At 38.1% G+C, this 115343-nt stretch carries 101 protein-coding genes, 1 tRNA gene and 13 pseudogenes (1 of these 115 running past the window's edge); 25 read left to right on the top strand and 90 right to left on the bottom strand.

Annotation, left to right across the window (positions count from 1 at the left end; all coding sequences use genetic code 11):
• From lacG to rimP, 14 genes and pseudogenes are all read right to left on the bottom strand, one after another.
• Positions 1-633: the beginning of a 6-phospho-beta-galactosidase gene (lacG, locus tag AT575_RS01260; protein ID WP_102776804.1), read on the bottom strand. 771 nt of this gene lie to the left of the window's left edge; 633 of the gene's 1404 nt are visible here — the first part of the coding sequence; the start codon lies at positions 631-633; its stop codon lies off the left edge, out of view.
• 9 nt (positions 634-642) lie between these two features.
• Positions 643-2328 carry a lactose-specific PTS transporter subunit EIIC gene (locus AT575_RS01255; protein ID WP_102776803.1) on the bottom strand — a complete coding sequence of 562 codons (1686 nt, stop codon included), beginning with the start codon at positions 2326-2328 and terminating at the stop codon, positions 643-645.
• 15 nt (positions 2329-2343) lie between these two features.
• Entirely contained in the window at positions 2344-2652 is a 309-nt protein-coding gene (locus tag AT575_RS01250; RefSeq protein ID WP_102776802.1) for a PTS lactose/cellobiose transporter subunit IIA, read from the bottom strand.
• Between the two features lie 16 nt (positions 2653-2668).
• A pseudogene (locus AT575_RS01245) lies at positions 2669-3501 on the bottom strand (PRD domain-containing protein).
• Between the two features lie 164 nt (positions 3502-3665).
• Positions 3666-4574 carry an aldose 1-epimerase family protein gene (locus AT575_RS01240; protein WP_102776801.1) on the bottom strand — a complete coding sequence of 303 codons (909 nt, stop codon included), beginning with the start codon at positions 4572-4574 and terminating at the stop codon, positions 3666-3668.
• Between the two features lie 19 nt (positions 4575-4593).
• Complete coding sequence (lacD, locus tag AT575_RS01235) at positions 4594-5571, bottom strand: tagatose-bisphosphate aldolase (RefSeq protein ID WP_102776800.1); 978 nt, start codon at positions 5569-5571, stop codon at positions 4594-4596.
• 1 nt (position 5572) lies between these two features.
• A pseudogene (locus AT575_RS01230) lies at positions 5573-6750 on the bottom strand (SIS domain-containing protein).
• 20 nt (positions 6751-6770) lie between these two features.
• Positions 6771-7496, bottom strand: a complete 726-nt coding sequence (locus AT575_RS01225; protein ID WP_102776799.1) for a GntR family transcriptional regulator — start codon at positions 7494-7496, stop codon at positions 6771-6773.
• A gap of 184 nt (positions 7497-7680) precedes the next feature.
• Complete coding sequence (gene rbfA / locus AT575_RS01220) at positions 7681-8040, bottom strand: 30S ribosome-binding factor RbfA (protein WP_102776798.1); 360 nt, start codon at positions 8038-8040, stop codon at positions 7681-7683.
• Between the two features lie 82 nt (positions 8041-8122).
• Positions 8123-10985: pseudogene (gene infB / locus AT575_RS01215) on the bottom strand (translation initiation factor IF-2).
• A gap of 19 nt (positions 10986-11004) precedes the next feature.
• Positions 11005-11307 (bottom strand): YlxQ-related RNA-binding protein, encoded by a 303-nt coding sequence (locus AT575_RS01210; RefSeq protein WP_102776797.1) that lies wholly within the window; start codon positions 11305-11307, stop codon positions 11005-11007.
• Positions 11300-11596, bottom strand: coding sequence for an RNase P modulator RnpM (gene rnpM, locus AT575_RS01205; RefSeq protein ID WP_071793805.1), 297 nt, complete (start codon positions 11594-11596; stop codon positions 11300-11302). The genes AT575_RS01210 and rnpM overlap by 8 nt, the downstream gene beginning before the upstream one ends.
• Before the next feature lie 15 nt (positions 11597-11611).
• Positions 11612-12757, bottom strand: coding sequence for a transcription termination factor NusA (gene nusA, locus AT575_RS01200; protein WP_102776796.1), 1146 nt, complete (start codon positions 12755-12757; stop codon positions 11612-11614).
• A 60-nt stretch (positions 12758-12817) separates the two neighbouring features.
• Positions 12818-13300, bottom strand: coding sequence for a ribosome maturation factor RimP (gene rimP, locus AT575_RS01195; protein WP_102776795.1), 483 nt, complete (start codon positions 13298-13300; stop codon positions 12818-12820).
• An 898-nt stretch (positions 13301-14198) separates the two neighbouring features.
• On the opposite strand from rimP, the gene AT575_RS01190 reads away from it, so the two are divergent.
• Positions 14199-16004 carry an LTA synthase family protein gene (locus AT575_RS01190; protein ID WP_165778628.1) on the top strand — a complete coding sequence of 602 codons (1806 nt, stop codon included), beginning with the start codon at positions 14199-14201 and terminating at the stop codon, positions 16002-16004.
• 53 nt (positions 16005-16057) lie between these two features.
• Here AT575_RS01190 and AT575_RS01185 read toward each other — a convergent pair.
• The 5 genes from AT575_RS01185 to AT575_RS01165 form a co-directional block, all read right to left on the bottom strand.
• Positions 16058-16144: transfer RNA gene (locus AT575_RS01185), tRNA-Ser, on the bottom strand.
• 34 nt (positions 16145-16178) lie between these two features.
• The gene (trmB, locus tag AT575_RS01180) at positions 16179-16814 is read right to left on the bottom strand and encodes a tRNA (guanosine(46)-N7)-methyltransferase TrmB (RefSeq protein WP_102776793.1); all 636 of its coding nucleotides are present in this window, start codon (positions 16812-16814) and stop codon (positions 16179-16181) included.
• Positions 16815-17606 (bottom strand): cell cycle regulator CcrZ, encoded by a 792-nt coding sequence (ccrZ, locus tag AT575_RS01175; protein ID WP_102776792.1) that lies wholly within the window; start codon positions 17604-17606, stop codon positions 16815-16817.
• A 68-nt stretch (positions 17607-17674) separates the two neighbouring features.
• A complete protein-coding gene (locus AT575_RS01170) occupies positions 17675-18586 on the bottom strand; it encodes an ABC transporter permease (RefSeq protein WP_342748312.1) in 912 nt (303 codons plus the stop codon).
• Between the two features lie 114 nt (positions 18587-18700).
• On the bottom strand, positions 18701-19426 hold the full coding sequence (locus AT575_RS01165) for an ABC transporter ATP-binding protein (protein ID WP_102776791.1): 726 nt from the start codon (positions 19424-19426) through the stop codon (positions 18701-18703).
• A 497-nt stretch (positions 19427-19923) separates the two neighbouring features.
• Here AT575_RS01165 and AT575_RS01160 point away from each other — a divergent pair.
• Positions 19924-20344 (top strand): annotated as a pseudogene (locus AT575_RS01160) (HIT family protein).
• On the top strand, positions 20341-20628 hold the full coding sequence (locus tag AT575_RS01155; protein WP_102776790.1) for a chemotaxis protein: 288 nt from the start codon (positions 20341-20343) through the stop codon (positions 20626-20628). Before AT575_RS01160 ends, AT575_RS01155 begins: the two are co-directional and overlap by 4 nt.
• Positions 20629-20666: 38 nt before the next feature.
• On the opposite strand, the gene lytR is transcribed toward AT575_RS01155, so the two are convergent.
• The 4 genes from lytR to AT575_RS01135 form a co-directional block, all read right to left on the bottom strand.
• A complete protein-coding gene (gene lytR, locus AT575_RS01150) occupies positions 20667-21983 on the bottom strand; it encodes a glycopolymer--peptidoglycan transferase LytR (protein ID WP_102776789.1) in 1317 nt (438 codons plus the stop codon).
• A gap of 8 nt (positions 21984-21991) precedes the next feature.
• Positions 21992-22516, bottom strand: a complete 525-nt coding sequence (locus AT575_RS01145) for a GNAT family N-acetyltransferase (RefSeq protein ID WP_102776788.1) — start codon at positions 22514-22516, stop codon at positions 21992-21994.
• The gene (gene tsaE, locus AT575_RS01140) at positions 22509-22952 is read right to left on the bottom strand and encodes a tRNA (adenosine(37)-N6)-threonylcarbamoyltransferase complex ATPase subunit type 1 TsaE (RefSeq protein WP_102776787.1); all 444 of its coding nucleotides are present in this window, start codon (positions 22950-22952) and stop codon (positions 22509-22511) included. Before tsaE ends, AT575_RS01145 begins: the two co-directional genes overlap by 8 nt.
• Before the next feature lie 94 nt (positions 22953-23046).
• Positions 23047-24507 carry an NCS2 family permease gene (locus AT575_RS01135; protein WP_071793817.1) on the bottom strand — a complete coding sequence of 487 codons (1461 nt, stop codon included), beginning with the start codon at positions 24505-24507 and terminating at the stop codon, positions 23047-23049.
• Between the two features lie 254 nt (positions 24508-24761).
• Here AT575_RS01135 and AT575_RS01130 point away from each other — a divergent pair, with 254 nt between their 5' ends.
• From AT575_RS01130 to AT575_RS01105, 5 genes are all read left to right on the top strand, one after another.
• Positions 24762-25574, top strand: coding sequence for a Cof-type HAD-IIB family hydrolase (locus tag AT575_RS01130; protein WP_102776786.1), 813 nt, complete (start codon positions 24762-24764; stop codon positions 25572-25574).
• A 374-nt stretch (positions 25575-25948) separates the two neighbouring features.
• Entirely contained in the window at positions 25949-26938 is a 990-nt protein-coding gene (locus AT575_RS01120) for a PTS sugar transporter subunit IIB (protein WP_102776784.1), read from the top strand.
• A 103-nt stretch (positions 26939-27041) separates the two neighbouring features.
• On the top strand, positions 27042-27854 hold the full coding sequence (locus AT575_RS01115; RefSeq protein WP_071793821.1) for a PTS mannose/fructose/sorbose transporter subunit IIC: 813 nt from the start codon (positions 27042-27044) through the stop codon (positions 27852-27854).
• Between the two features lie 13 nt (positions 27855-27867).
• Positions 27868-28779, top strand: a complete 912-nt coding sequence (locus AT575_RS01110) for a PTS system mannose/fructose/sorbose family transporter subunit IID (RefSeq protein ID WP_071793822.1) — start codon at positions 27868-27870, stop codon at positions 28777-28779.
• A 109-nt stretch (positions 28780-28888) separates the two neighbouring features.
• Entirely contained in the window at positions 28889-29251 is a 363-nt protein-coding gene (locus AT575_RS01105; RefSeq protein WP_102776783.1) for a DUF956 family protein, read from the top strand.
• A gap of 27 nt (positions 29252-29278) precedes the next feature.
• Here the strand turns inward: AT575_RS01105 and AT575_RS01100 are convergent, their stop codons facing one another.
• On the bottom strand, positions 29279-30346 hold the full coding sequence (locus tag AT575_RS01100; RefSeq protein ID WP_102776782.1) for an acyltransferase: 1068 nt from the start codon (positions 30344-30346) through the stop codon (positions 29279-29281).
• Between the two features lie 297 nt (positions 30347-30643).
• Here AT575_RS01100 and serS point away from each other — a divergent pair, with 297 nt between their 5' ends.
• The gene (gene serS, locus AT575_RS01095; RefSeq protein WP_102776781.1) at positions 30644-31921 is read left to right on the top strand and encodes a serine--tRNA ligase; all 1278 of its coding nucleotides are present in this window, start codon (positions 30644-30646) and stop codon (positions 31919-31921) included.
• A 94-nt stretch (positions 31922-32015) separates the two neighbouring features.
• Here the strand turns inward: serS and AT575_RS01090 are convergent.
• The 23 genes and pseudogenes from AT575_RS01090 to AT575_RS00980 form a co-directional block, all read right to left on the bottom strand.
• Positions 32016-32785: pseudogene (locus tag AT575_RS01090) on the bottom strand (acetyl-CoA carboxylase carboxyl transferase subunit alpha).
• The gene (accD, locus tag AT575_RS01085) at positions 32782-33648 is read right to left on the bottom strand and encodes an acetyl-CoA carboxylase, carboxyltransferase subunit beta (protein ID WP_102776780.1); all 867 of its coding nucleotides are present in this window, start codon (positions 33646-33648) and stop codon (positions 32782-32784) included. Before accD ends, AT575_RS01090 begins: the two are co-directional and overlap by 4 nt.
• 2 nt (positions 33649-33650) lie before the next feature.
• Positions 33651-35021, bottom strand: a complete 1371-nt coding sequence (locus AT575_RS01080; RefSeq protein ID WP_102776779.1) for an acetyl-CoA carboxylase biotin carboxylase subunit — start codon at positions 35019-35021, stop codon at positions 33651-33653.
• 23 nt (positions 35022-35044) lie between these two features.
• Entirely contained in the window at positions 35045-35470 is a 426-nt protein-coding gene (fabZ, locus tag AT575_RS01075) for a 3-hydroxyacyl-ACP dehydratase FabZ (protein ID WP_102776778.1), read from the bottom strand.
• Positions 35467-35949, bottom strand: a complete 483-nt coding sequence (gene accB, locus AT575_RS01070) for an acetyl-CoA carboxylase biotin carboxyl carrier protein (RefSeq protein ID WP_102776777.1) — start codon at positions 35947-35949, stop codon at positions 35467-35469. Before accB ends, fabZ begins: the two co-directional genes overlap by 4 nt.
• 1 nt (position 35950) lies before the next feature.
• Positions 35951-37183, bottom strand: coding sequence for a beta-ketoacyl-ACP synthase II (gene fabF / locus AT575_RS01065; protein WP_102776776.1), 1233 nt, complete (start codon positions 37181-37183; stop codon positions 35951-35953).
• Between the two features lie 17 nt (positions 37184-37200).
• Positions 37201-37935, bottom strand: a complete 735-nt coding sequence (gene fabG / locus AT575_RS01060) for a 3-oxoacyl-[acyl-carrier-protein] reductase (protein ID WP_071793831.1) — start codon at positions 37933-37935, stop codon at positions 37201-37203.
• A gap of 5 nt (positions 37936-37940) precedes the next feature.
• Positions 37941-38867, bottom strand: coding sequence for an ACP S-malonyltransferase (fabD, locus tag AT575_RS01055; protein WP_102776775.1), 927 nt, complete (start codon positions 38865-38867; stop codon positions 37941-37943).
• Between the two features lie 13 nt (positions 38868-38880).
• A pseudogene (gene fabK, locus AT575_RS01050) lies at positions 38881-39860 on the bottom strand (enoyl-[acyl-carrier-protein] reductase FabK).
• A 135-nt stretch (positions 39861-39995) separates the two neighbouring features.
• Positions 39996-40220, bottom strand: coding sequence for an acyl carrier protein (locus AT575_RS01045; protein WP_071793834.1), 225 nt, complete (start codon positions 40218-40220; stop codon positions 39996-39998).
• Positions 40221-40282: 62 nt separating this feature from the next.
• The gene (locus AT575_RS01040) at positions 40283-41257 is read right to left on the bottom strand and encodes a beta-ketoacyl-ACP synthase III (RefSeq protein WP_102776774.1); all 975 of its coding nucleotides are present in this window, start codon (positions 41255-41257) and stop codon (positions 40283-40285) included.
• Positions 41257-41691 carry a fatty acid biosynthesis transcriptional regulator FabT gene (gene fabT, locus AT575_RS01035; RefSeq protein WP_102776773.1) on the bottom strand — a complete coding sequence of 145 codons (435 nt, stop codon included), beginning with the start codon at positions 41689-41691 and terminating at the stop codon, positions 41257-41259. Before fabT ends, AT575_RS01040 begins: the two co-directional genes overlap by 1 nt.
• A gap of 73 nt (positions 41692-41764) precedes the next feature.
• A complete protein-coding gene (locus AT575_RS01030) occupies positions 41765-42556 on the bottom strand; it encodes an enoyl-CoA hydratase (RefSeq protein WP_102776772.1) in 792 nt (263 codons plus the stop codon).
• 158 nt (positions 42557-42714) lie between these two features.
• Positions 42715-43853 (bottom strand): annotated as a pseudogene (gene dnaJ, locus AT575_RS01025) (molecular chaperone DnaJ).
• A gap of 373 nt (positions 43854-44226) precedes the next feature.
• Positions 44227-46053, bottom strand: a complete 1827-nt coding sequence (dnaK, locus tag AT575_RS01020) for a molecular chaperone DnaK (protein ID WP_102776771.1) — start codon at positions 46051-46053, stop codon at positions 44227-44229.
• A gap of 117 nt (positions 46054-46170) precedes the next feature.
• On the bottom strand, positions 46171-46725 hold the full coding sequence (gene grpE / locus AT575_RS01015) for a nucleotide exchange factor GrpE (RefSeq protein WP_102776770.1): 555 nt from the start codon (positions 46723-46725) through the stop codon (positions 46171-46173).
• Between the two features lie 23 nt (positions 46726-46748).
• A complete protein-coding gene (hrcA, locus tag AT575_RS01010) occupies positions 46749-47783 on the bottom strand; it encodes a heat-inducible transcriptional repressor HrcA (protein ID WP_102776769.1) in 1035 nt (344 codons plus the stop codon).
• A gap of 135 nt (positions 47784-47918) precedes the next feature.
• Positions 47919-48503 carry a glucosaminidase domain-containing protein gene (locus AT575_RS01005; protein WP_102776768.1) on the bottom strand — a complete coding sequence of 195 codons (585 nt, stop codon included), beginning with the start codon at positions 48501-48503 and terminating at the stop codon, positions 47919-47921.
• Complete coding sequence (locus AT575_RS01000) at positions 48500-49255, bottom strand: M15 family metallopeptidase (RefSeq protein ID WP_102776767.1); 756 nt, start codon at positions 49253-49255, stop codon at positions 48500-48502. The genes AT575_RS01005 and AT575_RS01000 overlap by 4 nt, the downstream gene beginning before the upstream one ends.
• Positions 49245-49952, bottom strand: a complete 708-nt coding sequence (locus tag AT575_RS00995) for a histidine phosphatase family protein (protein WP_102776766.1) — start codon at positions 49950-49952, stop codon at positions 49245-49247. Before AT575_RS00995 ends, AT575_RS01000 begins: the two co-directional genes overlap by 11 nt.
• A gap of 150 nt (positions 49953-50102) precedes the next feature.
• Positions 50103-50252, bottom strand: a complete 150-nt coding sequence (locus AT575_RS00990) for a CsbD family protein (protein WP_102776765.1) — start codon at positions 50250-50252, stop codon at positions 50103-50105.
• 95 nt (positions 50253-50347) lie between these two features.
• Positions 50348-51685 (bottom strand): PFL family protein, encoded by a 1338-nt coding sequence (locus AT575_RS00985; protein WP_102776764.1) that lies wholly within the window; start codon positions 51683-51685, stop codon positions 50348-50350.
• Positions 51686-51699: 14 nt separating this feature from the next.
• Positions 51700-51966: an ACT domain-containing protein gene (locus AT575_RS00980; protein ID WP_102776763.1), complete on the bottom strand. Its 267-nt coding sequence runs from the start codon at positions 51964-51966 to the stop codon at positions 51700-51702.
• A gap of 441 nt (positions 51967-52407) precedes the next feature.
• On the opposite strand from AT575_RS00980, the gene AT575_RS00975 reads away from it, so the two are divergent.
• The gene (locus AT575_RS00975) at positions 52408-52611 is read left to right on the top strand and encodes a cold-shock protein (RefSeq protein ID WP_102776762.1); all 204 of its coding nucleotides are present in this window, start codon (positions 52408-52410) and stop codon (positions 52609-52611) included.
• Between the two features lie 325 nt (positions 52612-52936).
• On the opposite strand, the gene AT575_RS00970 is transcribed toward AT575_RS00975, so the two are convergent.
• The 12 genes and pseudogenes from AT575_RS00970 to AT575_RS00915 form a co-directional block, all read right to left on the bottom strand.
• The gene (locus tag AT575_RS00970; RefSeq protein ID WP_102776761.1) at positions 52937-53173 is read right to left on the bottom strand and encodes a GlsB/YeaQ/YmgE family stress response membrane protein; all 237 of its coding nucleotides are present in this window, start codon (positions 53171-53173) and stop codon (positions 52937-52939) included.
• A gap of 63 nt (positions 53174-53236) precedes the next feature.
• Positions 53237-54172, bottom strand: a complete 936-nt coding sequence (locus AT575_RS00965) for a DMT family transporter (RefSeq protein ID WP_102776760.1) — start codon at positions 54170-54172, stop codon at positions 53237-53239.
• A gap of 179 nt (positions 54173-54351) precedes the next feature.
• Positions 54352-55029: a phosphoribosylaminoimidazolesuccinocarboxamide synthase gene (locus AT575_RS00960; protein WP_102776759.1), complete on the bottom strand. Its 678-nt coding sequence runs from the start codon at positions 55027-55029 to the stop codon at positions 54352-54354.
• Between the two features lie 138 nt (positions 55030-55167).
• Complete coding sequence (gatB, locus tag AT575_RS00955; protein ID WP_102776758.1) at positions 55168-56607, bottom strand: Asp-tRNA(Asn)/Glu-tRNA(Gln) amidotransferase subunit GatB; 1440 nt, start codon at positions 56605-56607, stop codon at positions 55168-55170.
• Entirely contained in the window at positions 56607-58073 is a 1467-nt protein-coding gene (gatA, locus tag AT575_RS00950; RefSeq protein WP_102776757.1) for an Asp-tRNA(Asn)/Glu-tRNA(Gln) amidotransferase subunit GatA, read from the bottom strand. The genes gatB and gatA overlap by 1 nt, the downstream gene beginning before the upstream one ends.
• Positions 58073-58375, bottom strand: a complete 303-nt coding sequence (gatC, locus tag AT575_RS00945) for an Asp-tRNA(Asn)/Glu-tRNA(Gln) amidotransferase subunit GatC (RefSeq protein WP_102776756.1) — start codon at positions 58373-58375, stop codon at positions 58073-58075. Before gatC ends, gatA begins: the two co-directional genes overlap by 1 nt.
• Before the next feature lie 226 nt (positions 58376-58601).
• On the bottom strand, positions 58602-61247 hold the full coding sequence (ppdK, locus tag AT575_RS00940) for a pyruvate, phosphate dikinase (protein WP_102776755.1): 2646 nt from the start codon (positions 61245-61247) through the stop codon (positions 58602-58604).
• Positions 61248-61260: 13 nt separating this feature from the next.
• Positions 61261-62075: pseudogene (locus AT575_RS00935) on the bottom strand (pyruvate, water dikinase regulatory protein).
• A gap of 12 nt (positions 62076-62087) precedes the next feature.
• On the bottom strand, positions 62088-62717 hold the full coding sequence (gene ccpN, locus AT575_RS00930; protein ID WP_102776754.1) for a transcriptional regulator CcpN: 630 nt from the start codon (positions 62715-62717) through the stop codon (positions 62088-62090).
• 248 nt (positions 62718-62965) lie between these two features.
• Entirely contained in the window at positions 62966-63262 is a 297-nt protein-coding gene (locus tag AT575_RS00925) for a rhodanese-like domain-containing protein (RefSeq protein WP_102776753.1), read from the bottom strand.
• Positions 63259-64908 carry an FAD-dependent oxidoreductase gene (locus AT575_RS00920; protein WP_102776752.1) on the bottom strand — a complete coding sequence of 550 codons (1650 nt, stop codon included), beginning with the start codon at positions 64906-64908 and terminating at the stop codon, positions 63259-63261. The genes AT575_RS00925 and AT575_RS00920 overlap by 4 nt, the downstream gene beginning before the upstream one ends.
• Before the next feature lie 15 nt (positions 64909-64923).
• Positions 64924-65250, bottom strand: a complete 327-nt coding sequence (locus AT575_RS00915; protein ID WP_102776751.1) for a rhodanese-like domain-containing protein — start codon at positions 65248-65250, stop codon at positions 64924-64926.
• A 133-nt stretch (positions 65251-65383) separates the two neighbouring features.
• On the opposite strand from AT575_RS00915, the gene AT575_RS00910 reads away from it, so the two are divergent.
• Entirely contained in the window at positions 65384-65644 is a 261-nt protein-coding gene (locus AT575_RS00910) for a metal-sensitive transcriptional regulator (protein ID WP_102776750.1), read from the top strand.
• 50 nt (positions 65645-65694) lie between these two features.
• Here AT575_RS00910 and codY read toward each other — a convergent pair whose 3' ends face one another.
• Together codY and AT575_RS00900 are read right to left on the bottom strand one after the other, a co-directional pair.
• Positions 65695-66477 (bottom strand): GTP-sensing pleiotropic transcriptional regulator CodY, encoded by a 783-nt coding sequence (codY, locus tag AT575_RS00905; RefSeq protein ID WP_102776749.1) that lies wholly within the window; start codon positions 66475-66477, stop codon positions 65695-65697.
• Positions 66478-66668: 191 nt separating this feature from the next.
• Positions 66669-67883: a pyridoxal phosphate-dependent aminotransferase gene (locus AT575_RS00900; RefSeq protein ID WP_102776748.1), complete on the bottom strand. Its 1215-nt coding sequence runs from the start codon at positions 67881-67883 to the stop codon at positions 66669-66671.
• A gap of 191 nt (positions 67884-68074) precedes the next feature.
• Here AT575_RS00900 and AT575_RS00895 point away from each other — a divergent pair, with 191 nt between their 5' ends.
• Positions 68075-68527, top strand: coding sequence for a universal stress protein (locus tag AT575_RS00895; protein WP_102776747.1), 453 nt, complete (start codon positions 68075-68077; stop codon positions 68525-68527).
• Between the two features lie 25 nt (positions 68528-68552).
• Here AT575_RS00895 and AT575_RS00890 read toward each other — a convergent pair whose 3' ends face one another.
• Positions 68553-69950, bottom strand: coding sequence for a Cof-type HAD-IIB family hydrolase (locus tag AT575_RS00890; RefSeq protein ID WP_102776746.1), 1398 nt, complete (start codon positions 69948-69950; stop codon positions 68553-68555).
• A gap of 70 nt (positions 69951-70020) precedes the next feature.
• Between AT575_RS00890 and AT575_RS00885 the strand changes: the two genes are divergently transcribed.
• The gene (locus tag AT575_RS00885) at positions 70021-70983 is read left to right on the top strand and encodes an asparaginase (RefSeq protein ID WP_102776745.1); all 963 of its coding nucleotides are present in this window, start codon (positions 70021-70023) and stop codon (positions 70981-70983) included.
• A gap of 42 nt (positions 70984-71025) precedes the next feature.
• On the opposite strand, the gene AT575_RS00880 is transcribed toward AT575_RS00885, so the two are convergent.
• The 14 genes and pseudogenes from AT575_RS00880 to AT575_RS00820 all read right to left on the bottom strand — a co-directional run bounded on the left by AT575_RS00880 (position 71026) and on the right by AT575_RS00820 (position 87142).
• Complete coding sequence (locus AT575_RS00880; protein WP_102776744.1) at positions 71026-71943, bottom strand: aldo/keto reductase; 918 nt, start codon at positions 71941-71943, stop codon at positions 71026-71028.
• Between the two features lie 125 nt (positions 71944-72068).
• Positions 72069-74084, bottom strand: a complete 2016-nt coding sequence (recG, locus tag AT575_RS00875; protein ID WP_102776743.1) for an ATP-dependent DNA helicase RecG — start codon at positions 74082-74084, stop codon at positions 72069-72071.
• A gap of 68 nt (positions 74085-74152) precedes the next feature.
• Entirely contained in the window at positions 74153-75256 is a 1104-nt protein-coding gene (gene alr / locus AT575_RS00870) for an alanine racemase (RefSeq protein WP_102776742.1), read from the bottom strand.
• Positions 75253-75609, bottom strand: a complete 357-nt coding sequence (gene acpS / locus AT575_RS00865; RefSeq protein ID WP_102776741.1) for a holo-ACP synthase — start codon at positions 75607-75609, stop codon at positions 75253-75255. The genes alr and acpS overlap by 4 nt, the downstream gene beginning before the upstream one ends.
• Before the next feature lie 106 nt (positions 75610-75715).
• Positions 75716-78246 (bottom strand): annotated as a pseudogene (gene secA / locus AT575_RS00860) (preprotein translocase subunit SecA).
• A 144-nt stretch (positions 78247-78390) separates the two neighbouring features.
• On the bottom strand, positions 78391-79341 hold the full coding sequence (gene manA, locus AT575_RS00855) for a mannose-6-phosphate isomerase, class I (protein ID WP_102776740.1): 951 nt from the start codon (positions 79339-79341) through the stop codon (positions 78391-78393).
• Between the two features lie 145 nt (positions 79342-79486).
• On the bottom strand, positions 79487-79729 hold the full coding sequence (locus tag AT575_RS00850) for a hypothetical protein (RefSeq protein ID WP_129587057.1): 243 nt from the start codon (positions 79727-79729) through the stop codon (positions 79487-79489).
• A gap of 74 nt (positions 79730-79803) precedes the next feature.
• Entirely contained in the window at positions 79804-80049 is a 246-nt protein-coding gene (locus tag AT575_RS00845) for a hypothetical protein (RefSeq protein ID WP_102776738.1), read from the bottom strand.
• 141 nt (positions 80050-80190) lie between these two features.
• Positions 80191-80340, bottom strand: coding sequence for a hypothetical protein (locus tag AT575_RS10580; RefSeq protein WP_165778627.1), 150 nt, complete (start codon positions 80338-80340; stop codon positions 80191-80193).
• A 168-nt stretch (positions 80341-80508) separates the two neighbouring features.
• Positions 80509-81923: pseudogene (locus AT575_RS00840) on the bottom strand (glycoside hydrolase family 1 protein).
• Positions 81924-81986: 63 nt separating this feature from the next.
• Positions 81987-83279 carry a PTS cellobiose transporter subunit IIC gene (gene celB / locus AT575_RS00835; RefSeq protein WP_102776737.1) on the bottom strand — a complete coding sequence of 431 codons (1293 nt, stop codon included), beginning with the start codon at positions 83277-83279 and terminating at the stop codon, positions 81987-81989.
• Between the two features lie 91 nt (positions 83280-83370).
• Positions 83371-84147, bottom strand: coding sequence for a MurR/RpiR family transcriptional regulator (locus AT575_RS00830; RefSeq protein WP_102776736.1), 777 nt, complete (start codon positions 84145-84147; stop codon positions 83371-83373).
• 106 nt (positions 84148-84253) lie between these two features.
• Positions 84254-85135, bottom strand: coding sequence for a fructokinase ScrK (gene scrK / locus AT575_RS00825; RefSeq protein WP_102776735.1), 882 nt, complete (start codon positions 85133-85135; stop codon positions 84254-84256).
• Positions 85136-85273: 138 nt separating this feature from the next.
• On the bottom strand, positions 85274-87142 hold the full coding sequence (locus tag AT575_RS00820) for a sucrose-specific PTS transporter subunit IIBC (protein WP_102776734.1): 1869 nt from the start codon (positions 87140-87142) through the stop codon (positions 85274-85276).
• Positions 87143-87323: 181 nt separating this feature from the next.
• Between AT575_RS00820 and AT575_RS00815 the strand changes: the two genes are divergently transcribed.
• Both AT575_RS00815 and AT575_RS00810 read left to right on the top strand, forming a co-directional pair.
• Complete coding sequence (locus AT575_RS00815; protein ID WP_102776733.1) at positions 87324-88760, top strand: sucrose-6-phosphate hydrolase; 1437 nt, start codon at positions 87324-87326, stop codon at positions 88758-88760.
• A 4-nt stretch (positions 88761-88764) separates the two neighbouring features.
• Positions 88765-89730 (top strand): LacI family DNA-binding transcriptional regulator, encoded by a 966-nt coding sequence (locus tag AT575_RS00810; RefSeq protein WP_102776732.1) that lies wholly within the window; start codon positions 88765-88767, stop codon positions 89728-89730.
• Positions 89731-89775: 45 nt separating this feature from the next.
• Here the strand turns inward: AT575_RS00810 and nusB are convergent, their stop codons facing one another.
• From nusB to uvrA, 6 genes are all read right to left on the bottom strand, one after another.
• The gene (gene nusB, locus AT575_RS00805) at positions 89776-90207 is read right to left on the bottom strand and encodes a transcription antitermination factor NusB (RefSeq protein ID WP_102776731.1); all 432 of its coding nucleotides are present in this window, start codon (positions 90205-90207) and stop codon (positions 89776-89778) included.
• Complete coding sequence (locus tag AT575_RS00800) at positions 90200-90589, bottom strand: Asp23/Gls24 family envelope stress response protein (protein WP_071793883.1); 390 nt, start codon at positions 90587-90589, stop codon at positions 90200-90202. Before AT575_RS00800 ends, nusB begins: the two co-directional genes overlap by 8 nt.
• A 41-nt stretch (positions 90590-90630) precedes the next feature.
• Positions 90631-91188 carry an elongation factor P gene (efp, locus tag AT575_RS00795; protein ID WP_102776730.1) on the bottom strand — a complete coding sequence of 186 codons (558 nt, stop codon included), beginning with the start codon at positions 91186-91188 and terminating at the stop codon, positions 90631-90633.
• A 139-nt stretch (positions 91189-91327) separates the two neighbouring features.
• A complete protein-coding gene (locus tag AT575_RS00790) occupies positions 91328-91780 on the bottom strand; it encodes a deoxycytidylate deaminase (RefSeq protein ID WP_102776729.1) in 453 nt (150 codons plus the stop codon).
• A 10-nt stretch (positions 91781-91790) separates the two neighbouring features.
• Positions 91791-92861 (bottom strand): M24 family metallopeptidase, encoded by a 1071-nt coding sequence (locus AT575_RS00785; protein WP_102776728.1) that lies wholly within the window; start codon positions 92859-92861, stop codon positions 91791-91793.
• A gap of 144 nt (positions 92862-93005) precedes the next feature.
• Positions 93006-95828, bottom strand: coding sequence for an excinuclease ABC subunit UvrA (gene uvrA, locus AT575_RS00780; protein ID WP_102776727.1), 2823 nt, complete (start codon positions 95826-95828; stop codon positions 93006-93008).
• Positions 95829-96046: 218 nt separating this feature from the next.
• Here uvrA and AT575_RS00775 point away from each other — a divergent pair, with 218 nt between their 5' ends.
• The gene (locus AT575_RS00775) at positions 96047-96991 is read left to right on the top strand and encodes a magnesium transporter CorA family protein (RefSeq protein WP_102776726.1); all 945 of its coding nucleotides are present in this window, start codon (positions 96047-96049) and stop codon (positions 96989-96991) included.
• A 214-nt stretch (positions 96992-97205) separates the two neighbouring features.
• Positions 97206-97880: a DUF1129 domain-containing protein gene (locus AT575_RS00770; protein WP_102776725.1), complete on the top strand. Its 675-nt coding sequence runs from the start codon at positions 97206-97208 to the stop codon at positions 97878-97880.
• A 206-nt stretch (positions 97881-98086) separates the two neighbouring features.
• Here AT575_RS00770 and rpsR read toward each other — a convergent pair whose 3' ends face one another.
• From rpsR to rpsF, 3 genes are all read right to left on the bottom strand, one after another.
• Positions 98087-98326 (bottom strand): 30S ribosomal protein S18, encoded by a 240-nt coding sequence (gene rpsR, locus AT575_RS00765; RefSeq protein WP_002983142.1) that lies wholly within the window; start codon positions 98324-98326, stop codon positions 98087-98089.
• A 135-nt stretch (positions 98327-98461) separates the two neighbouring features.
• Positions 98462-98956 carry a single-stranded DNA-binding protein gene (locus AT575_RS00760; protein WP_071793891.1) on the bottom strand — a complete coding sequence of 165 codons (495 nt, stop codon included), beginning with the start codon at positions 98954-98956 and terminating at the stop codon, positions 98462-98464.
• Positions 98957-98976: 20 nt separating this feature from the next.
• Positions 98977-99267, bottom strand: coding sequence for a 30S ribosomal protein S6 (gene rpsF, locus AT575_RS00755; RefSeq protein WP_071793892.1), 291 nt, complete (start codon positions 99265-99267; stop codon positions 98977-98979).
• Positions 99268-100286: 1019 nt separating this feature from the next.
• Here rpsF and mutY point away from each other — a divergent pair.
• A pseudogene (mutY, locus tag AT575_RS00750) lies at positions 100287-101413 on the top strand (A/G-specific adenine glycosylase).
• A gap of 88 nt (positions 101414-101501) precedes the next feature.
• Here the strand turns inward: mutY and trxA are convergent.
• The 4 genes and pseudogenes from trxA to AT575_RS00730 form a co-directional block, all read right to left on the bottom strand.
• Positions 101502-101815: pseudogene (gene trxA / locus AT575_RS00745) on the bottom strand (thioredoxin).
• A 108-nt stretch (positions 101816-101923) separates the two neighbouring features.
• Positions 101924-104258 (bottom strand): annotated as a pseudogene (locus AT575_RS00740) (endonuclease MutS2).
• A 69-nt stretch (positions 104259-104327) separates the two neighbouring features.
• The gene (locus AT575_RS00735; RefSeq protein ID WP_102776724.1) at positions 104328-104873 is read right to left on the bottom strand and encodes a CvpA family protein; all 546 of its coding nucleotides are present in this window, start codon (positions 104871-104873) and stop codon (positions 104328-104330) included.
• A gap of 2 nt (positions 104874-104875) precedes the next feature.
• Entirely contained in the window at positions 104876-105184 is a 309-nt protein-coding gene (locus AT575_RS00730) for a cell division protein ZapA (RefSeq protein ID WP_102776723.1), read from the bottom strand.
• Positions 105185-105301: 117 nt separating this feature from the next.
• On the opposite strand from AT575_RS00730, the gene rnhC reads away from it, so the two are divergent.
• The 4 genes from rnhC (at position 105302) to AT575_RS00710 (ending at position 109911) form a co-directional block, all read left to right on the top strand.
• Positions 105302-106204, top strand: coding sequence for a ribonuclease HIII (gene rnhC, locus AT575_RS00725; protein WP_102776722.1), 903 nt, complete (start codon positions 105302-105304; stop codon positions 106202-106204).
• Between the two features lie 11 nt (positions 106205-106215).
• A complete protein-coding gene (gene lepB / locus AT575_RS00720; protein WP_102776721.1) occupies positions 106216-106809 on the top strand; it encodes a signal peptidase I in 594 nt (197 codons plus the stop codon).
• A 53-nt stretch (positions 106810-106862) separates the two neighbouring features.
• The gene (gene recD2, locus AT575_RS00715; protein ID WP_102776720.1) at positions 106863-109358 is read left to right on the top strand and encodes an SF1B family DNA helicase RecD2; all 2496 of its coding nucleotides are present in this window, start codon (positions 106863-106865) and stop codon (positions 109356-109358) included.
• 67 nt (positions 109359-109425) lie between these two features.
• Positions 109426-109911: a hypothetical protein gene (locus AT575_RS00710; RefSeq protein ID WP_102776719.1), complete on the top strand. Its 486-nt coding sequence runs from the start codon at positions 109426-109428 to the stop codon at positions 109909-109911.
• Positions 109912-109974: 63 nt separating this feature from the next.
• Here AT575_RS00710 and dinB read toward each other — a convergent pair whose 3' ends face one another.
• Positions 109975-111069 carry a DNA polymerase IV gene (gene dinB / locus AT575_RS00705; protein ID WP_102776718.1) on the bottom strand — a complete coding sequence of 365 codons (1095 nt, stop codon included), beginning with the start codon at positions 111067-111069 and terminating at the stop codon, positions 109975-109977.
• Positions 111070-111277: 208 nt separating this feature from the next.
• On the opposite strand from dinB, the gene pflB reads away from it, so the two are divergent.
• The 3 genes from pflB (at position 111278) to AT575_RS00690 (ending at position 114974) form a co-directional block, all read left to right on the top strand.
• On the top strand, positions 111278-113605 hold the full coding sequence (gene pflB / locus AT575_RS00700) for a formate C-acetyltransferase (protein ID WP_102776717.1): 2328 nt from the start codon (positions 111278-111280) through the stop codon (positions 113603-113605).
• A gap of 58 nt (positions 113606-113663) precedes the next feature.
• Positions 113664-114101: a GNAT family N-acetyltransferase gene (locus AT575_RS00695; protein ID WP_102776716.1), complete on the top strand. Its 438-nt coding sequence runs from the start codon at positions 113664-113666 to the stop codon at positions 114099-114101.
• Between the two features lie 216 nt (positions 114102-114317).
• Positions 114318-114974, top strand: coding sequence for a CPBP family intramembrane glutamic endopeptidase (locus AT575_RS00690; protein WP_245871415.1), 657 nt, complete (start codon positions 114318-114320; stop codon positions 114972-114974).
• Positions 114975-115343 lie beyond the last annotated feature (369 nt).

Here is a 115343-nt window from a genome sequence, read left to right as displayed (position 1 = left end):
TATTTCGCCTTTAAAATGCATTTCCTTGTAATATTTAACTGCTTTTGCATGTGCAACCATCATATTATGATGAGATTGGAAAACTTTTCCTAAATCATACTTAATTCCAGGAGGGAATTTACCAACAAGATATTGACTATAGCCAATAGGACCAATTTCATTAAATGTTGTCCAATACTTCACTTCTTTAAATTCATTAAAACAGAATTTAGCATATTCAACAAAATAATCAATAGTATCTCGATTTAGAAAATCTCCTGATTCATGAAGAGAGGCTGGTGTATCAAAATGATGTAATGTTACAAATGGTTCTACACCTCTAATTGAACATTCTTTAAATAGATTATGGTAGTATTCTACACCTTTTGGATTAATCTCTCCAAATCCTGTTGGAAAAATTCTTGACCAAGCTATTGAAATTCTGATACCGTTAATTCCAAATTCTTCACATAATTTTAAATCAACAGGATATTGACGATAAAAATCACTTGCAGGTTCTGCAGTATACCAATAATTTTCTTTCAAATAATTATCCCAAGCTACAGGACCTTTACCATCTTCATTTGTTGCTCCCTCAGCTTGATAGGCAGCAGTTGCTCCTCCAAAAATAAAATCCTTTGGTAATTGCTTCATAACTATACCTCACTTTTCATCAAATTGATTCAGTACGTATTCAAGAGAACCTTTTGGATCACGAGTTAAACTTATGTACTCCATGCCCTCAGTTTTTGTCAATTTTATTCCTAATTTATCTGTTTCTTTTTTGATATCTTCATAATTCGATGCAACTTGTGGTGCTAAAATTACCAAATCATAATCTTTTAAAATATCTTGATGTGTTCCATATGCACCAGCTGCCGATGAAATACTAACATCATATTCTTTCGCAGCTTTATTCAAAGCATTTGATAAAAGACCACTTGTTCCACCACCAGCACAAAGTACTAGTACATTTTTAGCTCCAGTGTTGATAATAGTTTCATTAATAAAATCTTCCTTTTCTGGTTCAACATCTTCAATTTTGGCAGGTTGTACTTTATTAATGTCATGAACATCATGCTTTTCATTTTCTTGTGCTAAAATTTGATTATCATAAACTTTAAAGAATGGATAATACATTAATACATCGAAAACAATCAATACAATAGCTAAAACAAATGATAAACCAGCAAAACCAGTTCCCAATACTAATCCTAGTGGTCCAGGAGTTGTCCATGGAAGTACATAAGAAAAACTGTTCATTCCTAAGAATTCTACGAAAAATTTAAAAATCCAAACGTTAAAAATCGGTGTCAAGATAAATGGTATCATGAATACTGGATTCAAAACTAAGGGTGCACCGAATAAAATAGGCTCATTAACACCGAAGAATGTAGGTACTGCAGCAGCTCTACCAATTGCTTTATTTTGTTTTGACTTAGCTAGCCACATAAACATAAATGGAACTACTAATGTTGCACCTGTACCACCCATTGTCGCTACAAAATATTGTAAACCAGGAGTTATCAAATGAGTTGCTTGATGCCCATCACCAATTAATGCGATATTTTTATCAATGTTTAACAACATAATAGCAGAGACAGCTGGTTCAACAATTGAAGGACCATGAATACCAATAAACCAAAACATCGCCATTGCACCATAAATTATTGCAAGACCAACATAACCATCTGCAGCTGTAAATAATGGTTGGAATAATTCAATAACTGCAGTTGCAAAATTGTTACCAGTCAACTGTCTAATTAGCAAGTCAATACCATACATAATTAAAATTGAAGCTGATAATGGGAAAATATCTTTAAATGTTTGTGCAATATTAGGTGGAACTTCTGAAGGCATTTTTATTGTAATATTACGTTTAATAAAAAATTTATAAACATTTACAGTAATAAAAGCAGCAATAAAGCCAGCTAGTAAGCCTGATGTACCTAAATGACTTGAACCAAATCCTCCTTCGATTGGATCAGAAGATAACAAAAGAAATCCAATAATTGCAGTAATTAAAGTTGCAATGTTATTAATTTGATTGGTTGCAGGCATATCCCGATTAAAAGAATCAGTTAAGTTTTTTGCTGTTGTTCCAGCAACAAGTAGACCTAAAATACCCATTGAATATGAATATGGTTTTACAATCATTGCCTCAATTTTGGGATCCCAATGGAAACCCCAAATATTGGGAACAAATGCAATTAACATAAAAATACTTGAAAAGATGATTATGGGCATCCCTGCAATAAAACCATCTTTTATTGCTCTTAAATATACATTTCTTGAAACCTTTTCGAAGAAAGGTTTCATTTTTTCAATCTGTGCAACTAATGCATTCATAATTAGACTCTCCTATTATTTTTTATACAAATTTATTAAGTGGTTTATTAAATCTTTTAAAAGAATAGTTGTCATCAGGTGATCCTGGCCGTGCATCATAATTAAGCCCATTGCAATATCTTCACCACCTGCCTCTTTACTTAACATCTCAGTTTGTTTATTATGTGCCAAATTCAACACTTTATTTGCTTCAACAATTAATCGTTCTGCTTCGTCAAAATCTTTACTTTCAGCCTTATTAAGTGCTTCTAATAGTTTTGATCTTGCTTCTCCTGCATATGCTACAATTTCAAAACCAAGCATTGTAACTTCTTCTTTATTCATTTTTTCTCCTCTTTTCTTATATAAGTCTTTGGATGTGTAATACTATATATAATTTTTCACCCTCAAATAATTCTTTACCAGTTTTCAATGAAATGAGATTATATATCTCCTCACCAATTTTATAAGCTGTTGGATATTCTTGCATTATTTGATTTTTTAAATTTAATATAGAATAGTTTGATTTATCAACCTATCCAGTGAATTTAAAAAATAACTTAAATGAATCATAAGTCGATCATAATAATTGCTATTAATGTCGTTTCTGACAATACCTTTTTCTTGTAATTTAATTTTTACTAAATTTAATAACTCTGTTTCATTTGGAAAAAGTGCTTCTTTAACATTTGTTTCATCACCTTTTGCATTTATAAAATGCAATGCAATTCGTTGAACTTCATCAGAAGGAAAGGTAACATTTAATTTATTTTGAAAAATCTGCAATGCCTCTTTAGCAATCTTATTTTCAATTGGATATTCTACTGACAGGTCTGGTAATTTACTGGCAATATAGCTTCCAGATTTCAACATTTTATATGCAGCAAACATATGGTCAGTTAATGTCACGAAAATATAATTCTGTACTGTAAAATTATATTTTTTTGTTAATGTTTCAATTAACTCAAATGTAATCGTTATAAAATCTAACGGTACATCTTTCAAAAGCATCAAAAAATTTTCTCGAGTTTCATTATTTTTTATAACGAACTCTTTTTCAATTTTCTCCGGGTTAATGATATCACCTTTCTTTTTTTGAAAAGTAATTCCTAATCCCATAACTACTATTTGTTCATTCTGTTCGTTTTTTACCAAAGCTGCATTATTGTTCAAGGAACGAATAAGCCGAAACATTTTTACCTCCATCCTAAAGAAAAGACCGCAAATAAATCGAGACTACGCCCTAATTTATTTGCGGTCTTGCCTAATTTGTTATTAGTCACAATCCACTTTATTTAATTATGTGTTTATTTTACAACAAAAACACAGAAATGTAAACCCTTTCAAACAAAAAATGTTTATTTTATTTGTATTTGATAGGAATATGACTTGACTTCAAATCCCTTTTGGAATGGAGAGGCAAATTGTGTATTATATTTTTCTTCAAAGTAATCACTTTCATTTTTTGATGTTGATACACCTAGCCAAGGCTCTAATGCTATAAATGGACTTTTATTTGCAGTAGACCATAACACTAATATTGGAAAATCAAGAAGATTAATTTTAATTTCCTTCGAATGATTTTTTGAAGTTAAAGTAATACTTTTAGATTTTAATCGATCTAACAAAACTGTATCATCTTTGAATAGCTCGTAATCTAAATTTAATTTGTTTTCATTTTTTAAAAATGGTTGCCTATTTTCTAAATCTACTAACCCAGTTTCTGGAAAAACTTTTGCACTTGTACATGATTCTTCATCTGAAAAAAGTATAGAATAATCTTCATATTTTTCATTAGGAAAAAGAGGACAATTAAAAGCTGGATGAGCACCTATTGTAAATGGTAAATCATATGATTTTTCTAAATTTTTTACTTCATATGTGATGGTTAATGTTTTTTCGACTAACTGATAAAAGACACTAAGTTCAAATTTATAGGGAAAAGATTGAAACATGGTTTCATCACTTAATATCCGAAAAACGATAGTATTTTCGGAAACTACTTCCCCAACAAAATTTTTCTTTCTTACTAAACCATGTCTTGGCATACATCCAAAAATTTTATTAGATCCATTTTTACCATAGATTGTTTGATCTTCTCTCAGACTACCACATATTGGAAATAATACCGGCGCTTGCCCGCTCCAATACTTACTATCACCTTGCCATAGATATTCAACCCCATCTCTATCTTTTATCGAGGCAAGTTCTCCACCTAAATTTTTAAATTCAATTGTTAAGTATTCATTCTTTAAAAATAAAGACATCAGTTATACTCCACCCTATTTATATTTTATCTGTCCAAGGTATCGCTGTTTGTTTTAGAACTCGGTTGAGTTCTTCAATATTTTTCAATCCTTCCGTCCGTAGCCATTGACGAGCTGCTTCTTCACCTTTTTTAATATAAACGGGTACTGAACCAGACCATGTGGCACGACCACAGAGTACACCATTAAATTTGGCTCCAGACTCTGCCGCAAAAACAAGTGTCTCTTGGAAAAGTTTCGCTGAAACACCAGCACTCAAATAAATATAAGGCAAGTGACTGGAAGCTTCTTGTTCTTTAAAGGCTTGGGCTGCTTCTTCTTTACTTAGAAGTACTTCTCCATCCGCAAAGCCTTCTACAAATGCCATATTTACCGGAACTTCTACTTTTAAAACATCAATTCCGAAACGGTCAGCTGAGAATACTCTCATTGCTTGGTTAACTTTATGAGCTTTAACTTTGGCAAATGCAATACTTGAATTGTCTGTGATATTTTCATCATAGGTTAGAATTTCTAAGAAAAATGGAATATCTTCAGCACGACATTCTGAACCAATGCGTTCAATATAAGCTTGTTTTTGGAGATTAACTTGAGCATCACCATCTACATCATAGTAGAGTAGGAATTTGACTGCATCTGCACCAGCTTCTTTGATCCGTTTTACTGACCACTCAACTAAACAGTCTGGTAAGCGGCTAGTCGTTGTAGCATCATAACCTGTTTTTTCATAGGCTAGTAAAAGTCCTGCTTCTTCGTCTTTTACTTTAATTGCTGGGATTCCATATTCTGGATCTAATAGAATTGAGGAAGCGTATGGTGTCAGTTCCTCAGATACCATTACTTTTAAAGTTTCCATTTGTTCAACAGTTGGCTCTTCTGTTTGATGGCTTGCCATCATTCGTTTTAGGGCACCACGTTGATCAAATGCTAGGGCGGAGATTATGCCTTGACGACTGAGTTTTTCTAAATAAGCACGTTTATTTGGTGTTAATGTCAATTTAATCCTCCTTGTAGTATTCATGTATCTTAACGCCTTTGACCACTCGGTTAACTGTACCAGTTTTAGAAGGGGTATCCGGTAAATTATTCACTTTTATTGATGTGAATAAGGCAATTGTTTGAGCTAGTAATATCATTGGAAAGGCAAGATAGGCATCTGGTAAAAGTAATTCTGAGTTTAATTCAAAAGTAGCACCTGAAAAATTTTCGACTCCCTTTTGGCTAATTGCAATTGTTGAATTTGCAATTTGATCTCCAGCGATTTCTTCTAATACATCTAAATCATATTTTCGAGTATAGGTATTATTATTAACAAAACCAAAAACTAAAGTATCATTATTGATGAATGATTTTGGACCATGTCTAAATCCCATTGAAGAATCGTAAACTGTTGCAATCTCGCCAGCAGTCAATTCCAAAATTTTTAATTGCGCCTCTTGAGTTAAACCTGATAAACTTCCAGAACCCAAATAAACCAACCGATTAAATGGTTTATTAATTAATGTTTTTAGTTCTGATTCTCTATTAATAATATCATTTGCTATTTGACACATTTGAGTAACGAATGTCGCTTTATTTTCATTTAAGTGTTCCTGATCGAAAATCAGCAAGGCAGTTAACATCATACAGGTAAAGCTACTTGTCATTGCAAATCCACCATCATTTGATAGTTCTGGCATTAGCATTAAGAAATTTCGACTATCATTTTTTGCCATCTTAGCTAACTCACCATCTTTAGCACAGGTAATTGTCAGATGATAGCAATTGTTGATTAACTTATTAGCAAGATTTACAGAAGCTACACTCTCCGGACTGTTCCCACTTCTTGCAAAGGAAACTAGTATAACTGTATCCTCTTCAAATAAATAGTAATTTGGAGCTGACACAATATCGGTTGTTGCAACACTACTGAAAAGAAAATTTTGGCGATTACCATATTTTGCAGATAGGCACAAATACTATTTCCAACATATTCAGAAGTACCAGCACCTGTAAAGATAACTTTCACTTTACTGTCAGCGTTTTCAATTACTTTGTTTAAAAAAGAAGAAATGTCATCTTCTTTTTCTAAAAAATTCTTATAAGCCTCCTGCCATAAATCTGGCTGTTGCATGATTTCTTTGGTTGTAATGCTTGCTCCCATTTGTTCCAGTTCTTTTTGTGGTAATTGAAACATTTCTACCTCCTATAATTTGTTTACAATTTATTTGGTTGATGAATAACTCTATATTTGAATTGATCAGCTCTTGCAATAGAAAACGTGTGTTCAACTAGAACATTTTTCTCATTATAAGTTTTTCGGATCATATGCAAAACTGGATCCCCTTTTTTGATGCCTAATAATTTTGCTTCAAAATCAAGAGCTATGCTAGCATAAAATTCCTCTTCAGCAAGTCTAACGTTTATAAGATAATCTGCAGAAAAAATATCATAAAGTGGTTTTTCTTTTAGTATTTCTGATGTCAAATCACAAAATATGGAGCAAGGTAAGTAGGATCTTTCAAACATCATAGGCTGTCCGTCAGCTAAACGAAGCCTTTCTAATTCGAAGGCTTGATTTTCTGACTCCATTTCTAGTAAATTTTCAAGATGATCTTTTATTTCTACTTTTTCAAACGAAAGAATTTGTGTTCTTGGTTCCTTGCCAATTTTTTTCATTTGCTCAGTAAAACTATATGCCAAACTTAAATCGGTTAAAGGTTCTTTTAATTTTGAAACATAAGTACCTTTTCCGTGAACTTTGTAAATTAAGCCACGTGTTTCCAATTCCTTCAGAGCTTGCCTTACTGTTATCCTGCTCACCGAGTAATTTTCGCTCAATTCTCTTTCTGATAATAATTTGTCGTGAGGCGACATATCTTTCCTAATTGTCACTTCAAGTTGATCAACTAATTTTTGATAGAGTGGTTGTTCTTTTTTCATAATCTTCCTCTACTGGTTATAACCACTTAAAAGTATATTATACTAATTTTGCGCTGTCAATTAAAAAAATATATTTTTATTCAAAAAAAAAAAGGAAATTAGTTTAAGAATTAATAATGAATTGTACTATTTCTAGTTAATAATCACCAAAAAAGAGAGTTTCCGTTAGAAACTCTCTTTTAGTTTATTTATCACTTGTTTTTGCTTCTAAATCTTTGAGAAGCTGGTCAATTTTATTACCATAGGCAATAGAATTATCTTTTTCAAAAATTAAGTCTGGAATTTTATACATGGTCAGGTTGCGTCCTAATTCACGTTTAATCGTTCCAGTAGCTTTTTCTAAACCAATTTGTGCTTTTTGATTATCAGATGCCAAGTCACTCATAAGAGTGTAATAGACTTTGGCTGCTGATAAATCGCCCAGCATTTGCACTTCAGTGATTGTAACACCTTGTACACGTGGATCACGGACTTTCTTTTGTAAAATCTCATTGACTTCACGTTTGATTTCCATGCCAACTCGGTCAATACGATGATTTGCCATTTCAATTTCCTTTCTTAATAGTGATGACAAAAGCCAGGCTGAAAGCCCAGCTTCTATCAATGATAATTTATTTTATTTTGAATTATTTTCTAACGATTTCTTCCATGATGTAGGCTTCAAGCGTATCGTCAACTTGCAGGTCGTTATAATTTTCAATCATTAGACCACCTTCTTGAGCATTACCAACTTCTTTAACATCATCTTTATAATGTTTAAGACTTGCTAGTTTACCATCGAAGACAACAACACTATCACGGATAACACGGACACTGGAATCACGGGTGATTTTACCATTGATAACCATAAATCCACCGATAGTTCCAACTTTTGAAACTTTAAAGGTTTCACGAACAATAGCTTCACCAAGAATTTTTTCTTTGAAGACAGGGTCCAATTTACCTTTCATCGCTTCTTCAACTTCTTCGATAACTTTGTAGATAATACTATGAAGACGAATTTCAACATCGTCAGCGTCAGCTTGTTGACGTGCTTGTGGTGTCGGACGAACATTAAATCCAATGATAACTGCATTTGATGCTTCCGCTAGTGTTACATCGGACTCATTAATAGCACCTACCGCTGAGTGAACAACATTTACTCGTACACCTTCAACTTCAATTTTAAGAAGCGAGGCTGCAAGAGCTTCAACGGAACCTTGAACATCGGCTTTAATGATAACGTTAACTGTTTTGATTTCGCCAGCTTTTAGGGTATCAAAGAGGTTATCTAGGCTAACACGTTGTGTATTTTGACGTTGTTTAAGAAGAGCACGTTTTGCACGTTCTTCACCAGCAGCACGTGCTGCTTTTTCATCTTCATAAACAGCAAAGTGATCACCTGCCATTGGTGTTTCATTCAAACCAGTGATAGAAACCGGAGTTGATGGTAAGGCAAATTTTACACGACGACCTAGGTCATTAGTCATGGCACGGACACGACCAAAGGTATTACCAATAACGATAGGATCTTGAACATGAAGCGTTCCTTGTTGAACAAGAAGGGTAGCAACCGCACCTTTACCTTTATCCAAACGAGCTTCAATAACTGTACCAATTGCTCGAACAGTAGGATCGGCTTTTAGTTCTTCAACTTCTGCTACTAATAGAACTGTTTCTAATAATTCATCAATGTTTTTGTTAAATTTAGCTGAAATTTCAACAAATTCACAGTCTCCACCCCAAGCGGTCGAGATAATACCATGTTCTGCTAACTCAGAAATAACACGTTCAGGGTTTGCACCTGGTTTATCAATTTTATTGATAGCTACAATAATTGGAACTTGAGCGGCTTTTGAGTGATTGATTGCTTCAATGGTTTGTGGCATTACACCATCATCGGCAGCAACAATCAGAATAGTAATATCAGTTACAGATGCTCCACGCGCACGCATACTTGTAAAGGCCGCATGCCCCGGTGTATCTAAGAAGGTTATTTTTTTACCTTCTTCTTCAATTTGATAAGCTCCAATATGCTGAGTGATACCACCAGCTTCTCCTGTAGCGACACGAGAGTTACGTAAAGTATCTAATAAAGTTGTTTTACCATGGTCAACGTGACCCATAATGGTAACAACAGGTGCGCGTTCTACAAGATTTTCTGGGTTTAGATAAGTTTCATCTTCAAAGAAACGCTCAATATCAGCATCATCGACTTCAACTTTCGCTTTAGCTTCAATTCCATAATCAACCATTAATAATTCAATGGTGTCGCCATCAAGTGATTGGTTTTGAGTTGCCATGACTCCCATCATAAAGAGTTTCTTAACGATTTCCGCAGGTTCACGTTTGATACGTTTTGCGATATCGGCAACTGTCATCCCTTCACTATATTCAAATTCTTTAGGTAATTCATGGAATTTACGCTCTGTTACTGGTTTTGGAGCGGCATTATTATTCCGATTATTTTTACCTTTTTTAGGTTTTTTGTTCCAGTTACTATTTCTTTGATTTCTCACTTGGTTTTGATTATTCCAACTCTTCTTATTTTTAGGTCCATTATCACGATTTTGTTCTTCATCTTGTGATTTTTTCAGGACGAGCTTTCTTACGACGTTTATCAACAGGTTTTGCTGTTGCCGCTTCAACAACTGGCTTAGTAACAACTGACTCTCTTGCCTTTGTTGCTTCCAAAGCTGCTGCTTTAGCAAGATTTGCTGCTTCTTTTTCAGCTTGAATTCTTGCTTGTTCTTGAGCAATCTGAGCTTGTCGTTTAGCTTCTTCTTGTTCGCGGAACTGATGTTCTCTAGTTCGCGTATACTCTGCATTTTGTTCTGCTTTTAAAGCAGCCGCTCTGGCTTTAAAGTCAATCTTAGGAGCTGGAGCTTGATATTGTCCACGTTCCTGAGACTGTCTATTATCACGATAGCGATCATTTTGACGGTTATTTCCTTGATTACGGTTATTATCCTGATTACCAAATTGACGGTTATCCTGACGATTTCCATTTTGATTAGGTTTATTATCAAATCGACGTTCACCATTTTGATTTTGGTTCCGATTTCCAAAACGTCCATTTTGACGGTTGTTTGGTCGATTGTCATTTTGACGATTCTGGTTGCCAGCTTGTTGGCGAGCAGCCTGTTCTTTAGCACGAGCTTCTCGTTCTGCTTTAAAGTTACGACTTTTCGGTTTCACCGTTTGAGGTTTTTCAGCAACAGTAGACTCTGATTTTTCAACAAGAGGACTCGCTACTTTTTCAGTTACTTTAACGGACGTTTCTTTTTTAACTTCAGGGCTTTCGGTAGTCTTAGGTTTTTCTTTTACTTCTGGAGTAATAGGTTTTTCTGATTTTGTTGAAAAACTCGATGCAATTTTACCAGCAGCCGACTCATCGACACTTGAGGCATGACTTTTGACATCTAAGCCTAGTTCTTTTGCTTTTTCAACAACTTCTTTACTTGTTTTACCAAGTTCTTTGGCAATTTCATGTAATCTTTTCTTTGACAATTTGTGTCCTCCTATTCGTCTATTCCATAAGAGTCCTCATTTTCTTTGAAAATCCAGCATCTGCAATAGCAACAACTTTTCGAGCTTTGCCAAGTGCAGAACTTAATTCCAGTGCACTAAGCACTGTGGAGACTTCTACATTATAATACTTACTTTTATCTGATACTTTTTTTGTCACATTTGGTCCAGCATCATTTGCTAGAAAAACTAGGTTTACTGATTGATTTTGAATTGCTTTTACCACTAATTCCTCACCAGATACAACTTTTCCAGCACGCTGCGCTAGGCCAATAAGATTTGTCAATCTCTCTAAATTATTCAAGACCTAACTCTCTTCTTTTTACTTTGTGATCCACATAAGCAATCAACTCATCATAAAAACTCTCTGGCACTTCCATAGCAAAACTACGGTTAAAAACATGTTTCTTCTTAGCCATCAAAGCTTCCTGGTTATCGAGTTTTATATAAGCCCCTCGACCATTCTGCTTTCCTGTTGGATCTATGAAAAGTTGACCATCTTTCGTTTTTACGATGCGAAGCAAATCTCTTTTATCAAGACTTTCACCTGAGACAAGAGATTTACGTAAAGGTATTTTTTTTACTTTAGGCATAAAACACCTCGATTCTTATTCTTCCTCGCTTAAAGTTGCTGTCTCTTCTAAAACTTCACTTGTTTCAATAGCAGCTTCCGCAGCTTCATATTCACTAGCTGATTTAATATCAATTCTATATCCTGTTAAATGAGCAGCAAGTCTTACGTTTTGACCACGACGTCCAATAGCTAATGATAATTTGCTATCTGGAACAACAACAGTTGCACGCTTAATATCTTCGTCATCAAAAAGTACCATATCAACTTCAGCTGGTGCAATCGCATTATAGATAAACTCTGCAGGATCATCTACCCATTGGATAACATCGATATTTTCTTCAACCGGTACTTCAATTCCTGTCTTAGCATCGAAACGTTTTGGATGGAATTTACTGATAACTTTTTTAATGTTACTTCCACCACGACCAACGATTGTTCCGATTGCATCGACATTCGGATTATGACTACGAACAGCTACTTTTGTACGATCTCCTGCCTCACGAGAAACACTCATGATTTCCACAGTTCCATCAAAGACTTCAGGGATTTCTTGTTCCATAATACGTTTGATGAATTCCGGATGGCTACGACTTACAAAAACATTGACACCTTTTGGATTGTTTTCAACTTTGTAAACATAAACTTCAATGCGGTCATGTGACTTGAAAGTTTCACCAGGAATTTGATCCTGATGTGATAATTGTGCTTCTAGTGACCCTAAGTTGACATAGATAAAACGTTGGTCAAAGCGCTCCACAGTACCAGTCATGATTTCACCTTCATGCTCTTTATACTCATTAAAGGTAACTTCACGCATTTGGCGACGCATTTTTTCCATAATCGTTTGTTTTGCCGATTGAGCAGCTACACGACCAAATTCTGCTACTGATTCTTCAAAGCGAATTTTATCGCCAAGCTCGTATGCCGAACTAATCGCTAAGGCATCGCTTAAGCTGATCTCTAAACGACTATCAAAAACTTCTTCGACAACCTCACGAACAGAATAGACTTGGAAATCTCCAGTTTTTTCATTAAATTCAATCACACAAGACTCTGATTGACCGTAACGGCGTTTATAGGCTGATTTCAAAGATTCAGTAACTGCTTCGATGATGTCATCTTTATTAATGTGTTTTTCTTCTTCCAAAATACGGAAGGCTTCTAGCATTTCTTTGCTCATAATGTGTGATGCTCAGCAATTTCTTGCAAAAGCAAAATTCCTTTCTTACTTAAAAATCGGTTAAAGTTTAACTGCCAAACGGGCTTTTGCAACAGTTTGATAAGGGATTTCAACAAGTTTGTGACGTGTTTTATCCAAATAATCAATGATTAATGTTTCGCCATCAAAAGAAACCAAATCTCCTTGGAAGACTTTAACTTTATCAATAGCTTTATAGAGACTAACATTAACATGAGAACCAACTGCTTTTTCAACTGCTTCCTTAGTTTTTAATGGTCTCTCTAAGCCAGGACTAGAAACTTCCAGCATATACTGTTCAGGGAAAGGATCTGGCGAAATCTTATCTAAAAGGGGACTAATAATCTCTGTTAGCTCAGTTGTATCTTCAACAGTGATACCACCCTCTTTATCAACCAAAATACTTAAAACATAATCACTGCCCATTTTTTCATATTCTACATCAACCAACTCATATGGTGATTGGATAACTGGTGATACCGTTTGAAAAACAGTATCAATGATTGTTTGATTTGCGATAACAATACCTCCTTTACTCTACATCTGTTCGGGAATTCCAAGTTTGGAAAAATATCAATACAAAAGTGGCGAGATATCTCCCACCACCGTTTCTGTATATGTTATTTCTATTATAGCACTTTCTAAGAACTAATCAAGTCAAAAATACGAAGATTAGATTTTTGTCAAAACAAATAATTTATTAAATTTACTAATTTTATTATAATAGGTAAGATGACAAAACTGGAAGGATATCCACTTTGATAAATATATTGGAAAATTTTAAAAAAACAAGAAAGAGAAAAAAACATATTTTTCATAATAAAGATTTCTATTTAACAATTATTCTGCTATTATCTTTTGGCTTATTAGCTAATTTTTTAAGCTACAATGCCTTCGCTAACCTCCACATTGGTCAACTTGATTTTATCTCAATCGAATGGCGTTTATTTCTGTGCTTGTGTATCAGTATAATCATAAATCAGCTCATTGATTTCTCTTATCTTTTGAAAATGGCCGTAACTTACTTGTTTTATTGCGGGACACACTATTTTCTTAAAATGACATTACGCTTAAATGATCCTACCTTTCTCTGGCAAGAATTTAATGACTTCTGGCAATACAACTCGCTAAAATGGTTAGCTATTATCATATGCTGTGCAATTGGTCTAAATCTCCTGGCAAGAAAAATTACCTTTCTAAAAAAAAAGTCAGTTTAAAAAATGATATTTTATCCCAAAATATTTCCTTAGGACAAACCTTTACACTCTTAACATTGACCTCCCCTCTCTTTCTAGAGCGCTTATCAGAAAATACTTTATTGCCCGTTTCAAATATTAAGCTTCCTAATCTAAGTCATAATGTCTGGCAATACACATTAACATTTTATTTCCTAAGCACTATAATAACTTTACTAATTGCCCATATGGTAGAGGACTTTAAGCAAAACCGAGTCGGTATATCCTCTCTCCTATCAACGAGCATCATCATTGCCATTATTGCAAATTACTTTATTCAAGTCGGTATTACTGATAAGGGTAGTCACTATCACTATTTCATCGCACCCGGAGCTACTATTTTACAGATTATTATTTTAACTTTTCTTTTCATCGTACCTTATCTCATAATTAATCGTTATATACCTGCAACGCTTTTAAATCTTATATTAGCAGCTAGTTTTGCACTTATAAATGCTATGAAATTCGAAGCTCGCCAAGAACCTTTTATTGTATCCGATTTAATTTGGATAAAGGATATCCAGTTTTTCAAAGATTATATTTCTTTTAATGCCATTATTTCAATAGTGATTTTTATAGCAATAATAAGTCTTTTCTTAAAATTCACCTATAAAAAATGTCTTTGGAGTCCACTTTTCAAAACAAATACATCTCACATTTCATTTATCTTAATATTCTTTAGCCTATTTTTTAGTGGTGCTAACTTCATCAAAAAACATGCTAATAGCCCATTCCCAGCAGGTATTCCGATTTTATCATCGGTTTATAATTTTTATGATGTCAATTGGTTAGGCATTAATGCAAATGCGCGCTTTCAATCCTTGTCTTATGTTTGGCTTAAATCACTTACTGTAGATAAGATGAAGATGCCCGAAGGCTACAATCGTCAAAAAATTGAAGACATCTACCACAAATATCATGACCTTTCAGAAGCTATCAATAAAAAGCGAAAATCAAGCATAGACGATCAAACTATTATCTATGTCTTAAGTGAAAGTTTAGCAAACCCACTTCATTTAGATGGCATAGAGTCTTCAACAAATCCATTAGAAAATATTGACCAGCTAAAAAAAGACACAACAAGCGGCATGATGATTTCTGACGGTTATGGTGGAGGTACTGCTAATATGGAATACCAAAGCATAACCGGTTTAAACATGACCAGTTTTTCTTCAAATGTAACTGTCTTAAACTCAGAAATCTTTCCAAATATGGATTTCGTGCCCTCTATTAGCCATTTTTATAAACCCCAGAATCGAATTGTCATTCACTTAGACAATGCTCACAACTACAATCGAACTGCTGTTTACGGTAAATTAAATTTTAATAAATTCATTGCCAAAGATGGCTCTGATGATAAACCAAAATCCATCAAACCATATGGTCAATACCCAAGTGACCAATCTACCTATCAAAATATCATCATTCAATTAGATGACAAAGAAAATAAATTTATTTATGCAATAACCATGCAAAATCATGGTCCCTATAATGCTAACGGTGCCAGCTACGCAATTAAAGGTAAAAATTTCTCAGAAGTAGAAAATCGACGTCTCCAAGATTACACCAATCGACTTGCTGAGACAGATCGTGCTACCTCTGACTTTTTCGAAAAATTAAGTCAGATGAAAAAACCAATTACAGTCGTCTTTTATGGCGATCATTTACCAGGCTTATACCCAAATAGTTTTTTTAAAACAAGTGACAATCGAAAAAAAGCAACTGATTATTTCATTTGGTCAAATCAGGAGAATTTTGAAAAACAAAACTTCCCTACTGTACGGTCAAATGATTTCCCTGCACTTCTTTTTGAAAGTACAAAGAGCAAACTATCACCCTATTATGCACTACTTTCAAAAAACTTACCATCTGAAGATTTTATCATTGATAAAAAGGCTGCCGAAGACTTAAAATATATTCAATATGACATTACTGTTGGAAAGAATCACATCAAAAAACATTCTGATTTTTTCTCTATTCCAACCAAAGATTAAGTATATTTGAAAAGGCATGAAATCAGAAGATTTCATGCCTTTTCTCATTATGAAGGAGAGGAGGGGATTCGAACCCCCGAGCCCCGTTAAGGACTACACGCTTTCCAAGCGTGCGCACTCGGCCACTATGCGACCTCTCCATAAAAGGAAGTTGCTAGCAACTTCACTAATCATCTAAAATTGTGCTTCTACCCGGTAGATAACTTGACCTTTATTAGCAAATTTTGTTTCATATTCAGTCATGACGTTACCTTCATAATCACTGGCATGTAAATCCAGCCAAACTTGTTTCAGGGTCATTCCGTATTGAGAGAAACTTGCTAAACTATATTCAAACAAGCCACGATTATCCGTTTTGAAATGAATTTGACCATGCTCTGGTAAAATCTCTTCATATGTTTTTAGAAAGTCTTTATAAGTTAAACGGCGTTTTTCATGTCTTGATTTGGGCCAAGGGTCGGAAAAATTAAGATAAAGGAGATCAATTTCACCTTCTTCAAAATAATTAGTTAAGCTTGAACCATCAACACGAAGCAAACGGACATTTGGTAGTTGACTCTCTAAAACTTTATCTAATGCATAGCTGAGAACAGATAATTGAATATCAATACCAATATAATTGATATGTGGATTTTGACGGGCCATACCGGTAATAAAGCCGCCTTTTCCAGAACCAACTTCGATATGAATGGGATTCTGATTTCCAAAAACTTGCTGCCATTTTCCTTTAGCAGTTTCGGGCTCTAATATAACATATTGTGGGTTGTTTTCCAAGTGCTCCTCAGCACCTTTTCGTTTACGAACTCGCATTTATAACTTTCTAAAACTATCTTTAAATTTACGTAGAGCGTAAATTTCCTGATTCACATGTTCCATATCACGCTTATCAAAACATCTAAGGATTTGTGTCAAATAAGAAAGTTGACCATACCAAAAAATCTTGCTCATGACCTTATCATTATTTTTATAGCCATAATATGATAACCATTCTGGCCAACGTGACCGCGGAATATAGTGGCTTAACAAATAAGCAACATCATACATACGATCCGTTAATCTAACAGAATCCCAGTCACAAAGGTAAATCATTCCACTTGTAGTGATTACCCAGTTACTGTGTTTGATATCACCATGAACAATTGTTGCAATTTCTGTCCGAAACTCTGGTAAGCTTCTTTTCAACTCCTTAACAACACTTTGCAGGTAAGAGTTTTGTTGAATTTGTAATGGTGCATTTTTTTCAAAGTCAGCAACTAAATCATATGGGTTTTCAATTTTATAGTTTAATTGCAAAAGTTGGTTGACCAATTGTTTTGACTTATGTAAGCGTAATAAAATATGAATAATTTGTTTACTATTCATATCTTGTTTACTTAAAATACGACCATCTAACCACTCTTGTGCACTCATCATATCGCCATTACCTAAGCGTTTCGCCCAGAGTAATTGTGGAGCAATTTGCTCTTTTGATAAGGCTGGTAAGATTGGGGTAGTATTTAATTTAATAAAAACGTTATCACCATTTGGGTATGTGCCTTTGTAGGCCTTTCCACTATTTCCACGTAAGGGCGTTAAGCTTAAATCATCATCTGTTACTGTCATTCTATCGCCCTCCTTTTCTATTTCAAATCACTTATTCCTATTTTACTTGTTTTGTCTGACTTAGTCAATCATGTTCTTAATCTTGTAAGGGATATAACTAAGGTTAGAAAGAGGATTGTTACCACTATCCCAACCAAGACGATTATGTCACGGCAAAAGAGTAATTGTAAAACTAGTGAAACCCCTGCTAGTAATCTCAAAAAATAGAGTAGTTTTGTTTTCTTCAATTTATTACTTACTGGGTATAATTGGCCTAAATAGAAATAATCATAATAATGGTAAAGCGCTAATAGCTGAAAATACAGGAGATACGTCCAAACAAAGTTAAGGCCTATTGCTAAATAATGATTTTTGATAAAAATCAAACTCAGGCAGCTCAACAAACTTAAGCGGATAAATAATCCCAGGTAATCTGAACCTCTCAAAAAGGCCCTTAAATGGAGGTTTGTCCATAAATACTGAGAATTTTTGGGGAAAGCCTTAATAATGGGGTTTAGATATTTTCGTTCTTTAAAAGTTCCTGAGATGCCTTTAACATTTGTAAAGAGAGCATAGAATTTCAGGATTCCTTGTTGTCGTGCTAATTCATAGGCGATAGCTTGGTCCCACTTCAGCCGACCATCCTCTAGTAAAGCGCTAGCCTTTCTTTGCTGGATAAACCATTTAAGGCAAATAAACAGGACTAATAAGGCTAAAAAGGCCACTATTGCCAAACCTAGTTTGGCCATCAAAGGATAGAGTAAGGTTAACAGTCCAAGACTAATACTAGTCCAGAGGAAAAAGGACCTTTTTGCAGCTTCTTTTAGATGATTAATAATGTAAGCTTCTTGTCTTAATAAATAATGACGATCAGCTGGCTCAAGATAGCTTGCTGGTTTGCCAATAGCTAACAAAATCAGGTAGACTGCTACTAAAAATAGAATAATAGGAATATGATTTTTTGGGAAATGCTTGAGAATTTGGCTATATTGGAAGAGGATAAAGCCTAATAAGAAGATTAAGACCAGGATAAAATGATCATTAAAACATAGGGTAAATATTTACGATGTAAGGCTAAAAATGCGCTTTGACGTTGCTTGAATAACTCTTTCATATTATACCTCTTTAGTTAGAGCTAAATAAATATCATTCAAGCTAGCTTCTTTATTCCCAAAACTTTGTCGCAACTCTGCCAATGTTCCTTGTGCTCGGATTTGTCCCTGATGGAGTATAACAAAAGCATCACACATTTTTTCTGCTGAGTCCAAGACATGGGTACTCATTAATATAGACTTGCCTTTTGCTTTTTCTACTTCGAGATAGGCAATTAAATCTGAAATTGCTAATGGGTCTAGGCCTAAAAAGGGTTCGTCTAAGATAAAAAGACTTGGGTCGATGATAAAGGCACAGATGATCATAACCTTCTGTTTCATCCCTTTAGAGAATTGACTTGGGAACCAATCTAATCTGTCTGACAAACGATAGGTTTCTAGTAAAGGTTTAGCTCTTTTGAAGGCTTCTTGGACGTCGATATCATAGGCCATAGCAACAGTTTCAATATGTTCAGCTAGTGTTAATTCTTCATACAAGCTAGGTGTTTCAGGAATAAATCCAATCTTTTTACGATAGGCTGCTATATCTTCATCGAGTGATAAGCCATCGATGGTAATTTTACCTTTATATGGCCGTAATAGCCCGATGATTTCGTTAATGGTTGTTGATTTACCAGCTCCATTAAGACCAATCAAACCTACAAGCTGACCATCTTGAACGGAAAAAGAAATATCTTTCAATACAGGAATGTTAAGATAACCTCCTGTTAAATTTTCAATTTTTAACATCTTTACTCTTTCTAGAATTGCTTTTGATGCTTACTATTATAACAAATTCTCTGTCAGATAGTATATCGGAAGAAGGTCCAAGAATTTTAAGAATGGAAGATGGGTGAAGTTTTTGGGTAATTGATTCGGACTTCTAGTCTAAAAATAATAGTTCAGAAAATTAAACTGAGCTCAACCTGTAAATTCTCGGAGAACTCAGCCTTTATTTTTTTACCAAGTTACTTGTTCTTGTTACGCAACTAACTTTTGCAACTGAAGCTTTTAAGAGAGATATCTTATTTAATTGAAGTGCTTGCAAAAAAAAAGGTAAAATAAGGTCAAAGGAGATTTACCATGACAAAACTAGTGAAAATAACAATTCTGATCTCCCTTGCTTATGGTAGTGGACTAATTGGGCGGCACTTTAAGAAAGTGTCCTAATGAAGTCATTAGTCTTGCCCCTTGCAAAGTCAGATTTTTGCTCTGCTATTATTCTCAAAAAGAAAAGGAAAATTGAAATGGATGATTGTATTTTTTGTAAAATTGTAAATGGAGAAATTCCAGCTTCAAAAATATATGAAGACGACGATGTTTTGGCTTTTTTTAGATATTTCACAAACGACTCCTGGTCATAGCTTGCTGATTCCTAAGAAACATGTTCGTAATGTCTTGGAGATGGATGCCGATACTGCTAGTCAAACTTTCTATCATCTCCCTAAGTTGGCTAGAGCTTTACAGAGTGCTACTAATGCTATTGGCATGAACATCGTCAACAATAACGAGGAGATTGCTGGTCAGACCGTTTTCCACGCGCATATCCACCTGGTTCCTCGATATAGTGAAACTGACGGAATAGCCATTCAATATACAACACATGAACCTGACTTTGATAGATTGGCACAATTGGCGAATAAAATAAAAATGGAGGTTGGAGAATGAAAGTTAAAGCATTTATCTTGGCGGGGTTAACCTCTTTTGCAGCCTACACCGCATATCAGAAACGTGATCAGATTAAATCTGGCCTAGCAGAAGCTAACAGTGAAAAAGATTTGATTCAGATGGATTTAGATAATATCAAAGTCAATCTCAATCGGATTCAAACTGAGATTCAAAAAATTCAAAGTATTGGGGACGACTTGACTTACAAAGTTCGAGTTTTCAAACAAGACACTCAACCTAAAATTAATCAAATCAAAGAACGCATGGAAAAGTATCAAAAATAAGACTCAAAAAGCAGCGCTAAAAATAGCACTGCTTTTCTTTATGGAGCGGTAACTGTTCCAGTTTCAGCACTTGGTGCTGGTGTTACCGGTACTGTTGGAGTCGTCGGTGTTACTGGGACGGTTGTCGAATCACCATTTCCTGAGTAAGTACCAGAATTAGAACCAACAGCAGGGCTTGAAGCAGCAGGTGCACTACTTTCTGGTGGAATAATGGTAATATTATTATCATAATTAGAATAATAGGTTCCATTAGAATCGCCTGAATATTGGCTATCTGAACCACTATCATTATTATTTTCTCCAGAATTGGAAGCTTTGCTTTTACTTGTTTTAGCACTTACGCCATACAATTCCTCATAAGTAACAGCTGACGTTTTCAATTCCGTCACTTTACTTAGTCCTAATTGACGACGAATGCGATTTTGCACCTCTAGTAGGTGTTCTTCGGTTACAATTTGATAAGAACCACCATCAGCCAAGGTGGCATCTACACCTTTTAATTGATAAGATTTTATTTTTTTAAGAGAATCGGCATAGCCAAGTAAGTTGGGAATGGTATCGCTAGAAATCTCAATATTGGTTTGCATGTTGTTGCTGACCGCGTGCAAAATTTTGCGGTAAGAACTAACACTATTGAGAGCTAGAATTTTCTTAATGACTTTCTGAATAACAATCCGTTGACGTTTTTGCCGACCATAATCACCTTCTGGGTCGTCATAACGCATACGAGCATAGACCAAGGCTTGTTCTCCATTGACCTTATGAATCCCTGGCTGAACCTTAGCTTGGTATTCTGGTTCGTTTTCTGAAATTGAAATGGGGAAATCAAATTCATTGGTTACAGTAATCCCACCAACGGCATCAACTAAATCAATTAATCCTTGCATATTAATGCGAACATAATTATCAATCTTAATATTGAGCAAATCTTGAACTGTCATAATGGCCATTCGAGCGCCACCGGCAGCGTAGGCAGCATTGAGTTTAGCCTCAGCACCATCCATATCATTTGATTTGGGACCAGATAATTCCATTAAAATATCCCGTTCCAAACTGGTCATGGTTGTTTTCTTTGTTTTCGGATTAATAGTTACTAAAATCATTGAGTCACTATTACCCGACCATTTTGACTTACGCTCTGATGAACCTGTATCAACACCCATTAAAAGAATTGAAAAGGGCTTTGTTTGACTGATAGCAGTACTCTTTTTCCCAGAAGTATTAAAATCTTTAAAAGTTTTTGCGAGCTCACTGGTAGAAAAATTGTAGGCGCTTGTGGCATAGACCCCCAAAGCTACAACTGTTGTTAGGATGATTGTTAAAATCATCAAGAATATTTTTTTTCCAATTTTCATGTATTTTTCTAATTTTCTAGTATTCTACCCATTAGATAGACATCTCGAAATTCTCCATCTTTAGTTATAACAGCTAATTTTCGTTTTCCTTCAATCTCAAACCCAAATTTTTCATAAATGTGAATCGCTTTTTGATTTTCAACTTGAACTTCCAATTCAATTTTCTTTAAAAAGTCTATTTCTATTGCCCAATCAATTGCTATAGCTAACAAATCTTGTCCCAAACCATAGCCTTGAAAAGGATTTTGTATACCAATAAAAAGCTCACCGATATGGTCGCTATCTGCTTGATGGCTATTAGAAATATTCAAGAGACCTATAGGCTGATTATCTACTTTTAAAAGCAGACACAACTCCTTTGGACTCTCTGTGAGCTTTTCTAACTGTTCAGCTAAAAAATGAGTTGGAACAGAGATAAGTGACTCTGTTTCAGTAATAAAGTCAGTCTCATTAGCTAATTGTTTGATAAGAACTTGTATTGCTGTGGCATCACTTGCCTGAGCCTCTTCAATGATTACACTTGCTTCAGGCATTTACAATATCCTCTAAAAGGTCTTCTGAACGGGGGCCTTTGGCACTTAATGACAGCTGACGTCCTAATTCTGTTTTAGCAAGGCTAATGGTTAAATAATCTTCAAATCTCTCTAAATCTAATAGATTTCCCCATTCGATAACTGTGACACCATTCCCATAAACAAAATCATCCAAATCGATGGAGTCGGGATCATCACCAATGCGATAAACATCTAGATGATATAGGGGGAGACGGCCTTGATACTCACGAACAATGGTGTAAGTTGGACTTTTAATCATTTGATCGATCTCGAGGCCTTTTGCAATCCCTTTTGTAATGGTTGTCTTGCCAGCACCTAGTTCTCCGGAAAGGATAATAACATCCTCTGCTTTCAATGCTTTTCCAATTTTGATACCAAAGTCAATCAGTTCATTTTCATTTTCACTATAAAACATAAGGTCATTATATCAGAAAAGATTTTGACTTCCAAGTCCTCAGTTGAGGAGACAGCAAAAAAGCAGTCACATACGTAACTGCTCTGTCTATTAATTATAAGATAGCTAAAATGACAAAGTTTAGAATAAAGAGGAAGGTTGCACCCCATAAAATTGGATGAACTTCATTAGCTTTACCTTTTACAATTTTCACTAAGCAATAGAAAATGAAGGCTCCTGCGATACCGTATGAAATTGAGTAACATAAAGCCATGAAAAAGGCTGCGAAGAAGGCTGGTAAAGCATCTTCGAAATTACTCCAATCAACATCCAAGAATGATGAAACCATCATTACCCCAACGATGATTAATGCAGGTGCTGTTGCTGCTGCTGGAACGATACCAACAAGTGGTAATAAGAAAATTGAAAGCAAGAAACATACTGCTGTAGAAAGAGCGGTTAAACCTGTACGGCCACCTTCAGCAATACCTGCAGCTGATTCAACATATGTTGTTGTATTTGACGTTCCGAATAAGGCACCGATTGATGTTCCGATAGCATCGGCAAAAAGTGCACGGTCCATCTTAGAAGAGAATCCAGTAGAGTTTTCAAGGGCTGCTTCGTCTTCTGCTGAGAAAATACCTGTACGACGACCTGTACCAATAAAGGTACCAATTGTATCAAATGTATCAGATAATGAGAAGGCAAATATTGTCATTAAGACTAATGGTAAACGTGTTGAATCTTTAAATAAAGATGCAATTCCACCAAAGGCCGCCAAGAAAGTTGTTCCTAATTCATCGAACGCTTGACCAATATGATTTGATCCAAAGTTTAAGTGTGATAAATCAACAACACCAAGTGGAATCCCAACTAATGTAGTTACAATGATACCAATTAAAATTGCTCCACGAACATTTTTAATGACTAAAACTGCCATAAGAAGGAGACCAAAAATAGCTAAGAGAACGCTAGGATCTGTGAATGTTGAAATCGCAGGTACAACTCCACCATTTGCGTTAACAGCAAAAACACCATTAGCAAAGGTTTTAGCTGTAGCTTTAGCTGGTTCAACGCCATTAACTGCTACAATATTTTGTGCTGATAATGAGAAATTGATAATATTTGCATTTTTAAAACCAAGATAAGCAACAAAGACACCAATCCCTCCACCGATTGCATGTTGGAGACTTAGTGGAATAGCTTTAATGATACTTTTACGGACTTTTGTAACTGTAATAAAGATATTAAATAGTCCACAAATAAATACCATCCCTAGTGCTTCTTGCCAAGAAAAACCTAGTCCAAATACGACTGTATAAGTAAAGAAAGCATTTAAGCCCATTCCAGGTGCTAATGCATAAGGTACATTTGCAAATAGCCCCATTATTGCTGTTGAAATTGCTGCAGCAATAATTGTTGCTAAAAAGACAGCTTTCGTTGGCATTCCAGCTGCACCAAGAATACTTGGATTAACAAATAAAATATACGACATTGCAAAAAAGGTTGTTAAACCAGCAACGATTTCGGTTGAGACACTCGTGTCATTTTCCTTTAAATTAAAAAACTTTTCCATTAGAATGGAGACTCCTTAAATAAGTAATAAGATAGGTAAAAATCAAAAAAACCGTCACTAATCATGACTAGCTTTGATTTCATCCAATAATGTGTCGTTAAAAACGATAGTATTATCCTACCACTTGTCACAAAGCTTTTCAAACAATTTAGAAAATTAATAACGAATTGTTCGTCTTTTCTACTAAAACAAAAAATTTTTCAAGTCTTTACCATTTACTATGGCAAATAAATTATTTTTGATATACTTTTATCATGACTAAAAAAATAATTGCCCTTGATTTAGATGGGACTTTGCTCCATCGAGACAACACTATCTCTGACTATACAAAGAATGTACTCCAAAAAGTACAAGAAAAAGGACATCATGTCGTGATTTCCACAGGTCGTCCTTATCGCATGGCTATGGACTATTATCATCAGTTACAATTAAAGACACCTATGATTACTTTCAATGGCTCCCTAACCCATATGCCTGAACAAAAGTGGGAATTCGAGCACAACGTAACGCTTGATAAAAAATATTTAATTGAAATTTTAAAATCTCAAAATGATTTTCAAATGGATTTTATTGCTAGTGAGTATCGTAAAAATTTCTACATCACCTTAAATAATCGCGAAAAAATTGATCCACAATTATTTGGTGTACCCTCAATTACTGATGAGATGAAATTAATTGAAACCAAAATCACGCGTAATCCAAATGCCTTACTAACTCAAACGCACCATCAAGATAAAAATGAATTAGCCAAACAAATGCGTAGCTATTTCAATAATGAAATCGAAGTTGATTCTTGGGGAGGCCCTTTAAATATTTTGGAAATTTCTCCAAAGAATGTAAATAAAGCCTATGCATTGAAATATCTCCTAGATCTCTATAATAAAGATAAGCAAGACCTCATTGCCTTTGGAGATGAACAAAACGATACCGAGATGCTCTCCTTTGCCGGCACAGGTTATGCAATGAAAAATGCTAACCCCATTCTCCTGCCCCATGCTGACCACCAAATCCAATGGACTAATGAAGAAGATGGTGTGGCAAAGCAATTAGAAGCGCTTTTCTTATAAAGATAAAACGAAACCACTTTGAAGATTAACAAGGTGGTTTTTTAAGAGATGTTTTTCCTTAGCTTGGAAATGTTTTTCATGCTTTCAATCATTTTTCATTATTTTTTCTTCATACTCTGAATTTTAAACCGTGAGATAATATCATCTTTTCACTAAATCTGATTATATAACATGACTTTGTGAATTTTTTCTTATATTTATAATTATTTCGGAAAAAGTATTGCTTTTTCATTGAAAACGTTTTAAAATAGATACGTTCTTGAATTTCGTTTAAAGGAAAAAGGATTGCCAAATGACTTATGAAGTAGAAATTTGGAAGGAGATTATTCTTTTTCATTTCAACGAAAAAATTTTTAAAAGGAGGAAGAACAAGAATGGGTATCGGTATTATTATTGCCAGCCACGGTAAATTTGCTGAAGGTATTCATCAATCTGGTTCTATGATTTTTGGCGAACAAGAGAAAGTTCAAGTTGTGACTTTCATGCCAAACGAAGGACCTGACGATTTATATGGACACTTCAACAATGCTATCGCTCAATTTGATGCTGATGATGAAGTCCTTGTACTAGCTGACCTTTGGAGCGGATCTCCATTTAACCAAGCTAGTCGCGTAATGGGAGAAAATCCTGAACGTAAAATGGCTATCATCACAGGTCTCAACTTGCCAATGCTTATTCAAGCCTACACTGAGCGTATGATGGACGCTAATGCAGGTGTTGAACAAGTTGCCGCTAATATTATTAAAGAGTCTAAAGAAGGTGTTAAAGCACTTCCTGAAGAACTCAATCCTGTGGAAGTTGTTGCTCCTCAAGCAGCTGCTCCAGTTAAACAAGGTTCAATTCCAGAAGGAACTGTCATCGGTGATGGTAAACTTAAAATTAACCTTGCACGTATCGACACTCGTCTTTTACATGGTCAAGTTGCTACTGCTTGGACTCCAGCTTCTAAAGCAAACCGTATCATTGTTGCGTCAGATACAGTTGCGAAAGATGAACTTCGCAAACAGTTGATTAAACAAGCTGCGCCTGGCGGAATCAAAGCAAATGTTGTTCCTATTAAAAAATTAACTGAAGTTGCCAAAGATCCTCGTTTTGGCAATACTCATGCTTTAATTTTATTTGAAACTGTTCAAGATGCGCTTCGTGCTGTCGAAGGTGGCGTTGAAATCAAAGAATTGAATGTTGGTTCAATGGCACACTCAACTGGTAAAACAATGGTAAACAACGTATTATCAATGGATAAAGAGGATGTTGCTGCCTTTGAAAAACTTCAAGAATTAGGAGTTGATTTTGATGTTCGTAAAGTTCCAAATGATTCTAAAAAGAACTTATTTGAACTAATCAAAAAAGCTCACATTCAATAAGGACCTTCCTTTAATTTTAGATTAAAAGGAAGCGTTTAATACTCAAATTGAACGAAATTTAAGTAGTTAAATTTCGATAGATACACTTCGAAAGGATAAGAAAATGTCAGATATTTCAATTATTTCTGCTATCTTGGTCGTTGTGGTTGCCTTCTTCGCAGGTATGGAAGGTATCCTTGACCAATTTCAATTCCATCAACCACTTGTAGCTTGTACTCTTATCGGTCTTGTAACTGGTAACTTAGAAGCAGGTGTCATGCTTGGTGGATTTTTACAAATGATCGCTCTTGGTTGGGCAAACATTGGAGCTGCAGTTGCACCTGATGCTGCCTTAGCTTCAGTAGCTGCTGCTATTATCATGGTTAAAGGTGGTAACTTCACATCTCAAGGTGTTGCTGTTGCAACAGCAACTGCTATTCCTTTGGCAGTTGCAGGTTTATTCCTTACTATGATTGTTCGTACTCTTTCAGTTGCCTTAGCACATACAGCTGATAATGCTGCTAAAGACGGTAATATTGCTGGGGTTGAACGTGCTCACTTCATCGCATTGATGATGCAAGGTCTTCGTATTGCAATACCAGCTGCACTTCTTATTGCTATCCCAGCTAGCGCTGTTAAAGATGCTTTAGGAATGATGCCTGATTGGTTAAACGGCGGTATGGCTGTTGGTGGTGGTATGGTTGTTGCCGTAGGTTATGCTATGGTTATCAACATGATGGCTACTCGTGAAGTTTGGCCATTCTTCGCTCTTGGTTTTGCTTTTGCAGCCTTAAGCGACTTAACACTTATCGCACTTGGTGTAATCGGTGTTGCTATGGCCTTCATCTACCTTAACCTTTCTAAACAAGGTGGAAATGGTGGATCAGGTAACGGTGGATCAAATGATCCTATCGGCGATATCCTAGAAGACTACTAGAAAGGGGCCTAACATGACTGAACAAATTAAATTATCAAAAGCTGATCGCCAAAAAGTTTGGTGGCGTTCACAATTCTTGCAAGGTTCATGGAACTATGAACGTATGCAAAACTTGGGTTGGGCTTATTCTCTTATTCCAGCAATCAAGAAATTATACACTACTAAAGAAGATCAAGCAGCTGCTCTTACTCGTCACTTAGAATTCTTTAATACTCACCCTTATGTAGCTGCACCTATTATGGGTGTTACCCTAGCTCTTGAAGAAGAAAGAGCAAATGGTACTGATATCGACGATGCTGCTATTCAAGGGGTTAAAATCGGTATGATGGGACCGTTGGCTGGTATCGGTGATCCAGTATTCTGGTTTACAGTTCGTCCAATCCTCGGAGCTCTTGGTGCATCATTAGCACAATCTGGTAACATCATGGGACCAATCATTTTCTTCCTTGGATGGAATATCATCCGTATGGCCTTCTTATGGTATACACAAGAATTTGGTTATAAAGCAGGTTCTGAAATTACTAAGGACATGTCTGGCGGTATCTTACAAGACATCACTAAAGGTGCATCAATCCTAGGTATGTTCATCCTTGCAGTATTAGTTGAACGTTGGGTATCTATTAAATTCACGGTTGACCTACCTTCTAAAATGTTATCAAAAGGTGCTTATGTTGAATTCCCTAAAGGAAACATCAACGGTGCTGAATTAAAAGGTATTTTAGGACAAGCCATTGGTGGTATGAGCCTTGATAAATATCAAGCACAATCACTTCAAGGACAACTTGATTCACTTATCCCTGGATTAATGGGTCTTGTACTTACTTTCTTATGTATGTGGTTACTTAAGAAAAAAGTTTCACCAATTACAATCATTATTGCTTTATTTGTCGTTGGTATTCTTGCTCGTCTATTCGGTATCATGTAATAGATTAAAACCTGGGATTAATATCCCAGGTTTTTTTAGTGGTAAGTAGTTAATCATTATTACTTTCCATATGCTATAATATTTCTAAAGCAATGAAAGGAGTTTCACTTTGGCAAAATCCATGAATACTACTGTCGACTTTCAAACCAAGGCAACATCATACTTGGGCATGGGAGGCAAGGTTGGAAAAATATTAGTCGGTGACAAAGCTTTTGAATTTTACAATGATAAAAATGTTGAAGACTACATTCAAATCCCTTGGTCAGCAATTAACCAAATAGGTGCAAACGTATCAAGAAATAAAGTCAGCAGACATTTTGAAATTTTCACAGATCAAGGTAAGTTTTTATTTGCATCCAGAGACTCTGGTAAAATTCTCAAATTAGCTCGCTTAAAGATTGGTAATGAAAATGTTGTTAGACTTCCAACCTTGATCCAGTTAATCATCAATAAGTGGTTTCGAAAAAAATAAGCTAGGACAAACTGTCCAAGCTTATTTTTATTCTTCAAATGGTATCATTTCATCTAAGCGTTTCATCAATTGATTAACATGTAACCATTTAAAAATTTGCATCCGGCTTTTTTCAATAAAGAAAGCAAAAATATAAATAATGATTGATACCCCTAAAATCAATAAAGGATAGATATAAATAGGAGCATTAATAAAAGGTTCAGCAAAATCCCTAATAACAAATTTTACCAGAAGTGGATGTAAGTGAGCCAAGTATACTCCAAGTGTTGTCGGAGCAACCAAGACAATAAAATCATGTAAATGGTGGTGTTTGGTGATGTCCATTTTTGCAAAAACAATGAATAAACAAATGGCACCTAAACTCAAACTTGGTGAAACATACCAATACCAGATATTACCAACAATAAATTTCATGGCGTAGGTTATAATCATCGAAACCGAGTAGACTGTCAATAATTTTTTTGTTGAAAATTTTTCAAGATCTAAACGATGTAGATAAGCCCCTACAATATAAAGGATGACCAACCAAGTCATTTCAAATCCTTTACTTAATGAGAATTCAGCTACACGATTATTCATAAGCGCTGGTAAGAGCGAAAAAACAAAGCCCATTAAAATAACTAAATTGCGTAATTGTTTATTAGTCAAAGATTTTAAGCCCCCATTTATCATAGGCATGAAAATGAGCAAAGCAAAGTAGGCTGACATATACCAATACTGTCCACTGACGATTGGGAAAAATGCTTGACGCCAATTAAGAAGGGTAACTGGAAAACCAGAAAGGGCAAATAAAAGAGTAATCGTAAAGGTATAGAAAAATACTTGTAACCAAATATTAGCTAATTTAGAATACTTATATTTAGAGTTACAGCCAACATAGCCACTGATTAAGGCATAACAATTGACCGCTCCATATACTAATACCTGAATAATCCAAGTTACAATAAAATAGGAATCTGCATGCCCATCAACTTCAGACCTTAAACCACCTTTTCCCAAGACATGTGTTACAACAATCATAAACATTGAAATGATCCGTAACAAATCAAGGCCATAGTGATGGGTCCGGATTTTTTTAGTCATTTTATTAGTCATAAAACTATTCTATCACAAGTCATTTGATAATGCTTAATGTGAAAACCACTTTAAAAGGGTTTGATGTTTACATTTTACGCAATTTTGATATAATAGACCTATCGGATAAGTAGTTTGATTTCCTTTCCAGAAAGTCTGTGGTTGCTGTGAACAGATAAGTTAATCCTATGAAATTCTACCGATTAATAGCAAAAATTGATACTAATTAAGAGCACAGGATGTGAAGCTGGATGGAACCGCGCAATAGCGCTCCAGCATTTCATATGCTGTGTTTTTTTATATAAAAAGGAGTTAAATATGTTAGATTTAAAACGTATCCGTACTGATTTTGACTTGGTAGCTGGCAAACTTAAAACACGTGGTGTCTCAGAAGAAACCTTAAGTCACTTAAAAAATTTAGACCAAGAACGGCGTCAATTATTGGTTAAATCTGAAGAATTAAAAGCTGAGCGCAATATTGCTTCTGCAGCCATTGCACAAGCTAAACGCCAAAAAGAAGATGCTAGTCAGCAAATAGAGGATATGCAGAAAGTCTCAGCAGACATCAAAACCATTGATGCTAAACTAGCTGCTATCGATGAAAAAGTTACAGAAATCATTACTATTCTTCCTAACACACCTCATGATTCTGTTCCTGTTGGAGCTGATGAAGAGGAAAATGTGGAAGTCCGTCGTTGGGGAACACCTCGCACTTTCGACTTTGAAATCAAAGCACATTGGGATTTGGGAGAAGACCTGGATATTTTAGACTGGGAACGCGGTGCGAAAGTAACTGGAGCTCGTTTCTTATTCTATAAAAACTTGGGTGCACGCTTGGAACGCGCTCTTTATAACTTTATGTTAGATGAGCATGCTAAAGAAGGTTATCAAGAAATCATCACGCCATATATGGTTAATCATGACTCTATGTTTGGTACCGGTCAATATCCAAAATTTAAAGAAGATACTTTTGAATTAGATGGTACCAATTTTGTCCTTATTCCGACTGCTGAAGTTCCATTAACAAACTATTACCGCGGTGAAATTTTAGAAGGCAAAGAATTACCAATTTACTTTACAGCTATGAGCCCTTCATTCCGTTCTGAAGCAGGTTCTGCAGGACGCGATACACGTGGCTTAATTCGACTTCACCAATTCCATAAAGTTGAAATGGTTAAGTTTGCCAAACCAGAAAATTCTTATGAAGAATTAGAAAAAATGACAGCAAATGCTGAAAATATTTTGCAAAAACTCAACTTACCATATCGTATTTTGGCCCTTTGTACAGGAGATATGGGATTCTCTGCAGCTAAAACCTACGACTTAGAAGTTTGGATTCCTGCTCAAAATGCTTACCGTGAAATTTCATCATGTTCTAATACTGAAGATTTCCAAGCACGTCGTGCTCAAATCCGCTATCGTGACGAAGCTGATGGTAAGGTAAAATTATTGCATACCCTAAATGGTTCAGGACTAGCCGTTGGTCGTACTGTTGCAGCAATTTTAGAAAACTATCAAAATGCTGATGGTTCTGTAACCATTCCGGAAGTTCTCCGTCCATATATGGGTGGGGCTGAAATCATCGCTCCAAAATAAACCAAAATAAAGTAAAAGGATAGCTAAGTGAGCTGCACCCCAAAAGTTAGATTTGTTGTCTAACATTTAGGGGTCACTTCATAAGCTATCCTTTTTAATATTGTCTAAAGCGATGATAACGCTGTTCTATTAAATCCTCGACTGGCAATGATTGTAAGGCTTGAATTTCTAAAATCAAGTCTTTTTTAATTTTAGAAACAATCTCACTTGAAAAATATCCACGCTCTGGAATGATCTTATCAACAACATTCATCTCTTTTAATTCACGGGCTGTAATTTTCATCAATTCTGCTGCTTCTGTTGCGCGAGAGCCATCCTTCCATAATATGGAAGCGAAGCCTTCAGGACTTAAAACAGCATAAATTGAATTTTCAAGCATCCAAACTTTATCAGCTAAAGCAAGAGCTAAGGCTCCCCCTGAACCGCCCTCACCTATTATAATAGCAATAATAGGAACTTTCAGGTCACTCATTTCCAAAAGATTACGAGCAATAGCTTCCCCTTGTCCTCTTTCTTCAGCACCAACACCTGGATAGCACCTGCCGTATTAATAAAGGTAACAATTGGACGCCTAAACTTTTCTGCCTGTTTCATTAGACGAAGCGCTTTACGATAGCCTTCTGGATGAGGTTGCCCAAAATTACGGTGTAAATTATCTTGAAGGTTAGTTCCTTTTTGAATTCCTAACACTGTTACTGCTAATCCATCTAAATAGCCAATTCCACCAACAATAGCACCATCGTCCGAAAATTGGCGATCACCATGCAATTCCATGAACTGATCAAAAACCTGATTGGCGTAATCTAGAGTCGTCATCCGACCCTGATCTCTAGCTTCTTTTAATATCCGAGAAACATCAGTCATCGGCCACCTCCATGAAATGCTACCAAGTAAGCTATCGTATCGCGAAGTTCTGTCCTTTTGACAATAGCATCTACGAAGCCATGTTCCAGCAGAAATTCAGCTTTTTGGAAATCCTCAGGGAGATTTTCTCTGACTGTCGTTTCAATCACACGACGTCCCGCAAAGCCTACGAGCGATTGCGGTTCGGCCAGAATAATATCCCCTTGCATGGCAAAGCTGGCCGTTACACCACCAGTTGTTGGATCCGTTAAAACTGTCAGATAAAAGAGTCCAGCATTAGAATGTCTCTTAACGGCCGCAGAGACTTTGGCCATCTGCATCAGACTCATGATACCTTCTTGCATTCTGGCACCACCAGATGCAGTAAAAATAACCAAGGCTATGTTTTCTTTAATTGCTAACTCTATGAGACGAGTGATTTTTTCGCCCACGACCGTTCCCATACTGGCCATAATAAAATGAGAATCCATAATGGCAAGCGCCATCGGAACACCTTTAACTTTCGCCTTACCCGTCAATACCGCTTCATGAAGACCTGTCTCTTCTTTTGCTTTTTTCAACTTATCTGAATAGTTTGGAAAACGAAGCGGATCTTGACATTCAATATCATCAAATAGCTCTTGAAAAGAACCCTCATCAACGATGAGTGTCAAACGTTCCTGAGCAGAAATCCGAAAATTATAAGAACATTCCGGACAGATTTTTGCTGGACCTAGGTCCTTCTGATAAATAGAATGTTTGCAAGCAGGACATTTAGCAAAAAGTTCGTCTGGAACTTCTGGTACTAATTGACTAACCAAACTTTTTTGAGAGTTATGAGGGGTAATGCGGATGTATTTATCTTTTTTACTAAATAACGCCATACTTACTCCTCTGCATTAAGGTAATGTGGTAAGAAATCCTCCGTTAAAAAGGCGGTATCATAATCACCAGCAATGACTCGTTTTTCAGAAATTAAATCCAATTGGAAATCGATATTGGTTGAAATCCCCTCAATTTCCATTTCATAAAGCGCCCGTTGCATCTTCATCAGTGCATCAAAACGATTTTCTCCATGAACAATCACTTTAGCAATCATACTATCATAATATGGGGGGATGGTATAACCATGATAAACAGCAGAGTCCACACGTAGACCAACACCACCACAAGGTAAGTAGAGATCGGTGATTTTACCAGGACTTGGGGCAAAATTAAAGCTTGGATTTTCAGCGTTAATACGGCATTCAATCGCATGACCTGTAATCTGAATATCTTCTTGTTCTATCTCTAATGGCATGCCCGCAGCAATTTTAATTTGCTCTTTGACGATATCAACGCCAGTCACAAATTCAGTCACCGGATGTTCAACCTGAATACGGGTGTTCATTTCCATAAAATAAAACTGTCCACTTCTTTCATCCAATAAGAATTCGATGGTTCCTGCATTTTCGTAGGCAACAGCTTGTGCTGCTTTGACAGCAGCTTGTCCCATTTCTTTGCGAAGCGTTTCGCCTATCGCGACAGAAGGGCTTTCTTCCAGGACTTTTTGGTTGTTACGTTGTAATGAGCAATCTCTTTCACCCAAATGCACAACGTGCCCAAAAGCATCACCTAAAATCTGAACTTCAATATGACGAGCTGGGTAAATCACCTTTTCAACATACATTGCCCCATTTCCGAAAGCACTGAGGGCTTCTTGAGAGGCGGAATCAAAGGCTTCTTGTAAATCGGCAGCAGAAGTCACTTTGCGAATTCCCTTACCACCACCTCCAGCAGAGGCTTTAAGCATAATCGGATAACCAACACGATCGGCAATTTCTTGAGCTTCTTGTGCCGAAAACACCTCGCCATCGGAACCTGGAATAACAGGAACTCCAGCTTTTATCATCTCAGCACGGGCGTTGATTTTATCGCCCATTTTATCCATGATACTGGCTGATGGTCCGATAAACTTGATATTCATCTCCTCACACATGGTAGCAAATTTGGCATTTTCACTTAAGAAGCCGAAGCCTGGGTGAATAGCTTGCGCACCTGTAACAATAGCAGCCGAGAGGACCGATTTCATATTTAAATAGGAATCTGTCGAACGAGCGGGACCAATGCAAATAGCTTGATCTGCAAGTATGGTGTGAAGAGCAGTTTTATCGGCCTCAGAATAAACAGCAACTGTGGAAATCCCTAATTCTCTTGCTGCGCGGATAATCCGAACAGCTATTTCGCCACGATTGGCAATTAAGATCTTTTTAAACATTCTTATCCTCCACAGAAAGGTTGTTACTGACTGGCAATGGCAAAGGTTAGAGTTCCGCTTGCAGCCAATTTCCCATCAACTTCCGCCTTAGCTTCAACGACAGCGATGGTTCCACGACGCTTGATAAACGTTGCAGTCATGATTAATTGGTCTCCAGGGACAACTTGCTTTTTAAACTTGACCTTGTCCATACCGGCATAAAAAACCAATTTACCTTTATTTTCTTCTTTTGAAAGTTCTAATACACCTGCCGTTTGAGCCAAGGCCTCCATGATTAAGACACCAGGCATAACCGGATAGTCAGGAAAATGGCCCTCAAAAAAGGGCTCATTGATGCTGACATTTTTTAAAGCTACAATTTTATCATCGGCAACCTCTAGAACGCGATCAACCAAAAGCATTGGGTAACGATGAGGGAGTGCTTCTTGAATTTTTTTTATATCTATCATTTTAATCTAACCAATCCACTTCCGAATTCAAGGACTTCTTCGTTGGAAACAAGGATTTCTGTGATAATTCCATCTTTAGGAGCAGGAATTTCATTCATGACTTTCATAGCTTCAATAATCATTAAGGTTTGACCTTTTTTTACCTGACTGCCAACGCTTACAAAGTTATCTTTCCCTGGTCCAGGAGATAAATAGGCAACCCCAACTAGAGGACTTTCAACCAAGTCCCCCTCAGCTGCTTGAACAGATTCATCATTAATCTGAGTGCTATCATTTGATGAGACCTCTGATTGTGTCGGTTCTGCCTGTTGACCAATGACACTTTGTGATTCATTAGACCCATTCATAACAGGTTGAGGGATGATTTTAAGCTCATTTTTACTAAATGACAGTTCCTCCCCATTTACTTTGTATGAAAATTCTCTAAGCTCCGATTGATCAAATTGTCTCATCAGATCCTTTATTTCTTGAATATCCAACTTATTCCTCCCAGTTTTTGAATGCTAAGACGGCATTATGCCCACCAAATCCAAAGGTGTTTGAAATGGCGTAATGAATCTCAGCTTCTTTTCCTTGTCCATAGATAACATTTGCTTCAACATAATCTGACAACTCTTGTGTTCCAGCTGTCATTGGAACATATGAATGACGCATTGCTTCAATTGTAGCAATGGCTTCCACGGCACCAGCAGCACCTAATAAGTGTCCTGTAAATGACTTAGTAGAAGAAACAGGTACTTCTTTACCTAAGACAGCAACAATCGCTTGACTTTCTCCTTTTTCATTAGCAGGAGTAGAGGTTCCATGTGCATTAACATAATCAATGTCAGACGAAGTAATATTTGCTTCTTTAAGTGCTAAATTAATGGCTTTTCGAGCTCCTAAACCTTCTGGATGTGGAGAAGTCATATGGTAGGCATCACAAGTGTTACCGTACCCAACAACTTCTGCCAGGATAGTAGCTCCCCGTTTTTGAGCATGTTCCAGACTCTCTAAAACAAGCATTCCTGATCCTTCACCCATGACAAATCCATTACGATCCTTATCAAAAGGAATAGATGCACGGTCAGGGTTTTCAGTTGTTGATAAAGCTGTTAAACTTTGGAATCCAGCTATAGCAAATTTTGTTATAGCTGCTTCTGCGCCTCCGGTTACCATCACATCTTGCATGCCAAATTTAATCAAATGGAAGGCATCTCCGATAGCATCATTAGAGGAAGCACAAGCCGTATTAATGGATTTACAAATCCCATGTGCATTTAATGTCATAGCGACATTACCAGCAGCCATATTGGGTAAAGCTTTTGGCAATGTCATTGGTTTAACACGTCTTGGTCCTTTTTCATGTAAACGGATAACTTGATCTTCAATTTCTTGAATACCACCAATACCTGTTGCAACAATGATGCCCATACGGTCCGTGTCAACACTGTCTAAATCCAGTTGCGCATTGCTTACTGCTTCTTTGGCAGCATACAATGCATAAAGAGAATACATATCAAAACGGTTTAAATCTTTTTTTACAAAATACTTATCAAATGGAAAATCCTTGATTTCAGCTGCATTTTTGACAACAAAATCTGTCGTATCAAACTTGCTGATTGGACCAATTCCAATTTTACCATTTTTTAAGCTAGACCAAAAGTCTTGAGGGGTATTTCCAATGGGAGATGTTACACCATATCCTGTTACTACTACTCTATTAAATGTCATTTTTCTTTACCTCAAATTTACTGCATGGTCATGCCACCATCGATGGCAATAACTTGACCTGTGATATAGTTTTGACCAGCCAAATAGGTTGCTAGTTGTGCAACTTCTTGGGCCTTACCAATTCGTTTCATTGGAATCTGACTGAGAATACTGTCTTTTGTTTTTTCGGTCAAGACATCTGTCATATCAGACTCAATAAAACCAGGTGCAATCGCATTTACAGTAACACCGCGACCTGCAATTTCTTTGGCAACTGATTTGGTAAAACCAATCAAACCAGCTTTTGAGGCTGCATAATTAGCTTGACCAATATTCCCAGTCAAACCAACTACGCTAGATAGATTGATAATAGCACCTTGACGAGCTTTTGACATCGGTTTTAAGACTGATTTTGTCATGTTGAAGGCACCAATTAAATTGATTCTGAGAACCGTTTCAAAATCTTCTTGGGTCATTCGCAAGACTAATTTATCATAGGTGATGCCAGCATTATTGACCAAAATATCTACTGAACCTAATGTCTCAACTGCTTGATCAATCATCCTTTGAGCATCTGTACTATCAGAGACATCACCTGAAATAAAAATCGTTTTCCCTTCAAATGCTTCGAAGTCTACCAATACTTCAGGAGCAATTTCAGAACGACCATTCAAAATAATATTTGCACCTAATTGAGCAAATTCTTTTGCAATAGCTAAACCAATTCCACGGGTCGATCCAGTGATAAAGACATTTTTACCTTTTATATCCATTTACCTTAATTCCTACCTTCTAAATAGTGTCGCAATGAAGAAATATCTTCAATACTAGTTGTTTTTAAGTTTTTATCTATTTTTTTAATAAAGCCACTTAAAATACTTCCAGGACCAATTTCAATAACTTGGTCGCAACCTCTCTCTTGAAGTTTTTTAATACTTTCATAAAATCTAACAGGCTCTTTGACTTGCCGAGCTAAGAGTTGAGGAATATCCTCTTTCATCATTAGTTCAGCTTCAGTATTACCAATTAGTGGACAGTCAAATTCATTAAAGGAGATCATTTTTAATTCTTCACTTAGTTTTTGACTGGCTGTTTCAAGAAGTGCTGTATGAAAAGGACCAGAAACATTTAAAGGAATCAGTCGTTTGACACCAGCTTCTTTTAGGAGTTCAAGAGCATCATTGACAGCTTCAATCTCTCCTCCGATAACAATTTGACCCGGAGTATTGTAATTTGCAGGTGAAACGATGCCTTTGGCAGAAGCCTTTTGACAAATGTCTTCGATAAGACTAGCTGGTGTATTTAAGACAGCTACCATCTTACCTGTTCCAGCTGGAGCCGCTTCTTCCATAAACTGACCACGTTTGGCCACCAATTTCAAAGCTTCTTCAAAGGAAATAGCACCTGATGCTACTAATGCTGAATATTCCCCCAATGATAAACCTGCTACCATATCAGGTTTGATATCATAAGATTCAAGAACCCGATAGATAGCTATTGATGTTGTTAAAATGGCAGGTTGTGTGAAACGCGTTTGATTTAACTTTTCGCCGTCATGATCAATTAGTTGACGTAAATCATAACCTAAAATCTCTTTAGCTTGCTCAAATGTCTCTTTAGCAATTGGGTAGGCATCATAAAAATCCCTTGCCATTCCAAGCTTTTGAGCCCCTTGACCTGCAAATAATAGTGCTAATTTTGTCATTTGACAACCTCATCTACAATTTGTTTTTGTTTCTTTTAACGTTATTCCATCGTTCTGCTTGGGCCTGAATAACCTCGGCAGCTCCATAGAAAATATCCTCAATAATGGCTTGGCAACTCTCTTCTTTTTCCACTAAACCGGCAATTTGACCAGCCATAACGGAACCATTGACCACATCTCCATCCACAACTGCAATCCGAAGTGCTCCAGCGCCCATTTCTTCAATATCTTGAGCTGTTCTTTTATCAGCTAAGAATTCTTTTTCAGCTTTAGAATAGGCTGAAGTAAGTCGGTTTTTTAAAGCACGGACAGGATGGCCTACAACCTGAGCGGATACTACAGTGTCAATATCTTTTGCTTTGAGGATTTTATCTTTAAAGTTTTGATGGGCATTTGACTCTTTGGCAACAACAAATCGTGTCCCAACTTGAACTGCTTCAGCACCTAACATAAAGGCTGCCGCTGCACCATGTCCATCAGCTATACCACCAGCAGCAACAACAGGAATTGCAAGCGTATCTACAACTTGTCTAACTAAAGTCATGGTGGTCAGTTTACCTATGTGACCTCCTGCTTCCATACCCTCTGTGATGACGGCATCAACACCTAGTTTTTCCATACGTTTAGCCAAGGCTACACTTGGAACAACTGGAATAACCATTATACCAGCATCATGTAATCGCTCCATGTATTTTCCTGGGTTGCCAGCTCCTGTTGTAACAACTTTAACACCTTCTTCAATGACCAAATCAACAATATCATCAACAAAAGGTGACAAGAGCATAATGTTAACACCAAAGGCTTATCAGTAATAGATTTAACGCGGTCGATGTTTGCTTTGACCACTTCTTTTGGTGCATTTCCGCCACCAATAATACCTAAGCCCCCTGCGTTTGAAACGGCCCCTGCCAAATCCCCATCAGCAACCCAGGCCATTCCTCCTTGGAAAATTGGGTATTCAATTCCTAGTAACTCTGTAATACGTGTTTTCATAGTGTCCTTTTCTTGCCTTAAATTAATTTGATTATCAAACTATATAGAAATAAGAAAGAGTGAGTTAGGTCCTTTTGACAGGGGCTAATCTCACCCTCAATGATATGATATAAATAATCTTTTTAAATAAAAGGCTTATTTTGTTTTTTCTTCAACGTAAGCAACTAAGTCGCCTACAGTGTTCAAACCTTCTTCAGTTTCGATTTGAATATCAAATGCATCTTCAATTTCTGAGATAACTTGGAAGACATCTAAAGAATCTGCGTCTAAGTCATCAAATGTTGTTTCCATTTTTACTTCTTCTGTTTCTTTACCAAGTTCTTCAACGATAATTTCTTGCACTTTCTCAAATACTGACATTGTATTTCTCCTTAAATGTTTCTTTTTTTATTTTTTATAAATGTGCTAAGCACATGATATAACTAAATTTTAACAATTAGACTTCCCCAAGTCAAACCTCCACCGAAACCGGAGAACAAGACAACTTGGCTACCATCTAATAAAATAGATCCTTTTGCGACAGACTCTGATAAGAGAATTGGAATGCTTGCTGCACTGGTATTCCCATAGTCCATCATATTTTCTAAAAATTTCTCACGGGGACAAGCTATCTTTCGGGCCATCTTATCAAGGATCCGTTGATTGGCTTGATGAAGCAAGAAATAATCAATCTCATCTTTTTCCAGTCCTGAGTCTTCAATCAATTGCTTGATATTTTTTGAAACGTCACGAATTGCGAAATCAAAGATTGCTCGTCCATCCATATGGATGAAGGGGTCACTGTCACTCTTTTCTGAAAAAGGTGAATTCAAGCTGTTCTGGCCTGATGTCAGAGATGATCCTCTACTACCGTCAGTGTTCAAGGACTCTGCTAAAATATGCTTTTGTTCAGACGATTCTAGCAACACTCCGCCAGCTCCATCTCCAAAAAGAACAGCCGTCGACCGATCGGTCCAATCTAAACTTTTAGAAAGCGTTTCTGCTCCGATTACAAGACCATTACCATAAGCTCCTGAGCAGATCAATTTATCGGCCATAGCCAAGGCGAAGACGAAACCACTACATGCCGCTGTTAAATCGAAAGCAAAGGCATTTGTCGCTCCGATGGTTGCTTGTACTTTAGCTGCTACCGAAGGCATTATACTATCTGCTGAGATTGTTGCAACAATGATAAAGTCGATAACTTCTGCTTCTTTTCCTGACTTTTCAAGTAATTGCAGAGCGACTTGACTGGCTAGGTCACTGGTGCTTTGATTTTGAGAGATACGACGATTTTTAATGCCTGTCCTAGAAGAAATCCATTCATCATTTGTATCTAATATATCAGTCAAGGCTTGATTACTAACCACTTGCTCAGGTAAATAATGAGCAACTTGACTAATTTTGGAATAAGGCATTAAACTAAGTCCTCCAAAAATTGATGTAGATTTTTCAAGCCTCTTAGCAATGCTTTCATGGCTTCATCATCCATGTCTGCTGTAACATGCCCAACCATATTTTTATGGAATTTAGCATGTAAACGATCTAAGAGTCTTCCTTTTTTTGTCAAGCTTAAGTAAACGACGCGACGGTCAGAACTTGAACGTCTTCTCTCAATATAGCCTTTTGATTCTAACTTATTAAGACTGGTTGTTACGGTTCCTAAGGTCACCATCAATTCACGGGCGATATCACTTGGCGTTACGTCTTTAAATTTCCCTATAATTTCAATGGTATGCATCTCTTTAAGAGAAACATCCTTGAATTGACTAGTTTTTAAACTCATTTCTTCAATAACTAAAATCCGATTAAAAACATCCACTAGGTATTCATTAATTTCTGTATATTCCAAGTTAACACCTCCTAACAATAAACTTTGACAGTCAAATTATATCAAAGACCAAAGTTTTTTGCAAGACTTTACCTTACTTGCCTTGGAAACGTGGTAGCCGTCTTTCTGAGAAAGCTCGAACACCTTCCTTGAAATCCTCTTTAAAAGCTAGCTCTTCTTGCAATTCAAGTTCTAGTTTTCCATAATCGTCCCAACCTTTAAAGTAACTTTCCCAAACAAGTGCTTTCATAGCAGCATAAGAATTGGTTGAACCTCTTCTTAACCTTTTTAAAAGTTGGTTAAGGGTTTTGTCCATTTTATCAGTTTCCACTGCACGATACACAAAGCCATAATCCTGTGCCTTTTCAGCGCTAACACTTTCCCCAGTCATAACCAAATGAGTGGCTCGATTTAAACCAACAGCTCGTGTTAGGAGGTAAAGACCGCCTGCATCTGGAGCTAAGGCTAGATTGACGAAAGCTTGGATGAATTTCGTTTGAGTGCTTGCCAGACAAAAATCAACTGCTAGAGCTATGTTGGCTGCTGCGCCAGCGACAGCTCCATCGGCGCACATGATGACCGGCTTAGGTAATTGTTTAATGGCTATCGAAATCTCCTGAACCAGCTTAGCGATATCTACAAGCGACTGAACATCATCATTACTAACTGCTTTTTCCATTTGATCCAGATCTCCACCGACTGAAAATACTTTTCCGGTCGCTTTGAAAATCAGAAAATGGAGCTGATCATTTTGAGTAACGTAATCAATAGCCTCTAGTATTTCCTGACACATGGGAATGTTAAAGCCATTGGATACTTGCGGTCGATTTAGTGTTAGGATTGCTGTATCATCGACACTTTCTAAGAGAATTGTCTGAAAAGTCATTAGTTCCTTCTTTCTGTTTTATCAAAAAATAGTTTTAATGAAAAGTTATTTGATTATCAAACTAAATCTGTTATACATTTTACAATAGTTTTTTTAATTCTGCAAGAAAAATGTTAAAAATAAAAAAACTAACTTGGAATTAATCCAAGTTAGTCCTTTTAAATATCATCTAAAGCATCTTTCATTTTGTCAAAGAAACCTTTTTTCTTAGGCGATTTGATTTCTTGACCACTCGCCTCCGCAAATGCATGAAGGGCTTCTTTTTGTTTTTCATTCAATTTAGTTGGGGTCACAATATTAATGGTTACATGTTGATCACCCTGGCCTGAACCACGTAATTTTGGTGCTCCCTTACCTTTCAAACGGAAAGTTTTACCCGTTTGAGTACCGGCAGGAATTGCCATTTCAACATCACCATGGACAGTTGGAATATCCACTGTATCCCCTAGAGCGGCTTGTACGAAGCTTACATTTAAAGTGTAGTAGATAGTTGAACCATTGCGTTCAAATTTTTGACTAGGTAAAACGTTTAAAACAACGAATAAATCACCATAAGGTCCGCCATTATAACCTGCTTCACCTTGACCTTGAAGACGAATTTGTTGACCAGTTTCAACACCTGCTGGAATTTTGACTGAAACCTTATGCGTTTCCTTCTCATGGCCAGTACCGTGACAAGTTTGACAAGGTTCTTTAATTTCTTGTCCACTTCCATGACAAACATCACAGGTAACTTGACGACGCATCATACCAAGCGGTGTTTGCGTGTCTACATTGATGACCCCCGCACCATGACAGCGTCCACACGTTACTGGGCTAGTTCCTGGTTTTGCTCCTGAGCCATCACAAGTGTGACAGCTTGCTTCACGATGGTAAGACACTTCTTTTTCAACACCAAAGATTGCTTCTTCAAAGCTCAAGTTGACACGGTATTGCAGGTCATCGCCCTGACGTGGTGCATTAGGGTTACGCATCCCCCGCCACCGCCGAAGAAACTTGAAAAAATGTCTTCAAAGCCACCAAAACCAGACCCATCAAAGCCGCCAAATCCACCGGCACCTCCACCAAAACCACCTTGTGCTCCAGCTTCACCGTATTGATCATAAGCAGCCCGTTTTTGTGAGTCACTTAAAGTTTCATAAGCTTCTTGAACATCTTTATATTTTTGTTCCGCATCAGTAGCTTTATTGATATCAGGATGATATTTTTTAGACATCTTCCGATATGCTTTTTTTATCTCGTCTGCAGAAGCATCCTTAGACACCCCCAAACGCTCATAAAATTCAGTATTGTTCATAATATTAAGATACAAAGGGCGTCAAACGGACAAAGACAAAATAGGAGTTTTGACGTTGGACGACTTGCGTCCTAGGAAAAACTATCTTTTTGTCACAGTCCGTAGCCCGTGTTCAGTTAGAACACTATCATTCCTTTCTTGAAATAGTTTGATGTCAGCAATTTGACATTTAATTTAGCCAAAAACAGAGGTCTGGCAAAACCTCTGAATTTAGTTATTTGTAAGGTAAGCTTTTTGAAATGTTTTTTCAAAAAGCTTTGTCCACCTGATTTTTCCCTTACGTTTTCTTTCTAGGTTCGGGGCTAAAACCATTCACTGAATGGCCTCGCTTTTTTGTTTCAAGGCTCGGGATAAAAATGTCTGCTAGACATTTTTATTTTTCCGTAAACTCACCATCTACGACGTCATCGTTATTTGCTGAGTCTGTAGCTTGAGCACCTTCAGCACCTTGTGCTGCTTGTTGGGCAGCTGCAGCTTGTTCGTACATTTTAACTGCTAAAGCTTGTGCTTTTTCATTAAGCGCTTCAAGTTTAGCTTTCATATCTTCAAGATTACCTGATTCTTGAGCTTTCTTCAAGTCATCAAGTGCAGATTGAGCAGCATCACGTTCAGTGTCGAAGCCTTTACCTTCAGTTTCTTTGATCGTTTTTTCAGTAGCAAAGATAGCTTGGTCAACCTCGTTTTTAAGATCAACTTCTTCTTTACGTTTAGCATCTGCTTCTGCATTTGCTTCTGCATCTTTCATCATACGATCGATTTCGTCTTCAGAAAGACCATCATTTGACTTGATAACGATATGTTGTTCTTTTTGAGTGCCTAAGTCTTTAGCTCTTACTGAAACAATACCATTTTTATCGATATCGAACGTTACTTCAATTTGTGGGATTCCACGAGGAGCAGCTGGGATATCCGTTAATTGGAAACGACCAAGTGTTTTATTATCTGCTGCCATTGGACGTTCACCTTGAAGAACATGGATATCAACGGCTGGTTGGTTGTCTGCTGCTGTAGAGAAGACTTGAGATTTAGATGTTGGAATTGTAGTGTTACGGTCAATCAACTTAGTGAAGACACCACCCATTGTTTCGATACCAAGTGATAACGGTGTAACATCAAGAAGAACAACGTCTTTAACATCACCAGTAATAACACCACCTTGGATAGCAGCACCCATAGCTACAACTTCATCAGGGTTAACTGATTTGTTAGGTTCTTTACCTGTTTCAGATTTAACAGCTTCAACAACTGCAGGAATACGAGTTGAACCTCCAACAAGGATAACTTCATCAATTTCAGATAATGATAAACCAGCATCTGAAAGGGCGCGACGAACTGGAACTTTAGTACGTTCTACAAGGTCACGTGTTAAGTCATCAAATTTAGCACGTGAAAGTGACATTTCTAAGTGAAGGGGACCAGCTGCACCGGCAGTGATAAATGGTAAGCTAATTTGCGTTTGAGTAACACCAGAAAGGTCTTTTTTAGCTTTTTCAGCAGCATCTTTCAAACGTTGTAAAGCCATTTTATCTTGAGAAAGGTCAATACCGTTTTCTTTCTTGAATTCTTCAACTAAGAAATCAATAATTTTTTGGTCAAAGTCATCCCCACCAAGTTTGTTATCTCCTGCAGTTGCAAGAACGTCAAAGACACCATCACCTAATTCAAGGATTGAAACGTCAAAAGTACCACCACCAAGGTCAAATACTAAGATTTTTTCGTCTTTATCAGTTTTGTCCATACCATAAGCAAGAGCAGCTGCAGTTGGTTCGTTGACAATACGTTCTACTTCAAGACCAGCAATTTTACCAGCATCTTTAGTTGCTTGACGTTGTGCATCGTTAAAATATGCAGGAACAGTGATAACAGCTTTAGTTACTTTTTCACCAAGGTAGTCTTCTGCGTAACCTTTAAGATATTGAAGAATCATAGCTGAAATTTCTTGCGGTGTATATTCCTTACCGTTAGCAGCTACTTTTTCAGAAGTTCCCATTTTTGATTTGATGGAAATTACGGTATCAGGGTTTGTTACTGCTTGACGTTTAGCAGCATCACCAACAATGATTTCACCATTTTTGAAAGAAACAACAGATGGTGTTGTGCGGTTACCTTCTGGATTTGCAATAATTTTGCTTTCAGTTCCTTCAAGAACTGCTACAGCTGAGTTAGTTGTACCTAAGTCAATACCAATAATTTTAGACATGTGTAATACCCCTTTTTAATTTTTCTTATACTAGTCTAGTTTAACGACTTGGCGGTCGAAGTTTTGTGTTTTCTTTTTGAGCTCAGTGCCTTCGCAATCGCTGCGCAGTCACCAAAATTAGTTATAAACAACAACCATTGCTGGCCTCAAAAGTCTCTCATGCAGCTTATAGCCTTTTTGGAAAACTTCTGCAATTGTATCAGCAGGATGGTCATCATCAGCTGGCAATGTTTGCACAGCCATATGCAAATTATGGTCAAAAGTTTCAGACACTACCTCTTCAATGCCTTCTTCTTTCAAAGCATTAATGAGACTTTCTTGGACCATCTCTAAACCTTTTTTAACATCATCGGTCAGACCTTCAACAGCAAGTGCCCGCTCTAAGTTATCTAAGCTTGGAAGAATTTTTTTAGCCAAATCTTGTGAACGGTAACGTTGTAAGGTTTGACGTTCTTCATTTGAACGTCGTTGGATATTTTGCATTTCCGCATGCGCTCTAAGGAACTTATTCTCAAATTCATCAGCCTTCTGTATGGCTAATTCAAGTTCTGATTTTTCAGTTTCTTTTATTTCCGGTTCAGATGAAGCTTCTTCAGTCATTTCAGTTTCTGATGCTGAATTAACATCTTCCATTTCTTCTTTTTGAATATCTTCTTCATGTTTTGTAGACACTTGTTCAACCTCTTTCTCTATTTCTAATGCACTTCGTAATGATTACTATTTAAATAACGATAGTAGTCTCTTAATTTAACCGCTAAAATACGGCCAATCACATTTATCAAGCTGACATTTCGGCGATAATTCATATCAATCGGTCCAATCAAACTCATTAAACCAAATCCACGATAAGGAATCAGAAATTTATAAGTTAGAAGACTCAAATCAGCAAGTGCAGGCTCACTGCTATCTGCCACTTGAACCGTAGCCATTTCGTTTTCAGCCATCCCTTGACGAATGGTCAAAGCTAAACCTTGTTCATCATCTAAAAATTGATAAGTCTTTAACTCTGCATAATCTAGAGCATTCACCTTACCAGCCACGAAGACTGTTTCTTTAAAGAGTTCTTTAAAGATATAGTCAAATAAATCGATAACGTTGTCGGTGACCGTAAAGTATTTTTGCAAGACCTGTGGAATTTCTGTCCTCAACTTGTAATGAACATCAATCAACTCTCGTCCCACAAGGCGTTCATCTACAACTTCTTTCAAGCGGAGCAGATCTCTGCTTAAGAAATTTTTGGGAATCGCAAATTGAACTGTCATGGGTTTAGAATCATCTAAATTAAGTACAGCTAAAGCATCATGATTGGACAATTGGACTATCTCAAAACCTGTCAATTTTTGTCGAGCAGGTTCAACATCGAGAATCGCAACAGTAAAACCAGTAATATCAGCTAGAACTTGACTAGCTTTGGCAAGAATGTCTTCCAATTTGAATGCTTCAAAATCAAATGCTTTCACTAATTGATAGACATCTCGTTCATCGATACTATCTAAACTTAAGGAATGCTCAACAAAATATTTAAAGCCAGCTGGACTTGGCATCCGTCCACTTGACGTATGGGCTTTTTCTAAAAGACCTAACTTTTCAAGCTTAGCCATTTCATTACGAATGGTTGCACTACTTGTTTCAATACTAGATTGCAATGCTTTTGATCCGACAGGTTCATGGGTTTGCGTAAACAAGTCGACAATCAAGTTCAAAATGTCATTTTGACGCTCAGTAATCACTAACCAATCACCCCTTTCGGCATTTAGCACTCAAACAGTTAGACTGCTAACTTATAATTCCATTATACTCCTTCTAAAATAAGTGTCAAGCGAAAAACACAAAAAATTAGCACTCTTATAAAAAGAGTGCTAATTTTAATCAAATCGCGTTAAATCATTATCTTCTATCACCTTGATGAGTTTATTAGAATAATCTTTGTCATAGGCATAAATATAATCCTCTAAAGCTTGTGCAGGTGCCTTATAACCCTCTTGAGTGGCTAATTGACGATAAAGTTGCTGATCCCACACTTGCCCTTTTCTCAATGTAACAAAATAATCAGAAATCGAAGCTTCCCAATCATTGTAGCGAGAAAATCGCAACAAGGAATTTTCTGGATTTTGAGCAACTGGTCGTGAACTGATTAGTTGAACAGAGGCCTGACCAGGTCCTGCTAGCATGGCAAATAAATTGTGATAACGAGAAGCTAGCAAGGTTTGTCCACTTTGACTTTCCAATAAAATCTGACCAATAATCACTGATGGTCGAACACCGTACGTCTCAGCATAAGGCTTAACCACTGGGCCAATTTGGGCGATAAATTCTTTTTCTGAGTAAGGAACTGCCACTGTTTCGTAAGCCTGATTGGAATGGGCATTTTTGATAAGCGGAAAAACAAGTCCTAATAGGAACAAGAAAACCAATCCCAAGAATAGGGGTAATTTCAATCGAACTCTCATTCATTCTCCTTCAAAGCTTTAATAAACTCTTCTAATGAAAGATTATGTTTGGTCATATAGGCAGCAGCTTTTTTTCCGACATAACGGTAATGCCAATCCTCATAACCGACACCAGTACTATCTTTCTTATCTTCCTTAAAACGAAGAACAAAACCATACTCAGGAGCCATATCTACAATTTGCTTAACCACTGCAGGGTCACTCTGATTGAGTAAATCAACTGTACTCATGTCAATCGCTAAACCAGTCTGATGCTCACTAGAGCCTGCAGGCTGTGAATAGGTTTGGACAAGTTTTTCAGCAGCTTCTTGCGTTAAACTAGGGTCATTGGCCATTTCTTGATCGACATACCCTTGATATAGCTGAGCTTGATAGTCAACACTACGATAACCCGAGATGAGGTGTTCTTGCGGGTCGATAGCCTGAGCTGCCGCTAAAAAATTAGTGACCGCCTCCGCAATCCGAGCATCGACATAAATACCATTGATATCCGCAAGTTTAGGATTCATTTCATCCTTAGGATGATCACGATTAACTAAAACCAATTGCCAATCTTTAGTAGAAAGTTTCGGTAAATCACTAGCTGCTTTGCTAGTAGATTTTGATTTTTTCTTGACTACAGATTGACTAGCCACTGCCTGTTTTGGGTTAATGATATTACGATCACCTTTAATAAAAACATAGAGGCAGAAAGCAAATAATACTAAGGCAAAAAGCTGTAACAAAATGAGTAAAATTTTATTATTTTTCATGAGACATTTTTTCTATTATTTCTTGACCACGATAACGGTAACTCATATCACCTATGGCCTTAATCTGGAACTTACCATCCTCAAAATCAACAACCGTAACACTACCGTTATCAATAAATTGTTTTTCACGATTAGAATCAATAAGATACATAAAAGTACCAATAGTCATCCCATGACTAACAACGATGGCGTTACCTCCGCCAGAATTTTCAATGGATAAAGCAATGGCTTCAAAACCATCATATATTCTCTTTTTAAGTACATCCCAAGGTTCAGCCCAGTTAGCTGTATCAACTTCGACAATACTTTCAGCTAACTCTGAATACGGAACTTCACGCATGTTATTTTTACCTTCAAAGGCTTTTGTTCTGGGTAAAACACCCATAAAAAGCTCCGCGTCATAGGCACCATCCAAACTGCCAAAGCACCATTCACGTATTCTTTTATCTCTAGTATATGGGAGAAACTCATTTTCCGACTCACGGAGAATAATTTCCATGGTTTGCATGGTCCGCCCTGAATCACTTGAAAAAGCTGCTTTAAAAGGGATAGCCGCATCTTTTAAACCTAACCCTAATTCACGAATTCCTTCTTCGCCTTTTTTAGTTAATGGCGTATCGCTCCAGCCCTGAGCACGACCAATGGTATTAAACATGGTTTTTCCATGACGAGCAATATATAATCTGGTTTTAGTCATTGTCAACCTCCATAATCTCTACTTATTAAGATTATAGCATGATTTTAGCTTAAGAGACAAGGAAAGCCACACGCTACTATTACTTACCTAATCTAAGACTATCATGCAAAAAAAGGACACCACAATGTGATGTCACTTTCCAATTATGACTTATTTGTCATCTTCTTGTTTGATTTTTCCAATTTCTTTTTCAATCAAACCTTCAACTTCTAACTTTTTATCGCCGAGGACTTTCCCAGCAGCCTCTTTAGCACTGCCTTTAACTTCTTCAAACTTTGGATCAAATTTTTCTTCTGTCATAATAAAGCCTCCTTCTTATTTTTCTAAATGATAGCATGATTCAAAAAATAGCTCAAGGAAAAACTGGAATCTCTGACAGTCTAAATAGTGACTAATTAGTTTTTAAAGCTATGGATAGGAGCCGGAATCTGACCGCCACGCGCAATAAAATCAATTGAAGAATTCTGATTAACTGCCATGACAGGAGCTGTTCCTAAAAGACCGCCAAACTCAATCATTTCTCCTACTTTACCTTTTGGAATAATGCGAACAGCAGTTGTCTTTTGATTGATAACACCAATCGCCGCCTCATCTGCAATCATAGCAGCAATGGTTTGATAAGGCGTATCTTCCGGAATAGCAATCATATCCAAGCCGACAGAACAAATGGCCGTCATTGCTTCTAGTTTCTCTAAATTTAGAGCACCACTTTGAACTGCTGCAATCATTCCTTCATCTTCAGAAACAGGAATAAAGGCACCAGATAAGCCACCTACTTGGTTGCAGGCCATAACGCCACCTTTTTTAACAGCATCATTTAAAAGAGCAAGGGCAGCCGTTGTACCATGAGTACCGACAGCTTCCAGACCCATTTCTTCTAACACACGGGCAACAGAATCGCCAACAGCAGGTGTCGGGGCAAGAGATAAATCGACAATCCCAAATTTGACTCCAAGTCGTTCGCTAGCCATCTGACCAACCAGTTGACCAATCCGCGTAATTTTAAAGGCCGTTTTCTTAACCGTTTCAGCTAGAACATCAAAGCTCTCACCACGAACTTTTTCCAGTGCCCGTTTCACGACACCAGGTCCAGAAACACCCACGTTGATTACCGTATCTGCTTCACCAACACCGTGAAAAGCACCGGCCATAAATGGATTATCTTCAACAGCATTCGCGAAAACAACTAATTTAGCAGCCCCTAAATCAGATTCTTGAGCTGTTTCTTTTATGATCCGTCCCATATCAGCGACCGCAGACATGTTAATGCCTGACTTGGTTGAACCAATATTAACGGAAGCGCAGACCTTGTCGGTCTCAGCTAGCGCTTTTGGAATAGAATTAATCAGGATCTCATCACCTTTTTGGTAGCCCTTCTGAACTAAAGCTGAAAAACCACCAATAAAATCGACACCGATTTCATGGGCAGCCTTATCCAAAGCTTTGGCTAAAGGAAGGTAATCCTTAGCATCTGTCGCTGCACCAATTAGAGCGATTGGAGTGACAGAAACCCGTTTATTAACAATTGGAATTCCCAACTCAGCCGCAATCTCATCACCAACTGCAACAAGGTTACCAGCTTTAGAGACGATTTTTTGATAAATTTTTTCTGCTGCCTTATCAATGTCTGGATCGATACAGTCTAAGAGAGAAATCCCCATTGTAATAGTACGGATATCGAAATGTTGCTCTTCAATCATTTCAATTGTTTCAGAAACTTGTCTAATGTCCATGAACTGCAATCTCCTTATAAATTGTGCATAGCATCAAAGATAGCCGTACTTTGAATATTAATTTTAACTTGAAGGCTTTCACCAAAAGCAGTGAATTCTTCCCGTAATTGACTAAAGTCTTTTTTCTCTTCACTTGATACAAGAGCCATCATGGTAAAATAATCGCTTAGAACCGTTTGTGAAATATCATCGATATTCAACCCTAATTCAGCAATTTTCCCAGATACCCCAGCGACAATTCCTTTATTGTCCTTACCAACAACTGTAATGATTGCTTTCATGAAAGCACCTCCTTTTATTTGTTACATTTTATCACAATTGTAGGCATTATACTAGACATATCAAGAGTTAGCACTAGTTAGTTACAAATTGATGTCAACTATCTCAAAGTTGGCCTTATTTGTTACCTAACTGACAAGCTCTTTCAATAATACTCTCCTATAATAGGCTTGAAGCAACAGATTAAAAAGATAAGACAATTTTATTGTTGCTAATAAAACTAGCACCCTTTCAAGTTCAAGTCGAAATGGGTGCTTTTGTGACTTTTCAACCTGGTTAACCAAAGATTAATTTTACTTATTTGCTTTTTATCATTGACTTATCTTTTTATTCTGTTAGACTAAGGAGTGTAAATAAGTTTTTTGAGTCAAAGTATCAGTTTTAACTATGTTTTATCTCTTTAAGATTTTTTTTACAAATAATAATAAAAGAGGTAACTCAAAATGGCTCAAGGAACAGTAAAATGGTTTAACGCAGAAAAAGGCTTCGGCTTTATCACTCAAGAAGATGGTGCTGATGTATTCGCACATTTCTCAGCAATCCAAACTGATGGATTCAAAACTTTAGACGAAGGTCAAAAAGTTGAATTTGATGTTGAACAAGGTCAACGTGGTCTTCAAGCAACTAACATCACTAAAATTGGTTAATTAACATGAAGAACCCTAGCGCGCTAGGGTTCTTTTTTCGTCTAATTATTTATCTTATTTAAGCTCACGATGAAAAAGAGCAGACTCCTTGCCCCTAGCTCTATCTTTTTCGATAAAGGCATCAATATTTTTTGTGGTATTAGTAGACTTTATACTAAGTCCAGTTAGGAAGGACAATAACCAGCAGAATAAATAATATGATCATGAAAATTTCCATAATAATACCTCTTTTGCCATGACATATTCCTAAATCCTTCTCTTTTCAAGTAGAAAGTGACAAATACAGCAAATATTCTAAAAGAAAAAGTCCACTTCTGTGGACTCATTATTTTCTGCCTACTAAATAAGATACAACGACAACGACTAATGATGCACCGATGATAGATGGAACAAGAGCCATTCCTGCTAAATGCGGTCCCCAATCTCCAAAAATCCGTTGCCCAACATAGGAACCAAATAATCCGGCTGCAATATTAGCAAAACAACCCATTTGACCACCCTTTTCAGTAATTCTACCGGCGATCATCCCAATGATAGCGCCAACAATTAATGATCCAATCATAACGAACTCCTTTTCGTTTTTCCATATTATAACACAATGTTAGTAAAAGCAAAGTCAATTGTTTTATATTGGTAACTTATCATCCTCATCAATCCGTTTAACATTACGCATGATAATCCAATCACGATAAGAAATTAATAAAACTGAGGCTAATATCAAGGCCATCCCTAAAAGATCAATGGGATAGAAGACTTCTTTTAGGAGGAGAATAGCAAAAGCTACTGAGGCGACTGGTTCTACTGATGAAAGTAAACTCCCATTAACAGGTCCCACAAGGGCAGTACCTTTAAGAAAGATGGTGTAAGCAAAGATAGTTCCGACTCCAATTAATCCAAACAAGGCTATTAGATTATCCCCTGTTAGCGACAGGGGATGTTGCCAGGCTTGTGTCGCAAGGGGGAAAAAGCCACCGGCAAAAAGCATACCAAGGCCAATAATGACCAAACTCCCCCATTTTTCAATGAGTCGAGCTGGAATGATGATATAGAGGGCTGCAGTTATAGCTGAAAGTAAACCCCAGAACAAGCCCTTAGGTGTGATGGCTAATTGAGACAAGTTGCCGTGTGTAGCCATAATGATGGTTCCTAAGATAGCTAAAACCATAGCAACACATTCCGTAACAGAGGGTTTGCGTTTTTCCGTCAAGGAGACATAAAGCAAAATAAAAATTGGTGACAAAAACTGTAAGACCGTTGCAGTCCCTGCATTGGTAAATTGAACAGCATTGAGATAGGCATATTGGTTCATTAATAACCCAAATATGGCAAAGACCAAAATAGCAAACAAAAGCTTGGGTTGTTTGACGATAACTTTAAAATGATCTCTTTGAGTCATCAAAGCCAGACCGCACAAAAAAAGCCCTGAGAGCAACAAACGTAATGAGGTTAATAAGTCAACGTGAATACCATGGCTCATTAGATATTGACCAGACACACCTGAAATCCCCCAGGCTGTGGCTGCCGATAAAACCATAATACTTCCACTCCATTTTTTGGACATAACATTCCTTTCTTTTCAAAAACTAATCTTAGTGTAACATAGTTAGGAAAAGATTGATAGATGTTTTTGGGAGGGTTTTCATTATTTTTTAAAATCAAAAAAATGGGAGCTTCTGACCACCCAATTGTTAGATGCAACGGCGCACAATTGAGGAAGTCGGCAGAACCCATTCGTTTGGATTAACCTAATAATAGTTTTTCTAATTCAAGCGGTTGGATATATTGGCCGTCTTTATAGGCACGCATATTGCCTCCAGAGATTTCATCAATTAAAGCCACTTTGCCATCAATTTCACCAAATTCAAATTTAATATCATATAATTCTAAATCTTTTTTGGCAAGTTCATCTTTAACAACTTGACCAATTTGGCGAGCAAGATTAGCTAATTCATCATATTGAGCGAGACTTAAGATATTCAAGGTATCTAATGCGTCAGCCGTGATTAGTGGATCATTACGTTTATCGTCCTTCAAGGTAACTTCAACGTAAGGAGGAATGACTGTTCCTTCTTCAATATAGTCGCCATAGCGACGGATAAAGGAACCAACGGCACGGTAACGGACGATAACCTCAAGTCCTTTTCCAAAAACCTTAGCTTTGCGAACAATCGCTTCGTTTTTATCTACGTCAGCTGAAACAAAGTGAGTATTTAGTCCTAAAGCATTCAGTTTTTCGTAGAAGAATTTAGTCATTGAAACTGCTGAACGACCAGCTCCTTCAATTTGTAGGCCAACTTGGTTTTCACCTGGATCAAAGACGCCATCTTTACCGGTTACATCGTCTTTAAAATGCAAAAGAACTGTTTGCTCGTCAATTGAGAATACATCTTTGGTCTTTCCGCTATAAATTTTTTCCATAATTGTCTCCAATTTTTCTTGTATTGTTCTTTAATTATATAACTTTTTATCTTTTTTTCAATATTTTTCTTGATATCAATAGTAAAAAACGAACATTTATCAGATAAAGGGCAAAAAAAGAAAGACTAAGCTTTCTTTTTAATCTAATAATTTTTGTAATTCTTGAGCTAAGAGTTGTTGAGCCACTTGTGGGTTGGCTTGCCCTTTGGTTGCTTTCATCAAGAAACCTGTAAAAGCTTTGTCTGCATTCCGTTTGCCTGATTTAAAGTCTGCTACTGCAGCTTCGTTGTCAGCAAAGACTTGGTGAATAATTGGAATCAAGACATTTGGATCAGAAATTTGAACTAAACCAGCTTTTTCCACGTATTCACGGGCAGAACCACCATTTTTAGCCAAGTGTACGAAAACTTTTTTGGCAATTTTAGAAGAAATAGTGCCATCCGCAATTAATTGGATCATTTCTACTAGATTTTCTGGAGTTAGAGCAATAGTATCAATCCGTTGATTTTCTGAATTGAGGAATTGTGCAACTTCACCTTGTAACCAGTTAGAGACTAATTTCGCATCTCCTCCAAGCGCTACTGCCTTATCAAAGAAGTCTGATAGTGCTTTTGTTGCTGTTAATTGGCTGGCATCATAGTCAGAAAGACCTAATTGTGACACATACTCTGCTCGCCGGTCCGCTGGGAATTTTGGTAATTCAGAACGCATTTGATCAATCCATGCATCATCAATTTCATATAATGGTAGATCTGGCTCTGGGAAGTAACGGTAATCAGCAGCCCCTTCTTTAACCCGCATTAAGATAGTTCCTTTATTGGCCTCATCATAACGGCGTGTTTCTTGACGGATAATGCCGCCTGAACGGAGAATTTTCGCTTGACGTTCGACTTCATGTTCCAGTCCTTTACGGACATTAGAGAAGGAGTTAAGGTTTTTTAATTCCGTTTTTGTTCCAAAAGCTTTTTGGCCATATGGTCGAAGGGAAATGTTGGCATCAACACGCATTGAACCTTCTTCCATTTTGACATCTGAAATACCAGTATATTGAATGATTTCTTTAAGAGCTGTTAAATAGGCATAAGCTTCTTCAGGAGAACGCATATCAGCTTCTGAGACAATCTCAATTAATGGTACACCTTGTCGGTTGAGGTCGACATAAGAATAGCCATCTGTTCCATGAGTATTTTTACCTGCATCTTCTTCTAGATGAGCTCTTTCGATTCTGATTTTTTTCTCAGTGCCATCTTCCAGTTTAATCATAATCCAACCATCATATCCGATTGGCTCATCAAATTGGGAAATTTGATAAGCTTTGGGATTATCTGGGTAGAAATAATTCTTGCGGTCAAAATGCATGTTTTTATGGATATCCATATTGAGGGCCAGCGAAGCTTTGATTCCCGCATCAATAACACCTTTGTTAATGACTGGTAAAACGCCAGGGAATGACCAGTCAATAACATTGGTGTTTGCGTTAGCATCTTGCCCAAAATGGGCTGATGATGGTGAGAAAATTTTGGAGTTGGTGTTAAGTTCAACGTGAACTTCGAGTCCAATAATTGTTTCAAAATTCATTACTTGTCACCTCCAAAAATAAGCGGTTGTTGTTTATGGTAATCTGTTGTCGCTTCAAAGGCAGCGGCAGCTTGGTAGATGGTTTCTTCACTATATTTTGGTCCAATCAATTGTAAGCCAACTGGTAAACCATCTGCAAAACCAGAAGGAATAGAAATCCCTGGAAGTCCTGCTAAGTTGACTGGAATGGTTAATAGGTCCGCTAGATACATAGATACTGGATCATGATTGAGGGTATCTAAACCAAAGGCAACTGAAGGTGTTGTTGGGCCGATAATTAAGTCATAGTTAGCAAAAACTTTGGCAAAATCTTCAATAATTAGAGTACGCACTTTACCTGCTTTTTTGAAGTAAGCATCATAGTAACCTGAGGATAAACTAAAGGTTCCAAGCATGATTCGGCGTTTGACTTCATCACCAAAGCCTTGACTACGAGTTTGAACGTAAATATCATCTAAACTGTTTGCATTTTCTGCACGGAAACCATAACGGATACCATCAAAACGTTGCAAGTTGGAAGATGCTTCTGATGAGGCGATAATATAATAAACTGCAACGCCATATTTACTGTGCGGAAGGCTTACTTCTTCCACAATAGCACCTAATTTTTCGAATTGTTTAGCAGCCGCCAAGACATTTTCTTTAATTTGTGGGTCGATTCCTTCACCAAGATATTCTTTAGGTAAAGCTATCTTCATGCCTTTGATATCGTGACCAATTTTGCTAGTGTAGTCTGCTACTCGAACCGGCGCTGAGGTTGAATCTTTGGCATCAGGACTGGCAATGGCATTTAATAAATGAGCATTTTCTGCAACAGTTTGTGAAAATAGTCCAATTTGGTCTAATGAAGAACCAAAAGCGATAAGTCCATATCGAGATACAGCTCCATATGTTGGTTTCATCCCAACAACTCCATTAAAAGCTGCTGGCTGACGAATGGAGCCACCCGTATCAGAACCTAGTGATAAACGAACTTGACCCGAAGCGACAGCTGTAGCTGAACCTCCTGAAGAACCACCTGGAACTTTGGTTTGATCCCAAGCATTTTTGGTTTTTTTGAAATATGAGGTTTCAGTAGAGCCACCCATGGCAAATTCGTCCATGTTGGTTTTCCCAATCACGACCATATCCTTGTTAAGAGCATTTTCAATGGCTGTCGCGTTAAAAATTGGCTCATAATTGTAAAGCATTTTTGAAGCTGCAGTCGTTAAGATGCCTTTGGTTGAGATATTATCTTTAACCGCAAGTGGAATACCTGAAAGGATGTTATATTCGTCGATTCCTTTTTCATCAATAGCTTGAGCTTGGGCTAAAGCTGTTTCTTCAGCAATAGTAATGAAAGAGCCAATACTTTCTTCACGTTTTTTGATATCTTCAATCGTTGAAATTGTTAATTCTTTAGCCGAAATTTCTTTAGCCACCAACATTTCATGAAGTTCAGATAGATTTTTTGTATTCAATGACATTAGGCATCTCCTCCATCTTCTAGAATGGCAGGTACTTTAATATAATTATTCTCATGTTGAGGGACATTTTTAAATAACAAGTTACGTTCAGTTCCTTTTTGTGCGACATCTTGACGCATCACATTTTTACGGTCAGCCATCGTACTTGTAATAGCAACACCTTCTGTATCAACCTCATTCAGTAATTCAACCATTTCAACAATTTTTGTCAAAGTAGTGGCAAATTCACTGGTTTCTTGATCAGAAAATGTTAATTTTGATAGAGTGGCTACATGGCGCACTTCTTCTTCAGAAATTTTCATCATTTCTCCTTAGTTCTATTTTTACATAGTCTAAATTATTATATCACAAATGACCTCAATTCAGCTAGCTAACTCCCCTCAAATCCTGGGATACTAAGCAAGAAAAAAAGTGGACCTAGAAGAAAGAATCACCACCAACTCTTCTAGGTCCACTGCATTTGTTTCGAGAGACAAATATGAGGTTTTATTTATTTATAAGGGCTGCTTTACCCCTCATAAACCGTAATTATTTATCACGGCTAACAGCATTACCATCTTTGCTGATTTTTGCTTGCGCCGCTGCCAATTTGGCAATTGGAATTCTAAATGGTGAGCAAGAAACATAGTTCAAACCTTGTTGGTAACAGAAACCAACAGTTGCTGCTTCACCACCGTGTTCTCCACAAATACCCATCTTCAAGTCTGGCTTGGTTTCACGACCTAATGTAACAGCCATACCAAGAAGTCGTCCAATACCATTTTGATCTAAGACTTGGAAAGGATCTTTATCGAAAATACTTTTTTCAATGTATTCACCTAAGAACTTACCAGCATCATCACGAGAGAAACCAAAGCCCATTTGAGTGAGGTCGTTAGTACCAAAACTGAAGAAGTCAGCTTCTTTAGCAATTTCATCAGCAGTCACACAGGCACGAGGAATTTCGATCATCGTACCAATAGTGTAAGACATGGTCACACCAGCTTTTTCCAATTCTTGATCCACAGTTTCAGCAATTAATTTGCGAAGAATGCGAAGTTCATCCACAATACTTACAAGAGGCACCATGATTTCAGGCGCAACAGTAAAGCCTTCTTGACTAGCTTGGATCGCACCTTGGGCAATAGCACGCGCCTGCATTTGATACATTTCTGGGTAAGTAATCGCAAGGCGACATCCACGATGTCCTAACATTGGGTTGAATTCTGCCAACTCATGGATACGTTTTTCCAACATGCGTGTAGGCATGCCAAGCTGACCAGCAAGACTTTCGATAGAAGCCTTATCATGTGGTAAGAATTCATGCAATGGTGGGTCCAAAAGGCGGATTGTACAAGATTTGCCATCAAGCGCTTTAAAGAGTTCATAGAAGTCACCGCGTTGGTGAGGTAATAATTTCTCTAAAGCTTTTTCACGGTCTTCAAGATTGTCCGCAACGATCATTTCACGAACCAAAGGAATACGTTCTTCATCAAAGAACATATGCTCTGTACGGCAGAGACCAATACCTTCCGCACCGAATTCTAGGGCTTTGCGAGCATCACGTGGGTTATCAGCATTAGAACGTACTTTCATATCACGTTCTTGGTCAACCCAAGCCATAAATTCTTCGAAGTCAGCATCAAGAGCAGTTGCTGCCATTGGGATTTGACCAATATAAACGGCACCTGTTCCACCGTCAATTGATAAGAAATCACCTTCTTTGATGGTCACTTGACCCATAGTGATTTCTTTCTGTACTTCGTCGACTTGAAGCTGGCTACAACCTGCAACACAAGGTTTACCCATTCCACGCGCAACTACCGCTGCGTGTGATGTCATACCACCACGTGCTGTGATGATCCCTTTTGCTGATACCATTCCTTCAATATCTTCCGGAGATGTTTCTTGTCTAACAAGAAGAACTTCTTTTCCAGCTTTAGCTTCTTTTACAGCATCATCAGCATGGAAGTAAACTTGTCCACAAGCAGCACCTGGTGAGGCTGGAAGTCCACCTGTTAAACGCTGTGCTTTTTGCAAATCTTTAGGGTCAAAAGCTGGATGCAAGAGTTGTTCCAATTGACCTGGCTCAATGCGCATGATAGCTTCTTCTTTAGTGATTAGACCTTCTTTTACTTGGTCTACGGCAATCTTGATGGCAGCTTTGGCAGTCCGTTTACCGTTACGGGTTTGCAGCATGAAGAGTTTGCCTTTTTCAATAGTGAACTCAACATCTTGCATGTCATGGTAGTGTTGTTCAAGTAATTTCGTAATATTTACAAATTCTTGATAGATTTCTGGTAAATCTTCTTTAAGGCGGTCGATAGATTGAGGTGTACGGATACCGGCAACGACATCTTCACCTTGGGCATTGATTAAGTATTCACCGAACAAGTGGTTTTCACCTGTCGAAGGGCTACGAGTGAAAGCAACCCCTGTTCCGCTGTTTTCACCCATATTCCCAAAGACCATTGCTTGAATGTTAACGGCAGTTCCCAAGGTATGAGAAATGTCGTTCAAGCGACGATAAACTTTGGCACGAGGGTTATTCCAAGATTTGAAAACTGCTTCAATGGCTAATAAGAGTTGTTCTTTTGGATGTTGTGGGAATTCTTTTCCTGTTTCTTCCAAATAAATTTTCTTGTATGCGGTTACAATTTCTTGTAGGTCTTGACTTGTTAATTGTGTATCATCAGTAAAACCTTTTGCTTCTTTTGCTTGGTCTAAGATTGCTTCAAATTTGTATTTTGGAATACCAATAGCAACATCCGCAAACATTTGAATGAAACGACGGTAGCTATCATAAGCGAAACGTTCGTTATCAGTTGCAGCAATAAGTCCTTGAACACTTGTGTCATTTAATCCAAGGTTCAAAATGGTATCCATCATCCCTGGCATAGAGAAGACAGCACCTGAACGTACTGATACTAATAAAGGATCTTGATCACTTCCAAGGCGTTTACCTTGCTCCAATTCAAGAGCAGCCAAAGCCTGATCAATTTCATTTAAAATTTCAGAACGAATTAATTCACCATTGTCATAGTAATCATTACATGCTTCAGTTGTAATAGTGAATCCTTGAGGTACTGGTAGGCCGATACTTGTCATTTCTGCTAAGTTGGCACCTTTACCACCAAGTAATGATCTCATGTCTTTATGACCTTCTGCAAAACGATAAACAAATTTTCTTTCCATGATTTCCTCCAATTTATAGGCTGTTATTTTTTAGGATTTCCAAAATGATAGTTGCTGTTTCTTCAATGGCTTTATCGGAAACATTAATGATTGGACATTTTAATTTTCGCATCAACTCTTCAGCATAGACTGCTTCTTCATAGATACGATCACGGTTAGCATAAGAGGCTGTACTTGACAGTCCCATGGATTTCAGTCTTTCCTTACGAACTTGACTAAGCCGCTCTACTGAATTGGTTAAACCAATAATCTTTTTGGGACTAATCTCGTAGATTTCTTTAGGAATTGGTACTTCTGGAACTAAAGGGATATTGACGACCTTAACATGTTTGTCAGCCAAGTACATACTTAGGGGCGTCTTAGAGGTCCTTGAAATTCCTAGTAGAACCAAGTCTGCTAAAAGGATACCGCGAGGGTCTTTCCCATCGTCATATTTGACTGCAAATTCAATGGCTTCAACCCGCTTAAAGTATTCTCGGTCTAATTTCCGTAATAATCCTGGTTGACCTAAAGGTGATAAACCAGAAATTTTCGACATAGCCTTGATGACATTCGAAAGAAGGTCAACATAAACAAAATTTTCTTCTTCTGAACGCATCTTGCATATTGAGCCAATTGATCATCAACTAATGAAAACATGAGGCAGACATTTTTATTTTTGGCTTTTTCAAAAACGGCATCCAGAAGTTCTTTATTATTAATGTATGAAAAGCGTTCAAAACGCCACTTATCATGCTGGGGGAATTGTTGCATACAAGCATTGGCAATGGCTCTAGCCGTCTCACCTAATGAATCTGAAATAATATAAAGCGTTAATTGTTCGTCCATGCTACCTCCTTTCTATTCCTTTATTTCTAAAAAGAGCTTGGTAATAATTGTTTTTGAAAGTTTGCCAACTACTTTGGCCTTGCCATTTTCCGCATAGCGAACCACTGGGAGAGAATCAACTTGTCTTTCCACTAAGGTTTCAGCTGCTTCAAGAACCAGTTCCTCTTCCAAAACAGTCGTAACATTTGGCGTCCGAGTCATAATCATCCCGATTGGAATTTTACTCAAGTCGCCGCCACCAATACTTGCTTTTAAGAGGTCTTTACGCGATACAACACCACAGAAATAATCTTCCTCATCAAGAATAAAGGCGCAACCCGCATCTTCCATAAAGATTTTGACAATCACGTCATAAACTGATTCTGTCTGGTGGGCCGTTAAAGGAATTCCCATAATATCAGACACCTTCATGTCCTTAAAATGGTTGTATTCATTTTTCTGATCATCTATTCCCACGTAAAAATAGCCAACCTTTGGTTTGGCATCTAAAAGTCCGATCATGGTTAAGACCACCAAATCAGACCTCAAAGCTGCCCGGGTCACTTTTAAATACTCAGCGATTTTTTCACCTGTTATGGGCTGGTGCTCTTGCACGATTTGGCTAATCTCTTCTTGTCTCTTCGTTAGTTGAATAATACTCACCACTTTCCTAATGTGCTATACTATTTATTATATAGTATATTATAATACTGTAATTTTTAAAAATCAAGTAGAAAAATAAAAAATACTTTTTATTTATGTCCAATATTTACTTACTATTATTTAAATCTTCTGCAAAAATGTCATTTTAGATTCCTATGACTACAATAAGAAGAATTAAACCTTAAATCATTAGAAAAATTCGGAAACACAGAAAAAGACCCTATTTCAACTGAGATAGGGTCTTGCTTTTATCTTTCTAAAGTACCAGTCCAAGCTCCAGTTCCACCTTCGACATTGATGACATCATAGCCATTAGCTTCTAGGAAGTCGCAAGCTCTTGCCGAACGACCACCCGATTGGCAGATAATGTGCAAAGTTTCGCCTTTTGGCAATTCTGTGTAATTGTTTGCTAGAGATGATAGAGGAAAATTAACTGCACCCGGAACATGTCCCATATTGTACTCGTCCACTTCACGAACATCAATTAAATGAAGTTTACTATCAGCTAGTAAGTTAGCTAGCTCCTGAATCGTTTCGCTTTTCATTTTTCAATCCTTTCTGGATAAACCGTGCTATAGAGGGCATAAGCACCATCTAAGTTTTCAACATTAAAACCATTTTGTTTAAGGATGCGTTCCGCAATATAAGACCGCAAACCAGACTGACAGGAAACAATGTATTCCTTAGCCGCATCAAGCTCACCAATTCGGCTGCGCAAGTCATCCAGTGGGATGTTGCTGGCATTGCCAAAATGACCTCTGGAGAATTCACTGGTAGTTCGCACATCCAAGAGTACTTTCCCTGCTGCCAAAGCCTCCTCTATTTGATAATGCTGAATACTTTGACTGGTACCTTCCATCAAGTTAATAGCGGCATAACCAGCCATATTAACGGGGTCTTTGGCAGAGCCAAAAGGTGGGGCATAAGTGAATTCTAACTCCGGTAAATCGAAGACAGTCAGGCCTCCCTTGATCGCGGTAGCCAAAATGTCAATCCGTTTGTCAACACCCTTCTTGCCCACTGCTTGAGCCCCGTAAATCCGGCCACTATTTTTACCAAAAACCAACTTAAGGTTAATATCAGTAGCACCTGGGAAATAAGAAGCGTGATCCTTACCGCTGATATGAAGGACTTCCACATCGTCAAACTCCTGACGGGCCACGCGCTCACTCAAGCCAGTTGAAGCTGCTCCCAAGCCGAAAACGCGGACGATTGCTGTCCCGATACTACCCTTGTTTGGACGCTCGATACCCGCAATCACATCGGCCACTTGGCGACCTTGACGATTAGCTGGGTTGGCTAAGGAAATCAAAGCATCCTTGCCGGTAATTTCCTGCTTAACCACAATGGCATCACCAACAGCATAAACATCTGGCAAATTGGTTTGGTAATGGTCATCCACCAATATACCACCCTTAAGACCCAATGCCACACCGGCTTCTTTGGCAATATCTGAGGCTGGGCTAACCCCAACTGACATGATGGTCAAATCTGATTCTAGAGTCCGGCCATCAGTTAGGCTGATGACTTTTCCTTCTTGTGAAAAGGCCTGCGCAGATTGGCCTGTAATGACCGTGATGCCCTTAGCGACCAGTTCATTTTCAACGAAACGAGCCATTTCTTGGTCCAGAGGTGGCAGAATTTGCGGCGCCATCTCAACAATAGTGACCTGGTAGCCTTTTTGAGCTAGGCTTTCAGCCATTTCAAGTCCGATAAAGCCTGCTCCAATAACCGTTGCTTTGCCTAGATTTTGACCACTGATATGAGCCAAAATCTGATCTAAATCTGGAATGTTACGCAAACTGTAGACATTTTTGGCTTCTTCCAGCCCAGTGGTTGGCGGAATAAAAGGTTTGGCACCTGGAGATAGAATTAATTTATCATAACTTTCTGTGTAGTCCTTACCATCATGTCTGACAGTAACTGTTTTCTTTTCAGGATTGATGGCCAGCACTTCTGAATTTGGTCGAACATCCAGATTAAATCTGGCTTTCAGACGTTCTGGGGTTTGGACCAAAAGTGCTTCTCGCTCGGCGATTTCACCAGAAACATGGAAGGGAAGTCCACAGTTGGCGAAAGAAACATAAGGTCCTTTATCAAAGACGATAATTTCGGCATCTTCCATGAGACGACGGAGACGGGTTGCGGCCGACATGCCACCGGCTACTCCACCAATAATAATAATTTTCATACTAATACCTTTCCTTTACTTCTTTTTAGTGATTTGTGGGCCTAGCCAACGGGACATGCCGCCCTTGACATTGACCGTTTGATAACCCATAGCATTTAAGTGCTGACAAGCTCGCTTACTGCGAAGACCAGAGTGACAAATGACATAATAAGTCTTTTTTTGATTTCCCTTGAAAGTTTTGATTTGATTTAAGGGAATATTTCTTGCTCCTTGAATATGGCCAGCTTGATATTCTTGATTGGTTCTGACATCTAAAAGTTCTATCGTTTGCTCAGCCTTAAGCCTAGCTAGCTGACTGGTTGTGATTGCTTCTTGTTTTTTTCCAAAAAGATTAAAAATCATGGCAACTCCTTTATATACCCTATATGGTATACTAAGAATAGCATGCTCATTGATGAAAGTCAAGAAATTACGCTAGCAAAAAATTGACAAATAGATTTTTGCAACGTATAATGGCTAAGGAAATGAGGTTTTTATGAGGACAGAGAAAAAAGATATTATCAATAGATTAAAACGTACCGAAGGCCAGTTGCGTGGGGTTCAAAAAATGATTGAGGACGACAAAACATGTTTTGATATCATAACCCAGCTAACAGCCATTCGCTCCAGTATCAATTCAACCATGGGTGTTATCATTGGCAATAAAATTACCGATGTCATCGAAAACCCTGTCGAGGATCCTGAACTCCAAGAAGAACGCATTAACCAAGCAGTAAACCTAATTATCAAAAAATAAAAGACAACAAAATGAGCCATGGACTTCTTGTCCTTGGCTCATTTTGTTGCTTAAATTTCTTTTAGTTTTTCAAAAATACCTTCATTGATAACTTTAAGGTAGGTACCTTTCATTCCAAGGGAACGACTTTCAATAATACCAGCACTTTCCAATTTTCTCAAAGCATTAACAATTACTGAACGGGTAATACCAATACGATCAGCAATAACTGATGCTGTTAAACGACCTTCATTACCATCTAATTCACCAAGAATAGCTGCAACAGCCTTCATTTCAGAATAAGATAAGGTATTCATAGCCATATTAACGGCAGTTTGTTTACGGATAGTTTCTTCAAGGTTTTCTGTTTGAAGATTTAGCAACTGGATACCCACAACGGTACTTGAAATTTCAATCAAGATCAAGTCATCATCATTAAATTTTGTATCATTACGCCAGATAATCAATGAACCAAGACGCATACCACCACCATAAATAGGTGCGATTGTCGTCAATCCTTCAGGAAAATCTTCTTTCGATTCAACTGGGAAAATAGTCAATTCACTATCGATAGGCAAGTTTGCTTCTGTATCATAAACGCGACTTGCAGCCTTAACGTAGCTTTCTGGGAATTGCTGAGCAGCAAAGAATTCTTCAACACGGTCATTGTTGGTTTTGTACTTCATAGCATATCCAAGAAGAGTTCCACCACCATTGATAATGCAAGCATTACAATCGATGATATCCGCTAATCGAGATGCCATGATATTATATGGTAATTCAGCTTCTAAACTATCGACAGAACGCTGAAGAATAGATGTGATTTTACGAGTTTTTTCTAATAAATTGGGCATAATTCACCTGTTTCCTTTGATATTTTTCGACTCAATTATACCAAAGAATGTTAGATTAAGCAAGGAATTATCAGAAAATTGTTTATAATTTCTACAATTCATATTTTTCAAGACTTTTAACCATTTTTTCAGAAAAAAAGCCTCGAATATTTTCGAGACTTTCCTTTTTTCTCTTCTTAATGAGATTTTGATTAACGGCGATAGTTATTTAAAACTCGTGTAATTTTCTCTTGAACATCTGCCAATTCTTCAACTGTTGGCAAATAAACAATACGGAAATGATCTGGGTCTTTCCAGTTAAATCCACGTCCATGAACTAGCATAACTTTTTCTTGTTGAAGTAAGTCTAAAACAAACTGCTCATCATCGTCAATACGGTAAATATTTCGGTCAATCTTAGGGAAAATATAGAGACCAGCTTGAGGTTTCACAGCCGAAAGACCTGGGATATTATTGATGGCTTCATAGATAAAGTTTCTTTGTTCATAAATACGACCACCAGGTAGCAAAAGTTTATCCACCGATTGATGCCCACCTAAAGAGGTTTGGACAACTTGTTGCGCTAAAACATTTGAACAAAGACGCATATTAGCCAGCATATTAATACCTTCAATATAACCGCGAACATTTTCTTTAGGACCTGAGAGCACCATCCATCCCACACGGAAACCTGCAATACGGTGAGATTTAGATAGACCATTCATGGATACACAGAAAACATCTGGAGCTAAGCTAGCAATAGCAATATGCTCACCACCATCCATCACCAATCGGTCATAGATTTCATCAGCGAAGATAATCAATTGATGCTCACGGGCAATCGCAACAATTTCTTCTAAAAGCTCTTTCGGATATAAAGCACCAGTTGGGTTATTTGGATTAATAACGACAATTGCCTTAGTGCGATCAGTAATTTTAGAGCGAATATCGTCTAAATCAGGATACCAATTAGCTTCTTCATCACAAATGTAATGACGGGCATGACCTCCTGCTAGACTGACACAGGCAGTCCACAAAGGATAGTCTGGCATAGGGACAAGAACCTCATCGCCATCATCTAATAAGGCTTGCATCGACATAGAGATTAACTCTGAGACGCCATTCCCCAAATAAATATCATTGATATCAACATCTGGAAATTCTTTCAATTGACAGTATTGCATAATTGCTTTACGGGCAGAAAAAATCCCACGACTATCTGAATAGCCTTCACTGCTACGAGCATTTAGGATTAAGTCGCGAATAACTTCATCAGGGGCTTCAAAACCAAAAGCAGCTGGATTACCAGTGTTTAAACGAAGAATTTTTTCGCCATTAGCCATCATTCGCTCTGCTTCTTCCAATACTGGACCTCGAATATCATAGGCAACGTGTTCTAACTTGGATGATTTCTCAAATATTTTCATAACTTTTACCTCGTAATAAACATTATATCAAAATCACTAAAAATAAAAAGAATTTTCCAACAATTTTAGGGATGAAAAATCCCAATAAAAAAATTTCTGAAAAAACGTTAACCGCTTTCAAATATTTAAAAAAAGGAGTATAATATAGTAAATAGAAATTAGCAACTTCGTAATAAAAGGAGGTCGTCACTATGATCCAAAAATATGAACATATCTTAGTTGCCGTCGATGGTTCTTTTGAATCTGAACTTGCCTTTGATAAAGGTGTCAACGTTGCCTTACGGAATAACGGTGAACTCATTTTAGCTCACGTTATTGATACTCGGGCCTTACAAAGCGTTGCTACTTTTGATACCTATATTTATGACAAGTTAGAACAAGAAGCCAAAGAAGTCCTTTCTGACTTAGAAAAACAAGCACGTGAACAAGGCGTTACCAACGTCAAACAAGTGATTGAATTTGGAAATCCAAAAAATCTCTTAGCTCATGAAATACCGGATCGGGAAAATGTTGACCTGATTATGGTCGGGGCTACTGGTTTAAATACTTTCGAACGTCTATTGATTGGTTCATCTTCTGAATACATCATGCGTCATGCTAAAGTAGACTTGTTAGTTGTTCGTGATAATAACAAAACCTTATAACAAAAGCTTGAGTAGTTTTAGCTACTCAAGCCTTTTCTTTTTCTAAACGCTGCAAAGATTTTTGGAGCTGTTTATCAAGCTCTTTTTTGATGGCTTTTTCCGGAGCATATTGTTTCTCCCAATTATCAGGTTTTAAAACCTTATGAGTAACCGGATCGAAATGCGCCTTACCATCTGGGAAAAGTTTCCCCATATTTGATTCATGGACAGTTTCAAAGATTGGTTGTGGGTCCACACCCATTAAAACAAAGGAACCATAGGTGAAATAAAGCAAGTCTGTCAAAGCATCAACTTGTGCTACTAATGGTGAATCAGTATTATCCTTATCCTGAACTTTAATAGCAGCCTTATCAATAGCCGAATGCATGTCCATCAAAGCTTGTGTAAATTTATTCTTATCACCTTGACTGGCAGCATGAATGAATTCAACCAATTCTTCAATTTTGAAATCAGCACGATGACTAGCATCCTTCAAAGAGTAACCTCTCGGGGTCTCAATGGTATCACCATCCATAACACGATGGAAATCTTTGACTTTGTTGAAGTTTTCATCCCGACTCTTAAAGCTTTTCTCAACATCAAAGTGAATCAAGCCATAATGAGCTAAGGCCTTAGAAATACCACCATTGTTATTTGAGGAAGTGACAAAGCTAGCGTCGGCTTTAAGGAGATCATCGGCATTACCCATTGCAACCCCAATACCGACACCATTAAGCATTTCAATGTCGTTATCAGAATCGCCAAAAGCCATAACTTCTGACAGTTCAAAGCCATACATTTCACCTAGACGTTCAATCCCCTTGATTTTTGATTGATCAACTGAAATCAAGTCAATCGAGTAGGGACTACTTCTGGTGATTTTTATATGGGGGAATTTTTCTTTGATTGCAGCTGTTTCTTCGGCAGAGGCAACCATCACAATTTGATAAATAGGTTCCCGCATGATCGTTACTAAATTATCAAAACTCTGAGGTTTAACTCGTCTAATTAAATTCTTAAAACTGCCCTCAACTGTCCGAACCATACTTTTAGGAACAATACTTGAGACCACCTGGCCAAATTGACTGGTTCCCATATCAATAATCCGAGAACCTGCTAAACCAGATGCTGTCCCAAGTGAAACTTCCTTTTTCTTATCACTAGCATATCGGATGACACGATAAATCAATGATTTCGGTAATTGATTTTGGTAAAGGATCTTATCTCTGGTTAAAATGTATTGTCCATTATAAGTAACAGCGAAATCCAAACCAAAGTTTTCTAAAAAAGGCTGCACAAAACCTGGGCCACGGCTAGTTGCCAAGCCCACCATAATTCCTTGTTTTTTTAAACTTTGTATGGCTTTTTGTGTTGTTTTTTGAACATTTTTTCGGTCATTTAATAACGTCCCATCAATGTCAAAAAAGACTGCTTTAATTGTCAAAACCTTCTTTACTCTCTTCTGTTTATGATAGAATAGATTATAACATATTTCGAAGGAAGAATGGCAAATAATGAAAGAAATTCTCGTATTACACACAGGAGGAACAATTTCCATGCAGGCTGATGCTAATGGAAAAGTTGCCCCAAATAACATAAACCCCATGACTCAAGTTGGATTAGACATCGATAATATCAATTTAACCGTCATCGACTTTCTAAATCTGCCAAGCCCCCATATTATCCCCAAGCACATGTTGGCCCTCTATCACAAAATTAAAGAAATTGGTGACAACTATGATGGCATCGTTATCACCCACGGAACGGACACTTTAGAAGAAACCGCCTACTTTATTGATACAATGGAAGTCCCAGATATCCCTATCGTTCTCACAGGTGCTATGCGGTCCTCCAATGAAATAGGTAGCGATGGTATTTACAACTACTTAACAGCCATTAAAGTTGCCAGTCATGACAAATCAAAAGGTAAAGGCGTTCTTGTGGTTATGAATGATGAAATCCACGCCGCCAAATATGTAACAAAAACCCATACAACTAACGTTTCCACCTTTCGCACACCAACACATGGTCCTCTTGGTGTTATTATGAAAAATGATATCCTCTTTTTCAAAACAGCTGAGCCCCGAGTTCGCTTTGATCTCCAAACTGTTTCAGGCACCGTTCCAATCATTAAAGCCTATGCCGGAATGGGCGATGGGTCTATCCTAAGCCTCCTCAATCCCGACAGTATCCAAGGACTAGTTATCGAAGCCCTCGGAGCTGGAAACATTCCTCCGCTAGCAGCTCCCGAAGTACAACGACTTATCGCTCTTGGGATCCCTGTAGTCTTAGTTTCACGTTGCTTCAACGGTATCGCCGAACCCGTGTATGCCTACCAAGGTGGTGGTGCCATGCTGCGCGATGCCGGAGTCATGTTTGTCAAAGAACTCAATGCCCCTAAAGCCCGCTTAAAACTCTTGATTGCCTTAAATGCCGGTTTAAATGGCCAAGCTTTAAAAGATTACATTGAAGGATAAAAAATGAAACCTAGCTAGATTCTCTAGCTAGGTTCTTATTCATTATGGTAGGATATTGCCTGCGCTTCGATAGATGTCATACCACTCAGTACGAGTGAGGTTGACTGAATTAGCTTGGGCAATTTTTTTCAATCGTTCTGGATTCATAGAACCAACAATGGCTTGCATTTGTGCCGGATGACGTAAAATCCAAGCAATGATGATTGCTTCTGAAGATACTTGGTATTGATTGGCAAGATTTTCAATCGTTTCATTTAATTCTTGATAATCAGGATTGCCAGTAAATAATCCCTTGTCCAAATCAATTTGGAAAGGCGACCAGGCTTGAATCGTAACCTTATTTAAGCGACAATATTCAACCACACCATTATCACGGTCAATACCAGCTTGACTACGCATATTAACATTCAAACCAGCATCAAACATTGGTGTATGAGCAGGTGATAATTGCATTTGGTTAACGGCAATTTTTTGGTCCATGTAAGTTTGTAAAAGTTCCATTTGATAGCGATTTTGGTTACTAACACCAAAATGTTTAACCTTACCAGCTTTTTCCAATTGGGTAAAGGCTTCAGCCACTTCTTCAGGTTCCACTAAAACATCTGGGCGGTGAAGGACTAAAAAATCTAAATGATCTGTTGCCAGACGGCTTAAAATGCCTTCAACAGATGAAATAATATGCTCTTTTGAAAAATCAAAATAACCTTTTTGAATACCACATTTTGATTGTAGAATATAATCATCGCGGTTTAAACCTAAATTTTTAGCTGCTTGGGCAAAACGGATTTCTGATTCTCCGCCACCATAGATATCAGCGTGATCAATAAAGCTAATGCCTTCTTCCAAAGCAGTCGCAATTGTTTTTTCGGCTTGAGCGACATCTAAAGCTGCCATCCGCATACAACCTAAAGCAATACGCGAGGCCTCAAGTCCTGTTTGTCCAATGAGTTGTGTTGTCATAAGATTCTCCTTTTTGACTAATAGCTTTCTCTATTATAGCATGAATTGCAACCGATTTCTTAATCGAGACTGACTTTTTAATCCTAACTCAAGCTTTGCCAGTTTCCTAGACACTTAAAATCCCCCTAGTCAAAAGCTCCTTGTTCCTCTAAATTGTTGGCAATAACTTGCCAGCGCGGATCGATTTGCCAATTTTCTTGACCAGCAATCTCACTAGCCACCCTTCTGGCTTCTTCCAAAATAGGGTAGTCTTCTAACAAATCGGCCGTTTTAAATTCTGGAATCCCAGACTGTCTAGTCCCGAAGATTTCACCCGAACCCCGCATTTTCAAATCAGCTTCAGCCAAAACAAAACCATCAGTGGTGTCAGTCATAATCTTCATCCGCTCTTTACCGCTATCCGTTTTTGGATTCGAAACCAGAACTGCATATGATTGTTTATGACCACGACCAACCCGGCCACGTAGCTGGTGTAACTGACTGAGACCAAAACGGTCAGCATCCATAATCAACATGATACTAGCATTAGGAACATTAACCCCAACTTCAATAACTGTTGTCGAAACTAGAATATCTGTCTCTTGATTTTTGAAGGCTTGCATGATGGTATCCTTGTCCTCGTTTTTCATCTTACCATGCATGAGGGCAATTCTTGCTTGATCTTTAAAGTACTCTTTCAACTCTTGTTCTAAAGCGACAGCGTTTTTTAAATCCAGTGCCTCTGATTCTTCAATCAAGGGAGATATAACATAAACTTGGGCGCCCTTGGCGATTTCTTGCCCCATCCAAGCCAAAACCTTATCCAATTGTTCATGTTTGACCCAACGGGTAATAATGGGTTTGCGACCTGCTGGCAGTTCGTCGATGATAGAGACATCCATTTCTCCATAGGCTGTAATGGCTAAAGTTCGTGGAATCGGAGTCGCGGTCATCATCAGAACATCTGGATTTGCGCCTTTTTCTCGGAAAACTCGCCTTTGTTTGACACCAAAACGGTGTTGCTCGTCCGTAATAACCAAGCCTAAACGGTGGTATTGGACAGCATCTTGAATCAGGGCATGGGTCCCAACAATCATGTCTACAGAACCATCCGCAATAGCTGCCAAAGCACTCCGTCTAGCAGCTGCTTTCATACCTGATTTGAGAATAGCAATAGACAAATCTGGGAATAATTCCGTCAAACTTTGGTAATGCTGTTCCGCCAAAATTTCGGTTGGAACCATCAAGGCTGACTGAAATCCCGCCGTGTAGGCTGCATACATAGCCAAGCTGGCAATAACTGTTTTACCAGACCCCACATCCCCTTGCAAAAGCCGATTCATGTGTTGACCAGTCCGCATGTCCTTCAAAATATCGACCAAACTACGAGCCTGAGCTCCCGTCAATGGGAAAGGCAAACTTTCAATAACAGCATCCACAGCTTTTTGGTCGAAGGGAATCATCAGTCCAGAGGTCTCAGTCTTATTAGCATGTTTGAGAACCTGTAATTGCATTTGGAAATAGAAGAGTTCTTCAAACTTAATCCGTCTAAGTGCCTGCCGGTATTCTGCTAAATCCACAGGGAAATGCATAGCCTTAATAGCTTCTTGACGCGGCATGAGCCGGTATTTTTGAATCAGCATTTCAGGAATATTTTCCTCAATTTGGCTTAAAAGTTGACTGTCAAAAGCCGCTTTAATGGCTTTGATTAAAGCAGACTGACTAACACCTTGAGTGACATGGTAAACCGGCTGTAAATCGTCTTCCAAACTCAGTAAAAATTTCATTCCTGTTAAACTGGCTTTTTTCTGATCCCATTTACCAAAAATAGCCACTTCTTTATCAAGCTCAATTTTATCAGCTAAATAAGGTTGATTGAAGAAGTTAATAGCGATAACCAATTCACCCTGCTTAATTTTAAAGGCTAGGCGATTTCGCTTAAACCCGTAGTACTGCACATTTGCCGGTGTGACAACAGTGCCTGTGACAACAGCTTTCTCACCATCCTGCAAGTCAAAAACGGACTTGCTTTTAAAATCCTCATAACGAAAAGGATAATAGAGCAGTAAATCCTTGATGGTGAAAATATCTAATTTTTGGAATTTCTCAGCTGATTTGGGGCCAAAACCCTTCAATTCTGATACTGGTGACTCGATATGCATCTTAATCCTTCCGTCCTAAAGAAAAACTCTTGTATTATCTATTATACAAGAGTTTGCTTATTATTGCATTAGTGGTACTTTCTGGGAATGCGATCTGACAAGAGACAGAGAACCTCATAGTTAATGGTTCCTTTTTTGGCAGCCAAATCAGTGGCCGTGATTTCCTTGTCACCATCTTGACCAATCAAGGTGACTTTTTCCCCAATGGCATATGCTTTTGATAGTCGAACGGTGATTTGGTCCATGGAAACCCGCCCAATAATTTGGCAAAATTGACCATCAATCAAGACAGAAAAGTCTTGCAAGTCTCTGGTCCAACCATCAGCGTAGCCAATCGGAATAGTCCCCACGAATTCATCTTCTTCAGCAGTGTAAGTCGCTCCGTAACCTACGGTATCACCAGCCTTAATGCTCTTAACGTGTACTAAACGAGAGGTTAAGGTCAAAGCCTTTTGCAAAGGATATGGCAAAGCCAATTCCGAACCACTAGGATTCAAACCATAAATGACAATACCCAATCGAACAGCATTAAAAATGGTTTCACTATGCCAGATACTGGTTGCTGAATTACTGGCATGAACCAAGGCTGGTTTATAGGCTAAGCCATTAACCAAATCGGTAAAGAAACTTAGTTGCGCCTGGAATTTCCCAGTATCAGCTTCATCGGCTGTTGCAAAATGAGTGAAAATACCATCGACATTAATATTAGCCTCAAGCATCTGAGCAATCAAGTCATCCGCTTCAGCTAAAGAACGGACACCAATTCTACCCATACCAGAATCAACTTTCAAATGCACATGCAATTTTGAAAGGTCACTGAAGTAAGCTTGAGCCGCATCCAACCACTCCATACTAGCTACTGTAATAGTTATCTGATTTTCAATTACCAAAGGCAACTCAGAAGCTAAAACTACACCTAAAATCAAAATTTCCTTTTTAATGCCAGCCTGTCTTAACTCCAGGGCCTCATCCAAGTTAGAAACGCAGTAGGCATCTACCTCCTGGCTAATAGCATTGGCAACCGCAACCGCACCGTGACCATAGGCATTAGCTTTAACCACCGCATAAGTCTTAGTATCTTGCGGAATATGCGCTTGAACAGCTTTGATATTATTTTGGATTGCTTTTAAGTCCACAGTTGCTACTGTTGGACGATGTAAACTTGAAATCACTCTTTTTCCTCCAATATGACACTTGCTTGCACGAATTGACCACTATGGGAAATACTCAAAAAGCTCTGACCTGAAAAGGGTGAACGGCTAAAAAAAGGTCTACCTTTAGAGTCTGATGCCACTTCAATATCTTGAAAACTTAATTTACCAATACCTGTTCCCATCGCTTTAGAAAAGGCTTCTTTTGCTGACCAACGACCTGCCAAATAGGTCATTTGGCGCTTACCGCTATGTGCTTGAAAAATCGCTAACTCATTTGCCGTCAGGACTTTCTCAGCAAAGCGTGGATTCCGTTGATAGGCCCGTTCAATGGCACTTATTTCTTGCAAATCAATACCGTGTCCAATAATCATCTATTCACCTGTATACTCGTAAATTTGGGCTTCCAAAAGGAAAGTCCATGAAGCTAAGACAGAGTCTTAGCTTCACTTTCATTATTTCTCATTTATCTGACTGACATTAGTTAAATGCCTTACGTCCATGACAATTTTTGAATTTTTTACCTGAACCACAAGGACATGGATCATTGCGTTTAACATTTTCATAAACTTGAGCTGATTCAGCTTGGTCATTAATAGATTGTGCTGAAATGTTTTGTGTAGCCGTCGTTGTTGCATGCTGGCTAGCCCGCTCTCTTTCTTGTTCATGAATTTGTGCTTTCATCATCGTCCGTGTCACATCAAACTCAATGGCACCAATCATATCTTGGAACATCTTAAAGCCTTCAGCTTGATATTCAACAACTGGGTTATTTTGAGCATAACCACGAAGTCCAACCGAATTACGTAATTGATCCAAAGCATCAATATGTTCCGTCCACTTGTTATCAACTATCATCAAGAGCAAGACTTTTTGGAATTCCAAAACAGCCTCTTGATCATGGAGTTTTGCCATTTGTTGATCATAAATCTCAAGTGCTCGTTTGTAAAGAAAATCTTTAATTTGCTCATCTTTTAGATTGCGCAAATCTTTAACTGAGATAGATTCTTCTGGAACAATACTTGTACGGGCAAAAGCAACAATGGCGTCAAGAGCATCCTTACGATTACTTCTTGAATGCGCCTCAAGTGTGCGTTTGATGGTCCGTTTAATCATGGCTTTGATTTCAGGACCCAAGTCACGATTTGCAGTGATAACATCACGACGGTTAGCATAGATAATTTCACGTTGCTCACGCATAACGTCATCATATTGTAGGACCTGTTTACGGGTGTCATAGTTATTACCCTCAACACGTTTTTGAGCTGATTCAACTTGACGAGCTAACATCCGTGACTTAATCACAGCGTCTTCTTCTTCCACTCGCATTCTGTCTAAGAAGGCTTTAATACGGTCAGAACCAAAGCGTCTCATCAAATCATCTTCTAAAGAGAGATAGAATTGTGATTCACCTGGGTCACCTTGACGACCAGAACGACCACGAAGTTGGTTATCAATACGACGACTCTCGTGTCTTTCTGTACCAATAACACAAAGACCACCAAGTTCACGAACACCTTCACCCAATTTAATATCGGTACCACGACCGGCCATATTGGTCGCAATCGTAACCGCACCACGTTGACCAGCATTCATGATAATTTGAGCTTCTTTAAAGTGATTCTTAGCGTTTAATACTTCGTGAGGGACACCTGCAGCCACTAATTGTTTTGAAATGTAGTCACTGGTTTCAACAGCAACAGTACCAACAAGGACTGGTTGACCTTTTTGATGACGTTCTTTAACATCCGCAATAACAGCTTTAAATTTGGACTCTAAAGTCGGATAAAGCAAATCGGTATGGTCTAGACGAACAACCGGTCTATTAGTAGGAATTGGAATAATACGCATGTTATAAACTTCGCGGAATTCTTCCTCCTCGGTTTTAGCCGTACCAGTCATCCCTGCCAATTTCTTATACATCCGGAACATATTTTGGTAGGTAATTGAGGCACTTGTCTTAGACTCTTCTTGAATGCGAACACCCTCTTTAGCCTCAATGGCTTGGTGCAAACCGTCAGAGAAACGACGACCTTCCATTGTACGACCAGTAAACTGATCGACGATTAGGATTTCACCTTCTTCACTAACCACATAGTCAATATCAAGCAACATGATGTAGTTGGCACGGAGGGCATTATCAATAAAGTGAGTTAAAGCGACATTGTCGATGTCATACAAGTTAGCCAAGTTAAAGTAAGATTCAGCTTTGTCGATACCGGAATCACTTAAACCAATGGTTTTAGTCGGCACGTCAATGATATAATCGTCAACCTTAAGGGTCTTAACAAACATATCAGCACGCACATATAATTGATTAGTTTCTGAGCTGACAGCACCCGATACAATCAATGGTGTTCTGGCTTCGTCAATCAAAACGGAGTCCACTTCATCGACTAAAGCGTAGTTAAGCGGACGTTGTACCATATCTTCCTGACGAACAACCATGTTGTCACGAAGGTAGTCGAAACCAACTTCTGAGTTGGTTGAATAAGTAATATCGCAGAGATAAGCTTCACGTTTTTCAGCAGGTGATTTAGCTGCTAAGTTAATCCCAACAGAAAGACCTAACCAGCTATAAACTTCACCCATCTCAGTCGCATCACGTGTTGAAAGGTACTCATTAACTGTGATAACGTGCACACCTTCACCAGCAATAGCATTCAAATAAACGGGCATTGTCGCTGTAAGGGTCTTACCTTCCCCGGTACGCATTTCTGGAACGTCACCGTTATGGAGAACAATCCCCCCATGATTTGGACGCGGTAAGGATAAAGTCCTAAAACACGTTTAGCAGCTTCACGGACAACTGCAAAAGCTTCAGGTAATAATTGTTCAAGGGTTTCACCTTTTTGATATCGTTCTTTAAATTCGGGTGTTTTTGCTTGCAAATCTTGATCAGACATTGCTTCCATCTGATCGGCATAAGATTCAACTTTCTTAGCAAGTTTTTCTAATTTTCTTATTTCGCCTTTGTCATTTTCAATGACTTTGCGTAGAATATTGGCCATTCTATTTCCTTTCGATCATCTTATCAGTTCATTTTATCATAATTAAGGAGTCAGTACAAGAAAACCCAACAAAGGAAAAGAGAAAAGGGGAAAGCACTCCAAACCTTTTCTCTTAAGCATTTCTAAATGATAATTTTTATAAAATTATAAGCTATTTGGATGACTCACTATCATCTCTAATTGTCCTTCAAACGTCCAAACTTTAACATCATTTGGCAAGATAAAGTGCATACCTTTTTTGATTTCATAAGCTTCAGAACCAACCGCTAGTCTTCCTTGACCTTCTAAAACACTGACCAAGAGATAAGGCGCTGTTTGCTTCATATCAATCAAGCCATCGGTCACCCACTTATAAACAGTGAAGAAAGGATTTGAAACAAGACAAGAAGAGACCAAATGGTCAACAACAATAGTCGCAGGTACACTGTTTTCAGGTTCCCCAAGATTTAAAACGTCAACTGATTGTTTTAAATGCAAGTCACGTAAGTTGCCATCGGCATCCTTACGGTCAAAATCATAAACCCGGTAAGTGGTATCACTGGACTGTTGAGTTTCCAGAATCATAATGCCCTTACCAATAGCATGCATGGTGCCACTAGGAACAAAGAAGAAATCCCCAGCCTCAACTGGCACTTTTGTCAGTAAATTATCCCAGTCACCGGCTTCTATCAAAGCCTTAAGCTCTTCCTTAGATTGCGCATTGTGTCCATAAATAATCTCTGAACCTGGCTCCGCAGAAATAATATACCAACACTCTGTCTTACCAAGCTCGCCTTCGTGTTCCATTCCATAAGCATCATCTGGATGAACTTGAACACTAAGCCAGTCATTAGCATCTAAAATTTTTGTCAATAGCGGGAATACTTTTTCCTTAGGATTACCAAAATATGCAGGATTTTCTGCATAGACACGATCCAATTTCTGCCCCGCAAACTGACCATTTGAAATCGTTGAAACACCATTAGGATGAGCTGAAATTGCCCAATACTCACCAGTAGTTTCAGTTGGAATTTCATAATTGAAAATATCTCTTAATTTGGTGCCACCCCAAATTTTATCATGCATACAAGATTCTAGGAAAAACGGTTCTGCCATTACAAGCCTCTTTTCTAAACTAATACTATAATATGTCCATTATAGCATTTTTTACCTCTAATTGACCACTTTCGGCCAAAAGACGCATCTGAGGTTTCAAATTTTTGAAATGAAAGAAAAAACACAAGTCCTGAGATTACAGCATTTACAAACCCCTTTTGTCAATTCTCGAATAAAAAAGGGGCTGATAGTCCTTATAAACTGTCACTTGTTCCTTAGCAATCTCTAAGGTGATGTCCTTACCAACCTCTTCCTTGATTGCTTTTTGAAAATCTCTTAAGCGAATAGTATCTCCTACTTCAACAAATTTCCGAAATAAGTGATCCAGCCTCCTACTTTCCTCACAAGAAAAATAATATGATAACAAGAATGATTCTCTAGATTTCAAATTATTCTCCTTACACAAATCTATTAGGACATTGTTCATAAGTTGTAAAATAAACTCAGTTTCTTCATTGAACATTATGCCACCCATTCTAAGGCTAACCTAACCCATAATGCTACTGTACGAGCAGTAGTTGCTGGCATCCCACTATTTATTAGGGCATTAGTAATTTGCCCTTGTACTGTTCCGTATGCTAAATCTTGCCAAGTTAATAATTTATTTAGTACAGGTGAAATTGTGTTAAGGGCTGCACCAACTGATACAGCTGCATCTTTCCCTATTGAACGACCAACTAAATTTATGATTTTATTTCTGTTTTTCAATGCAATCTTGATAGATTTTTTTACTACCTGAGTTTGAGGCGATCTTTTAAATCTTCGAGGTGCTTGAAAATCAATTTCTTTAACAAGACCATCAATAATTTTAATATTATGTGGGGTTAGACCCGCCTCGATAATATTTAGTTAATCATCAGTAAAATCGATTTCTATATTTTCAGTTTGATTTTGAATAACACTATTTTGGGTATCTGCATAAGAAGTTATGATTGAAAAAGAATTAAAACCCAGCACAATTGACAATAATAAAGCGAATAATTTGTATTTTATTTTCATAGCAAAATAATCTCCTATTTTAAAATACACAAGTCGACTTAAGTGCTTAGTCAAATCTTAGCATAATATCTAATTCTTTTTTTATTTTTCAAAGACCAATCTTTTTAGTGATTTTATAAAAATTGAGTTGACAAAACCCCTTCTGAAAAATCAGAAGAGGTTTTAAACTTATTTAAGAAGCTCACTATTTTTAATTTCTAATTGACCACTTTCGGCCAATTGACGCATCCAATAGCCTGATTTTTTCAGAGATTTGACTTGGGTATGGATGTTATTGGTAACCAAGCCATAACGATTGCGATAAGCGTTAGCCCATGACCAACAATCAATCGGTGTCCACAAGTGGTAACCTAGCAGTTACTGCCTTCGCTGATACCTCGATGTAACCAATAGAGATGCTCAGTGATAAATTGAATGCGATAATCATCTTCAATCATGCCATCTTCATTGAGGTAACGGTCTTCGCGGGAAACACCCATACCATTTTCGCTGATATACCATTGAATATTGTCATAGTTTTCTTGAATATCTTTGGCAATATCGTAAACTGCTTTTGGATAGATTTCCCAACCTTTGTCAACATTCATACAAGCCATAGGCATTTCGTAAGCTTGCCAGTATTTGGTTGGCAAGAAGTCAACAGCCAAGCTATTGTAAGAATATTTAGGACGTTGAACACGATTTGGATGGTAGAAATTCACTCCCAGAATATCAATAATGTTGTTTTTAATGATTTCCAATTCTTCTTGGTTAGTCTGCCAAAGGGCACCTTCTTTTTCTAATAGAGCAACCAACTCAGCTGGGAATTCACCTTTACTACTTGCATCCATAAAGAGACGGTTGTACCAAAGGTCAGCTACATGTGCTGCGTAAAGGTCTTCTTTTTCTTGAGTAGCAGGATAGGCTGGAGTTAGATTTAAAATAATCCCGATTTGGCCATCTAAATCAAGGGCACGGTATTTGGCGATAGCTTTACTGCTAGCTAATTGGAGATTGTAAGCAACTTGAACAGCAGCTTCACCATCGACACGTTTAGGATAGTGGAATTGTTCTAAATAGCCACCTTCAACCACCACGAGGGGTTCATTGTGCGTAAACCAGTATTTAACACGGTCGCCAAAAAGTTGGAAACATTTTTCCGCAAAACCAGCAAATAAGTCGACCACATGCTTGCTTTCCCAACCACCATATTGATGCAATAATTCTACTGGAATATCAAAATGATGGAGAGTAAAGAAAGGGGTGATACCTTGAGCAATAAATTCATCAATAACCGCATTATAGAAGGCTGCTGCTTCCTCATTAACAGTATTTGTCTCTAAGTCATCAATTAAGCGAGACCATTGAATAGAGGTTCTTACTGTATTTAAGCCACAGTCTTTCATCAATTGGATATCAGACTTATAATCATAATAAAAATTTGAAGCTGTATCTGGTCCTACATGATTATAGAAATCTTGAGGGGCAATATCATACCAGTAGTCCATAACATTTTGGTGTTGTTTTTTAAAAGAACCTTCTGATTGAGGACCACTTGTGGCCGCACCCCACCAAAAATTTTTGGGAAATTCTAATTGTGTCATTTTAATTCTCCTTTGTTTAAAAAATGGAGTTGGAATTTCCATCCAACTCCATTACTATAATCATTAAATTTTTTCTGCTTTGTCAACCATCTTAAGGAATGGGAACCAGATTAATCCGATAACGATAATTTGGACTAATTGCAATAATGAACCCATAATTGAGTTGGTTGCAAGGAAGCCAGAAATGAAGATAGGCATTGTCCAAGGAACTTGAGCACCAGTTGTTAATGGTACTAAACCACTGGCGAAACCAAGGTAAGCCACGATAACAGAAACGATTGGTGCTAATAACCAAGGGATGAAGATACTTGCATTCATAACGATTGGTAGACCAAAAATAACTGGTTCGTTTACGTTGAAGATACCAGGTCCTAAGGCAAAACGTCCAACTTCTTTATATTGTTTGCTCTTCATAATGAAAGCCATCATTAAAACAACAATTAAGGTTGACCCTGAACCACCTAAACCAACGGTAAAGGTATCCATAAATGATTTGGTAACGATATGACCATGCTCAGCTAGGGCGGTTGCTCCTTGTTTTGTCAATTCAGCGTTGTCTAACATGTTAGTTTGCCAGAATGGTTCAAAAACAGAGTTAACAATAACTTGTCCATGAAGACCAAAGAACCATAGGAATTGAACAAAGAAGAGGGCAACAATGGTTGCTGGTAAACTTGTTCCTAAACCAGTCAATGGTTTTTGAATAAGGTTGTAGATAACATCATGAAGGTTAGTATGGAATAGTGAGACCATGAGAGCATTCACAATCAAGAAAACCATTAAGGTTCCAAGTGCTGGAATTAAGGCTGAGAATGATTTTGAAACTGCTGGTGGCACACTCTCTGGCATTTTAATCGTGAATCCACGTTTTGTTAAATAAGCAAAAAGTTTAGCTGCAATAAATGCTGCGATGATCCCTAGGAACATTCCTTTTGCCCCTAAACGATCCAAGCTAAGTGCTCCATTGGCTTGAGCGGCCACTTTGCCATCGGCACCTAAGACGTCAAAGAAAAATGGTGTCAAAATTAAGAATGAAGACAAGGCAACGACTGCTGAGTAAATCCCTTCTTCAAGTTCTTCTGATTTGGCCATGTAGTAACCAATACCAAGGGTTACGAAGATGGTCATGATTGACATGGTTGCACTTTGACCATTACCAAAGAGGTTTGAAAATTGAGCTTTTAAGCTATCTGGCCAGAATGGTAGGTTATTGAAAACGACGATTAATGATCCAAACATTGTTAGTGGGAAAGATAACATAAAAGCATCACGAAGAACTAATAAATATTTATTGTTCCCTAAAACTGTTGCTACTGGTAATATCTTTTCACTTAGCATATCCATAAATTTATTCATGGTAATCTCCTTTTACTAGTGACTAGTAGTTATTTGTAAGAATAGTATACCATTTATGAAATTTATTTCAATATGTTTTTTTAAATAAAATTTATTTTAATTTTTGGTTGACATAAGCCGCTAGAATTTCTGACAAAATCAGGAATAGGGATCGGTTATCCAATTGATAAAAATCTCCAGAAGGATTGCGCAGTTGCATAACATTGGAAGGTAGAACAATTAATTCTGTTGCATATTGTCTGATGTAGGGACTTTCGACCATTGTAACGATGATGACCTGACAGCCAACGGCCTTAGCCGCTTCAAATAATTCTTCAAAATCCTTATTACCTGTAACGGTGTAAAAAAGTAGGACATGATCTTTAGTCAGGGTTCTAGACAGGTAATACATTTTCGTTTTACTGGTAATACTTTCTGTATATTTGTCCTGATAGAGGAGGGAATAGACCAATTGTTCAGCACTAAGACCAGAGCTCCCAATACCTAAAACCTTAATCAGGTCAGACGAGGCTAATATTTTAGCAATCCGCTGCAACTGCGTCTCATCTAGGTGGCTTTCTAACAAGGTAATATTATCCCGGTAATTGTTTAAAACCTTTGATATGATTTTTTTGCCTTGTCCTTGAGGCTCTTTCTGACTTTTATGCGACGCTTCTTCTAATCCTATTTTTAAATCTGGCAGACCCTTGTAGCCAATTTTTTTAGCAAGGCGGACCAAGGCTGCCGGTGAGGTTTCAATCAATTGGGCGGCATCTTGAACATTATGATTAATCAGATAATCTGGATGTTCTAATAAACAGTTGGAAATTTTTTTATCAGTCTTAGTTAAGTTGGTGAAATTTACTGAAATCCGTTCTTTAAAATCCATCTTTATTCCTTTATTCTCTTGTTTTCTTACCTTTTAGCTTAACATCTCTCACTTAGAAAGAAAAGACAAAACTTCCTAAAAGGCTATTTTAGGAAGTCTGACAAATTTAATTTTCAGCGGCAGCTTTGGCTAAAGCAAAGTTACCAAGGGTTGCGGAGCCATTATTCTCAATAGCAGGGGTAACAATATAAGATATAAGATCCGGAACAGGTAGGTAGCCATTAAGAAGTTCTGCGAATTGGCGGTGAACACGTTCAACCATGTGTGCTTGAGCCATTACGCCACCACCGAAGACAATGACTTCTGGACGGTAAAGCATGGTTGCTTGCAATACTGCTTGAGCAATATAGAAAGCTTGAATATCCCAAACAGGAGAGTCCATTGGTATGAGTTCTCCTCTGACACCAATTCTAGCTTCTAAACTAGGACCTGCAGCCATCCCTTCAAGACAGCCCTTATGGAAAGGACACACTCCGGTAAAACCATTTTCAAGATCAGTCGGATGAGCCATAACATAGGTATGTCCCGCTTCAGTATGACCCATGCCCCCAACAAATTGACCATCTTGAATGGCACCAGCACCAATTCCGGTACCAATTGTGTAATAAACAAGGCTATCAACGCCTGAACGTGCCATCATTTCACCATAAGCCGAACTATTGACATCCGTCGTAAAGTACATCGGCAAATGAAAGACCTCCCTAAGACCACCTAATAAGTCAACATTAGCCCAACCAGGTTTTGGTGTACTCGTTATATAGCCATAAGTTGCTGAGTCCGGATCAATATCAATGGGACCAAACGAGCCAATGCCTAACCCTACTAAATCTTTAGCAAAAGGCTTGAAAAAGGCAATGCAATTGGCAATCGTCTCTTGCGGATTGGTCGTTGGAAACTGCGTCTGCTCAAGAATCGTAAACGAATCATCACTAATAGCACAAACAAACTTAGTTCCACCTGCTTCAATACTTCCATACAATCGTGTCATTAAAATCTCCTTCATGAAAACGTCTTCTTGCTTAATATTATAGGGAAAAGCTTTTCTGAAAGCAATACCAGTTTCTTTTTTCTTTTTTTACTTTTGATAATTGCTCAGCTAAAAAGGCTAGTTAAACTAGCCCCTTTTTTATTTGACTGCTAACAAGTCTTGACCTGAAGCCACCTGACCCTGTGCCAAAACAGAGACACTTTGATAATCCACTGAGTTCGTCACAATAATCATGGTCGTATCATCAAGCCCTGCCTCAGAAATTTTAGCTGAGTCAAAAGTGGCTAGTAAATCGCCTTTTTTAACCATCTGACCAACTGAGACTTTCGCGTCAAAGCCAGTTCCTGCCATAGAAACCGTATCAATACCAATGTGAATTAACACTTCTACACCATTGGATGATTTAATAGCGAATGCATGCCCAGTTTCAAAGGCAACTTCAACTTTACCATCAACTGGAGCATAAACAGCTTGTTCACTTGGTTTAATAGCTACACCCTTACCCATTGCACCTGATGCAAAAACAGGATCTGAAACAGCATCTAAATTAAGAACTTCACCAGCTAAAGGTGCTTCAAGCACTTCTTCTTTAGCTTCAACAGCATCAGAAACTAAAGCTGGGTCTTCAGACTTTTTTACAGGTGTTTCCTCAACTTCATCTTCAAATCCAAAGAGATATGTCAGTGTAAATCCAGCCGCAAAAGATACCGCCACCATGATTAAGTAAGGAATTAATTGACCATTTAAATAAAGAAGGGTACCAGGAATAATGGTAATACCAAAACCAGTTCCAGCTAAACCAAGAAGAGAGGCTGTTGCCCCACCAATAGCTCCTGCTATTAGAGAAAGGAAGAAAGGTTTACGGTAACGTAAGTTAACACCGAAGATAGCTGGTTCAGTAATACCTAGGAAGGCAGAAAGTGCAGCTGGAAAAGCTAGAGCTTTCAATTTTGGATTTTTAGTTTTAACACCAACGGCTACTGTTGCTGCTCCTTGAGCAGTCATGGCAGCTGTAATAATGGCATTGAAAGGATTTGATCCATTATGTGCAATCAATTGTGATTCCAATAAATTGAAAATATGGTGAACACCAGAAACAACAATAACCTGATGAACTCCACCAATAAGTAAACCAGGGAGACCAAATGGTAAATCTAAAACAGCATTTGTCCCCATAAGAATATAGTTTTCAACAACGTGGAATACTGGACCGATGACAAACAAGCCAAGAATTGACATGACTAATAAAGTCACAAATGGTGTTACCAATAAATCAAGGACTTCAGGAACATATTTACGGACAAATTTTTCAAATTTGGCACCGATAATACCGATGATGAAGGCTGGTAAAACAGATCCTTGTAAGCCAACAACAGGAATGAAATCAAAGAATATAGTAGGTTTAACGTCACCACCAGAGGCAACTGCCCAAGCATTAGGAAGGGAACCGGAGATTAGCATGAACCCTAAGACAATACCGATAACGGGATTACCACCAAATACTCGGAAAGTTGACCACACCACTAAAGCTGGAAGTGCGATGAAGGCTGTATCTGTTAAAATTTGTGAATAAACATTTAAGTCTTCAGGTAAAGTAACACCTAGAGCACCTAACAGACCACGAAGACCCATAAAGAGACCTGTCGCAACAATTGCTGGGATAATAGGGACAAATACATCACCGAAAGTACGCACTGAGCGTTGGAACCAGTTGCCTTGTTTAGCAGCTTCTGTTTTCATTTCAGATTTTGTTGAAGTTGGCAGACCTAAAGCGACAACTTCATCATAAATCTTGTTAACAGTACCAGTTCCAAAAATCATTTGATACTGACCAGAATTGAAGAAAGCACCTTTTACCTTTTCAATGTTCTCTGCTTTTTCCTTATCAATTTTAGCTTCATCAACAACCATTACGCGCAAACGAGTCGCACAATGAGCTACACTTTTAACATTATCGCGTCCACCTAGGGCTTCAATGACTTGCTTTGCAATTTGTGTATTATCCATCCTTGCAAAATCTCCTTTTTCTCTTTTTTGATGAAAGGGCTTCATCTCTTGATTACCATTTTAGCACCTCAAAATTTTCTGTCAAGCGTTTGACAGAAAATTATTTATTTTTGTCTTAAAAGTTGATTTTTAGAAAGAAAACGTTTAGTATAGATTTAAGACTATAAAAGGAGTATCTGCCATGAATTTACCACAAGAGGTCCGCTATCGACCCTATCAGGAATGGACAGAAGACCAATTCTTAAAGATTAAAGAAAATGTTGCCCAATCACCTTGGCATGCCAACTATCATATTGAACCACAAACAGGATTACTAAATGACCCAAATGGTTTTTCTTATTTTGATGGTAAATACCACCTCTTCTACCAAAATTGGCCCTACGGTGCTGCCCATGGATTAAAACAGTGGGTTCATCTAACCTCCCAAAATTTGGTTCACTTTGAAGAGACTGGCACTAAATTACTACCTGATCATGTCAATGATGCACAAGGTGCCTACTCCGGCTCCGCCTATGCTGTCGATGACAAATTATTCCTTTTCTATACTGGTAATGTCCGTGACCAAAATTGGGTCCGCGACCCAAGACAAATTGGTGCCTACATGACCAAGAATGGCCAGATTGAAAAATGTTCTCAGGTTCTTATTTCCCAACCAGAAGACGTGACCGAACACTTCCGTGACCCGCAAATCTTTAAATACCAGGACCAGTTCTACGCTATTGTTGGTGCCCAGAGTCTTGAGCAAAAAGGCTTTATTAAACTTTATAAAGCAGTCGCAAATGATGTTGAAAATTGGCAGTTTGTGGCCGATTTGGATTTAGGTCGACAGGCTAGCGAGTATATGGTCGAGTGTCCCAACTTAGTTTTTGTAGATGAAAAACCTGTGCTAATCTATAGCCCTCAAGGTCTCAGCAAAGACGAGTTAACCTACGATAATATTTATCCCAACACCTATCAAATCTTTGACAGCTTTGATCCTGAAAAGGGGCAACTTTTAGGTGACGCTCCTTTACAAAACCTCGATTTTGGTTTTGAAGCCTATGCTACACAAGCCTTCAATAGCCCCGATGGACGAGCTCTTGCAGTCTCTTGGATTGGTTTACCAGATGTGGACTATCCAACTGATGACTATGATTACCAAGGAGCCCTCAGTCTGGTCAAAGAATTGACCATAAAAAATGGCGTCCTCTATCAGAAACCAGTCTCAGCTATGAGCAACTTACAAGGACAGGCTCAAATCCTCGAAGAAAAAAATACTACAACAAATTCCTATCACTTACAAGTGACGATTCCAGCCCAAAGTCAAAAAGAACTACTTCTCTTGGCTGATGCCTGCGGCAATGGCTTCGCGATCACAGCTGATACGGAAACAGGTAGATTGACCCTAGACCGTAGCAAGACCAAGCATGGCTTCGCGGAGGCATATGGAACAAAGCGTTCTTGCCAAATACCCAAAGAAGATGTTACACTTAATATCTACGTAGACCAATCAATCATCGAAGTATTTGTAAACGATGGACAGGCTGTCCTAACCAGCCGCTACTTCCCAGAAAATGGCGCTTCTGCTATTCTGATGCCAAAAGGTAAGATTGATGGTCATTACTATGAAATGAGGTAATAGGGTGGTCGCAAAATTAACCGATGTGGCTGAATTAGCCGGTGTCAGTCCGACAACAGTCTCACGCGTCATTAATAAAAAAGGTTATTTATCACAAAAAACCATTGATAAGGTTCAAGCTGCCATGCGTGAATTGGGCTATCAACCCAACAATTTCGCCCGCAGCTTGCAAGGAAAATCAGCCAAATTAATTGGACTGATTTTCCCAAACATCTCTAATATTTTCTACGCCGAACTGATTGAGTATTTAGAAATTGAACTTTTCAAAGCGGGCTACAAAACCATCATCTGTAACAGTCAGCATGATCCGCAAAAGGAAAGAGAATATTTAGAAATGTTAGCTGCCAACCAGGTGGATGGTATCATTTCATCCAGTCACAATTTGGGGCTTGACGACTATGAACGGGTTGAAGCTCCCATTGTTGCTTTCGACCGCAATTTGGCTCCCAATGTGCCCATTATTTCATCAGATAATTTTCAGGGTGGGCAGCTGGCTGCCCAAACCTTACAACATTATAAATGTCAAAAAATTATCATGATTACTGGTAACGATAACTCTGACTCCCCTACTGGGCTTCGTCAGCTTGGCTTTTCTTACCAACTCAAAAAAACGGCTGAAATTATAAAACTTCCTAATCATTTATCAACCATTCGTCGTGAGATGGAAATCAAATCTATCTTGGCCACTCGCAAACCTGATGGCATCTTTGCTTCCGATGACCTAACAGCCATTTTAATTATGAAGGTTGCCAAAAATATGGGACTCTCAATTCCTGAGGAATTAAAACTGATTGGCTATGATGGTACAGCTTTTGTCGAAAATTATTTCCCCCAACTAACAACCATCAAACAACCCATTCAAGAAATTGCTACCCTATGTGTTGAAGTTCTCATGAAACGGATTGCCAAGGAAAAAACCAGCAAGGACTATATCTTACCAATAACTCTTTTACCAGGCAAAAGTATCTAGCAAACAAAAAAAAGCATCTATTTCAAGTGAAATAGATGTTTTTCTTTAGTCTTCTTTTACGAACTGACTTAACAGGCCGTTGATAAACTTGGCTGATGTTTCGTCAGAATATTTTTTGGCAATTTCAATGATTTCATTTAATGCCACACGGTCTGGTGTCTCATCAAAGAACTTGATTTCATAGAGTCCTAAACGTAACATGGTTCTATCTGATAAGGTCAGACGTTCGAGCGACCAACCTTCTTTGAGGTTGTCCTTGATAATGGCATCCAATTCGTCCTTGTGGTCCTTAACACCATTAACCAAGGTTAATAGGAAGGCTGGGACATCTAAAGGTTGCTCTTGGTCATAGTCTTTATCATAGTCATAGGCAAATTGTGATGACTCTAAAAAGTCACCTCCATGTTCCATATTAAATAGGGCCTGAAAAGCACGTTCCCGAAGATCTCTTCTGGAATCTTTAAAACTACTAGTCATCCAAGAAATCCTCTTCAAAAAGTGATTTCAAATCAGGTTTTGGTGTTTTTTCAGGTACAATTCCTTCAACATGGATATTAACAGATGAGATAGTCACTTCTGCCATGTCATAGACAGCTGCTTTAACAGCTTTTTGAATAGCTACTGAAACAGTAGGGACTTTGACACCATACTGAAGATAAACATAGATATCAGCAGTTACAGTACCATCTTCTTCAGTACGTAAGTAAACTCCTTTACCTAAGCTAGCTTTATTAAAGCTATCTGACATTTTTTTGTTATGAAGTGAATAGACACCGTCAACCTGAGTTGCCGCAATGCCTGTGATGACTTCAAGAACGCGAGGTGAAATAACGATTTCACCAATATTTTCACTTAACATAGCATTTCCTTTCCTTTTCTCAACCTTTGTTGACAAAATCCTTAGGCACGAGAAACGTAAGTACCCTCAGTTGTATTAATAACAAGTTTTTGTCCAACTTCGATAAAGTCTGGAACGTTAACGACTAATCCTGTTTCAAGAGTAGCTGGTTTACCTGAACCTGTAACAGTTGCCCCTTTAATTGATGGTTGTGTTTCTGTAACTGTTAATTCAACAGTTGTTGGAACTGTAACACCGATCACTTCATCTCCGTAGAACTGAATTTTAACATCTGAGTTTTCAAGAATGTAAAGTAATTCTTGTTCAACATTAGCTACTGGAATTTCATACTGATCATAAGTATCAGTGTTCATGAAGTAAGCTGTGTCATCCATTTTGTATAGGTATTGAGCTGGAACTGTTTCAATAATAGCTTGCTCAAATTTTTCATCTGGACGGTAAGTTGTGTCAAAAGTTGAACCAGTACGAACATCACGTAATTTCATACGCATGATGGTGTTCCCTTTACCTGGTTTATGGTGACTTGCATCTAAAACGCGAATTAATTTACCTTCAGATTCAAATGTCATACCTGCTCTAAGCTTACTTGCTTCAATCATTTATTATTACCTCTTACTAAAATTTTATCACTTCATTCTATCACAAAAGTGCCTTTTACTCAAATCTTTTATGCCTTTACAAGTCCTACTCAGACCCGATCCAGCCTTGCTCTGCCATTTACCCAAAAAAAGCTTAACCTTAGTCACTTCCTAAAGTTAGGGTTGGTACATCATGCTGAACATAGGCTACCCCTTTTTTCTCCATCAGTTCAACGGCGAAGGGATGCATCCGGTAGTTGGATTTGTAGGTAATTTTCTTGATTCCTGCCTGCAAAAGGGCTTTAGTGCAGTTAATGCAGGGAAAATGGGTCACATAAATCTCCGTACCATCTGTCGAAATGCCCTCTTTGGCACATTGAATCAAGGCATTCATTTCGGCGTGGACGGTCCGAATGCAATGACCATCTTCCATGTAGTGTCCGGCCTCGTCACAGTTATCAGTTGCTGAAACGCCACCATTGTAGCCTGTTGCGATGATGCGGTTATCTTTTACTAGAACCGCTCCAACATAAGCTCGGTCACAGGTTGAGCGTTTGGAAATCAATTCGGCATTGGCCATAAAATAGTCTTGCCAAGATAGTCGGTTTCCCATAATAATCTCCTTAAATGACAATAATTTCTTTTGGGGCCATGGTTAAAACGCGGCAACCCTCTTCTGTAATAACCAAATCGTCTTCAATGCGCAAGCCGTAGGCATTATCAATGTAAATTCCTGGCTCGTCGGTCACGACCATGCCTGCTTCCAAGACCTTGTCTGATTTTGTGAAAAATGGATTCTCGTGGATATCCAGTCCGATACCATGTCCAATCCCGTGTGTGAAGTTACTACCGTAACCAGCACTGACAATAATGTCACGCGGCACCTTGTCGAAGTCGGTAAAAGTCATGCCTGCACGCGCTTTTTCAATCAAAGCCTTATTAGCCCTTAGAACCACGTCGTAGATTTCCCGCTCCTGATCCGTCACATGACCGACATGAATGGTCCTCGTCATATCACTAACATAATGATCGTAATAGCAGCCAAAGTCCATGGTTAGACTATCTCCAGACTCAATGACCTTATTGCTTGCTCTCCCATGGGGCATTGCCGAGCGTTTACCCGATGCAGCGATGGTTTCAAATGAAACACCTGTTGCACCATATTTGCGCATTTGAAAATCTAAAAAATTAGCTAATTCCACTTCAGTCGTTTGCCCTGCTTTAATAAAGTCCAAAGCATCAATAAAAGCCTTGTCAGAAATGGAACATGCTTTAGCAATAGTAGCAATTTCACTGGCGTCTTTAATCTGACGCAAGGTTTCAACCAAGCCATTCTGGGCCACTAAAGTCGTCTTGCCAAAATTAACTTCCAAGGATTGATAGAAGGCAAAAGTCATGTCATTTTCAAACCCTAAGCGAGCGACCTTATCCTCAAGCAAGAAGTTGGCTATTTCTTTTAATGCCGTTCTGGTTTCAATGATATCGAAACCAGTAACGCTTTCTTTAGCCATTAGGGTATAACGAGAATCCGTAAAAAAGAGACAACGTTTTGCCGAAATATAAAGGGTCGCTGCTGTTCCAGCAAAGCCTGTCAAATAATAAATATTAGTTAGGTTGGTCACTAAGAAAGCATCTAGTCCAGCCTCAACAATCAAATCCTGACATTTTTGTAATCTACTTTCATGAATCGACATGAGTTTCTCCTTTTCCAGTCTTAACTTTCTTAAGTTTACCATGATTTCAAGGGCTTTTAAAGTCTTTTACGAAAAGCATCAAAAAAGCGATGACATGCATCATCACTTTTAGTATCTATACTATTGCAAAAGAAGTAACTCTTCTTACAGTTTATGTTTGAGGTATTGACCAGTATAACTAGCTTTTACTTTAGCAATTTCTTCGGGCGTTCCTGTAGCAATAATTTGACCACCGCCGACACCACCTTCTGGACCCAAATCAATAATATGATCAGCTGATTTGATAACATCCAGATTGTGTTCAATAACTAAAACAGTATTACCATCGTCAACAAAGCGTTCAAGCACAGTTAATAAGCGGGCAATATCATCGGTATGCAATCCGGTCGTTGGTTCATCCAAAATATAGAGACTCTTCCCTGTTGAGCGCTTGTGTAATTCACTGGCTAATTTCATCCGTTGTGCTTCTCCACCAGAAAGGGTTGTAGCTGGTTGTCCTAAGGTCACATAGCCAAGACCAACATCCTTAATGGTTTGGATTTTACGGGCAATTTTAGGAATTGGTGCAAAGAATTCTAAGGCATCATCTACTGTCATATCCAAGATTTCTGAAATATTTTTGTCCTTGTAGTGGACTTCTAAAGTTTCGGAGTTATAGCGACGACCATGACAGACTTCACAAGGAACATAAACATCCGGCAAAAAGTGCATTTCAATCTTGATAATCCCATCTCCAGAACAAGCTTCACATCGTCCACCCTTAACATTGAAGGAGAAACGACCCTTTTTGTATCCACGGATTTTGGCTTCATTGGTTTGGGCAAAGAGGTCACGGATATCATCAAAAACACCGGTATAAGTGGCTGGATTTGAACGTGGTGTCCGACCAATTGGACTTTGGTCAATGTCGATCAGACGATCAATATGTTCAATCCCTTCAAAGGCTTTATGTTTACCTGGTTTTTCAGAGTTGCGATTGAGTTTTTGGGCAACGACTTTTTTCAAGATACTATTGATTAAAGTAGATTTACCAGAACCTGACACCCCAGTGACGGCAATAAATTTACCAAGTGGGAATCGGACATCAACGTTTTGAAGATTATTCTCAGAAGCCCCTTTGATTTCAAGGAAGCGGCCATTGCCTGTCCTTCTTTCCAAAGGTACTGGAATAGATTTTTTACCTGACAGGTACTGTCCAGTAATGGATTTTTTATTCTTGGCTACCTGTTTCGGTGTTCCTGAGGCAATAATTTGACCCCCAAATTCACCGGCACCAGGTCCAACATCAATTAACCAGTCTGCTTGCATCATGGTGTCCTCATCGTGTTCAACGACAATGAGGGTATTACCAAGATCACGCATTTTTTTCAAGCTTTCAATCAGACGGTCATTATCTCTTTGATGTAATCCAATTGATGGTTCATCTAAGATATAGAGGACACCAGACAGATTGGAACCAATTTGTGTCGCTAAGCGAATACGTTGGCTCTCTCCACCAGACAAAGTTCCTGCAGCACGAGACAAGGTTAAATAATTTAAGCCCACATTATTCAAGAAAGTCAAACGATCATGAATCTCCTTAACAATAGGACGAGCTATAGTGCTTTCATTTTGGCTTAAGGTTAGACCTTCTAAGAGTAGCAGATGGTCGGCAATAGATAAGTCTGAGATTTGTCCAATATTAGGCCCATCTTCTCCTCCAATATGAACACAAAGAGCTTGGTCATTCAAACGGTAGCCATGACAAGTTGTACAAGTCAAGGCATTCATGTATGCCCGCATGACAGTACGTGTGTATTCACTGTTTGTTTCATGATAACGGCGATTAATGTTAGTAACAACTCCCTCAAATGTGATGTCGATATTGCGTTCGCCACCAAAATCATTGACGTAGTGAAAATGGAATTCCCGGTCACCTGAACCATAGAGGATAATCTCTTTTTCACTGGCAGTTAAATCTTGATAAGGGGTGTCCATATCAATGCCAAAGGCTGTCATAGCTTGTTCCAGCATAGTTGGATAGTAATTTGAAGAGATGGGATTCCAAGGCGCTAAAGCACCTTCTCTTAAAGTCTTACTGGGATCAGGAATAACCAAATCCATATCAACTTCCAATTTGATCCCTAAACCGTCACACGTTGAACATGAACCAAATGGGGCATTAAATGAGAAGAGACGAGGTTCTAATTCTGGAACAGTGAAACCACAAATAGGACAAGAATAATGTTCTGAAAATTGTAGCTCACTGCCATCCATGGTATCAATAATCAAATAGCCATCGCCAAGACGTAGGGCAGCTTCAATCGAATCAAAAAGGCGACTACGAATACCATCTTTATTGACCAAACGGTCAATAACCACCTCAATATTGTGCATCTTACTCTTAGATAACTCTGGCACCTGGGCAATGTCATAGATGTCGCCATCAACACGGACCCGCACATAACCATCTTTTTGAATTTTTTCAAAGATATTTTTATGTTGTCCCTTTTTCCGACGAACAATAGGAGACAAGATTTGCATCCGTGTTCTTTCCGGCAGTTCCAAAACCTGCTCGACAATCTGCTCAACAGATGTAGCCGTAATCGCACCATGTCCATTCACACAATAAGGTGTTCCAACACGGGCATAAAGCAGACGCAAGTAGTCATTAATTTCTGTAACAGTACCAACGGTTGAACGAGGATTCTTACTGGTTGTTTTTTGGTCAATGGAAATAGCTGGGCTGAGACCATCAATAGAGTCAACATCAGGCTTTTCCATATTACCTAAAAATTGTCGGGCATAAGCTGACAAACTTTCAACATAGCGTCGTTGCCCCTCAGCATAGATGGTATCAAAGGCTAAACTAGACTTCCCTGAGCCAGACAATCCTGTCACAACTACAAGTTTATCCCGAGGAATTTCCACATCTATATTTTTTAAATTATGAGCTCGCGCTCCATGAATAATTAATTTATCTTGCATGTCTATGATAACCGATCTTTCTCTAAACAGTTTTCCTTATTATACCAAAATTTTACAATATTCAGTTGCCCCAAACTCGAGCATTTGTAGTATAATAGGATAGTGTTTAATTATAATTAGGGATATTACGTGTCACTATCAGTTTTCATTCTTTTTCAAAAACTTTCAGATACCGTTTCCCAGAAGCAATACGACATTTTAAAAGAGGAGGGCTTGTCATGAAACAAATGTTTCTTTCATCAGCAATTGAATTTAAAGAAATTGAAACATTCGAGCCAGGGGCTTGGATTAAATTGGTAAATCCTTCCCAGGAAGAGTCTCTTGAAATTGCTGATCAATTTGACATTGATATTGAAGACTTAAGAGCCCCATTGGATATTGAAGAAACCTCTCGTATCGCTGTAGAAGATGATTATACTCTGATTATCGTCGACGTTCCTGCCTATGAAGAACGTAACAATAAAAGTTATTACGTAACGGTTCCCCTAGGTATAATTGTGACCGAACAAGCAGTTATTACCACTTGTTTAAATGATCTAACCCTTTTTGATCATTTTCACAATAAACGGGTCAAGAACTTCTATACCTTTATGAAAACACGATTCGTTTTCCAAATTTTATACCGCAACGCTGAGCTCTTTCTAACCGCACTGCGATCAATCGACCGTCAGAGTGACCGTTTGGAAGCACAGCTTGAGAAGGCAACTCGTAATGAAGAGCTTGTTGACATGATGGAACTTGAAAAATCCATTGTCTACTTGAAAGCCTCCCTCAAATTTAATGAACGAATCGTCAAAAAACTTTCCAGTTCTACTTCTTCCCTAAAGAAATACATCGAAGATGAAGATCTGTTGGAAGATACTCTGATTGAAACCCAACAGGCCATTGAGATGGCAAGCATTTACGAAAATGTCTTGAATGCCATGACCGAAACAACGGCTTCAATCATCAACAACAACCAGAACACCATCATGAAAACCTTGGCACTGATGACGATGACCCTTGATATCCCAACGGTTATCTTCTCGGCTTATGGGATGAATTTCCAAAACAACTGGATGCCTTTCAATGATTTAGAACATGGATTCTTTCTCGTTGTCTTAATCGCCGCATTAGGCTCATCTGGCGTTATCATTTATTTCTTACGTAAGAAATGGTTCTGATTGTGAGCCTAACTCACTTACCATCTCTAGGAAAAAGTATCAACGAATTTTTCCTATCACGTCATAACCCTCTGGTGAAGACTGCTAAAGTAACTCTGGGAAAAAGTTGTGACTTCTCTGGGGAAGACTGCTATTAATATCACTCTGACCTGCCAACTTTTACATTATCAAATCATAAAAACTGAATATATCGTTATTATCTTAAGGAGATATTATGGATTTGCAAAATCTAACTAAAAAAAATCAAGAATTTGTTCATATTGCTACTAACCGTCTCATTCAAGACGGAAAATCTGATCAAGAAATCAAAGACATTTTAGAAGAAACTGTACCAACAATTCTTGAAAAACAAAGACAGGGTATTCCTGCACGAACTTTCCTAGGGGCTCCAACTGCTTGGGCAGCATCATTTACGGATAAACCTATCTATGGTCCAAATGTTAACAAACGCCCAGAAGAAACTCCTAAAAATACCAATCCTTGGTTAATGTGGTTAGATACATCGCTTATCTTTATCGGAGTTGTTGCCCTCTTAAACGGACTCATGTCTTTCATTAATCCAAATGCCAATACAAATGGTACTGGTTTAATTTCCTTATTAGCTCTTGGTTTCGGTGGCGGTGCTTCAATGTACGCTACTTACTACTTCGTTTACCGTCATTTAGGCAAACCAAAAAGCGAACGTCCAGGTTGGTTTATAATTATTGGCTCATTAGCATTAGCTATGTTAATCTGGATATCCCTCTACTCAGCGACAGCATTCTTACCAAAATCCTTAAACCCACAATTACCACCAATTGTCTTAATCCTACTTGGTGCCATTGCTTTAGGCATTCGTTATTATCTCCAAAAGAAATACAACATCCAAAACGCTATGTCAACACGATAAGCAAAACAATATAAAAGCAACCCTAACTTTAGACTTTGCTCTAATCCTGGATTGCTTTTGTTATTTTTAGAACACTCAAAAAGAGGTCCACTGGACCTCGGCTCGCTCTTCAGTTTTCAGGCTCACGAAAAAAAGACCCACTTTCCGTTGCTTGTGTTGTCTCAATTTCTTGAACACAAGAAAAAACAGCCCACAGGGCTGTTTTTTTAATCTTCGTTTACGTAAGGCATAAGTGCCATAACGCGAGCACGTTTGATTGCTGTTGTTACTTTACGTTGGTTTTTAGCTGAAGTTCCTGTTACGCGACGAGGAAGAATTTTCCCACGTTCTGAAACGAAACGGCTAAGAAGTTCAGTGTCTTTGTAATCAACATATTCAATTTTGTTAGCTGCGATAAAGTCAACTTTTTTACGGCGTTTGAATCCGCCACGACGTTGTTGAGCCATGTGTTTTCTCCTTTATAAATTATGATGTTAGGGTATTGGTGAGTAGGCATCCACTAAATTTGAGAACACGTCTCAAATTTTCTTGGGGTACTCACACCCGCAATCGAATAATTACTTATTCGTTCAAACCCATTCTTAGAATGGTAGATCGTCATCTGAAATTTCCATTGGATTTGAATTTCCAAATGGACTTTCGTCGCGACCAAAGTTAGGTGTTTGTTGAGAAGGAGCTGAGTAACTGTTATTTGATGAAGCATTATTATTAAAGCCACCACCATTATAAGAGTTAGATGAACCACCTTCACGTGTAGCACGGCTTTCCAACATTTGGAAGTTATCCGCAACCACTTCTGTTACATAAACACGTTGTCCTTGTTGATTTTCATAGTTACGAGTCTGAATACGACCTGTAATTCCGATTAAGGCACCTTTTTTAGCCCAGTTTGCTAAATTTTCAGCAGGTTGGCGCCAGATAACACAGTTAATAAAATCTGCTTCACGTTCGCCATTTTGGCTCTTAAAGGTACGGTTAACAGCAAGGGTAAAAGTAGCTACTGCTACTTGGTTTGGTGTATACCGAAGTTCTGCATCCTTGGTCATACGACCAACTAGTACTACATTATTAATCATAAACTACCTTCTTACTTGTCTTAAGCGTCAAGTTTAACGATCATGTGACGAAGAATGTCACCGTTGATTTTTGAAAGACGATCGAACTCATTAAGAGCTACTGCATCTTCAGCTTCAACGTTAACGATGTGGTAAAGTCCTTCACGGAAATCATTGATTTCGTATGCAAGACGACGTTTTTCCCAATCTTTTGATTCAACGATTGTAGCACCGTTGTCAGTTAAGATAGAGTCAAAGCGTGATACCAAAGCGTTTTTAGCTTCTTCTTCAATGTTTGGACGAATGATATAAAGAATTTCGTATTTAGCCATTGATATTTTCCTCCTTTTGGTCTAATGACCTACATCTTATGATATAGGTAAGTGAGGTATGCTCACAGAAATCTATTTTACCATAAACCATTTGAGAATACAAGAATTTTTTCCATAAATAAAGACACCCAATGCACACTTTGGATGTCTTCATTTTTACTTGTTTATGAATTTTATTATGTTACTAACGTCATATACTCCTTTCACTTTCATCTCATAAGGAGGTTATGGTTTCTTGTCCTTCCCTAAAGGAAGATTTTTTATATTTTAAAATAAAGCAATCTCCTTTCTTAATTATGAAATCTAAGGTCTTTTTTATATGACGATTTTTTTAATGAAACAATGACATTGGTTTCACTCCTTAAGCTATTTTTTGCAATAACCTAAAGTGTCTCCATTTTTGTATCTTGCAACGTTCATAAGATCCTCCTATATCAAGAAAAAACTCAATCCCTGTGCGACAATAACAATAAAAATTTTTCATTAATTCTTTTAACCTGAGTGACAATAACGACAATAATTTCAAGAATCTTTTAACCTGAGTGACAATAACGACTAGGAATGGGGAATAGCTTGGCAAATGACCAAGGTCCCTTTCCCAAAAAATCCTTTATTGAATAAATGGATTATCATCTCCCTTTTAAATAGTGGAGACTTTTCATAAAACTTATACTGTACAGAGCGCTCCTTTGGCCAAATAACGCATTGACTAATAAGTTTACAGTGTGATCACATTGTATTGTTGTAAAATTGGTTTTGCCTACCGTTGTTGGATCTACTTAGTCTCCGTTTTTGTACCGTGCGACATGTAGTTTCATCATAAGAATACCTCCTATAAATCTGTGTCATATGTCATCCTTCTTTACACTTTTATTATAATGTAAGYGCTTTGCTTTTGTTCAAACGAAATTTTGTTTTTTTTACCAATTTTTTCCTATTGGGTTTTATTCTTTTTTAAAAAGTCCAAAATCTTTGATACAATAAGACCATGTTAAATTTAAAAGAATTATGGCATTGAGATGTGGCCAAGTGACAAAATCGCTGATTTTCGCCGGACCCTTCTAGCCTGGTATGACCAAGAAAAACGCGATTTGCCTTGGCGCCGAACAAAGAACCCCTACTTCATCTGGGTTTCCGAAATCATGCTTCAGCAAACTCAAGTCCAAACCGTTATTCCTTATTACGAGCGATTCCTCAAGCTTTTTCCGACTGTTGGGGAATTAGCAGTTGCTGACGAGGAGCCTTTGCTCAAGGCTTGGGAGGGATTAGGCTACTACTCCCGCGTACGAAATATGCAGAAGGCTGCGCAACAAATCATGGCTGACTATGATGGGAAATTCCCATCAGACTATGAAGACATCGCCAAATTAAAGGGTATCGGCCCTTACACCGCAGGTGCAATTGCTAGTATTGCTTTTAACTTACCGCAACCAGCCGTTGATGGTAATGTCATGCGGGTCATGGCCAGACTCTTTGAAGTAGACTACGACATCGGCGACCCCAAAAATCGTAAGATTTTTCAGGCCATCATGGAAGCCTTAATTGACCCTTCCCGTCCTGGTGACTTCAACCAAGCACTCATGATTTGGGCACCGATATCGAGTCAGCTAAGAATCCCAAACCCGATCAATCACCAATTCGCTTCTTCTGCGCAGCCTATCTCCACGGGACCTATGACAAGTATCCCATTAAAGAGCCTAAGAAAAAACCGCGTCCAATCAAAATTCAGGCTTTGATTGTGACCAATGAGGCTGGTCAGTTTTTGATTGAGAAAAATAATCAAGGTCGTCTTTTAGGGGGGTTCTGGTCTTTTCCAATCATGGAGACCAACTTAGTCAGCCAGCAACTGGACCTTTTTGAGAACAGAGAAGATGAGGTCATGGAACAGGTCTCCAAAAAAGCTGCTTTTGAGGCTGATTATGACCTTGAGATTAAATGGTCACAGACCCAATTTCCTTTGGTCAAACACACCTTTAGCCACCAGAAATGGACCATTTCCATAGCAGAGGGCCAACTTCTTTCACAAGGAGAAAGCCAGGGACGCCAATTGGCCTGGGTTAGCTTAGAAGAAATGTCCGACTACCCAATGGCAACACCACAGAAAAAAATGTTGGAAACTTACATCCTTGCTAAAGGGAAAAACTAGAGCCAAATGTCAGTTGTAAAAAGACTTATATATGATAGTAAGATAGTAACAGAAAAAAATAGAAGCTCCTCGAAAGGAGCTTCTATTCTTATGCTAATTCAGCAATGATAGCTTTGATTTGGTCTTTAGTGTGAACACCAGCACTTGTTTAACAACTTGTCCGTCTTTTTTGAAGAGAAGAGTTGGGATTGACATGATACCAAATTCACGCGCAGTGTTTGGATTTTCATCAACATCCATTTTAAGAATTTTTAATTCATCTTCATCCATTTCTTGAGAAAGTTGTTCTAAAATCGGTGCTTGCATTAAACATGGACCACACCATGTTGCCCAAAAGTCTACTAGCACTAATCCTTCTTTAGTTTCTTCAGCAAAAGTTGCATCTGTAACGATTTGTGTCATATTTTTTCTCCGTTTCTTTTCTAAATCATAAGTTTATTTTAGGGCAAATGTTTGGATAAAGCAAACATCTGCTACGGAAAAAGGTAAACCCCGATAGGTATCCGTCAATTAACCTAGATTGGCAATGGTACATCCAGACCCGCCAGCATTTTGAGGAGCATAGCCAAAACTCTTAACATGCTTGTTGCGACGTAAATATTTGGTAACGGCTTCACGGATGACACCGGTGCCGATACCATGAATAATATCAACTTGACTCATGTTGTTGACTAAGGCCTGGTCAATAAAGGCATCCAATTCCTGCATGGCTTCTTCATAACGTTTACCACGCAAATCAAGTCTGGCACGTGGACCAGAATTAGAGGATCTCTTAACCACACTCATACTTTGTTTCTTAGGTTTTGCTTCTTCATCTTTGACTTTAACCAATTGGAATTCGTCTTCTTGCAAGGTCATTTTGATTAGCCCAACTTGAGCTTCCCACTTATTGCCCTTAACCTGATTGACCAAGGTCCCCCTTTGACCATAAGCCGTCACAATAATATCATCACCAACTTGTGGCGCCCGTAATTTCTTAGCTTTTTTAAGCACTTTATTTTTAGATAAGTCAGTGGCTGGAACTAATTTCTTGAGTTGGCTCTTAGCTTCAATAATTTCATGAGGCTTAATGGCTGCCTTATCATGCAGTTTGGCTAGGATTGATTCGCTTTCTGCAAGAGCCAAATCAATAATTTCTTGGGCTTCTTGACTGGCTTTAGCAATTTCCTTGTCCTTGGCCATGCTAAATTCATTGTAAAGTTTTTTGACAGCACGATTAAATTTAAGATTTTCTTGCTCGACTTCTTTGATGTGATCAAGGCGGCGCCGACTTTGAAGCGTCTGTCGCTCTAGTTCTTCAATAATCCGATTGACGTCACTATCACCACCTGTCATCTGCTCGGCTTCATTAACAATAGTATCAGACAAACCTAGACGACGGGCAATTTCAAAGGCATTGGAGCGGCCAGGAACTCCTTGCATGAAGCGGTAGGTCGGTTTTAGGCTCTGACTGTCGAACTCCATACTGGCATTTTCGACATAATCAGTCTCAATTCCGTAGGCCTTAAGCTCAGGATAGTGGGTGGTTGCCATGGTTTTGATTTCAGTCAGGCGCAGTTGCTCCAAAATAGCCATGGCTAAGCTGGCACCCTCTTGTGGGTCGGTACCGGCACCCAATTCATCAAAAAGGACTAAACTGTCTTGGTCCGCCTGATCCAAGATTTCCACGATGTGGGTCATATGACTTGAGAAGGTTGATAGGCTCTGCTCGATCGATTGCTCATCACCGATATCCGCAAAAATGTGATTGAAGACGGCAATGGTTGAGCCTGGATCAGCTAAGATTGGTAGGCCTGATTGTCCCATGATTTGGGCTAATCCCAAGGTTTTCAACATGATTGTTTTCCCACCCGTGTTTGGTCCAGTTATGACAATGACCGTTAGCTGACGCGCAAAATGCAAGTCGTTGGCCACAGGATCCTTGATAAGCGGATGTCGAACATTCAATAATTGAAGCGACTTATCGGAAGAAATTTTCGGCAGACTAGCCTGATAGTCTATCATGTATTGGTATTTGGCTTTGACAAAATCCAAATGCCCAATCAACCAAGCATTATTTGCCATAACCCGACTATGGGGGCGTAACATATCTGAAAGTGCTTTAAGAATACGGCTGATTTCATGACGTTCGTCAGCTTGTAATTGAGTGATTTCTTCGTTGAGTTGAACCAAGGCTCTTGGTTCAATATAGACGGTATTACCTGATGCCGAGATATCGTGAACTACACCAGCCACCTTATTCCGATAAGTATTTTTAACGGGTAGGACACTGCGGCCATTCCGGCTAGCAATTAAGGACTCTGACAGATAGTCACTTTGTTTTTTTAGGATATCTTGTAAGAGCTGACGCACTTGGTTTTCACTATCCGTCATTTTGCGGCGAATTTTTTTTTAATTCTGGGCTAGCGAAGCTTTCCAAAAATCCGCCATCATTGATGGCTTGCAAGGAACCTTGGAGCTGGGGAAAAGTTTCTATTTTTTCAAAAAGACGCTTTAAAACAGATAATTCAACATTTTCCAAATTTTGATAGAAACGACTGACTTCAGCAGAAATCATTAAAAGTCTCTTGATATCAAGTAGTTCTTGTATACTAAGGTCAGCTTCTAATTCTAAGCGGCGAATGCTCTCTGTTAAGTCATTTAATCCACCAATACTGAAGTGGTGATTTTCAACAAAGATAGCTGCCATTTCATCAATTTCACTGAAATAGTCTTGAATCTTCTCTTTTTGTTGACTAGGTTCTAATTGTTGCAACTCCATTTTGGCTTGAGCGGTTTGCAAGTAAGGCTGGAATTGTTCCTTAACCTTGGCAAACTCGAGTTGCTCTAAAATTCTATTATTCATGTTTATTATTATACCTCAAATAGATGTTTCTGGTTCTATGAAAAAAGACCAGAAATGCACCTTCTGATCTTAGATAACTTGGTCAATCCACAGATAGTGAATCAAGGATGTCATTGGTGGGCAGTGGGCTACCAGTAGTTTTACTAGGAAATGGTGAGATAATTGCTCTTGGACAACTGACATTGGGATTGTCGCCAGAACCGAAAAAATCATGCCCAAGACCATCATTCCTACAAGGACAGCTAATACTCCACTAATGATTTGAAATTTGATATCTGTAAAATAATCGGTTGGAAAGAAATGAATAAAGACCCCAATCAAGCGAATTATACCGTAGACCACTAAAAAAATTGCAAGAAAGGCAATCCCGGCGTAATAAACTTTTCCTAAATCAAAGACATTGACATCTTTGAAGAAAGCCATTTTAGTGCCTTCAACGGGATTGGAATAGGGTACCCAAAGGGCGATTTTCTGGGCCAAGCTTTGATAGTGATTTTTGGCTACAAACAGCGAAACTAGCGCACCAATAAAATAAAAGGACTGTAAAAGAATACCTCTACTATAACCGATATAAAAGAGCCAGAGAAGAATCAGGAAAATGAGTAAGGAAACCATAATTATTCCTCATTCATTCCAGAAAGATTAGCCTTTTCTTGAATCCCAACCACTGTTTTTTGTCGTAATTCACTGATTTCTTTTTCTAATTTTTCAACTTCGATTTCACGACTTAATTGTGTTGATAATGAATTGATGGCCATCAAAATAGCGATGGTTTCATTATCTGCCTCTGGCAATCGAGCCTTGATGGCATTATATTTTTCTTTTGCTACATGCTCAACTTCTTCCATAAAGAGATTATCTTTGTCAGTTGTTAAGGTTAAATTTTTTTCACCAAAGGTAAATTTAAAACGATTATTACTATTCATAGGTACACCTCTTTTTAGCATTATACCGCATTTTCAGCCATTCGTAAAATAACAACATTTGAAAGAAAGTAGTATTTGATTTCGCATTGACCTCTTTTTTATGATAAAATATTTGCTATGGAAACTATTGTTGTTAAACTGCAAGATAAGGACATTAAAAAGGTCAGTCAGCAGTTAAAAGCCTATCAAATCAGCAATCCTAGTCAGTATGTTACCCTAGCTGCTAAGTATAAGTCAGTCACCTGCCTCTTATACAGTTCTGGAAAACTTGTCTTACAAGGAAATCAGGCTCAAGAGCTGGCTCAAGAGCTGGGATTGAAAATAGACCTACCAAGTCCAGAAAAGACCTCTAAGAATCAAAATCTGGCTCTAATCGGAAGTGATGAAGTTGGTAATGGTTCTTACTTTGGCGGTCTTGCTGTTGTCGCATCTTTTGTTGAACCAAAAGACCATGCTTTTTTGAAAGAATTGGGTGTGGATGATTCCAAAACGCTTAATGACGCTAAAATAAGGTTGATAGCTCCAATCTTAATGGAAAAAATAAAACATAAAGCATTATTATTATCACCCCAAAAATATAATCAAATGGTTGGTCCTGACAAGCCTTATAACGCTGTTTCGGTGAAAGTTGCACTACATAATCAGGCTATTTTCCTCTTGTTAAAAGAGAGCGTGAAAGCAGAGAAAATTATTATTGATGCCTTTACGACTTCTGGAAATTATCAAAAGCACTTGAAAAAGGAAAAGAATCATTTTCAGAATCCAGTAACTTTGATTGAAAAAGCCGAAGGACAATTTTTGGCGGTTGCTGTTTCTTCCATCATTGCTCGCAATCTCTTCTTAGAAAATCTCGATCTTCTCAGTCAAGAATTAGGCTACAAATTACCTAGTGGAGCAGGTCAGGCTTCTGATAAGGTTGCTAGTCAACTACTAAAAGCCTACGGCATGAAGGCTTTAGAATATAGTGCCAAATTACATTTCGCGAATACTCAAAAAGCAATCAATTTGAGTCATAAATAAAAAGGAGTATTATGAAAAACCTAATCAAAGAATGGGGTCTCTTCACCCTCTTCATCTTAGTCTTTGGCATCTCACGTTTATTCTTTTGGCAACCTGTTAGAGTTGATGGCCATTCTATGGATCCAACTCTTGCCCACAATGAACGCCTTATTGTCTTAAATCATACCAAGATTGATCGTTTTGATATGGTTGTCGCAAAAGAAGAAGAAAATGGTCAGGTTAAAGAAATCGTTAAACGCGTGATTGGTATGCCAGGGGATACCATCTCATATAAAAACGATACGCTATATGTTAACGGTAAAAAGAAAAATGAACCTTATTTGAAAGAATACCTAGCCGGCTTTAAAGAGGATAAACTCAACAAAACCTATTCTTACAATGCTCTCTTTCAAGAGTTAGCTAAAAACGCTAATGCCTTTACTATTGATAGTTCAGGTCAAACAGAATTCACAGTCAAAGTCCCTAAAGGCCAATATTTCCTACTAGGAGATGACCGAATCGTCTCTCGCGACAGTCGCGAAGTCGGAACTTTCAAAAAAGACGCCTTTATCGGAGAAGTGAAATTCCGTTACTGGCCATTAAATCAAGTAAATTTATTCAACTAAAAATATCCTGCCACTGGCAGGTTTTCTATTATCTGCTTTAGAAAGGCTCCCACATGGAATATTTTTTCTCAGGAACCATTGATCGGATTATTTTCGAAAATGCCAGCAACTTTTTTAAAATCCTTTTGCTTGAAGTCGAAGATACTGACAGTGATTTTGATGACTTTGAAATCATTGTGACCGGTACTATGGCCGATGTTATGGAGGGGGAGGACTACACCTTTTGGGGCCAACTGACCCAACACCACAAATACGGTCAACAGTTGAAATTGAGTCGCTACCAAAAAGCGAAACCGACTAAATCCGGCCTGGTTAAATACTTTGCTAGTGACCACTTTAAAGGAATTGGTAAAAAAACAGCCGAGAAAATCGTAAGCCTTTATGGTGACAATACCATCGACAAAATCCTTGATGACCCTAGTCAGTTAGAAACGATTTCTGGCCTCTCAAAAGCTAATCGCGAAGCCTTTGTTAACACCTTAAAACTCAATTATGGTACCGAACTGATTATCGCTGGACTTGTGGAATTGGGTATTTCTAATCACTTCGCCTTTCAAATTTACGATGCATATAAAGAAGCAGCTCTCGAGCGGGTCAAAAGTAATCCTTATCAATTGGTGGAAGATATCCAGGGAATAGGTTTCAAACTGGCCGACAATCTAGCAGCAGAAATCGGGATTGAAAGTGACGCTCCGGAACGTTACCGGGCAGCACTACTACATTGTCTCCTGCAAGAATCCATTAGCCAAGGGGATACCTACATCGAAGCTCGCGATTTATTAGAAGCTGCCATTACTCTACTAGAGGAAGCCCGTCAAATCGAATGCGACCCTGCCGACGTTGCTCAAGAATTAACACAGTTAATTGACGACCAAAAAGTCTATAATGTTGATACCAAAATCTTTGACAGTAGCCTTTACTTGGCGGAGGAAGGTATTCAAAAAAATCTTGACCGCATCCTCGATATGCCTTTAGAAGAGAGCTTAAAAGAGAGTCAGATTAGCCAAAGCATTGAGCAAATCGAGAAAGATTTACATATCCAGTACGACCAGGTCCAAAAAGAAGCCATTCGTAAAGCATTACAAAGTAAGGTCTTTATCTTAACAGGGGGTCCAGGTACTGGTAAAACAACCGTTATCAAAGGTATCTTACAAGCCTATGCTAGTCTCCATGATATCGACCTCTACAAAAAAGACCTACCTATCATCCTAGCTGCCCCAACAGGTCGGGCGGCTCGCCGGATGAATGAATTGACTGGACTTCCAAGTGCCACTATTCACCGCCATTTAGGCCTGAATGGGGATAATGATTATCAGGCAATTGAGGACTACTTAGACTGCGAACTGATCATTATTGATGAATTCTCAATGGTCGACACTTGGTTAGCAAATCAGTTGCTTTCATCGATTTCTTCTAGAACCCAAGTGATTATTGTGGGAGACAGTGACCAACTGCCGTCAGTCGGCCCCGGTCAAGTCCTTGCCGACTTGCTCAAAGTCCCCCAAGTCCCACAAATTGCGCTTCGCAAAATTTTCCGCCAATCCCAAGACTCTACCATTGTAGATCTAGCCAACCAAATGCGTCAAGGCTATCTGCCTGCAGACTTCAAGGAGAAAAAGGCTGATCGCTCCTACTTCGATGCCTATGCCCAACACATTCCTACAATGGTGACAAAAATTGTAGCCGCAGCCATAAAGAGCGGTATTGATCAGGATGAGATTCAAATTTTAGCACCTATGTATAAGGGGCAGGCTGGGATTAATAATCTCAACCAACTGATGCAAGAACTGCTCAACCCTCTGGACGGGAAAACAGAATTTCTCTTTAATGACACGCATTTTCGGATTGGGGATAAAATTCTACATCTAGTTAATGATGCGCAATTGAATGTCTTCAATGGGGATATTGGCTACATTACCGATTTGATACCGGCTAAATACACAGAGTCCAAACAAGATGAAATCGTCATGTCTTTTGAGGGCAGCGAAGTGACCTACCCCCGTAATGAATGGCTTAAGATTACCTTGGCTTATGCCATGAGTATTCATAAATCGCAGGGCAGTGAATTCCAGGTTGTCATTCTCCCTATTACACGGCAGTCTGGGCGTCTCCTTCAACGTAACCTCATCTATACAGCTGTGACTCGGTCTAAGAGTAAGTTGATTATGTTAGGGGAGTACAGTGCCTTTGATTATGCCATCAAAAATGAGGGCGATAAACGGCAAACCTATTTGGTGCAGCGCTTTGGGTTGACAAACGGAAGTGAAGCAGACACTCATCTTGGTGAAAAATCGATAGACAGCTCGGCTATTCTCCTTGAAAAGGAAAAAGAGATAAAGAGGTCGGTCAAGCCAAGTGAGCAAGCTCCAAGTAAAAGAGTTGAGGCCAGCGAAAAAGAGGGACTTCCACAAGTCGAAAATGAAATAGTTGATACTGAACTGGTTCCTGAAGCTGGTTTTCGTTTGACTAATGAGAATTTACTGACTATCGACCCAATGATTGGTTTGTCAGAGGAAGATATTCTCATTTTTTTCAAAAAAATGAGATAATCCTATCATTTTTTGAATATTTTGTGCTATAATTGTATTATTAAAAACATACAAAGCGAGGTTACTTATGATTTCATATGAAAAAGTGCGTCAATCACTTAAAACACTAAATATTGTCATTATTGTCCTTAATAGTCTTTTGACCATTGTATCTGCTTTTGGTCTCGTATCCTTATTATTAATTGTTAACAATAAAGAAGTGATGGACCAGCTAGGTTCTGAACAAGGGGCTGTCATGCAAGAAGCTGTGACGCCATTCTCGCTTTTTATTTCAGCTGTTGGTCTTGCCTTGATGGTTGCTATCATTGTTTTAACGATCATGAACCAATCAAAAATTAAAAAAGCCCTAGAAGTTTCTTATATGCCTTACTACTTAGGTTTTGCACTGTCACTTCTTAACATTATCTCAACACTTTTAACAACGCCGTCCGTTCTGGGTGCTGTTATTCAATTACTTTTCCTTTCACTTTATTTCTTTGCTTATCAGAAAGCTAGGACTTTAAATCATAAAGACCAAGATTTAGAACAAGAGGATGATCAAACAATTGAATAGTTCTCTTCTTTATTAATATAATTTTTATAAGACAAAAGGCATGAGTCAGTCGACTCATGCCTTTTAAAATTCTAAACGAATCTCGCTTTGTTTTTCCTCTAATTGTGTTACAGTTACACCTAATAATCGGATGCCCATGTCGGATTCCTCAATACTATCATAAATGCTATTTGCAGTTTGGCTAATCAAATCAAAATCATTTGTTGCTTCATCTAAACCAATTCTTTTGGTCAGAGTGGAAAAATCTGAATAACGAACCTTGAGGACAACAATCTTACCCTTTTTCTTATTTTTTAGCAATGTGTCTGCAACCCGTTGGGCATTTTTGGCAATTTCCGCTTTAACATCAGCTTCGCTATATAATAGTTTACTATAAGTTCTCTCACTGCCGATTGATTTGCGAATGCGATTGGGTTTAACTGGTGAATGACTTATCCCACGCGCTTTACGGTAAAGGTCAAATCCGAAGCGACCGAAATGATCAATTAGGGTCATTTCGGGTATCTCTAACAAGTCTTTTCCTGTATAGACACCCATTTCATGGAGTTTTTCAACTGACTTGATGCCAACTCCATGAAATTTTTCAATAGGCATTTTTTCTAAAAAAGCCTGGGCATCCTCAGGTAAAATGAGGGTTAATCCGTGAGGCTTCTCATAGTCACTGGCTAATTTTGCTAGGAACTTATTATAGGAGACCCCTGCTGAACAGGTCAAATGCAATTCCTTCCAGATATCGTACTGAATCAGCTTGGCTATTTTCACAGCCGAAGTCAAGCCCAATTTATTTTCGGTAACGTCTAGATAAGCTTCATCAATGGACATGGGTTCAACCAAATTAGTATAACGCTTGAAAATTTCGCGAATTTCCATACCGACTTCCCGATAAACGGTATAGCGGCCAGAAATAAAAATAGCTTGAGGACAACGTTCATAAGCTTCTTTAGAACTCATGGCAGAATGGATACCAAAGGCTCTTGCCTCGTAATTACAGGTTGAAACAACGCCTCGTCCTCCAGTTTCTCTGGGATCCTTAGCTATGACAACTGGTTTTCCAACTAATTCCGGATTATCTCTGATTTCGACAGCAGCAAAAAAGGCATCCATATCGATGTGAATAATTTTTCGCGATGTGTCATTGAGTAATGGAAAAATTAACATAGTTGCCCCCTGAAAACATTATACCTTTAAGCTTTTGGAAAGCCAAGCAAATAGGTATGATACAGTTTGTTACTGTTTTATCAAACTGTATTATAAAAGAAAAATCATTTTGTCAAGAAATTTGCTTGGGAAAACGTTTCCTTTATGTTAAACTGAAGTTGTTAATGTAACAGATAGCTTTGTTACTAGAATTATTAAGGAGATAATTATGGCAACTGTAAAAACTAACACAGATGTTTTCGAAAAAGCTTGGGAAGGCTTTAAAGGAACTGATTGGAAAGAAAAAGCAAGTGTTTCTCGTTTCGTACAAGCAAACTACACACCTTATGATGGTGATGAAACATTCCTTGCTGGTGCGACTGAACGCTCATTGAAAATCAAAAAAATCATTGAAGAAACTAAAGCTAACTATGAAGCTACACGTTTCCCGTTTGATACTCGTCCTTCTTCTATCGCTGGTATCCCTGCAGGATTCATCGATAAAGAAAACGAACTTATCTATGGTATTCAAAATGATGAATTGTTCAAATTGAACTTCATGCCAAAAGGTGGTATCCGTATGGCGGAAACTACTCTTAAAGAAAATGGCTACGAACCAGACCCAGCGGTACATGAAATCTTCACTAAATATGTGACTACCGTTAATGATGGTATCTTCCGTGCTTACACTTCAAACATCCGTCGTGCTCGTCACGCGCATACAGTAACTGGTCTTCCAGATGCTTATTCACGTGGACGTATCATCGGTGTATACGCACGTCTTGCTCTTTACGGTGCTGACTACTTGATGCAAGAAAAAGTAAATGACTGGAATGCCTTAAACGATATTGACGAAGAAACAATCCGTCTTCGCGAAGAAATCAACCTTCAATACCAAGCACTTGGTGAAGTTGCTAAACTTGGTGATCTTTACGGAGTTGATGTTCGTCGTCCGGCTGAAAACGTTAAAGAAGCTATCCAATGGGTAAACATTGCTTTCATGGCTGTATGTCGTGTTATCAATGGTGCTGCAACTTCTCTTGGACGTGTGCCAATCGTTCTTGACATCTTCGCTGAACGTGACCTTGCTCGTGGAACATTCACTGAGTCAGAAATCCAAGAATTCGTTGACGACTTCGTTCTTAAATTACGTACTGTTAAATTCGGTCGTACAAAAGCTTACGATGCCCTTTACTCAGGTGACCCAACATTTATCACAACTTCAATGGCTGGTATGGGTAACGACGGTCGTCACCGTGTTACTAAAATGGATTACCGTTTCTTGAACACTCTTGATAACATCGGTAACTCTCCAGAACCAAACTTAACAGTTCTTTGGACAGACCAATTACCATATGCATTCCGTCGCTACTGTATGTCAATGAGTCATAAACACTCTTCAATCCAATATGAAGGTGTTACAACAATGGCTAAAGAAGGTTATGGCGAAATGTCATGTATCTCTTGTTGTGTATCACCGCTTGATCCAGAAAACGAAAACCAACGTCATAACATCCAATACTTTGGTGCTCGTGTAAACGTCCTTAAAGCTCTTCTTACTGGTCTTAACGGTGGTTACGACGATGTTCACAGAGACTACAAAGTATTCAACGTTGTTGAACCAATCACTTCTGAAATTCTTGAATACGATGAAGTTATGGCTAACTTTGAAAAATCTCTTGATTGGTTGACAGATACATATGTAGATGCCCTTAACATCATCCACTACATGACTGATAAATACAACTATGAAGCAGTTCAAATGGCCTTCTTACCAAGTCACCAACGTGCAAACATGGGATTCGGTATCTGTGGTTTCGCAAATACTGTTGATACCTTATCAGCTATCAAATACGCAACAGTTAAGACAATCCGTGACGAAAATGGCTACATCTATGACTACGAAGTTATCGGTGATTTCCCTCGCTACGGTGAAGATGATGACCGTGTAGATGATATCGCTAAATGGTTAATGGAAGCTTACCATACACGTCTTGCAAGCCACAAACTTTACAAGAACGCTGAAGCTTCTGTATCACTTCTTACAATCACTTCAAACGTTGCTTACTCTAAACAAACTGGTAACTCTCCAGTTCACCGTGGTGTCTTCTTGAACGAAGATGGAACAGTTAACACTAGCGAAGTAGAATTCTTCTCACCAGGTGCTAACCCATCTAACAAAGCTAAAGGTGGATGGTTACAAAACCTAAACTCACTTGCTAAACTTGAATTCTCACATGCTAACGATGGTATCTCATTGACTACTCAAGTATCACCACGTGCATTAGGTAAAACTTTTGACGAACAAGTTGATAACTTAGTTACAGTTCTTGATGGTTACTTCGAAAACGGTGGCCAACACGTTAACTTGAACGTTATGGACCTTAACGATGTATATGAAAAAATCATGTCTGGTGAAGACGTTATCGTACGTATCTCAGGATACTGTGTAAACACTAAATACCTTACACCTGAACAAAAACAAGAATTGACTCAACGTGTCTTCCACGAAGTCCTTTCTATGGATGACGCTGCTGAAGCGATTTCAGGAAAATAATTTTCTGAAAAAGAACAATGTCTATTGACATTGTTTCTTTTTCGGTTAAAATAGTTTTATGATTATCAAACAGACTCGAAACACCTTATCAAAAACCTATCTTGACGCGGTAAAAATTCGTCAAACAGTATTTGTTAATGAACAAAGAGTACCCGCATCGATAGAGATTGATAAAGATGAAGCTCACTGCCTACATTTCACGGTATACCATGATGATGGCAGACCATGTGCAACCTGTCGCTTGCTACCAAGTAAGGATCATGTTACTGTTACCTTACAACGGATGGCCGTTCTCTGTGATTTCAGAGGCGATCAAATTGGGCAAACACTGATGACTTATGTTATGGATTATGCACAAATTCAGGGATTTGAAAAAATTATCCTTCACGCTCAATTATCCGCTCAAAGCTTTTATGAAAAATTAGGTTTTGACGAAGTTGGAGACATCTTCGAAGAAGCAGGTATCAAACATATTACAATGGAAAAATCATTATAAGGGGGCCTTTTCAAAGGTTCTCTTTTTTTGCCCAAAATATCTATCTTATTGTACTACTATCTTGATACACAGATACAAAAATGCTATACTAAATAATAATAAACATATGAGAGGTTATAATCCCATGAAATCACTTAAAAAATACGACCAATCTTACACCCAAATAAGACATGGATAGACGATGACATCAACGGACCTAAATGGTATATTAGCGTATTGTTACTGATTTTTTTCTATATCAGTATGGTTGCATTTGATAGCTTTTCTTATGATATTATTCCAATTATTTACCCACAGTATAAGCCTGGCTCAGAAATTCTTTCCCAATTTTCAATGTCGACACCATGGATTACTATTAGTGTCAAATTGGTCTGGTGCCTTCTCTTATTTTTTGTGTTTTATCTCTTCAAAGCACGCTTTTTCACGGAAAAAATCCAAAACAAACACCTTAAAGTTTTAGCTTTTGCCCTCTTTTTAAGCCTTGGTCTACAAGTCCTATCAATTCTTCTCACGTCAATTGGCATTAACGAGACCGCAAATCAAGCGACGCTTAATCAAAGTATTCTCCTAATGAGTTGGCCAAAATTAATCACTATGTTTGTAATCATAGCTCCGCTGACGGAAGAATTAGTGATGCGTGGATTAATCATGCGTTATTTACTGCCAAAATATCCTTATCTAGGAATCTTGTTATCAGCTTACCTCTTTAGTAGCCTACACTACACCACTAAGATAATAGATACCTTACTTTATCTCACTTCTGGTTTCATATTTGCTTTTGCATATTACAAAACAAATCGTCTTCAAATTCCCATTATTATCCATGCGAGCATCAATTTCCTTGTTCTAATCTGGATTATTTATTTTCGATAGAATATAATATGACCCTTATTGATGGTTCAACTTGAGGTCACGTTCCTTCTCTTGAAAGAATCTTCTTTAAGATTCTCCACCATTGTAATAACTGATGTAATAACTGACTCGGAAAATGTGAAAAAGTTGTTTTGGTTAGCCTCAAAAGTGATAAATCAATAGTGCTATCATGACTTTTCGCAACTTTAGAGCAAATAAAAACAATTACCTTATTTTATTATATAAAAAACGACAAAAAGAATGAGTCTGGGACAAAAGTCTACACGACTATAACAAAAAAGCAACGGTTTTTGCCGTTGCTTTTTGCATGGTTGCGATAGTCTTGATAAAATAGAATTGTCTAAAAACACTTTAGAAAGGCTACCTCAT

The sequence above is a fragment of the Streptococcus penaeicida genome, from assembly GCF_002887775.1.
GTDB classification, from domain to species: domain Bacteria; phylum Bacillota; class Bacilli; order Lactobacillales; family Streptococcaceae; genus Streptococcus; species Streptococcus penaeicida.
The sequence above is the reverse complement of the archived record's forward strand: the minus strand, read 5'-3'. Positions and strand labels throughout refer to the sequence as shown.

Coding starts and splice junctions, on each gene's coding strand:
- AT575_RS00925 (WP_102776753.1), bottom strand. CDS start 63,262: ATGAAAAGCGAAACGATTCAGGAGCTAGCTAACTTACTAGCTGATAGT.
- gatA (WP_102776757.1), bottom strand. CDS start 58,073: ATGTCATTGAATACAAAAAATCTATCTGAACTTCATGAAATGTTGGTG.
- AT575_RS01240 (WP_102776801.1), bottom strand. CDS start 4,574: ATGTCTTTATTTTTAAAGAATGAATACTTAACAATTGAATTTAAAAAT.
- AT575_RS01135 (WP_071793817.1), bottom strand. CDS start 24,507: ATGGAAAAGTTTTTTAATTTAAAGGAAAATGACACGAGTGTCTCAACC.
- AT575_RS00730 (WP_102776723.1), bottom strand. CDS start 105,184: ATGAATAGTAATAATCGTTTTAAATTTACCTTTGGTGAAAAAAATTTA.
- serS (WP_102776781.1), top strand. CDS start 30,644: ATGTTAGATTTAAAACGTATCCGTACTGATTTTGACTTGGTAGCTGGC.
- AT575_RS00965 (WP_102776760.1), bottom strand. CDS start 54,172: ATGTCCAAAAAATGGAGTGGAAGTATTATGGTTTTATCGGCAGCCACA.
- recG (WP_102776743.1), bottom strand. CDS start 74,084: ATGCATATCGAGTCACCAGTATCAGAATTGAAGGGTTTTGGCCCCAAA.
- AT575_RS00910 (WP_102776750.1), top strand. CDS start 65,384: ATGAGGACAGAGAAAAAAGATATTATCAATAGATTAAAACGTACCGAA.
- AT575_RS01040 (WP_102776774.1), bottom strand. CDS start 41,257: ATGCCTTATTCCAAAATTAGTCAAGTTGCTCATTATTTACCTGAGCAA.
- AT575_RS01225 (WP_102776799.1), bottom strand. CDS start 7,496: ATGAAAAAAGAACAACCACTCTATCAAAAATTAGTTGATCAACTTGAA.
- rpsF (WP_071793892.1), bottom strand. CDS start 99,267: ATGGCTAAATACGAAATTCTTTATATCATTCGTCCAAACATTGAAGAA.
- fabF (WP_102776776.1), bottom strand. CDS start 37,183: ATGACATTTAATAGAGTAGTAGTAACAGGATATGGTGTAACATCTCCC.
- AT575_RS00830 (WP_102776736.1), bottom strand. CDS start 84,147: ATGGATTTTAAAGAACGGATTTCAGTAAATTTCACCAACTTAACTAAG.
- AT575_RS01045 (WP_071793834.1), bottom strand. CDS start 40,220: ATGTCAGTATTTGAGAAAGTGCAAGAAATTATCGTTGAAGAACTTGGT.
- rnhC (WP_102776722.1), top strand. CDS start 105,302: ATGGAAACTATTGTTGTTAAACTGCAAGATAAGGACATTAAAAAGGTC.
- fabZ (WP_102776778.1), bottom strand. CDS start 35,470: ATGATAGATATAAAAAAAATTCAAGAAGCACTCCCTCATCGTTACCCA.
- AT575_RS00800 (WP_071793883.1), bottom strand. CDS start 90,589: ATGTTAAGTGAAAATATTGGTGAAATCGTTATTTCACCTCGCGTTCTT.
- AT575_RS01005 (WP_102776768.1), bottom strand. CDS start 48,503: ATGAGAGTTCGATTGAAATTACCCCTATTCTTGGGATTGGTTTTCTTG.
- AT575_RS00880 (WP_102776744.1), bottom strand. CDS start 71,943: ATGACAACACAACTCATTGGACAAACAGGACTTGAGGCCTCGCGTATT.
- AT575_RS01130 (WP_102776786.1), top strand. CDS start 24,762: ATGACTAAAAAAATAATTGCCCTTGATTTAGATGGGACTTTGCTCCAT.
- dinB (WP_102776718.1), bottom strand. CDS start 111,069: ATGTTAATTTTTCCATTACTCAATGACACATCGCGAAAAATTATTCAC.
- AT575_RS00915 (WP_102776751.1), bottom strand. CDS start 65,250: ATGATTTTTAATCTTTTTGGAAAAAAACAAGAAGCAATCACAACCAGT.
- AT575_RS00960 (WP_102776759.1), bottom strand. CDS start 55,029: ATGGAAAAAATTTATAGCGGAAAGACCAAAGATGTATTCTCAATTGAC.
- rpsR (WP_002983142.1), bottom strand. CDS start 98,326: ATGGCTCAACAACGTCGTGGCGGATTCAAACGCCGTAAAAAAGTTGAC.
- codY (WP_102776749.1), bottom strand. CDS start 66,477: ATGCCCAATTTATTAGAAAAAACTCGTAAAATCACATCTATTCTTCAG.
- AT575_RS00790 (WP_102776729.1), bottom strand. CDS start 91,780: ATGGGAAACCGACTATCTTGGCAAGACTATTTTATGGCCAATGCCGAA.
- AT575_RS00760 (WP_071793891.1), bottom strand. CDS start 98,956: ATGATTAATAATGTAGTACTAGTTGGTCGTATGACCAAGGATGCAGAA.
- AT575_RS00895 (WP_102776747.1), top strand. CDS start 68,075: ATGATCCAAAAATATGAACATATCTTAGTTGCCGTCGATGGTTCTTTT.
- pflB (WP_102776717.1), top strand. CDS start 111,278: ATGGCAACTGTAAAAACTAACACAGATGTTTTCGAAAAAGCTTGGGAA.
- AT575_RS01030 (WP_102776772.1), bottom strand. CDS start 42,556: ATGACTTTTCAGACAATTCTCTTAGAAAGTGTCGATGATACAGCAATC.
- AT575_RS01120 (WP_102776784.1), top strand. CDS start 25,949: ATGGGTATCGGTATTATTATTGCCAGCCACGGTAAATTTGCTGAAGGT.
- AT575_RS00815 (WP_102776733.1), top strand. CDS start 87,324: ATGAATTTACCACAAGAGGTCCGCTATCGACCCTATCAGGAATGGACA.
- celB (WP_102776737.1), bottom strand. CDS start 83,279: ATGAATAAATTTATGGATATGCTAAGTGAAAAGATATTACCAGTAGCA.
- AT575_RS01255 (WP_102776803.1), bottom strand. CDS start 2,328: ATGAATGCATTAGTTGCACAGATTGAAAAAATGAAACCTTTCTTCGAA.
- AT575_RS01250 (WP_102776802.1), bottom strand. CDS start 2,652: ATGAATAAAGAAGAAGTTACAATGCTTGGTTTTGAAATTGTAGCATAT.
- nusB (WP_102776731.1), bottom strand. CDS start 90,207: ATGACTAGTAGTTTTAAAGATTCCAGAAGAGATCTTCGGGAACGTGCT.
- AT575_RS00885 (WP_102776745.1), top strand. CDS start 70,021: ATGAAAGAAATTCTCGTATTACACACAGGAGGAACAATTTCCATGCAG.
- efp (WP_102776730.1), bottom strand. CDS start 91,188: ATGATTGAAGCAAGTAAGCTTAGAGCAGGTATGACATTTGAATCTGAA.
- manA (WP_102776740.1), bottom strand. CDS start 79,341: ATGGCAGAACCGTTTTTCCTAGAATCTTGTATGCATGATAAAATTTGG.
- fabD (WP_102776775.1), bottom strand. CDS start 38,867: ATGACAAAATTAGCACTATTATTTGCAGGTCAAGGGGCTCAAAAGCTT.
- AT575_RS01110 (WP_071793822.1), top strand. CDS start 27,868: ATGACTGAACAAATTAAATTATCAAAAGCTGATCGCCAAAAAGTTTGG.
- AT575_RS00785 (WP_102776728.1), bottom strand. CDS start 92,861: ATGTCGATTCATGAAAGTAGATTACAAAAATGTCAGGATTTGATTGTT.
- accD (WP_102776780.1), bottom strand. CDS start 33,648: ATGGCGTTATTTAGTAAAAAAGATAAATACATCCGCATTACCCCTCAT.
- AT575_RS00985 (WP_102776764.1), bottom strand. CDS start 51,685: ATGGACATTAGACAAGTTTCTGAAACAATTGAAATGATTGAAGAGCAA.
- ppdK (WP_102776755.1), bottom strand. CDS start 61,247: ATGGAAAGAAAATTTGTTTATCGTTTTGCAGAAGGTCATAAAGACATG.
- AT575_RS01115 (WP_071793821.1), top strand. CDS start 27,042: ATGTCAGATATTTCAATTATTTCTGCTATCTTGGTCGTTGTGGTTGCC.
- lepB (WP_102776721.1), top strand. CDS start 106,216: ATGAAAAACCTAATCAAAGAATGGGGTCTCTTCACCCTCTTCATCTTA.
- AT575_RS00920 (WP_102776752.1), bottom strand. CDS start 64,908: ATGAAAATTATTATTATTGGTGGAGTAGCCGGTGGCATGTCGGCCGCA.
- AT575_RS00775 (WP_102776726.1), top strand. CDS start 96,047: ATGAAACAAATGTTTCTTTCATCAGCAATTGAATTTAAAGAAATTGAA.
- rnpM (WP_071793805.1), bottom strand. CDS start 11,596: ATGCCTAAAGTAAAAAAAATACCTTTACGTAAATCTCTTGTCTCAGGT.
- AT575_RS00900 (WP_102776748.1), bottom strand. CDS start 67,883: ATGAAAATATTTGAGAAATCATCCAAGTTAGAACACGTTGCCTATGAT.
- AT575_RS00995 (WP_102776766.1), bottom strand. CDS start 49,952: ATGACTAAAACCAGATTATATATTGCTCGTCATGGAAAAACCATGTTT.
- ccrZ (WP_102776792.1), bottom strand. CDS start 17,606: ATGACAGTAACAGATGATGATTTAAGCTTAACGCCCTTACGTGGAAAT.
- scrK (WP_102776735.1), bottom strand. CDS start 85,135: ATGACACGATTGTATGGAAGTATTGAAGCAGGTGGAACTAAGTTTGTT.
- AT575_RS00735 (WP_102776724.1), bottom strand. CDS start 104,873: ATGGTTTCCTTACTCATTTTCCTGATTCTTCTCTGGCTCTTTTATATC.
- gatC (WP_102776756.1), bottom strand. CDS start 58,375: ATGAAAATTTCTGAAGAAGAAGTGCGCCATGTAGCCACTCTATCAAAA.
- AT575_RS01080 (WP_102776779.1), bottom strand. CDS start 35,021: ATGTTTAAAAAGATCTTAATTGCCAATCGTGGCGAAATAGCTGTTCGG.
- dnaK (WP_102776771.1), bottom strand. CDS start 46,053: ATGTCTAAAATTATTGGTATTGACTTAGGTACAACTAACTCAGCTGTA.
- acpS (WP_102776741.1), bottom strand. CDS start 75,609: ATGATTATTGGACACGGTATTGATTTGCAAGAAATAAGTGCCATTGAA.
- AT575_RS00710 (WP_102776719.1), top strand. CDS start 109,426: ATGATTTCATATGAAAAAGTGCGTCAATCACTTAAAACACTAAATATT.
- nusA (WP_102776796.1), bottom strand. CDS start 12,757: ATGAGCAAAGAAATGCTAGAAGCCTTCCGTATTTTGGAAGAAGAAAAA.
- AT575_RS01000 (WP_102776767.1), bottom strand. CDS start 49,255: ATGAAAAATAATAAAATTTTACTCATTTTGTTACAGCTTTTTGCCTTA.
- AT575_RS01165 (WP_102776791.1), bottom strand. CDS start 19,426: ATGTTAAAAATTGAAAATTTAACAGGAGGTTATCTTAACATTCCTGTA.
- rbfA (WP_102776798.1), bottom strand. CDS start 8,040: ATGGCAAATCATCGTATTGACCGAGTTGGCATGGAAATCAAACGTGAA.
- trmB (WP_102776793.1), bottom strand. CDS start 16,814: ATGCGAGTTCGTAAACGAAAAGGTGCTGAGGAGCACTTGGAAAACAAC.
- recD2 (WP_102776720.1), top strand. CDS start 106,863: ATGGAATATTTTTTCTCAGGAACCATTGATCGGATTATTTTCGAAAAT.
- AT575_RS00970 (WP_102776761.1), bottom strand. CDS start 53,173: ATGATTGGATCATTAATTGTTGGCGCTATCATTGGGATGATCGCCGGT.
- fabG (WP_071793831.1), bottom strand. CDS start 37,935: ATGGATATAAAAGGTAAAAATGTCTTTATCACTGGATCGACCCGTGGA.
- lytR (WP_102776789.1), bottom strand. CDS start 21,983: ATGAAAATTGGAAAAAAAATATTCTTGATGATTTTAACAATCATCCTA.
- AT575_RS00975 (WP_102776762.1), top strand. CDS start 52,408: ATGGCTCAAGGAACAGTAAAATGGTTTAACGCAGAAAAAGGCTTCGGC.
- AT575_RS01155 (WP_102776790.1), top strand. CDS start 20,341: ATGAAAGTTAAAGCATTTATCTTGGCGGGGTTAACCTCTTTTGCAGCC.
- AT575_RS10580 (WP_165778627.1), bottom strand. CDS start 80,340: ATGAAAATAAAATACAAATTATTCGCTTTATTATTGTCAATTGTGCTG.
- AT575_RS00770 (WP_102776725.1), top strand. CDS start 97,206: ATGGATTTGCAAAATCTAACTAAAAAAAATCAAGAATTTGTTCATATT.
- AT575_RS01190 (WP_165778628.1), top strand. CDS start 14,199: ATGGTAGAGGACTTTAAGCAAAACCGAGTCGGTATATCCTCTCTCCTA.
- gatB (WP_102776758.1), bottom strand. CDS start 56,607: ATGAATTTTGAAACAATTATTGGACTCGAAGTTCACGTTGAACTTAAC.
- AT575_RS00980 (WP_102776763.1), bottom strand. CDS start 51,966: ATGAAAGCAATCATTACAGTTGTTGGTAAGGACAATAAAGGAATTGTC.
- AT575_RS00695 (WP_102776716.1), top strand. CDS start 113,664: ATGATTATCAAACAGACTCGAAACACCTTATCAAAAACCTATCTTGAC.
- uvrA (WP_102776727.1), bottom strand. CDS start 95,828: ATGCAAGATAAATTAATTATTCATGGAGCGCGAGCTCATAATTTAAAA.
- AT575_RS01100 (WP_102776782.1), bottom strand. CDS start 30,346: ATGACTAATAAAATGACTAAAAAAATCCGGACCCATCACTATGGCCTT.
- tsaE (WP_102776787.1), bottom strand. CDS start 22,952: ATGTTTTATAGTGAAAATGAAAATGAACTGATTGACTTTGGTATCAAA.
- AT575_RS00820 (WP_102776734.1), bottom strand. CDS start 87,142: ATGGATAATACACAAATTGCAAAGCAAGTCATTGAAGCCCTAGGTGGA.
- AT575_RS00990 (WP_102776765.1), bottom strand. CDS start 50,252: ATGACAGAAGAAAAATTTGATCCAAAGTTTGAAGAAGTTAAAGGCAGT.
- AT575_RS01145 (WP_102776788.1), bottom strand. CDS start 22,516: ATGCCTGAAGCAAGTGTAATCATTGAAGAGGCTCAGGCAAGTGATGCC.